The 112350-nt window shown below is 63.0% G+C and carries 113 protein-coding genes, 2 pseudogenes and 1 riboswitch (1 of these 116 cut by a window edge); of the genes and pseudogenes, 59 read left to right on the top strand and 56 right to left on the bottom strand.

Annotation, left to right across the window (positions count from 1 at the left end; all coding sequences use genetic code 11):
• Nucleotides 1–83 precede the first annotated feature (83 nt).
• Nucleotides 84–716 carry a hypothetical protein gene (locus tag E5E97_RS07750; protein WP_171280104.1) on the top strand — a complete coding sequence of 211 codons (633 nt, stop codon included), beginning with the start codon at nt 84–86 and terminating at the stop codon, nt 714–716.
• A 577-nt stretch (nt 717–1293) separates the two neighbouring features.
• On the opposite strand, the gene E5E97_RS07745 is transcribed toward E5E97_RS07750, so the two are convergent.
• Nucleotides 1294–2367 (bottom strand): phage portal protein, encoded by a 1074-nt coding sequence (locus E5E97_RS07745; protein WP_171280103.1) that lies wholly within the window; start codon nt 2365–2367, stop codon nt 1294–1296.
• Complete coding sequence (locus E5E97_RS07740; RefSeq protein ID WP_171280102.1) at nt 2367–4133, bottom strand: terminase ATPase subunit family protein; 1767 nt, start codon at nt 4131–4133, stop codon at nt 2367–2369. The genes E5E97_RS07745 and E5E97_RS07740 overlap by 1 nt, the downstream gene beginning before the upstream one ends.
• A 149-nt stretch (nt 4134–4282) precedes the next feature.
• On the opposite strand from E5E97_RS07740, the gene E5E97_RS07735 reads away from it, so the two are divergent.
• The 28 genes from E5E97_RS07735 to E5E97_RS07605 all read left to right on the top strand — a co-directional run bounded on the left by E5E97_RS07735 (nt 4283) and on the right by E5E97_RS07605 (nt 23647).
• Entirely contained in the window at nt 4283–5113 is an 831-nt protein-coding gene (locus E5E97_RS07735; protein ID WP_171280101.1) for a GPO family capsid scaffolding protein, read from the top strand.
• Nucleotides 5114–5125: 12 nt separating this feature from the next.
• On the top strand, nt 5126–6178 hold the full coding sequence (locus tag E5E97_RS07730) for a phage major capsid protein, P2 family (protein ID WP_171280100.1): 1053 nt from the start codon (nt 5126–5128) through the stop codon (nt 6176–6178).
• Nucleotides 6179–6187: 9 nt separating this feature from the next.
• Nucleotides 6188–6871 carry a phage terminase small subunit gene (gpM, locus tag E5E97_RS07725; protein ID WP_171280099.1) on the top strand — a complete coding sequence of 228 codons (684 nt, stop codon included), beginning with the start codon at nt 6188–6190 and terminating at the stop codon, nt 6869–6871.
• 106 nt (nt 6872–6977) lie between these two features.
• A complete protein-coding gene (locus E5E97_RS07720; RefSeq protein WP_171280098.1) occupies nt 6978–7448 on the top strand; it encodes a head completion/stabilization protein in 471 nt (156 codons plus the stop codon).
• Complete coding sequence (locus E5E97_RS07715; protein WP_171280097.1) at nt 7448–7651, top strand: tail protein X; 204 nt, start codon at nt 7448–7450, stop codon at nt 7649–7651. Before E5E97_RS07720 ends, E5E97_RS07715 begins: the two co-directional genes overlap by 1 nt.
• On the top strand, nt 7642–7884 hold the full coding sequence (locus E5E97_RS07710; protein WP_253265143.1) for a TraR/DksA C4-type zinc finger protein: 243 nt from the start codon (nt 7642–7644) through the stop codon (nt 7882–7884). Before E5E97_RS07715 ends, E5E97_RS07710 begins: the two co-directional genes overlap by 10 nt.
• 15 nt (nt 7885–7899) lie before the next feature.
• Complete coding sequence (locus tag E5E97_RS07705; protein WP_017411174.1) at nt 7900–8262, top strand: putative holin; 363 nt, start codon at nt 7900–7902, stop codon at nt 8260–8262.
• Nucleotide 8263: 1 nt separating this feature from the next.
• A complete protein-coding gene (locus E5E97_RS07700) occupies nt 8264–8569 on the top strand; it encodes a phage holin family protein (RefSeq protein WP_171280096.1) in 306 nt (101 codons plus the stop codon).
• Entirely contained in the window at nt 8566–9387 is an 822-nt protein-coding gene (locus tag E5E97_RS07695) for an N-acetylmuramidase family protein (protein ID WP_171280095.1), read from the top strand. Before E5E97_RS07700 ends, E5E97_RS07695 begins: the two co-directional genes overlap by 4 nt.
• A complete protein-coding gene (gene lysB, locus E5E97_RS23475) occupies nt 9377–9850 on the top strand; it encodes an Rz-like lysis system protein LysB (RefSeq protein ID WP_171280094.1) in 474 nt (157 codons plus the stop codon). Before E5E97_RS07695 ends, lysB begins: the two co-directional genes overlap by 11 nt.
• Nucleotides 9735–9986 (top strand): Rz1-like lysis system protein LysC, encoded by a 252-nt coding sequence (gene lysC, locus E5E97_RS23415; RefSeq protein ID WP_253265155.1) that lies wholly within the window; start codon nt 9735–9737, stop codon nt 9984–9986. Before lysB ends, lysC begins: the two co-directional genes overlap by 116 nt.
• Nucleotides 9961–10431 carry a phage tail protein gene (locus E5E97_RS07685; protein ID WP_171280093.1) on the top strand — a complete coding sequence of 157 codons (471 nt, stop codon included), beginning with the start codon at nt 9961–9963 and terminating at the stop codon, nt 10429–10431. The genes lysC and E5E97_RS07685 overlap by 26 nt, the downstream gene beginning before the upstream one ends.
• A complete protein-coding gene (locus E5E97_RS07680; RefSeq protein WP_171280092.1) occupies nt 10413–10871 on the top strand; it encodes a phage virion morphogenesis protein in 459 nt (152 codons plus the stop codon). Before E5E97_RS07685 ends, E5E97_RS07680 begins: the two co-directional genes overlap by 19 nt.
• Before the next feature lie 78 nt (nt 10872–10949).
• The gene (locus E5E97_RS07675; protein ID WP_171280091.1) at nt 10950–11522 is read left to right on the top strand and encodes a phage baseplate assembly protein V; all 573 of its coding nucleotides are present in this window, start codon (nt 10950–10952) and stop codon (nt 11520–11522) included.
• The gene (locus E5E97_RS07670; protein WP_171280090.1) at nt 11519–11878 is read left to right on the top strand and encodes a GPW/gp25 family protein; all 360 of its coding nucleotides are present in this window, start codon (nt 11519–11521) and stop codon (nt 11876–11878) included. Before E5E97_RS07675 ends, E5E97_RS07670 begins: the two co-directional genes overlap by 4 nt.
• 5 nt (nt 11879–11883) lie before the next feature.
• Nucleotides 11884–12756 carry a baseplate J/gp47 family protein gene (locus E5E97_RS07665; RefSeq protein ID WP_253265154.1) on the top strand — a complete coding sequence of 291 codons (873 nt, stop codon included), beginning with the start codon at nt 11884–11886 and terminating at the stop codon, nt 12754–12756.
• 10 nt (nt 12757–12766) lie between these two features.
• Entirely contained in the window at nt 12767–13168 is a 402-nt protein-coding gene (locus E5E97_RS07660; protein ID WP_171280088.1) for a hypothetical protein, read from the top strand.
• Nucleotides 13168–14583, top strand: a complete 1416-nt coding sequence (locus E5E97_RS07655) for a phage tail protein I (protein ID WP_171280087.1) — start codon at nt 13168–13170, stop codon at nt 14581–14583. Before E5E97_RS07660 ends, E5E97_RS07655 begins: the two co-directional genes overlap by 1 nt.
• A gap of 1 nt (nt 14584) precedes the next feature.
• A complete protein-coding gene (locus E5E97_RS07650) occupies nt 14585–15781 on the top strand; it encodes a phage tail protein (protein WP_171280086.1) in 1197 nt (398 codons plus the stop codon).
• A 13-nt stretch (nt 15782–15794) separates the two neighbouring features.
• The gene (locus tag E5E97_RS07645; RefSeq protein WP_171280085.1) at nt 15795–15977 is read left to right on the top strand and encodes a hypothetical protein; all 183 of its coding nucleotides are present in this window, start codon (nt 15795–15797) and stop codon (nt 15975–15977) included.
• 107 nt (nt 15978–16084) lie between these two features.
• Nucleotides 16085–17131 carry an acyltransferase gene (locus tag E5E97_RS07640; RefSeq protein WP_171280084.1) on the top strand — a complete coding sequence of 349 codons (1047 nt, stop codon included), beginning with the start codon at nt 16085–16087 and terminating at the stop codon, nt 17129–17131.
• Between the two features lie 231 nt (nt 17132–17362).
• Nucleotides 17363–18535: a phage tail sheath protein gene (locus E5E97_RS07635; protein WP_216368143.1), complete on the top strand. Its 1173-nt coding sequence runs from the start codon at nt 17363–17365 to the stop codon at nt 18533–18535.
• Between the two features lie 9 nt (nt 18536–18544).
• Nucleotides 18545–19063 carry a phage major tail tube protein gene (locus E5E97_RS07630; protein ID WP_171280082.1) on the top strand — a complete coding sequence of 173 codons (519 nt, stop codon included), beginning with the start codon at nt 18545–18547 and terminating at the stop codon, nt 19061–19063.
• Between the two features lie 63 nt (nt 19064–19126).
• Nucleotides 19127–19411 carry a phage tail assembly protein gene (locus E5E97_RS07625; RefSeq protein ID WP_171280081.1) on the top strand — a complete coding sequence of 95 codons (285 nt, stop codon included), beginning with the start codon at nt 19127–19129 and terminating at the stop codon, nt 19409–19411.
• Nucleotides 19412–19419: 8 nt separating this feature from the next.
• Nucleotides 19420–19551: a GpE family phage tail protein gene (locus E5E97_RS07620; protein ID WP_029306174.1), complete on the top strand. Its 132-nt coding sequence runs from the start codon at nt 19420–19422 to the stop codon at nt 19549–19551.
• Complete coding sequence (locus tag E5E97_RS07615) at nt 19548–21983, top strand: phage tail tape measure protein (RefSeq protein WP_171280080.1); 2436 nt, start codon at nt 19548–19550, stop codon at nt 21981–21983. The genes E5E97_RS07620 and E5E97_RS07615 overlap by 4 nt, the downstream gene beginning before the upstream one ends.
• A gap of 12 nt (nt 21984–21995) precedes the next feature.
• Entirely contained in the window at nt 21996–22487 is a 492-nt protein-coding gene (locus tag E5E97_RS07610) for a phage tail protein (RefSeq protein ID WP_171280079.1), read from the top strand.
• Nucleotides 22487–23647 carry a phage late control D family protein gene (locus E5E97_RS07605; RefSeq protein WP_171280078.1) on the top strand — a complete coding sequence of 387 codons (1161 nt, stop codon included), beginning with the start codon at nt 22487–22489 and terminating at the stop codon, nt 23645–23647. The genes E5E97_RS07610 and E5E97_RS07605 overlap by 1 nt, the downstream gene beginning before the upstream one ends.
• 117 nt (nt 23648–23764) lie before the next feature.
• Here E5E97_RS07605 and E5E97_RS07600 read toward each other — a convergent pair whose 3' ends face one another.
• The 6 genes from E5E97_RS07600 to rppH form a co-directional block, all read right to left on the bottom strand.
• Entirely contained in the window at nt 23765–24172 is a 408-nt protein-coding gene (locus tag E5E97_RS07600) for a hypothetical protein (protein WP_118881929.1), read from the bottom strand.
• Nucleotides 24169–25359: a Na+/H+ antiporter NhaA gene (gene nhaA, locus E5E97_RS07595; protein WP_024944573.1), complete on the bottom strand. Its 1191-nt coding sequence runs from the start codon at nt 25357–25359 to the stop codon at nt 24169–24171. The genes E5E97_RS07600 and nhaA overlap by 4 nt, the downstream gene beginning before the upstream one ends.
• A gap of 226 nt (nt 25360–25585) precedes the next feature.
• Nucleotides 25586–26380: a thymidylate synthase gene (gene thyA / locus E5E97_RS07590; protein ID WP_118881930.1), complete on the bottom strand. Its 795-nt coding sequence runs from the start codon at nt 26378–26380 to the stop codon at nt 25586–25588.
• On the bottom strand, nt 26380–27204 hold the full coding sequence (gene lgt, locus E5E97_RS07585; RefSeq protein WP_011704636.1) for a prolipoprotein diacylglyceryl transferase: 825 nt from the start codon (nt 27202–27204) through the stop codon (nt 26380–26382). Before lgt ends, thyA begins: the two co-directional genes overlap by 1 nt.
• A 67-nt stretch (nt 27205–27271) precedes the next feature.
• Nucleotides 27272–29551, bottom strand: a complete 2280-nt coding sequence (gene ptsP / locus E5E97_RS07580) for a phosphoenolpyruvate--protein phosphotransferase (RefSeq protein WP_076361506.1) — start codon at nt 29549–29551, stop codon at nt 27272–27274.
• A gap of 14 nt (nt 29552–29565) precedes the next feature.
• Nucleotides 29566–30093 carry an RNA pyrophosphohydrolase gene (rppH, locus tag E5E97_RS07575; RefSeq protein ID WP_011704634.1) on the bottom strand — a complete coding sequence of 176 codons (528 nt, stop codon included), beginning with the start codon at nt 30091–30093 and terminating at the stop codon, nt 29566–29568.
• A 733-nt stretch (nt 30094–30826) separates the two neighbouring features.
• On the opposite strand from rppH, the gene mutH reads away from it, so the two are divergent.
• Together mutH and E5E97_RS07565 are read left to right on the top strand one after the other, a co-directional pair.
• Nucleotides 30827–31501, top strand: coding sequence for a DNA mismatch repair endonuclease MutH (gene mutH, locus E5E97_RS07570; RefSeq protein WP_118881932.1), 675 nt, complete (start codon nt 30827–30829; stop codon nt 31499–31501).
• Between the two features lie 82 nt (nt 31502–31583).
• Nucleotides 31584–31913: an isoamylase early set domain-containing protein gene (locus E5E97_RS07565; protein WP_118881933.1), complete on the top strand. Its 330-nt coding sequence runs from the start codon at nt 31584–31586 to the stop codon at nt 31911–31913.
• A 103-nt stretch (nt 31914–32016) separates the two neighbouring features.
• Here the strand turns inward: E5E97_RS07565 and rplS are convergent, their stop codons facing one another.
• From rplS to ffh, 5 genes are all read right to left on the bottom strand, one after another.
• Nucleotides 32017–32364, bottom strand: a complete 348-nt coding sequence (gene rplS, locus E5E97_RS07560; protein ID WP_005313505.1) for a 50S ribosomal protein L19 — start codon at nt 32362–32364, stop codon at nt 32017–32019.
• 32 nt (nt 32365–32396) lie between these two features.
• Nucleotides 32397–33146: a tRNA (guanosine(37)-N1)-methyltransferase TrmD gene (trmD, locus tag E5E97_RS07555; RefSeq protein ID WP_011704631.1), complete on the bottom strand. Its 750-nt coding sequence runs from the start codon at nt 33144–33146 to the stop codon at nt 32397–32399.
• A gap of 34 nt (nt 33147–33180) precedes the next feature.
• Complete coding sequence (gene rimM / locus E5E97_RS07550; protein ID WP_011704630.1) at nt 33181–33702, bottom strand: ribosome maturation factor RimM; 522 nt, start codon at nt 33700–33702, stop codon at nt 33181–33183.
• Nucleotides 33703–33726: 24 nt separating this feature from the next.
• Nucleotides 33727–33975 (bottom strand): 30S ribosomal protein S16, encoded by a 249-nt coding sequence (gene rpsP / locus E5E97_RS07545; RefSeq protein ID WP_005341383.1) that lies wholly within the window; start codon nt 33973–33975, stop codon nt 33727–33729.
• A gap of 184 nt (nt 33976–34159) precedes the next feature.
• On the bottom strand, nt 34160–35536 hold the full coding sequence (ffh, locus tag E5E97_RS07540; RefSeq protein WP_011704629.1) for a signal recognition particle protein: 1377 nt from the start codon (nt 35534–35536) through the stop codon (nt 34160–34162).
• 285 nt (nt 35537–35821) lie between these two features.
• On the opposite strand from ffh, the gene E5E97_RS07535 reads away from it, so the two are divergent.
• Entirely contained in the window at nt 35822–36613 is a 792-nt protein-coding gene (locus tag E5E97_RS07535) for an inner membrane protein YpjD (protein ID WP_011704628.1), read from the top strand.
• A 40-nt stretch (nt 36614–36653) separates the two neighbouring features.
• Nucleotides 36654–37934: an HlyC/CorC family transporter gene (locus E5E97_RS07530; protein WP_011704627.1), complete on the top strand. Its 1281-nt coding sequence runs from the start codon at nt 36654–36656 to the stop codon at nt 37932–37934.
• A gap of 33 nt (nt 37935–37967) precedes the next feature.
• Here E5E97_RS07530 and E5E97_RS07525 read toward each other — a convergent pair whose 3' ends face one another.
• Nucleotides 37968–38435, bottom strand: coding sequence for an Rrf2 family transcriptional regulator (locus E5E97_RS07525; protein WP_171280077.1), 468 nt, complete (start codon nt 38433–38435; stop codon nt 37968–37970).
• A 110-nt stretch (nt 38436–38545) separates the two neighbouring features.
• On the opposite strand from E5E97_RS07525, the gene hmpA reads away from it, so the two are divergent.
• Nucleotides 38546–39739: an NO-inducible flavohemoprotein gene (gene hmpA / locus E5E97_RS07520; RefSeq protein WP_171280076.1), complete on the top strand. Its 1194-nt coding sequence runs from the start codon at nt 38546–38548 to the stop codon at nt 39737–39739.
• 102 nt (nt 39740–39841) lie between these two features.
• Here the strand turns inward: hmpA and E5E97_RS07515 are convergent, their stop codons facing one another.
• The 6 genes from E5E97_RS07515 to E5E97_RS07490 form a co-directional block, all read right to left on the bottom strand.
• Nucleotides 39842–40438: a tetratricopeptide repeat protein gene (locus tag E5E97_RS07515; RefSeq protein WP_042064889.1), complete on the bottom strand. Its 597-nt coding sequence runs from the start codon at nt 40436–40438 to the stop codon at nt 39842–39844.
• 433 nt (nt 40439–40871) lie between these two features.
• Nucleotides 40872–41807, bottom strand: a complete 936-nt coding sequence (mdh, locus tag E5E97_RS07510; RefSeq protein WP_011704623.1) for a malate dehydrogenase — start codon at nt 41805–41807, stop codon at nt 40872–40874.
• Between the two features lie 221 nt (nt 41808–42028).
• Nucleotides 42029–42691, bottom strand: a complete 663-nt coding sequence (artM, locus tag E5E97_RS07505) for an arginine ABC transporter permease ArtM (protein ID WP_171280075.1) — start codon at nt 42689–42691, stop codon at nt 42029–42031.
• 2 nt (nt 42692–42693) lie between these two features.
• On the bottom strand, nt 42694–43344 hold the full coding sequence (gene artQ, locus E5E97_RS07500) for an arginine ABC transporter permease ArtQ (protein WP_171280074.1): 651 nt from the start codon (nt 43342–43344) through the stop codon (nt 42694–42696).
• Between the two features lie 3 nt (nt 43345–43347).
• The gene (locus E5E97_RS07495) at nt 43348–44085 is read right to left on the bottom strand and encodes a transporter substrate-binding domain-containing protein (protein WP_171280073.1); all 738 of its coding nucleotides are present in this window, start codon (nt 44083–44085) and stop codon (nt 43348–43350) included.
• Between the two features lie 25 nt (nt 44086–44110).
• Complete coding sequence (locus E5E97_RS07490; RefSeq protein WP_171280072.1) at nt 44111–44851, bottom strand: ATP-binding cassette domain-containing protein; 741 nt, start codon at nt 44849–44851, stop codon at nt 44111–44113.
• Between the two features lie 201 nt (nt 44852–45052).
• Here E5E97_RS07490 and argR point away from each other — a divergent pair, with 201 nt between their 5' ends.
• A complete protein-coding gene (argR, locus tag E5E97_RS07485; protein ID WP_005308670.1) occupies nt 45053–45523 on the top strand; it encodes a transcriptional regulator ArgR in 471 nt (156 codons plus the stop codon).
• An 86-nt stretch (nt 45524–45609) separates the two neighbouring features.
• On the opposite strand, the gene E5E97_RS07480 is transcribed toward argR, so the two are convergent.
• The 5 genes from E5E97_RS07480 to glnK all read right to left on the bottom strand — a co-directional run bounded on the left by E5E97_RS07480 (nt 45610) and on the right by glnK (nt 50941).
• Complete coding sequence (locus tag E5E97_RS07480; protein WP_171280071.1) at nt 45610–46515, bottom strand: Dyp-type peroxidase; 906 nt, start codon at nt 46513–46515, stop codon at nt 45610–45612.
• A 103-nt stretch (nt 46516–46618) separates the two neighbouring features.
• Nucleotides 46619–47653, bottom strand: coding sequence for an ABC transporter ATP-binding protein (locus tag E5E97_RS07475; RefSeq protein ID WP_171280070.1), 1035 nt, complete (start codon nt 47651–47653; stop codon nt 46619–46621).
• Nucleotides 47654–47722: 69 nt separating this feature from the next.
• On the bottom strand, nt 47723–49348 hold the full coding sequence (locus E5E97_RS07470) for an iron ABC transporter permease (protein WP_171280069.1): 1626 nt from the start codon (nt 49346–49348) through the stop codon (nt 47723–47725).
• A gap of 39 nt (nt 49349–49387) precedes the next feature.
• Nucleotides 49388–50395, bottom strand: a complete 1008-nt coding sequence (locus E5E97_RS07465) for a Fe(3+) ABC transporter substrate-binding protein (RefSeq protein ID WP_081086402.1) — start codon at nt 50393–50395, stop codon at nt 49388–49390.
• A gap of 207 nt (nt 50396–50602) precedes the next feature.
• The gene (glnK, locus tag E5E97_RS07460) at nt 50603–50941 is read right to left on the bottom strand and encodes a P-II family nitrogen regulator (protein ID WP_011704615.1); all 339 of its coding nucleotides are present in this window, start codon (nt 50939–50941) and stop codon (nt 50603–50605) included.
• Between the two features lie 201 nt (nt 50942–51142).
• Here glnK and arfB point away from each other — a divergent pair, with 201 nt between their 5' ends.
• The gene (arfB, locus tag E5E97_RS07455; protein WP_011704614.1) at nt 51143–51559 is read left to right on the top strand and encodes an alternative ribosome rescue aminoacyl-tRNA hydrolase ArfB; all 417 of its coding nucleotides are present in this window, start codon (nt 51143–51145) and stop codon (nt 51557–51559) included.
• 33 nt (nt 51560–51592) lie between these two features.
• A pseudogene (locus E5E97_RS07450) lies at nt 51593–52086 on the top strand (methylated-DNA--[protein]-cysteine S-methyltransferase).
• Nucleotides 52087–52349: 263 nt separating this feature from the next.
• Here the strand turns inward: E5E97_RS07450 and E5E97_RS07445 are convergent.
• The 8 genes from E5E97_RS07445 to E5E97_RS07410 all read right to left on the bottom strand — a co-directional run bounded on the left by E5E97_RS07445 (nt 52350) and on the right by E5E97_RS07410 (nt 59896).
• Nucleotides 52350–53546 (bottom strand): NupC/NupG family nucleoside CNT transporter, encoded by a 1197-nt coding sequence (locus tag E5E97_RS07445; RefSeq protein WP_011704612.1) that lies wholly within the window; start codon nt 53544–53546, stop codon nt 52350–52352.
• Nucleotides 53547–53728: 182 nt separating this feature from the next.
• Nucleotides 53729–54664, bottom strand: a complete 936-nt coding sequence (locus E5E97_RS07440) for a LysR family transcriptional regulator (RefSeq protein WP_171281204.1) — start codon at nt 54662–54664, stop codon at nt 53729–53731.
• An 82-nt stretch (nt 54665–54746) separates the two neighbouring features.
• Complete coding sequence (locus E5E97_RS07435; RefSeq protein ID WP_171280068.1) at nt 54747–55280, bottom strand: glutathione peroxidase; 534 nt, start codon at nt 55278–55280, stop codon at nt 54747–54749.
• 62 nt (nt 55281–55342) lie between these two features.
• The gene (locus E5E97_RS07430) at nt 55343–55906 is read right to left on the bottom strand and encodes an NnrU family protein (RefSeq protein WP_171280067.1); all 564 of its coding nucleotides are present in this window, start codon (nt 55904–55906) and stop codon (nt 55343–55345) included.
• 210 nt (nt 55907–56116) lie between these two features.
• Nucleotides 56117–57250: a glycerate kinase gene (locus E5E97_RS07425; RefSeq protein WP_171280066.1), complete on the bottom strand. Its 1134-nt coding sequence runs from the start codon at nt 57248–57250 to the stop codon at nt 56117–56119.
• A gap of 9 nt (nt 57251–57259) precedes the next feature.
• A complete protein-coding gene (locus E5E97_RS07420) occupies nt 57260–58522 on the bottom strand; it encodes a GntP family permease (protein ID WP_011704607.1) in 1263 nt (420 codons plus the stop codon).
• Between the two features lie 119 nt (nt 58523–58641).
• Nucleotides 58642–59757, bottom strand: a complete 1116-nt coding sequence (locus E5E97_RS07415) for a sugar diacid recognition domain-containing protein (RefSeq protein ID WP_171280065.1) — start codon at nt 59755–59757, stop codon at nt 58642–58644.
• The gene (locus tag E5E97_RS07410; protein ID WP_169853739.1) at nt 59744–59896 is read right to left on the bottom strand and encodes a hypothetical protein; all 153 of its coding nucleotides are present in this window, start codon (nt 59894–59896) and stop codon (nt 59744–59746) included. Before E5E97_RS07410 ends, E5E97_RS07415 begins: the two co-directional genes overlap by 14 nt.
• 182 nt (nt 59897–60078) lie before the next feature.
• On the opposite strand from E5E97_RS07410, the gene E5E97_RS07405 reads away from it, so the two are divergent.
• The 6 genes from E5E97_RS07405 to E5E97_RS07380 all read left to right on the top strand — a co-directional run bounded on the left by E5E97_RS07405 (nt 60079) and on the right by E5E97_RS07380 (nt 65913).
• Nucleotides 60079–60453: a YacL family protein gene (locus E5E97_RS07405; protein ID WP_011704605.1), complete on the top strand. Its 375-nt coding sequence runs from the start codon at nt 60079–60081 to the stop codon at nt 60451–60453.
• Between the two features lie 64 nt (nt 60454–60517).
• Complete coding sequence (locus tag E5E97_RS07400; protein ID WP_011704604.1) at nt 60518–60808, top strand: hypothetical protein; 291 nt, start codon at nt 60518–60520, stop codon at nt 60806–60808.
• 163 nt (nt 60809–60971) lie between these two features.
• Nucleotides 60972–61802, top strand: coding sequence for a CPBP family intramembrane glutamic endopeptidase (locus E5E97_RS07395; RefSeq protein WP_171280064.1), 831 nt, complete (start codon nt 60972–60974; stop codon nt 61800–61802).
• Between the two features lie 241 nt (nt 61803–62043).
• A complete protein-coding gene (locus tag E5E97_RS07390) occupies nt 62044–63603 on the top strand; it encodes a PAS domain-containing methyl-accepting chemotaxis protein (RefSeq protein ID WP_041218181.1) in 1560 nt (519 codons plus the stop codon).
• 208 nt (nt 63604–63811) lie between these two features.
• Entirely contained in the window at nt 63812–65128 is a 1317-nt protein-coding gene (locus E5E97_RS07385) for a sphingomyelin phosphodiesterase (RefSeq protein ID WP_171280063.1), read from the top strand.
• Complete coding sequence (locus tag E5E97_RS07380; protein WP_011704600.1) at nt 65125–65913, top strand: hypothetical protein; 789 nt, start codon at nt 65125–65127, stop codon at nt 65911–65913. Before E5E97_RS07385 ends, E5E97_RS07380 begins: the two co-directional genes overlap by 4 nt.
• 73 nt (nt 65914–65986) lie before the next feature.
• On the opposite strand, the gene E5E97_RS07375 is transcribed toward E5E97_RS07380, so the two are convergent.
• Entirely contained in the window at nt 65987–67480 is a 1494-nt protein-coding gene (locus E5E97_RS07375) for an alkaline phosphatase D family protein (protein WP_171280062.1), read from the bottom strand.
• A gap of 95 nt (nt 67481–67575) precedes the next feature.
• A complete protein-coding gene (locus tag E5E97_RS07370) occupies nt 67576–68796 on the bottom strand; it encodes a DEAD/DEAH box helicase (protein WP_011704598.1) in 1221 nt (406 codons plus the stop codon).
• Nucleotides 68797–68964: 168 nt separating this feature from the next.
• Between E5E97_RS07370 and E5E97_RS07365 the strand changes: the two genes are divergently transcribed.
• Nucleotides 68965–69783 (top strand): transporter substrate-binding domain-containing protein, encoded by an 819-nt coding sequence (locus E5E97_RS07365; RefSeq protein ID WP_011704597.1) that lies wholly within the window; start codon nt 68965–68967, stop codon nt 69781–69783.
• A 62-nt stretch (nt 69784–69845) separates the two neighbouring features.
• On the opposite strand, the gene tpx is transcribed toward E5E97_RS07365, so the two are convergent.
• Nucleotides 69846–70346: a thiol peroxidase gene (gene tpx / locus E5E97_RS07360; RefSeq protein WP_011704596.1), complete on the bottom strand. Its 501-nt coding sequence runs from the start codon at nt 70344–70346 to the stop codon at nt 69846–69848.
• Between the two features lie 217 nt (nt 70347–70563).
• On the opposite strand from tpx, the gene E5E97_RS07355 reads away from it, so the two are divergent.
• Together E5E97_RS07355 and E5E97_RS07350 are read left to right on the top strand one after the other, a co-directional pair.
• Nucleotides 70564–72972 carry a zinc/cadmium/mercury/lead-transporting ATPase gene (locus tag E5E97_RS07355; RefSeq protein ID WP_171280061.1) on the top strand — a complete coding sequence of 803 codons (2409 nt, stop codon included), beginning with the start codon at nt 70564–70566 and terminating at the stop codon, nt 72970–72972.
• Nucleotides 72973–73082: 110 nt separating this feature from the next.
• Entirely contained in the window at nt 73083–74045 is a 963-nt protein-coding gene (locus E5E97_RS07350) for an IS1595 family transposase (RefSeq protein ID WP_171280060.1), read from the top strand.
• A 149-nt stretch (nt 74046–74194) separates the two neighbouring features.
• On the opposite strand, the gene pulA is transcribed toward E5E97_RS07350, so the two are convergent.
• A complete protein-coding gene (pulA, locus tag E5E97_RS07345) occupies nt 74195–78232 on the bottom strand; it encodes a pullulanase-type alpha-1,6-glucosidase (protein ID WP_171280059.1) in 4038 nt (1345 codons plus the stop codon).
• A 281-nt stretch (nt 78233–78513) separates the two neighbouring features.
• On the opposite strand from pulA, the gene E5E97_RS07340 reads away from it, so the two are divergent.
• Nucleotides 78514–78924 (top strand): hypothetical protein, encoded by a 411-nt coding sequence (locus E5E97_RS07340; RefSeq protein ID WP_024944600.1) that lies wholly within the window; start codon nt 78514–78516, stop codon nt 78922–78924.
• 63 nt (nt 78925–78987) lie between these two features.
• Here E5E97_RS07340 and dmeF read toward each other — a convergent pair whose 3' ends face one another.
• Nucleotides 78988–79938 (bottom strand): CDF family Co(II)/Ni(II) efflux transporter DmeF, encoded by a 951-nt coding sequence (dmeF, locus tag E5E97_RS07335; protein ID WP_171280058.1) that lies wholly within the window; start codon nt 79936–79938, stop codon nt 78988–78990.
• Nucleotides 79939–80009: 71 nt separating this feature from the next.
• Between dmeF and E5E97_RS07330 the strand changes: the two genes are divergently transcribed.
• From E5E97_RS07330 to E5E97_RS07320, 3 genes are all read left to right on the top strand, one after another.
• A complete protein-coding gene (locus E5E97_RS07330) occupies nt 80010–80285 on the top strand; it encodes a metal/formaldehyde-sensitive transcriptional repressor (RefSeq protein ID WP_005308614.1) in 276 nt (91 codons plus the stop codon).
• A gap of 169 nt (nt 80286–80454) precedes the next feature.
• On the top strand, nt 80455–81651 hold the full coding sequence (locus tag E5E97_RS07325) for an amino acid aminotransferase (protein ID WP_011704591.1): 1197 nt from the start codon (nt 80455–80457) through the stop codon (nt 81649–81651).
• Nucleotides 81652–81711: 60 nt separating this feature from the next.
• Complete coding sequence (locus E5E97_RS07320) at nt 81712–82635, top strand: LysR family transcriptional regulator (RefSeq protein ID WP_039216091.1); 924 nt, start codon at nt 81712–81714, stop codon at nt 82633–82635.
• A gap of 42 nt (nt 82636–82677) precedes the next feature.
• On the opposite strand, the gene E5E97_RS07315 is transcribed toward E5E97_RS07320, so the two are convergent.
• From E5E97_RS07315 to E5E97_RS07290, 6 genes are all read right to left on the bottom strand, one after another.
• On the bottom strand, nt 82678–83001 hold the full coding sequence (locus tag E5E97_RS07315) for a DUF1820 family protein (protein WP_011704589.1): 324 nt from the start codon (nt 82999–83001) through the stop codon (nt 82678–82680).
• Between the two features lie 192 nt (nt 83002–83193).
• The gene (locus tag E5E97_RS07310; protein ID WP_171281203.1) at nt 83194–84045 is read right to left on the bottom strand and encodes a YjjW family glycine radical enzyme activase; all 852 of its coding nucleotides are present in this window, start codon (nt 84043–84045) and stop codon (nt 83194–83196) included.
• Nucleotides 84046–84082: 37 nt separating this feature from the next.
• Complete coding sequence (locus tag E5E97_RS07305) at nt 84083–85609, bottom strand: YjjI family glycine radical enzyme (protein WP_171280057.1); 1527 nt, start codon at nt 85607–85609, stop codon at nt 84083–84085.
• A gap of 117 nt (nt 85610–85726) precedes the next feature.
• The gene (locus E5E97_RS07300) at nt 85727–86068 is read right to left on the bottom strand and encodes an AzlD domain-containing protein (protein WP_010635181.1); all 342 of its coding nucleotides are present in this window, start codon (nt 86066–86068) and stop codon (nt 85727–85729) included.
• Nucleotides 86069–86070: 2 nt separating this feature from the next.
• A complete protein-coding gene (locus tag E5E97_RS07295) occupies nt 86071–86790 on the bottom strand; it encodes an AzlC family ABC transporter permease (protein WP_041218167.1) in 720 nt (239 codons plus the stop codon).
• 152 nt (nt 86791–86942) lie between these two features.
• Nucleotides 86943–87419 (bottom strand): murein L,D-transpeptidase family protein, encoded by a 477-nt coding sequence (locus E5E97_RS07290; RefSeq protein ID WP_024944607.1) that lies wholly within the window; start codon nt 87417–87419, stop codon nt 86943–86945.
• Nucleotides 87420–87679: 260 nt separating this feature from the next.
• Between E5E97_RS07290 and E5E97_RS07285 the strand changes: the two genes are divergently transcribed.
• Nucleotides 87680–90850 (top strand): S41 family peptidase, encoded by a 3171-nt coding sequence (locus E5E97_RS07285; RefSeq protein WP_171280056.1) that lies wholly within the window; start codon nt 87680–87682, stop codon nt 90848–90850.
• A gap of 97 nt (nt 90851–90947) precedes the next feature.
• On the opposite strand, the gene E5E97_RS07280 is transcribed toward E5E97_RS07285, so the two are convergent.
• Together E5E97_RS07280 and E5E97_RS07275 are read right to left on the bottom strand one after the other, a co-directional pair.
• Nucleotides 90948–92291, bottom strand: a complete 1344-nt coding sequence (locus tag E5E97_RS07280; RefSeq protein ID WP_171280055.1) for a zinc-dependent metalloprotease — start codon at nt 92289–92291, stop codon at nt 90948–90950.
• 20 nt (nt 92292–92311) lie between these two features.
• The gene (locus tag E5E97_RS07275) at nt 92312–92971 is read right to left on the bottom strand and encodes a hypothetical protein (RefSeq protein ID WP_171280054.1); all 660 of its coding nucleotides are present in this window, start codon (nt 92969–92971) and stop codon (nt 92312–92314) included.
• A gap of 332 nt (nt 92972–93303) precedes the next feature.
• Between E5E97_RS07275 and E5E97_RS07270 the strand changes: the two genes are divergently transcribed.
• Nucleotides 93304–95499, top strand: a complete 2196-nt coding sequence (locus E5E97_RS07270) for a glycoside hydrolase (RefSeq protein ID WP_171280053.1) — start codon at nt 93304–93306, stop codon at nt 95497–95499.
• Between the two features lie 13 nt (nt 95500–95512).
• Here E5E97_RS07270 and E5E97_RS07265 read toward each other — a convergent pair whose 3' ends face one another.
• Both E5E97_RS07265 and E5E97_RS07260 read right to left on the bottom strand, forming a co-directional pair.
• Nucleotides 95513–96304, bottom strand: a complete 792-nt coding sequence (locus E5E97_RS07265) for an ABC transporter substrate-binding protein (RefSeq protein ID WP_171280052.1) — start codon at nt 96302–96304, stop codon at nt 95513–95515.
• A gap of 76 nt (nt 96305–96380) precedes the next feature.
• Nucleotides 96381–98227 (bottom strand): annotated as a pseudogene (locus E5E97_RS07260) (M3 family metallopeptidase).
• 295 nt (nt 98228–98522) lie between these two features.
• On the opposite strand from E5E97_RS07260, the gene E5E97_RS07255 reads away from it, so the two are divergent.
• Together E5E97_RS07255 and gbpA are read left to right on the top strand one after the other, a co-directional pair.
• Entirely contained in the window at nt 98523–100220 is a 1698-nt protein-coding gene (locus E5E97_RS07255; protein WP_171280051.1) for a methyl-accepting chemotaxis protein, read from the top strand.
• A gap of 265 nt (nt 100221–100485) precedes the next feature.
• Nucleotides 100486–100571: riboswitch (cyclic di-GMP riboswitch) on the top strand.
• 62 nt (nt 100572–100633) lie between these two features.
• A complete protein-coding gene (gene gbpA, locus E5E97_RS07250; protein ID WP_171280050.1) occupies nt 100634–102058 on the top strand; it encodes an N-acetylglucosamine-binding protein GbpA in 1425 nt (474 codons plus the stop codon).
• Between the two features lie 72 nt (nt 102059–102130).
• Here the strand turns inward: gbpA and cbl are convergent, their stop codons facing one another.
• The 6 genes from cbl to E5E97_RS07220 all read right to left on the bottom strand — a co-directional run bounded on the left by cbl (nt 102131) and on the right by E5E97_RS07220 (nt 107990).
• Nucleotides 102131–103078, bottom strand: a complete 948-nt coding sequence (gene cbl, locus E5E97_RS07245; protein WP_011704576.1) for an HTH-type transcriptional regulator Cbl — start codon at nt 103076–103078, stop codon at nt 102131–102133.
• 176 nt (nt 103079–103254) lie between these two features.
• Complete coding sequence (locus E5E97_RS07240) at nt 103255–104322, bottom strand: sulfate/molybdate ABC transporter ATP-binding protein (RefSeq protein WP_011704575.1); 1068 nt, start codon at nt 104320–104322, stop codon at nt 103255–103257.
• Between the two features lie 22 nt (nt 104323–104344).
• Nucleotides 104345–105241: a sulfate ABC transporter permease subunit CysW gene (gene cysW / locus E5E97_RS07235; protein ID WP_171280049.1), complete on the bottom strand. Its 897-nt coding sequence runs from the start codon at nt 105239–105241 to the stop codon at nt 104345–104347.
• Nucleotides 105238–106077, bottom strand: coding sequence for a sulfate ABC transporter permease subunit CysT (gene cysT, locus E5E97_RS07230; RefSeq protein WP_005308571.1), 840 nt, complete (start codon nt 106075–106077; stop codon nt 105238–105240). Before cysT ends, cysW begins: the two co-directional genes overlap by 4 nt.
• Nucleotides 106078–106356: 279 nt before the next feature.
• Nucleotides 106357–106932, bottom strand: a complete 576-nt coding sequence (locus tag E5E97_RS07225; protein ID WP_011704572.1) for an alpha/beta hydrolase — start codon at nt 106930–106932, stop codon at nt 106357–106359.
• A gap of 56 nt (nt 106933–106988) precedes the next feature.
• Nucleotides 106989–107990, bottom strand: coding sequence for a sulfate ABC transporter substrate-binding protein (locus E5E97_RS07220; protein ID WP_045790709.1), 1002 nt, complete (start codon nt 107988–107990; stop codon nt 106989–106991).
• Nucleotides 107991–108199: 209 nt separating this feature from the next.
• On the opposite strand from E5E97_RS07220, the gene E5E97_RS07215 reads away from it, so the two are divergent.
• The 5 genes from E5E97_RS07215 (at nt 108200) to E5E97_RS07195 (ending at nt 111454) form a co-directional block, all read left to right on the top strand.
• Nucleotides 108200–109462, top strand: coding sequence for an MgtC/SapB family protein (locus tag E5E97_RS07215; protein WP_171280048.1), 1263 nt, complete (start codon nt 108200–108202; stop codon nt 109460–109462).
• 80 nt (nt 109463–109542) lie between these two features.
• Nucleotides 109543–110133 carry a sugar O-acetyltransferase gene (locus E5E97_RS07210; protein WP_171280047.1) on the top strand — a complete coding sequence of 197 codons (591 nt, stop codon included), beginning with the start codon at nt 109543–109545 and terminating at the stop codon, nt 110131–110133.
• Nucleotides 110130–110471, top strand: coding sequence for a DUF1294 domain-containing protein (locus E5E97_RS07205; RefSeq protein WP_171280046.1), 342 nt, complete (start codon nt 110130–110132; stop codon nt 110469–110471). Before E5E97_RS07210 ends, E5E97_RS07205 begins: the two co-directional genes overlap by 4 nt.
• 108 nt (nt 110472–110579) lie before the next feature.
• Entirely contained in the window at nt 110580–110792 is a 213-nt protein-coding gene (locus E5E97_RS07200; protein ID WP_171280045.1) for a hypothetical protein, read from the top strand.
• A gap of 200 nt (nt 110793–110992) precedes the next feature.
• Nucleotides 110993–111454 (top strand): hypothetical protein, encoded by a 462-nt coding sequence (locus E5E97_RS07195; protein ID WP_171280044.1) that lies wholly within the window; start codon nt 110993–110995, stop codon nt 111452–111454.
• A gap of 73 nt (nt 111455–111527) precedes the next feature.
• On the opposite strand, the gene E5E97_RS07190 is transcribed toward E5E97_RS07195, so the two are convergent.
• Nucleotides 111528–112163 (bottom strand): FMN-binding negative transcriptional regulator, encoded by a 636-nt coding sequence (locus E5E97_RS07190; protein ID WP_118881967.1) that lies wholly within the window; start codon nt 112161–112163, stop codon nt 111528–111530.
• Nucleotides 112164–112290: 127 nt separating this feature from the next.
• Nucleotides 112291–112350: the 3' portion of an argininosuccinate lyase gene (argH, locus tag E5E97_RS07185; protein WP_118881968.1), read on the bottom strand. It continues 1323 nt past the right edge of the window; only the last 60 of its 1383 coding nucleotides appear in the window; its start codon lies off the right edge, out of view; it ends in the stop codon at nt 112291–112293.

Below are 112350 nucleotides of genomic sequence, written 5' to 3'. Positions count from 1 at the left end.
CAAAACGCGAAATGTGTCCGGTCACGCTATACAAGTCATGACCGAGCATGCACCATGACGTATATAAGACTCAGGAGGAGTTCATGGATACATATCCCAAAAGAGTTCGGGACAGCATCATTCCATTATCTGTTGGAAGTACATTGCCTGAAGCGTTTGAAGAATGGTCCTTCACCGAACACACCGAGGATCACGAGCAACCAATAGAAACCTGTCAGTTATGCGGGCAGGAATTGCTGCGTTACCACTTCGAGATCAGAAACAGCCTCACAAGAGCAAGCCTCTTGGTAGGTTCACATTGCATATTGAAGTTTGGGCTGTCGGTTTTCGAAGATGGCCGGAAATTATCTGAACGTGAAGCCAAGAAAAAACTGACGCGGCTGACACAGAAAATGCAGCAAGAGTCCTGTATTCGTGCCCTGGAAAATCTCGCCAGCAAAGAACAAAACGAAATTTTAAGCAAGGCGCTCGATTACTACAGAAAACATCACTATCTGACCCCAAAATTTGCATTTGTCGTATTGTGGCGCCTCAATAGCACCAAAATTGACTACAACCCATCATTTTTCAAAGTCGCGCTCAAAAGGTCACAACACAAAGACGACCTTAAGGGAATGGAGCTGAGTCGCGTTCATGTTATATGGCCAGCACTAAGTTCATCGCAACGAGACATGGCTATGAGCTTCGGGCATACCCAGCCCACAAAAGTGGCCTGACCACAAACGCGCGAAACGCTAAATGTGTCCGGTCACCTCGCCGCCATTGTGGCCGGTAACACTTGATAAAAAGCGCCCCGTTTTGTGCCTGATAGAAAAATCAGATACAAACGGGGCGAGTCGTTTTACTCACCGCTGAGTATTTGCTCTCCCAGAATGCGGGAGCCGCAAAAGTGAAAGGATCTGACGGAAAGTGAAGGATCGCAAAAAGGATCCAAAACACCGCGCGCGGCCAATGCTGGCGCGGGGAGCCGATACCCGCCCCCAGTCGTTCACCTGCATGGAAATCGACACATAAAGCGCGCAGGCGAGGCGGGGTCTTGCGGCGCGCTCTCGCTGCGCGGCAGGGTCCCAACCCATCAGCAGGCCACGCCAGCGAGCGCAGGGCGCACGTGCAGGATCCGGCCTTGCGGCTGCGTGGGTTTGAGGGGCGATAGCACAGCGGGCCGCTGGTGCGCGTATGTAGGGGGTGAATGCGGCAAGGTCTGAGCCTTGGCCAGTCAGGTGCTGCCTGACCAGTGACGGGGCAAAAGAAAACCCCGCCTGATGGCGGGGTGGTCGGGATGGGTTGGCCGGGTCAGCGCAGCTGATCACTCTGGCTGGCCTGCTCGGTACCGGCGGCGAGCTTGTACGGGTTGAACCGGATGATCTCTTCCCCTGCCCAGTCGTTCATCGCCAGCAGGCTGGCCTTGATGCTGTCGATCTCGTTGACGTCGAACACCTGGGCGGCCTCCGTCACATTGCCAAACCCGCCAGTGCTGTTCGGCATCACCCCCATCAGCTGGGGCGGAACCCGATGGGTGGCCAGCTGGTCATCCCGGCTCACGTTCTTGATGCTCAAGAAGTCATCCTTGGCCGCTACCTCGGCCACCGGGATCAGCTTGACCCCATCCTTGCTGCCGCCCGGCGTGTAGAGCAGCAGGTTGCGAAAGTTGCCGGGGCCCTTGCTCTGGCGCAGCGCCTCCTTGAGCTTGGCAATATCCCCCTCGTTCTGCACCGCATCGGTGATGTGCATGATGAAGCCGGCATGGCTGCCGTTCTCATAGTACCGGCGACGAAACAGGGTGGCCGACTCGTTCAGCAGTGTCGAATTCAATCCGCCCACATAGTCGGGGATGCCGTAAATCTCCTGGTTGATATCGCTCTCCATCACATGACCCACCCGACCGGCGGGCAGCTCCTGCTCCTGCCCCGGCTGGGCAATCCACCAATAGGTGGCCATATCCAGCCCACGCCGGGTGTACTTGGCACGCAGATGGTCATAGCGCAGCACCCCGCCGATCCGGTTCTGCACCACCTGCAGATACCCGTTGCCAAAAATCAGATAGTCCAGCGCCAGCCCGGTGAAGCCCGCCAGACTCAGTTTCGGATGAGGGATGAAGCAGGAGCGCAAGATGTTGCGCTTAACCTGAATGGCAGAGGCATGATGCACACCGGCCCGATAGACCCGCGACAGCCCATTGAGGGAGAGCGGCGGCTCATACCAGCGACCGTTGTGCATTGACTCCAGGTAATCGAATACCTCCCGCTGCGATAAAACCGGTACCGGCTCGCCAAAGGTGAATGCCTCCATGGATCTTCCGGGTTGTTGGGTTGCCATCACCGGTGGCGTGGGGGATGAAGAGGGTCGACGAGTACGGCGTTTGCTCATTAGAAAAACTCCATAGAACTGGTATTGGCACCGTTGGCACCTGCCAGCGGCTCATGTAAAAGGGCCTGCATCGTTGCCCAGGCAATATCGGCGTGGCTGATCTCCTCGGAGCGGCTGGCCTCAAAGGTCGGCATCCTGCCGCTAGCCGTTAACCCTCGACGGATACTCATAAACGCTTGGGCCAAGTCAGTAAAACCGCTGTCAAACTCCAGCCGCCCCTTGTTCATCACATCCTGCGCCTTCATCACCATCTGCATTTTTACGTTGGCGCTGTACTGAATTGCAGTCACCGCGGGATAGAACTGGCGCACCAATTGCAAAACGCCCTCCCCGATACCCGTTGAGTCGATGCCGATATAGGTAACGTTGTAGCGATCGCACATGGCCCGGATGGCCTTAGCCTGCGCATCAAAGTCCATCCCGCTCCAGCGGTGGCGCTCCAGCACCCGGAACTTGCCACCGGGTACCGCCGGCGGGGCCAGCACGGCGCAGCCGGCGCTATCACCCTTACCGCCCTTGGCCGGGTCATAACCGATCCACACAGCGCGGTTGCCAAGTGGACGCAATGCGTGAGGTTTGTAGTCCTCCCACAACTCCCAGCTGTCGACCATACAGCGCTGCAGGGTAGCGAGCGGGAACACGCTGGCCGTGTCGTCCATGAACTCGCACATCAGCAGGTTGCTGTATTCATCATCGGAATACTCGCTGCGCAGCTGATCCAGGTCGAACAGATCGCAGCCGCCGCGCACAGCATCCTCGACCGTGACAATCTGTCGCCACTGGCCATCGGCGCACAGCTTGCCGCCAGACAGGTTGGCGTGGCTCAAGTCTATTTCGACCCGATCGGCCTTGGCCTTGCCTCGGTTGAAGTTGGCGCCGGACCAGAACGCATAGGCGGGATGGGAAAGGCTGGACGGGGTGGAAATGTAGGTCTGGCGCCACTTCTTGTGCATCGCCATGCCGGAGGCCACCTTGCGGAACTCCAGGAAGCCATGGATCCAGAAGTACTCATCCATGTAGATGTTGCCGTGGTAGCTCTGGGCGGTGCGGGCGTTGGTACCGAGGAAGTAGAGGTGCGCCCCGTTCGGTAGCACCATGGGGTCGCCCTTGAGCTCCACCCCCTCCTCCTTGGCAAACTGGATGATGTACTGCTTGAACACATGGGCCTGCGCCTTGCTGGCAGACAAGAAAATCTGATTACGCCCGGTCACCAGGGCATCAATGAACGCCTCGAAGGCAAAGAAGTAAGTGGCCCCAATCTGGCGCGACTTGAGCAGATCGCGGATCCGGTGCAGCTTGCCAGCTTCGTACCAGGTGCGCTGGTAACCGAACATGGTCGACTCGAACCGCTCGATTAACCGCTCTTGCTGCTCGGGCTCTACCACATTGCGCTCGGGCGCCTTCTTCGGCCCCTTGTTGCGGTTCGCCACCTTGGGATTGAGGTCGGTTTCATTGCCGCCATTGCTGTATTTGTTGACCCGGGCGATGCGCTCCAACTGCCTGCCAAGCAGGTCAATCTCCTTGAAGTCGCCGCCGCTCTTCACATCCTTGGCGATCAACTGGCACATCCGCGCCTCAATGGCGAAGTCGACCCGGTCAATGGGTTTGATGTCATCCCAGCCGTCGCGCTTCTTCCAGGTCGAGACTGTCCCCTCCGGCGTCTGCAGCAATTCAGCAATGGCGCGGAGCGGGTAGCCCTGAAAGAACAGGTGCATGGCCTGCCGTCTGGGTTCGATATGGGGGAAAAGTAAGGGTGCTGTCGTCATGGCGCCAGTCTACCCAGCCGCTACCGCTCCAAACTCCACCGCGCCAGTGTGCCAGCGCCGTACACACTGGCCGCCGATTGCACGATCCCGCCTGTCACCCAGACCATAACCGCGACATCACCACCCAATCACCAAAGGGATCCCAGCTCATGGCGAAGAAAGCAAAATTCAAGCGCGTCGCGGTGGCAGGCCAAACCACCGACGGCCGCACCATCGCGCCGGAATGGCTCACCCAGGCAGCCAAAAACTACAACCGCGAAAAGTACGGCGCCCGCGTCAACCTCGAACACTACCTCAGCCCGTTCCCTGATAGCGATTTTCGCGCCTATGGCGACGTGCTCTCCGTCTATGCCGAAGAGGTCGAGATCGACGGCAAAAAGAAAATGGCCCTGTTCGCCGATATCGACCCGACCGAAGACCTGATCAAACTCAACAAAGCCCGCCAGAAGGTTTACACCTCCGTCGAGCTGGATCTGGACTTTGCCGGTACCGGCGAGGCCTACCTGGTAGGTCTTGCAGTGACCAACACCCCCGCAAGCCTCGGTACCGAATACCTCCAGTTCTGCGCCGGTGCTGGTGACAAAAGTCCGCTGGCAGCGCGCAAGCAAAAATCGACCAACCTGTTTACCTGCGCCATCGAAACCGAGGTCGAATTCACCGAAGAGGGCGACAAAGGCCCAGGCCTGCTGGAACGGGTCACCGCGCTGTTCTCCACCCACAAGAAGCAATCCACCGCCGATCTCAGCGATGTGCACCAGGCCGTCGAGACAGTCGCGAAAGAAGTGACCAGCCTCGATGCCGACCTGCAGAAGAAGTTCACCGAGCAGGCCCAGACCATCACCGAACTGACCAGCCAGCAGGAAGCCACCGCCAAGGCGCTGGCCGCCCTCACCGCCAACCTGGAAGGCCAGGAAGATTTCAGCCACAAACGCCAGCCAGCCACCGGTAGCGATGGCACCACCATTCAAACCGACTGCTAAGGACCATGCCCAATGCGTAACGAAACCCGCCAGAAGTTCAACGAGTTCACCGGCCAGGTGGCCAAACTCAACGCCGTATCCAGCGCCGCGGTGCAGTTCAACGTGCAGCCGAGCGTCCAGCAGACCCTGGAAACCAAAATGCAGGAATCGGTCGAATTCCTGAAAATGATCCAGATCATCCATGTCACAGAGATTAAGGGAGAGAAAGTTGGCATCGACATCGCCGGCACCATTGCAGGCCGCACCGATACCAGCACCAACGTTCGTGAACCCAACGACCCCAGCACGCTCTATTCCAATGAATACGAGTGTGCCAAGACCAACTACGACACCAGCCTCCCTTACAACAAACTGGATATCTGGGCCAAGTTCCCCGACTTCCAGACCCGTATCCGCGATGCCATCCTCAAACGGCAGGGGCTCGACCGCATCATGATTGGCTGGAATGGCGTCGCCGTGGAGAAGAACACCAACCGTCAGACCAACCCGCTGCTGCAAGACGTGAACAAAGGCTGGCTGTATCACATCCGTGAAGAAGCCCCGGCAAAAGTGATGGATGAAGGCGAACCGGGCTCCGGCAAGATCTATGTCTATCAGCCGAAGAACGACGCAGACACCAAGGAAGGCGACTACCACAACCTCGATGCGCTGGTATTCGATGCCGTCAACGAGGCTATCGCCCCCTGGTATCAGGACGACACCGATCTGGTTGCCATCTGCGGTCGCAAACTGCTGGCCGATAAATACTTCCCCATCATCAACAACGCTGACAACAACCAGGACAAGCTGGCCGGTCAAGTGCTGGTGAGCCAAAAGCAGATCGGTAACCTGCCAGCGGTGCGCGTCCCCTTCTTCCCGGACAATGCCATTCTCATCACCAAGCTGAAAAACCTCTCCATCTACCCGCAGGAAGGTGCCCGCCGCCGCCATATCGCGGAAGAACCTCACCGCGACCGTGTCGTCAACTACGAAAGCTCCAACGACGCCTATGTGGTCGAGGATTACGACTGCGTCGCCCTGATTGAAAACATCGTCATCGGGCCGAAACCGGCCGCTGGCGGTTAAGGGGGATACATGACATCACCTGCCCGTCGCAACCGCGAACGCAAACTGGCCGCCCTGCAAGGGGCGACCAACCCTCAGTTCGACCAACAACGCGCCAACGCCTACGAGCTGCAACTGATGCAACTGGCCGAACACCGCCGCACCCTCAAAGGCATCCAGAGCATCGAGCGCAAGATCGACGCCAAGCGCCCCATGTTGGCCGTCTACAAACCCTGGATTGATGGCCTGCTGGCCGCCGATCGGGGCGGACAAGATGACGTCCTGGTGACCGTCATGCTCTGGACCCTCGACACCGGCGATCTGGAAGGGGCCCTTCCCATGGCGTCCTACGTGATCCGCCATGGCCTGAGTACCCCGGACCGCTACGAGCGCACCGCCGCCACCATGATCGCCGAAGAGGTGGCCGACACCGCCATCAAGCAGCAAGAGGCTGGCGCAGGCCCAACCTGCGAGCTGCTCACCGCTTACCTCAGTCTGCTGGCCGACTGCGACATCTTCGATCAGGTGCGCGCCAAGCTGCACAAGGCGGTTGGCCGCGCCTGCTACGCCGAAGGGCTCAAGCAGCAAGCCGCCGAGCACTACCGCCGAGCCATCGAACTGCACGACAAGGTCGGCATCAAGAAAGAGCTCGAAGTGCTCGAGCGTGAACTGAAAAAAGAACAGCAGCCCGACGCCCAAGGCGGCGGCAGCTAACCGAGCGAACCCCGCACCCTGGGCGGCTCGGGCCTGACGAATGCCAGCGGCATACCAGACGGCCCGACCACCGCCCAACCTGCGGATAAACAGACACAGGAGCACCATGAGCACCGGATTCATTGCCACAGCACCGACCGCGCCAGATGAAGGGGAGATAGCCAACAGCCCCTTCTGGCCCGCGATCTCGCTGGCTGACCTGCGCGAGACAGTCCGGCTTGATGGCACAGTCACCACCGCCCGCCTCAAACATGCAGTGGTCGACGCCATCACCAGCGTCAACCGGGATCTGGCAGATTGGCGCAGTGCCCGTCAGGTAGAAGGCCACGCCACCCTGGCCGCTGTCCCGATCGAGGTCATCAACAACGAATCGGTACACCTGCACAGCTACCGGCGCGCCGTCTATGCCATGACCCGCGCCAACCTGCTAGAGCGTTACACCGACTACAGCGCCACTGGTGACGGCGTCAAAGGGGCGGATGCCAAAGTCATCAGCTCTGACGACCTCTACCGGGATGCCCGCTTTGCCATCCGCGACATCCTCGGCACCACCCATAACACGGTGGAGCTGATCTGATGCGACTGCGCAGCCAGCAGGGCGACACCCTCGATCTCATCCTGTTCCGGCACTACGGCTACACCGCAGGCATCACCGAGCAAGTGCTCGAACTCAACCCCGGTTTGGCCGCGCTCGGCCCCATCCTCCCGACCGGAACCCTCATCAACATGCCAGCGGCCCCCACCCAGGCCGAGCAGCCGCTGATCCAGCTATGGGACTGACCATGAGCCGCCTCGACGACGAACTCGAACGACTGGCCGACATCAGCGATCAGCAAATCGCTGCTCGCATCCACACCGCCCGCATCAGCGGCACCGGCCCCCACTACTGCATCGACTGCGAAAACCCCATCCCGCAGGCGCGCCGTGAAGCGATCCGGGGCTGCGAGCGCTGCGCCGAGTGCCAGACCATCACCGAATTCCAAACTGCTCGCCACTACGGCGGCAAACGATAACCACAGGAGAGCACGATGCCAGAACCGATCTCATCCAGTGCAGCAACCAGCACCCTCACCGGTCTGGCGCTGCTGTCACTCTTCCCGGGCGTTGACCCCGGCGTCCTGCTCGGTGCATTCGCCGGGGCGCTGGTGTTCATCGCCACCACCGCCGAGCTCGGCAACCTGCGCAAAGCGGGCCTGTTCGTTGCCGCCTTCGTGGCGGGCGCGCTGGCGGCACCGCTGGTTGCCGCCATGCTGGCCAGCGTGCTGCCGCTCAGTGTCGAAGTCCCCAGGGCCGTCGGCGCAATGCTGGCCTCGGCGTTGGCCGTCCACCTGTTGCAGTGGATCCTGCGCAAAACGCCGGAAGACCTGCTCAAACTCCGCAAAGGGGGCTGACATGCTGACCATCCTCTACGCCATGATCTGCGCCGCCATCGCCCTGCGACTGGCAACCTTCAACCGCAACGGGGGAGACTATCGCCCCCTGCCGGCCCTGCTGGCATGGGTCATCACCGTCGCCGCCGGGTCCGTGCCGCTGCGCGTCTTGCTCGGTGTCATGCCAGCGCCAGATCCCGCTGCGGTGCTGCTGGCCGCCGTACTGCTCACCGCCCTGATCGGGTCGCGGGGATCCGTCATGCGCCTGCTGCCGCGCCGCCAGCAGCCAACCACCGCCCGCCACCTGAATGGGAGATTTCAGCCATGAGCCTGAAAAAAGGGGATACCGGCACCGCCGTGGCCGATCTGCAGCGCCGCCTCACCAAAGCCGGTTATCCGGTGGAGCCTGACGGCTGGTTTGGCGGGGCTACCGAACAGGCCCTGCTCGCCTTCCAGCAGGACCATATGATCGCCGCCATCGGTCAGGCTGGCCCCAGAACCATGGCCGCCTTGCTCGGCAGCGAACGCGGCAACCAGCTGACCATCAACCACATGCTGAGCGGGGCTGACCTGCTGGGCCTGCCGCTCGCCACCATGGCCACCGTTGCCCAGGTCGAAAGCATCGGCGAAGGCTTCACGCAAGACCAGCGCCCGGTGGTGCTGTTCGAGCGGCATGTGTTCTACAAGCAGCTCACCAAGCACCAGGGCAAAGCCACCGCCGACCAGATGGCCGCCAACTACCCCAACCTGGTCAACCCCAAGCGCGGCGGCTATGCGGGCGGTGCCGCCGAGTGGGAGAGGCTGCAACTCGCCATCAGCCTGCACCGGGAGGCGGCCATCGAGTCGGCCAGTTGGGGGATGTTCCAGATCATGGGCTTCCACTGGCAGGCGCTGGGCTTTGCCTCGGCCAGCGACTGGCAGGCCGCCATGCAGCGCAGCGAGGTGGACCACCTCACCGCCCTGTGCCATTTCATCCAGCAAGACGCCGCCATGCACAAGGCCCTGCTGGGTCGAAAGTGGGCCGACTTTGCCCGCCGCTACAACGGCCCGGCCTACAAAGAAAACGACTACGACACCAAGCTGGCCAAGGCATATGACCACTTTGCCAAGGTCTATCCGGTGAAGGAGGTGGCGGATGTGGCCTAACCTCCTGCGCTCCCCTCTCACCTGGTTGCTGATCGCCTTGGCCGTCGCCATGGGTGGCTGGGGCTGGTCGGCCACCTCGGCGGCGACCGCCCAAGGCCAGGTCACCACCCTGGAAAGCGACCTCAAGGCGGCCAACGACAAGGCCGTCGAGGCCGAGCGGCGGGAGAAGACCAAAGACAGGGCCATCGATACCCTCAACAGCGAGCTGGACGCCCAGGCAGAAGCCGCAGCCCAACTACAAAGCCAGCTCGGCGAACTGTCGATGACCGCCGCCACCCGCGCCGACACCATCAAGAGGCTCAAACGTGAAAATGCTGAACTTCGGACTTGGGCTGATAGCCCTCTGCCTGATCCTGTTATCAGGCTGCTCCAGCGCCCCGCCATCACCGGCGCCGCAGATTATCAGGCTCACCTGTCAGGGCCTGACCCCATGCCAACTGCCGCCGGCCAGCCCGGCCAATAACGGCGATCTGCTCGACCAGCTGACCCAGACCGAGGCGGCCTGGGCCAGCTGCGCCGCCAAGGTCGATAGCCTCATCACCTGCCAGCAACGCCACCAGAACGGGAGGGAGCATGGAAAAGCCAAAACAGATCCGTGAGGTGCTGACCCGCTGTGTGCCCCACCTCAAGACCAACCCCGACAAGCTGCACATCTTCATCGCCCCGGGCAATGTCGAAAGCACCGGCGCCCGCTCGCTCTCGTTCGAGTGGCAATACCCACTCACCATTGGCATTGAGGACTTTGCCGGCCACCCGGATCAGATCATGGTGCCGCTGCTGGCCTGGCTGCGCCAACATCAGCCTGAGCTGATGACCAACGACGAGCAGCGCAAGGAGAGCATCACCTTCGAGGCTGAATACCTCGCCAACGACCTGATGGATCTCATCATCACCGTCAAGCTGACAGAGCGGGTCAGGGTGTGGCAAAACGAGCAGGGCATTGGCTGGGAGCACCTGCCCGAGCCGCCGGAAGACCCTCATGACGGCATCACCTGGGAATTGTTCATCAACGGGGAATATCAGCCATGGCCACCGACGAACTGAGCCGCCTGACCAGTTGGGCCGATGGCTTGCTGGCCAGCATGGAGCCCGCCGCCCGCCGTCAGTTGGCGGGCGAAATGGCCCGCACCTTGCGCGCAAGCCAGGCCCAGCGGATCCGAGCCAACCTCCAGCCCGATGGCAGCCCTATGGCCCCGCGCAAGCCTCAGCCCAAGCTGAAAAAAAACCGGGGACGCCTGCGCCGCAAGATGTTCTTCAAGATCAGTAACCCTTCCTGGCTCAAGGCCCGCGCCAATGAACATCAAGCCGTAGTCGAGTTTGTCGGCACCGCCAACCGCCTCGCCACCATTCACCAATATGGCCTCAAAGACCGCATCAAGGGCCGCGAGATCTCATACCCAGCGCGGGAACTGCTCGGCATCACAGAACAAGAGCGTGACCAGCTAGAAACCACCCTGCTCGCCCACCTCACCAAAGGACTATAACCACCGCCGCCAGTGTGCCAGCGCCGTACACACTGGCCGCCCCTCGCCTTGCCCGCCATTGCCCAAAACAATGGCCCCATGCAACCGACCCCGACTGAACTCCAACGCCTGATAGACAACCTGATACGCATCGGCACCGTCACCGCCGTGCGATCAGGGGAATGTCGCGTCAAGACCGGCGACCTCATCACCAACTGGCGACCCTATGCTGCAGCACGGGCCGGGAAGAACCGCACCCGCCATCGCCTCTCCATCGGCGAGCAGGTGCTGTTGCTGTCGGTCAGCGGCGATCTACGCAATGCCTACATCGTCGGCCCCATCAACTGCATCGCCTTCCCAGAACCCTTGGCAGACGATGACAACCCGGATCTCGACCGCACCGAATACAGCGATGGCGCCGTCATCGAATACAACCCGGCCACCGGGACGCTCAATGCCACCGGCATCAAGACCGCCACCCTCTCGGCCTCCGTCACCGTCAAGCTCATCACCCCCCTGGTGGAATGCACCCAGGCGCTCAAGGTCGGTTCGACCATCGAGGCGGGCGGCAAGATCACTGCCCCCAGCGCCAAGATTGGCGGCATCGAGGTGACCACCCACAAGCACGGCAACGTCAGTACCGGCAGCGGCACCTCCGGGGGCCCGCAATGAACTGGCTCGGCATGAATTCAGCCACTGGCCGCGCCATCAGCGCCACCGACCACATTATCCAGTCGGTGCGCGACATCCTGATCACCCCGGTGGGTTCCCGGGTCATGCGCCGCGACTACGGCAGCGAGCTGTTCTACCTCATCGACCAGCCCCAGCATCAGGCCACTCGCCTGCGCCTGATGGCTGCCACCGTGCAGGCCCTTATCAACTGGGAACCCCGCATCACCATCACCCGGGTCGATGTGCTGGGCGGCGGCATGAATGGCGCCCTCACCGTCGAGCTCACCTGGCAGCGCAAGGACGGCGGCGCGCCGGAGTCTGCTTCTATCGCCATTCCCACAGGAGCCGCCAATTGAGCAACGTGGATTTGACCCAGCTCCCGCCGCCCTCGGTGGTGGAGCCTCTCGATTTCGAGACCATCCTGGCCGAGCGCAAGGCCACCCTGGTGAGCTACTACCCGGCAGACCAGCAAGCCGCCATCGCCGCCACCCTGGAACTCGAATCCGAGCCGCTCAACAAGCTGCTGCAAGAGAACGCCTATCGGGAGGTGGTACTGCGGGCCCGCATCAACGATGCCGCCAAGCAAACTCTGCTCGCCTTTGCCAGCGGCACCACCCTCGACCACGTGGTTGGTGAATACAACATCGCCCGCCTGCTGGTCACTCCGGGGGATCCGGCGGCCAATCCGCCTGTCGAGCCTGTCTATGAGTCGGATGACCGTCTGCGCATGCGCGGTCAGATGGCCTTTGAGGGGTTGACCACTGCGGGACCGGTCAATGCCTACAAGTTTCACGCCCTGTCGGCCAGTGCCGAGGTGGCGGATGTGGCCGTCGACAGCCCCTCCCCAGGTACCGTGCGGGTGACCCTGCTCTCCCCTGCCGGCCAACCCAGTGCCGACACCCTCAATCGGGTCAGCCAGGCGCTCTCGGCCGATGATGTGCGCCCCCTGTGCGATCTGGTGGCCGTCGAGCCCGCCCAGATCAAACCCTATGCCGTCGATGCCACCCTCAACGCCACCGGCCTTGGCAAAGAGCAGGCCATTGCGGCGGCCACTGCCGCCATGAACCAGACCGCTGCCGCCTATTACCGGGTCGGGGCCACCGTCCCGCTCTCGGCCATCTATGCCGCCCTGCACCAGCCGGGGATCGACAGCGTCACCCTGCGCGCACCGCTGGCAGATGTCACCTGCACGGCGCAGCAGGCCGCCAAACTCACCACCCTCCACCTCGATTAAGGACCAGACCATGGCAAACGCCCTCTATGACAAAGGCCGCGAGAAGTTTCTCACCGGCGCCATTAACGCCAGTGCCGACACCCTCAAGTGCGCGCTGATCAAAGACACCTACGCCCCTACCCTGGGCAGCGACGAGTTTTTCAGCACGCTCTCGTCCCACGTGGTCGGCACCCCGCAGACCCTGACCAGCAAGACAGTCACCGGCGGGGTGCTGGACGCCGCCGACGTCACCTTCAGTGCCGTGCCCACGGCGGCGGTGAAGTATTGCGCCATTTACAAAGACACCGGCAGCGCCGCGACCAGCCCGCTGATCGCCCTGTTCGACACGGCGGCGGGTCTGCCGGTCAGCACGAACGGCGGCGACATCATCATCGCCTGGGACCCCGGCGCCAATAAGATCTTCAAACTCTGATGGCAACCCTCTATCCCGTCTGGCGCGGGTCACTGACCTATCACGACGGCACCCTGTCATTCGACGGGGCGGCGATCTACCGGGGCACCCTGCCGGGTGACGATGACCCCGCGCCGGTCGCCATTGCCGGGGTCAGGGTCGGCCTGTCACCGGGCGGGATAGCGGCAGGGCAAATCGGTGGCATGGCGGCATTACAGCGCGCCAGGCCCACCGGGGTCAGTCAGTTTGCAGCAGGCACGGGCAAGCTGACCCACCGCACCGCACCCGGCGCCGTCGAGGCTGGCGCCAATGGCGCCCCGGACACCACAGCCAGGGCCAGCGTGGCGACTCTGGGCGACCTGCTCGCCATGGGGGCGGCCGAGATGTCCACCCAGATCACCTTGGCGGGACTCAGTGCGGGCGCACTGGGGGTGGCCACGGTCAGGGCCAGACTCGGGGCAGGCGGCATGCAGCCTGATGCCATCGAGGCGCCGACCTTGGGGCAACGCCTCGCTCCTGCAGGGGTTGATCTTGGTGCCCTGGGTAGCCACCGGGCCCGAGTGCGCCAGATAGTCGGCGCCCTGTCTGATGGTCAAAGTGGTGCCCAAAGGCTCAATGCCCGGCTGGCCCAGGCCGCGACCCCCTTCACTGGCGCAGTTGGGAGCCCCGTCGCCAAGTACGCACGGATCCTCTATCCGCTGGCCCAGGAGGTACCGCCACCCGGTCTGCCCGCCATCACCGCCGCACTGGTCCCGGCCTCGCTGCTGCCATCGGCGCCCTCGCCGATTGCCAGCACCACCCGCCTGACCACACGGGGCTTTGATGGCTGCACCTTCGGCGCGGCCAAGGTGCATCGCCTGCCCCTGCCATTGCCGACCACCCGGGATCTGCTGCCGCCCTCTGCCACCCGGCTGGAGCACCTCGCTGCTGCCACCCTGGCCAGCACAGTGACGCCGGAGGTGATCACCACCACCCGCTTTGCTGACACCTGCCCGGCCCCGCTGTTGCCCTGGCTCGCCTGGGCCAGGTCGGTGGATTGGTGGGATCTGGCCGAGTCAGAAGACCAGCAGCGAGCCCTCATCAGCGCCTCGTTCCGCCTGCATCAGCGCAAAGGCACCCCCTGGGCCATCAAGGAGGCGCTGGCCGTGCTGGGGTTTGGCGACAGCACCATCATCGAACGCGCTACGGGCCGCCGCTATGACGGCACGCTCGCATTCAACGGCAACGAACCCCACGGGGATCCGTCCCAGTGGGCTGTCTATCGCGTCATCCTCGCCCGCCCGGTCACCACCGTGCAGGCGAACCGCATCCGGCGCCTGCTGGCAGAGATGGCCCCGGCCCGCTGCCATCTGGCGGCCCTCGATTACACCCAGGCGCCCATAACCTACAACGGCGCCGCAACCTACAACGGCAACTACAACCACGGAGCCTCCTGATATGGCGAATTTACAAGAGGTGGTGAGCTGGGACGCAGGCGTCTATCAGCTCGAAACCAGCGACCCGGTGCTCGGTGGCCCGGGTGGCACATCCAACAAGCAGGCCCAGGCGCTGGCGAACCGCACCGCCTACCTGAAAAAGCACATGGATGACCTGGAAGGCGGCACCACCGCTGCGGGCAAGGCCAACAAGCTCACCACGGCGCGCACCATCGCCGTGGCCGGGGATGTGACCGGTCAGGCCTCGTTCGATGGCAGCGGCAACATCTCCATCATCGCCACCTATAAAAACTCCGGGGTCGTGGCGGGGACCTATCGCTCCGTCACCGTCGATGCCAAGGGCAACGTCACCGCCGGCAGCAACCCCACCACCTTGTCGGGCTATGGCATCACCGATGCCGTGCCCAGCAGCCAGAAGGGCGCCGCCAACGGGGTAGCGACCCTGGACAGTGGCGGCAAGGTGCCCGTCGCCCAGATCCCGGCCACCGCCATCACCGACACCTTTGTCGTCGGTACCCAGGCCGCCATGCTGGCCCTGACCGCTGAAATCGGTGATGTCGCGGTGCGCACCGACCTGAACAAGAGCTTCATCCTGCGGGTGGCGGGCGCCTCGACCCTGGCCAACTGGCAAGAACTGCTCACCCCCACCGACGCAGTGCAGTCGGTCGATGGTATGACCGGGGCAGTTGTTCTCCCCTCAGCAACCGAAGGGGGCAAGGGTAAGGCGCAGATCGCCACCCAGGCAGAGGTGAATGCCGGTACAGATGACACCAAATTCGTCACCGCCAAAAAACTGCTGGCATGGGTCAAACAGGCCACCGAAACCGTACTTGGCATGATGAAGGTGGCTACCCAGGTGCAAACCGATGCGGGTACCGCCGACGATGTCGCCATCACCCCGAAAAAACTCCGGTCGGGATTTTCCGTCTTGCTCGGGTCAGTAGGATATATCTGCTTACCAACGTGGATGGGCGGGATCATCATCCAATGGGGGACTGGGGTCGGTGCATCAACCTATGACTTCGGGATTTCCTTCCCCATTGCATTCCCAACCGCCTGCTGGGGCGCCACCGTGTCGTGCGACTACACCGCCGAATCAGGTAACGTCGGCTATGTGGCCTGCACAAAAGAAAGAACTAGACTGGTTTGCCGCTCCAGCGGAACCTATTCCACCAACTGGATCGCCATCGGCGCATAGCAAGGAGATCACAATGATCTATTTTTCAGCCTCCACCATGGGCTTTTATGACACTGACATCCACGCCAGCACCGCCATTCCGAAAGACGCCAAAGAGATCACCAAGGCTACCAGGGACAGCATGGTGAAAGGCCAAGCTAAAGCCATTTTGGCGGCCGATGACAATGGCTATCCAATATTAAGGGACCATCCATAATCAAGATCATTAGTTAGCTCTGCCTTCACCAGGGCTAACTATAAAAATAAATATTAATACACTAGTAGATTAATGTATAATGGAAAAATTTTAGCAATCGAGATCAAATGATGAATCGAGATATTGGCATAGATGTTCTGAGATTAATATCTGCATTTATGGTTGTGGGTATACATACGATCCCCCTATATGCTGGAACTGGAACTACGTCTGATTACATAAATATGCTGTTACAAGCAATTGTAAGATCTGGACTCCCAATATTTTTTATTATTTCAGGCGCTTTCCTATTAACGCATGAAGTAAAATCCATTTCAAAATGGTATATCACTAGATTCTCTTCTATTTTGATACCTTTTGTTTCCTATGCTTATATTCACTATGCCTGCGCTGGCGACCTAACTATATTCAGCACAGCTACATTGAAAGGTTTTAGCACTGCATTACTATCCAGCCAAACAAGTATATCAGTGCACTATTGGTTTATTTATGTGATGATTGGCCTTTACCTTTTAACTCCTGCGTTAAGCTCAATGATGCATGGAATGTCAGCGTTAGGAGCAAAAAGAGCATTCATACTAATAATGGTTCTCCATGCTGTAAGTTCAAACTATCAGATAGTGCAATACGCAACAAACATTCCCAATATATTTTTGGCACCGGAAATATACATCTGGATGCTTTATTTTATCTGTGGTGGTCTTTTGTTTAAGTGCAGAGAGCTGTTCTCATTCAACATGTCACTGTCAATGGTGGCGTTTGGTCTGTTGATGACAGCCGTATTGACGTGGTTAACTCCAAATAAATTTGGCTTTACATTCCAACAGTACGACGTGAATGCAACCATGCTAATATTCACCTCGGGTCTATTCTTGTTGTTTTCTAAGGAGTCATCTTTCTTTAGAGGATTAGGTGTGCGTACTGTAAATTTCATATCATTTTTTGGAAAAAAAACATACGGCATTTATCTGATCCATATACTTGTTCTCAGCCTAGTTATAAAACACATGCCAACCATTAGTGATATGATTGCTAGATATAACATGAACATATTCATGACTATTATTTGCTTTGCAATTTCATGTTTCTTTGCAACACTTATAGACATCCCACTAGAATATATAGTGAAGCGAATAAAACAAGTTACCAAATAATTAGCTAAGGTTACTTGATATAAACCAATGCAACCACCCCGCCCTGTGCGGGGGGGGGTTCGTGACTGCCGTCATCCGTCACCTTGTCACCGCTTCGCCAGTGTGTACGGCCCTCACACACTGGCCGCCGCTCGCCTGTCATCCCCTGCCCCTGCATCCTGACCCTGCTCGCATCACATGCATTACCTACGCACAGAATGCTCCGTCCGGACAACAGGAGAACCTATGGCACTGGACCAATTTCACCACGGCGTGCGCGTCGTGGAAGTCAACGAGGGCACGCGCACCATTCGCACCGTCGCCACGGCGGTGATCGGCATCATCTGCACCGGCAGCGATGCGGATGCCGCTTACTTCCCCCTCAACAAACCCGTGCTGATTGCCAACCTGCCGGCGGCCATCGCCAAGGCGGGCAGCACCGGCAACCTCAAGCGCTCGCTGCAAACCATCTATGACACCGTCAACACCATCGTCATCGCCGTGCGCGTGGCCGATGGAGCCGACGTGGCAGAGCTGACCAGCAACATCATCGGCACCATACTGCCGGATGGCAGCTATACCGGCCTCAAGGCGCTGGAGCGGGCCGCCCCGGCCACCGGCGTCAAGCCCCGCATCCTCTGCGTGCCGGACAACTGCACCCTGCCCATCGCCACTGCCCTGGCGGGTGCGGCCAAGAAGCTGCGCGCCTTCGCCTATGTGCCAACCATTGCCGACACCGTCGAGGCGGCGCTCGCCTACCGCGAGAACTTCTCCAGCCGCGAACTGATGCCGATCCACGGCGACTGGACCGCCTGGGACACTACCGCCAATGCCAGTATCAAACTGGATGCCTGCCTCAAAGCGGCCGCCATGCGGGCATTCATCGACAAAGAAATTGGCTGGCACAAGACCCTGTCCAACGTCGGCGTGACCGGGGTCGACGGCATGACCAAGGCCCTGTTCTGGGATCTGCAAGACCCCGATACCGAGGTCGGCCTGCTCAACGCCAACGAGATCACCGCCCTCATCCGGGCAGGCGGCTTCCGCTACTGGGGCAACCGGACCTGTTCCGATGATCCCCTGTTCCAGTTCGAGAACTACACCCGCACCGCCCAGATCCTGGCCGACACCATGGCCGAGGCGCACATGTGGGCCAACGACAAGCCGCTCACCCCCACCCTGGTGAAAGACATCATCGAGGGCATCAAGGCCAAGGGTCGCGAACTGGTGGCGGGCGGTTACCTGCTCGGCTTTGACTGCTGGTACAACGAGGAGCTCAACGACAAAGACACCCTCAAGGCCGGCAAGCTGCGCATCGATTACAACTACACGCCGATGCCACCGCTCGAAGACCTCGGCTTCATCCAGCGCATCACCGACACCTACCTCATCGACTTCGGCGCCCGCGTCGCGGCCGCAGCATAAGGAGCCACCATGGCACTGCCGAAAAAAGTCAAACAGCTCAACATCTTCACAGATGGCACCAACTGGATTGGCGAAGCGGAAGAATTCACCTTTGCCAAGCTCTCCCGCAAGTTCGAGGCCTATCGCGGCGGCGGCATGGGCGGCGCCGTCAACATCGACATGGGGCTCGATGACAGCGCCCTCGATACCTCCTTCACCATGGGCGGCTACAGCGCCGAGATCCTGGGCAAGATGGGCAATGGCAAGATCGACGGTGTCGCCCTTCGCTTTGCCGGTTCCATCCAGCGGGATGATGTCGTCGGTGTGCAGGCCGTAGAAGTGTTCACCCGAGGTCGTTTCAAAGAGATCGACTGGGGCACTGCCAAGGTCGGCGATAACAGCCAGGCCAAGGTCAGCATGGTCAACACCTACTACAAAGTGACCATTGACGGGGCCGTCATCCACGAAATCGACCTGCTCAACATGATCGAGATCGGCCCCGATGGCGTCGACCGTATGGCCGAACACCGCAAGGCCATCGGCCTCTAACCCACCCAAAAACCCAACGGGCGGCCCACAGCCGCCCTCACCACATATCTAGGAACCAACACAATGGAAAACAAGACCGTTACCCTCGACCAAGTCATCCAGCGCGGCGATACCACCATCACCGAGGTCCAACTGCGCAAGCCCAAGGCGGGTGAAATGCGCGGCCTCAATATGACCGATGTGGTGCAGATGGACGTCAACGCCCTCACCAAACTGCTGCCCCGCATCACCACCCCGATCCTGACCGAACTCGAAATTGGCAACATGGATCCAGCCGACCTGATGCAGTTGGGCAGTGAGGTAAGTGCTTTTTTGGTACCGAAGAGAATGGCCTACCTCATTGCGTAGACGAGGTGATGGCCGATCTGGCCATCATCGCCCACTGGCCGCCGTCCGAGATGGCGGCCATGGAGATCAGCGAGCTGATGGGCTGGCACCAAAACCTCGTTGAGACCCACAACCGCATCAACGGGGCAACAGAGCAATGAACCCTCTCAAACTTCAAATCCTGCTCGGGGCGGTCGACAAGTTGACCGCCCCCCTCAAGGCAGCCAGCGGCCAGAGCCGCATCACCGCCAAAGACCTGGTCGAGACGAAAAAACGCATCAAGGAGCTGGAAACCCAGAGCGGCCAGATTGACGGCTATCGCACCCTGGGCCAACAGATTGGCGCCACCCGCGCCCAACTCACAGCAGCCCAGCGCGATGCCCAGCAGATGGCCCAGCAGTTTGCCAAGGTCGAGCAGCCGACCAAGGCCATGACCCGCGCCATGGAGCAGGCCAAGCAGAAGGTGCGCGACCTCTCCCAACAAGAGCGGGAAATGGTCGCCCGTCACGGCAGCCTGAAACGGGCCCTGGGCGAGGCAGGCATCAACACCAAGCAGCTCGGCGAACACCAGCGCCGCCTCAAGACCGATCTGGCTTCCGCCAATACCCAGCTCGACCAGCAGCGCGCCAAGCTGGGCCAACTGGCCGACCAGCAAAAGCGCCTCAACCAGGTCAAGGCCAGCTATGACAAGACCATGTCCATGCGCGGCACCATGGCGGGCTATGGCGCCGCAGGCATGGCAACCGGTGCCGCGGCTATCTACAAGGGCACCAACATCGCCAGCAAGGCCATGGGCTTTGATGTCGATATGTCCAAGGTGCAGGCGATAACCCGGCTGGACAAAGGCAACGGCGAACTGGCCGCCTTGCGGGCTCAGGCGCGGGAGCTGGGCGCCAATACCGCCTTCACGGCGGGCGAAGCGGCGCAGGGCCAGGGCTTCCTCGCCATGGCTGGCTTTACCCCCAAGGCGATCCGCGATGCCATGCCGGGTGTACTCGACATCGCCAAGGCGGGTGGCGTCGAGATTGCCGCCGCAGCGGATATCGGATCCAACATCCTGACCGGCTTCAAGCTGCCAGCAAACCAGATGAACCGGCTCGGGGATGTAATGGTCGGCACCTTCACTCGCGCCAACGTCGACTTGCAGATGCTGGGTGAAACCATGAAGTACGTGGGCCCGGTGGCGGCCGGCCTCGGCGTCGATCTTGAAACAGCCTCCGCCATGGCGGGCAAGCTGGGGGATGCTGGCATCCAAGGGAGCATGGGCGGTACCGCCATGCGGGCCATTCTCGGCCGCCTGGCGGCGCCTCCCAAGGCCGCACACGACGCGCTCGCCGCCCTGAACGTGAAGACCGCCGATGCGGCCGGTAACCTGCGCGCCCTGCCCGATATTCTCGACGAGCTCTACAAGAAGACCAGCAAGATGGGGGATACCACCCGCTCGGGCTACTTCAAGGCCATCGCCGGTGAGGAAGCCTTCGCCGCCCTGGCCGTACTGACCGAACAGGCGGGATCCGGCAAGCTGCAAGAGCTCATCGCCACCTTGAAGCAAACCCAGGGGGAAGCCGGCAAGGTCGCCAAGGTCATGGCAGATAACGCCATTGGTGACCTGGATAACCTAACCTCCGCGTGGGATGACGTGGGCATCCAGATGATGGAGACCGAGAACGGCCCGATGCGCGGGATCATCCAGCGCGTCACCGAGATAATCCAGGTCACCGGTGACTGGATGCGGGCCAACCCTGAACTCACCTCCACCCTGACCCGTATCGCTGCCGTCACCGCCGTGGCAGCTGCCGCCGGCGGGTCACTGCTGCTGATCGTGGCTGGGCTGCTGGGTCCGCTGGCGGCCATCAAGATGGGGATGTCGATGCTGCTGGTCTATGGGAGCCCCCTGCTGACCTTCATCAAGGCGCTGACCATGGGCATGGTCAGACTCGGCATTGCCATGCTCACCAACCCCATAGGCTGGTTCATCATGGGCATTGTGGCCATCGCCGCCGGGGCTTACCTGCTCTACAAGAACTGGGACGGCGTCGCCGCATGGTTCGGCGGATTGTGGGCGCAGTGCCAGGCCCCTGCGCTCGCCTTCTGGGAGCTCCTGAAAGAGCTCTTCTCATGGACGCCTATCGGCATGCTGATCATGCACTGGGGCGAGATCTGGGCCTTCTTCGATACCCTGCCAGCCGGGGCGGCCAACAAGGGCAAGGCCATCATCGACGGCCTGATTGGTGGCATCACTGCGAAGTGGGAGAGCCTGAAAGCCAAGATAAAAACCCTCACCGACCTGCTGCCGGACTGGATGAAAGGGGGTGGTTCGGTCACGGCCAACGTCAACCCGTCAGGCTACCTCACCGGAAACTACAACACCCCGGCCATGGCCGGGGGATCCGGTTACGGCCCGCGCATCGTGACGCCGCCGCGCCCGGTCGCCAGAGGCAACACCACCACCCAGATCAGCGCACCGATCCACATCGTCCAGCAACCCGGGCAATCCGGCACGGATGTGGCGCAAGAGGTTCGCCGCGAACTGGACAGACGCGAACGGCAGGCCGCTGCCAATGGCCGCGCCTCCCTGACCGATCGCAATTAAGGAGCAACCACCATGATGATGACCCTGGGCTGGTTCGTGTTTATGCGCTCGACCGTGGCCCCCCTCTCACAACAAGACGAACGTGCATGGCGCCATCCGGGCAATAACCGGATTGGTGCTCGCCCGGCTTACCAGTTCGTCGGCCCGGATGACGAAACCAGCACCCTGAGCGGGGTGCTGCTGCCCGAGGTGACTGGCGGCCCTGTCTCCCTCGACATGCTCAACCAGATGGGCGACAGCGGCCAAGCCTTCCCGCTGATCCAGGGGGATGGCGCCATGCGTGGGTCATTCGTGATAGAGGGTATCAGCACCACCCGCAGCGAGTTTTTCAGCGATGGCACCGCCCGCAAAATCGAGTTCACCATCAAGCTCAAGCGGGTAGATGACAACGACAGATCTCTTGTCCAAACCCTGCTGGGACGCACCGCGGGCAACCTCTTCGGCCGCCTGGGTCTGGGCAAGCTGGTCGGCAGTATCGGCAACAAGCTCGGGGGGCTTCTTTGATGGGGGAATTCGACCAGTTCGGCACGCGATTGGCAGAGAATTTGGGGCTGACCAATCCGCTCGACGCCTTGCGCCTAGGCCACCCGGTACCGGCTTACCAGGTGCTGGTCGATGGCAAAGACATCTCGGCCACCATCAGGCCGCGCCTGATGTCGATGACCATCACCGACAACCGGGGCTTCACCGCCGACACCATCGAGATCACCCTCGATGACAGCGACGGTCAGCTCGATATGCCACGCCGGGGCGCCACTCTGCGCGCCCTCATCGGTTGGCAAGGCCAGGCCCTGGTCGACAAGGGCACCTACAAGATCGACGAGGTGGAGCACGGCGGGGCCCCGGATGTGCTCACCATACGGGGCAAGTCAGCCGACCTGCGCGGCGGCATGAACAAACTGCGTGAGCAAAGTTGGCACCAGACCACCGTCAGCGGCATCGTCGATCAGGTCGCCGCCCGCTACCAGCTCACGCCCTGCGTGGGTGACTCACTCAAGGGCCAGCTGATCGACCACATCGACCAGGCCAACGAGAGCGATCTCGCCTTCCTCACCCGCCTGGCTGGTCAGTGCGATGGCATCGCCACCGTCAAGAATGGCCGCCTGCTGTTTATCAAGGCAGGCCAGGGAACCACCGCCAGCGGTCAGCCTCTGCCGGCCATCACCATCACCCGTCGGGATGGCGATCAACACCGCTTCTCAGTGGCTGACCGGGATGCCTACACCGGCGTGACCGCCTACTGGCAAGACAACAAGGAGGCGGAAAAGAAGAAAGTCGAGGTGAAGCGCAAGAAGAAGGCCAAGCCGAAGCAGGAACGGCCATTGCCGCCTGGGGTCGTGGTCAACAAGAAAGAAAACGAGCTGCTGGTCGGCAGCAGCGAGAACGTCAAAGAGCTGCGCCATGTTTACGCCAACCAGAGCAACGCTATGCGGGCCGCCCGTGCGGAGTGGGAGCGGATCCAGCGCGGGGTCGCCGAGTTCGACATCACCTTGGCCAAGGGGCGCCCCGAGCTCTACCCGGAACAACCAACCACCGTCAGGGGATTCAAACCTGATATAGACGCCGCCCCCTGGTTGCTCACCCAGGTGGTGCACGACCTCACCAATCAGGGCTACACCAACCGCGTACAACTCGAAGTGAAGCTGGAAGAGCTGCCAGAATGAAAAATGGCGGCAGAGCCTAAGCTCTGCCGCCACTTCGTCGCCATCATCAAAATAAAAAATGATAACGCACTGATTTAAATGAGATAAACAAACTCAATTTAGTCGAGATGGTTGTAGTTAAGGTGTGACATCCGATGGGGTTCCCGCGCTGCGCGGACTCCGGTAGCAACTGAGTTCAGCCGCCAGAATGTCATACATGTCGCTGATCGAGTCAACCTTGTTCGCGTCAAACTGTGCCTGCAGATGGGCCTTGAGACGGGCCGGATCCGGCATCCGCTCTCCGCAGTAACGCTTGTTGGACTGTTTGACCCGCTCGCCGGCCCGGCTGCTCAGCGCCCGCTCGGCGAAGGTCTCGCCAAACTGGGCCTTGGCCTGCTTGTCCCCCAGCATCAGGGCGCTGTCGACCACCCCGTTGAGGTAGGCAGAGCAGCCGGCCGAGGCCGCATCCTGCTGGCAATCCTGCAGACTGCCAGCCCAGGCCGTCTGGCTCAGCACCAGCAAGGTCAGCCATCCTAGTCTTTTCATAACCCCTCCGTGCTTTGGTCGGCCTCCCGGTTCGGGAGCGCCATGCGCAGGGCGAGATAACCGACGATCGCCGCCAGGGTCGATCCCACCAGGATCCCGAGGCGCGAATAGCTGCCGTAATCCAACCCGCCGTGCTCGAAGGCCAGCGAGGCGATGAACATCGACATGGTAAAGCCGATGCCACACAGGATGCTGACCGCGAAGATCTGTTTGAAATTGACCCCGTTGGGCAATTGGGCAATGCCGAGCTTCACCGCCAGCCAGCTGATGGTAAACACCCCGAGCGGCTTGCCGATGAACAGTCCCAGCATGATGCCGAGCGGCACCGGGCTCAGCAGGGCGGAGAGACCGATCCCCTCCAGCGACACTCCGGCATTGGCAAAGGCGAACAGCGGCAGGATCAGGTAGGCACTCCAGGGATGCAGGGCATGCTCCAGCTGCTTGAGCGGCGAGGCATAACGCTTGCCGTTGAGCGGGATCATGAAGCCCACGATGACCCCGGCCAGGGTCGCATGGACGCCCGACTTCAGCACCGCCACCCAGAGCACCAGCCCCACCAGCATGTAGAGGCTGATCCGATCCTCACCGCGGCGGTTCATCCACAGCAGGGTCAGGGTCGCCAGGATGCCGATCGCCAGCGCCGTCAGCGACAACTGCTGGGTGTAGAACAGCGCGATGATGATGATGACGCCCAGGTCATCCATGATGGCCAGCGCCAGCAGGAACACCTTGAGGCTGACCGGCACCCGCTTGCCCAGCAGCGCCATCACCCCGAGGGCGAAGGCGATGTCGGTGGCGGCGGGAATGGCCCAGCCGGCGCGCGCCACTTCATCCGAGTAGTTGAAGAAGGCATAGATGAGCGCGGGCGCCAGCATGCCGCCCACCGCGGCGATGGCCGGGAAGGTAGCCTGCACCCGGGAAGAGAGGGCCCCTTCCAGCATCTCGCGCTTCACCTCGAGGCCGACCAGCAGGAAGAAGACGGCCATGAAGCCATCGTTGATCCAGAGCAGCAGCGGCTTGTTGATGTCGAGGGCGGCGATGCGCACCTGCACCTGGGTATCGAGGAAGGCCTGATAGCTGCCGGCCAGGCCGCTGTTGGCCAGGATCATCGCCAGCATGGCCGCCATGATCAGAATTATTCCGGAGGCGGCCTCCAGCTTGAGGAACTTTTTGATTACGTCGCTCATGGTTAAATTATCCACAGTATTACTTTGTTTTGAGTCTATATCCCATAACAATTAATGGAAAATCGTTTCTTACTGCGAAATACAACGAGAAAACCGAAAGAAAAATCAAACATGTCTGCTATAAGCAGGTTTTCTCCCATACGGATATCACTCGAAGATCAGTCATCAGAGTGAATACTCCTTGGTTTTTATGCATAAAAAAGGCGCCTCATGGGCGCCTTTCACATCAGATGGCGACGGGCGCCTTGATGCCGGGATGGGGGTCGTAACCCTCAATCTCGAAATCCTCGAACTTGTAATCGAAGATGGAGTCCGGCTTGCGCTTGATCACCAGGGTCGGCAGCGGGCGCGGCTCGCGGGAGAGCTGCAGTGCGGTCTGCTCCATGTGGTTGGAATAGAGGTGCACGTCACCACCGGTCCAGACGAAGTCGCCTACTTCCAGGTCACACTGCTGGGCCATCATGTGGGTCAGCAGGGCGTAGCTGGCGATGTTGAACGGCAGGCCGAGGAACACGTCACAGCTGCGCTGGTAGAGCTGGCAGGAGAGCTTGCCGTCGGCCACGTAGAACTGGAAGAAGGCGTGGCAGGGAGCCAGCGCCATCTTGTCCAGTTCGCCCACGTTCCAGGCGGAGACGATGATGCGGCGCGAATCCGGATTGTGCTTGATGTCGTCTACCGCCTTCTGGATCTGATCGATGACAGACCCGTCAGCCGCCGGCCAAGAGCGCCACTGGGCGCCATACACCGGCCCCAGATCACCGTTCTCGTCGGCCCATTCGTCCCAGATGCTGACGCCGTGCTCTTTCAGATAGGCGGTGTTGGTATCGCCATTGAGGAACCACAGCAGCTCGTGAATGATGGAGCGCAGGTGGCACTTCTTGGTGGTGACCAGCGGGAAGCCTTCCGCCAAATTGAAGCGCATCTGATGGCCGAACAGAGAGACGGTGCCGGTACCGGTACGGTCGGATTTGACGGTCCCTTCATCGAGGATCTTCTGCATCAGGTCGAGATAGGCTCGCATTACTTTGCCTCCTTGACGCTGTTACCGAACAGCTGCGGGCGCTTGTAGGCAACCCAGATCATCAGGGCACCGATAATGATCATCGGGGTGGAGAGGATCTGACCCATGCTGATCTCCTGGAAGTAGAGACCGAGCTGGCTGTCCGGCTGGCGCACGAACTCCACCAGGAAGCGGAACAGGCCGTAGAACAGCAGGAACATGCCGGAGATGGCGCCACGGGGCGGGTTCTTGCGCCAGAACAGGTTGAGGATGATGAACAGTACCACCCCTTCCAGCGCGAACTGATAGAGCTGGGACGGATGACGCGGCTCGGGACCTGCCTCCGGGAAGATGATGGCCCAGGGCACATCGGTGACCCGGCCCCACAGCTCGCCATTGAGGAAGTTGCCGATGCGACCGACACCGAGGCCGAACGGAATGAGCGGTGCCACGAAGTCAGCCACGGTGAAGAAGTGGCGATTGGTCTTGTGGGCAAACCAGACCATGGCGGTAATGACCCCGATCAGGCCGCCGTGGAACGACATACCGCCGGTCCAGATCTTGAACAGGTAGAGAGGATCGGCCAGGAACATGTCGAAGTTGTAGAACAGCACATAACCGACCCGGCCACCCAGGATCACCCCGAGGAAGCCGTAAAACAGCAGGTCCGAGACCTCGTTGCGGGTCCAGCCACTGTTCGGCGCATCCGCGCGGCGCCCCGCCAGCCACATGGCAAAGGCGAAACCAAACAGGTACATGAGACCATACCAGCGTACCGATAGTGGTCCCAAACTGAATGCTACGGGATCAATCTGCGAGAAAACCCAATATCCATCGTGCTGCATATGCGGCCCCAGTCATAAGAAAAGCCGCATTTTCCGATCATTCGTCAGCAGGGACAAGGCATGATTATCAATCAGTCTGTTTCGTTTTGTGACCGGCGCGCAGCAAACCGCCCAGGCCGTGCTCTTCCAGATAGCGGGCAAACAGGCCGCGCAGCACATGCGGGTTGTCGTGCTTGAGGCCATCCGTCAGCAGCACCGTCAGTTCGCTCAGGGTGGACTGACACAGCACGTACTTGATGCGGGCGATGTTGTGGGTGTTCATGCTGAAGCGGCGATAGCCCATGGCCAACAGCAGCAGCACCCCGACCGGATCACCGGCCAGCTCACCACACACCGACACCGGCTTCTGGTAACGATGGGAGGCATCGACCAGCAGCTGCAGGGCGCGGATCACCGCCGGATGGAAGGCATCGTAGATGTTGGCGACCCTGGCGTTGTTGCGATCCACCGCCAACAGGTACTGGGTCAGATCGTTGCTGCCCACCGACCAGAAATCGATGAGCGGCGCCATTTCGGGCAGGATATAGAGGGCGGAAGGCACCTCGATCATCACCCCCAGGCTCGGATAGCGGATCACAGCTTCCCGGCTGGCCGCCTCTTCCGACACTTCTCGCCAGGCCTGATCCAGCAGGCGGCGGGAAGCCTTGATTTCGCTGACGCTGCTGATCATCGGCAGCATGATGGCCAGATTGTCCAGCCCTTCGCTGGCCCGCAGCATCGCCTTGAGCTGCACCAGGAACAGTTCGGGGTGATCCAGGGTGAGCCGGATCCCCCGCCAGCCAAGGAAGGGATTTTCCTCGACGATGGGGAAATAGGGCAGCTGCTTGTCGCCGCCCACGTCCAGGGTGCGCATGCAGACCGGCCGGTTGCGGTAGGTCTCGAGAATGCCGCGATAACGGGCGGTTTGCTCCCACTCGGAGGGGAAGCTGTCCTGCAGCATGAAGGGGATTTCGGTACGATAGAGGCCGACCCCGTCCGCCAGCTGATTGAGGGATATTTCGGTGTCGGCACTGAGCCCGGCGTTGAGCAGCAGGGAGACAGGCACACCGTCGGCCGTCTCGGAGGGCTGGTTGTCGACGCTGCGCACCAGGGTATCGAGTGCCCGCTCCTCGCTCAGCAGCTGGCGGTATTCGGTCAGGATCACCTGATTGGGTTCGATGAAGAGATCGCCGCTGTAGCCATCGACCACCAGCATGCGACCGCCGATGTCGCCGAGCGGCAGATCCACCCCCATGATGGCCGCCACCCCCATGGCGCGAGCCAGAATGGCGGCGTGGGAGTTGGTGCCCCCCTTGAGCGACACTACCCCGGTCAGAAACTCGCGGGGGACTTCAGCCAGGATGGTGGCCGTCACCTCGTCGGCCACCAGCACCACAGGCTCACCGATGGCGATATGCTCTGGCTCGTTTTGCACCAGCCGGCTGATGAGCCGCTGGGCGATGTCCTTCACATCGGTGGAGCGCTCCTGCAGGTAGGGATCCTTCATCCCCTTGAACTGATCGATCAGCCGGTCACTGATGAGCTTAACCGCCGAGACGGCCGTCCAGTGCTCCTTGCTCACCTTGTTGCGAATGGGCTTGATGTAGCCGGGATCGTTCAGCAGATGCAGGTAGATATCGAAGATCGCCACCGAGTCCTGGCTGTAGCTCTCGCGAAACCGCAGTGCCAGGCTCTCCAGATCATGGCGCACCTCCTCCACCGCCACATTCAGCCGCTCCAGCTGTCTGGCGTGATCCTCATCCTTGCGCGGGGTGATGGAGTTGAGCTCCTTGCGCGGCCGCCACACCCAGGCCTTGGCCATGGCGATGCCGCTGGCACCGGCAATGCCACGCAGCGGTTTGCTCCAGTCGGTCTTCTGCAGCCAGCCCTTGGCCTGGGCCTGGGCAATCCGGGCCGCCAGCTGGGCCGCCAGGGTCACCATGAAGGACTCTTCCCCCTCATCGAAGAGGCGGCTCTCCTTCTGTTGCACCACCAGAATGCCCACCACCTGACGCTGATGCATGATGGGGGCGCCGAGGAAGGAGCGAAACGCCTCTTCTGCCACATCGGGCAGGAACTTGAAGCTGGGATGGGAGGGGGCATCGGCCAGGTTGATCAGCTCTTCCCGCTGACCCACCAGACCGACAATGCCCTGCTCGAACGGCAGGGTGGCCTTGCCCACCGCCGACTCGGCCAGACCATCGGTCGCGGCCAGTCGGTAGCGGCGCATCTCGGGTTCTGAGACATAAACGGAACAGCAGTCCACCATCATGGCCAGCCGGGTCTGGCTGACCAGTGCCTGCAAGGCCAGCTCGAGGGTATTGGCCTCGGCCATGCTTTCGACGATGCGTCTGAGTTCCGTTAACAACTAATCTGTGCTCCTTAACGGGGGCGATTGCGCCGCCCATCCTTCTTGTTGACCTGAACTGCCGGCACCGGCATCGCCAGCGGGGCAAACTCCTTCATTACCCGTCGATAGACTTCCCGCTTGAAGGAGACGACCTGACGGACCGGATACCAGAAGCTGACCCAACGCCAGTCATCAAACTCGGGATGACCATGACAGCCGAACTGGATCCTGGACTCCCTGCCCGGATCCAGCTGCAGCAAGAACCATTTTTGTTTTTGGCCAATACAGACCGGTGAACTGTCCCAACGAACGAGGCGTTTGGGCAAGCGGTACTTCAGCCAGTTGCGACTGGTGGCCATGATGGTCACATCTTCGGGCTTGAGGCCTATCTCCTCATACAGCTCACGATACATGGCCTGCTCCGGCGTCTCACCATCATCAACCCCTCCCTGCGGAAACTGCCAGGAGTGCTGCCCATAGCGCTTAGCCCACAATACTTGTCCGTCACGGTTACAGATCACGATTCCGACATTGGGACGAAACCCGTCGCCATCTATCACGTGATCACCTTATAAAGGCTGAATCTATAAGGGGATTGTTCCACATTCACCTCGTGGCAGCAAACAGGGACTGCGATCCCCCACTCATGAATAACTTTCAATTTCAAGCCGACTTATAAACAAATCCAAGGATCAACCGAGCCAAGTTGCCCACCCAGACTGTGCATAAGCCTGTGAGCAAGCAGGTATATACAGTAGTTTCATTTATCTGATCCAAACCAGGCGACAGCATACCCCATGTTGATAAAAACAGAATATGTATTTAAATACATGAAGTTAAACAATCAATGCTGGATCAAGATCCATGTCTTTCACGGCCGGCGATCCGGGATCTCGATTGTGAACAAGTTCGACTGTTCAAAGATCCACCATGGCTATTTTATCCACAGGAGTGGCACACTATCTGCTCTGGAATCGCCGTTGAAATCGGTGCTGTTTCACATTTTTTTGTAACAATGAGCCAACTATTAGCTCTTGCCAGCAGTTATCCAAGATTTCTGTGGATAACTGTGTGCAACAGCGCGAGCAAACCCTTGGACAACTATTTCGAGCCTGGATCCTGCCGGTCAATGACCGACGGCATAGAGACAAATTCGTTTAAAATCATTATGATAAGCACTTACTCACAAAACAGCCCCCCCTGTGCATACCCCTGCCAGGATCGGTTATAAAAACAGCGATCCTCAGCGAGGATCAGAGTTGCTAGAATAATCCCCCTTTGCAGGAGTGACCCATGCCCACCAACCCCCAGTCAGAGCAGGAATTGCTGGCCCGCGCCTATGCCATGGCGGGCTTCACGCTGGCCCAGCTGGCCGCCACGGCCGACATCGCCGTGCCGGCGGATCTGCGTCGTGACAAGGGTTGGGTTGGTCAGCTTATCGAGTGGCAGCTGGGGGCCAGCGCCGGCAGCAAGCCCGAACAGGATTTCCCGGATCTTGGCATCGAACTCAAGACGATCCCCATCGATCCTCAGGGCAAACCGCTGGAGACCACCTTCGTCTGCGTGGCACCGCTGATCGGTGTCAGCGGCCAGCAGTGGGAACAGTCCAATGTGCGCAACAAGCTCTCCCGCGTGCTCTGGATCCCGGTGGAGGGCAGCCGCGAGATCCCCATCGGTGAGCGCCGGATCGGCATGCCGCTGTTGTGGAGTCCAAATGAAGAGGAAGAGCGGCTGCTGCGCCAGGACTGGGAAGAACTGATGGACATGATAGTGCTGGGAGAGGTGGAGCAGATCAGCGCCCGCCACGGCCAGGTGCTACAACTGCGTCCCAAGGCGGCCAACAACAAGGCTCTGACCCGGGCCATCGGCCGCAATGGCCAACCGATCATGACCCTGCCGCGCGGCTTTTACCTCAAGATAAGCTTTACCCACGGGCTGCTGCAGCGCCACTTTGCCCTGCCCGCTTGATCTCTGTTATCAACATCTTTGTCATAAAGTGATATAAAAATAGCCAGCAGCTATTTCTTCGCAATCAGGACAAGGAGGCGTCATGCCGATCAACAAGCAATTTCTCAAGTCCCGCCCCGAGGTCAAGGTGACCTTTGCCGTGGAAAAAGAGGCCGCAGGAGAGGCCGAGCAGGTGCTGTTGCTGGGGGAGTTCAGCCAGTGGCAACCCATCGAGCTCAAGCGGATGAAGAGCGGTGAGTTCAAGACCACCCTCAATCTGCCGACCGACGGTCCCGCTCATTTCGAGTATTGCTACCAGCTGGTGCAACCCAACGGGGAAACCCACTACGACAATGACTGGGCGGCGGATGACTACGTGCCCGGTCCCTTCGGACGGGACAACTCGGTGGTGCGGGTCAGCCAGCCTGATTGAGCCGGCATACCCGAAAGCGGATACAAAAAAGGCTCGCCATTGGCGAGCCTTTTCACTACCTGTCGAGCTTTTCGCCGACATACCGACACCAATTCGAATCGAATTAGTTGAGCTTCTCTTTGATACGAGCAGCTTTGCCGGACAGGTTGCGCAGGTAGTACAGTTTGGCGCGGCGAACATCACCACGACGCTTCAGTTCTACACTGTGGATCAGCGGAGAGTGAGTCTGGAATACACGCTCAACACCTTCGCCGTTGGAGATCTTGCGAACGGTGAAAGCAGAGTGCAGACCGCGGTTACGCTTGGCAATAACGATGCCTTCGAAAGCCTGCAGACGCTCTTTACCACCTTCTTTAACACGAACTTGAACACGTACGGTGTCGCCCTGGGCAAAAGCCGGGATGTCGGTACGCAGTTGCTCTTGTTCAAGCTGCTGAATAATCTTGCTCATTGTCTTTCCTTACCTAGGATAAACTGAAAACTCTACTTAACGCTGTCACGCACTTCGCGGACATACTCGGCAAGAAGTGATTCTTGCTCGTCAGTCAGAGCTAGGTTGTTAATAAGTTCCGGCCTTCTCTGCCAGGTTCGTCCGAGCGATTGCTTGAGCCGCCAGCGCCGAATCACTTCGTGATTGCCGCTTGTCAGCGCCTCTGGCACCGCCAATCCATCCAACAACTCCGGCCGAGTGTAGTGGGGATGATCCAGCAGGCCATCCGTGAAGGAGTCCTGCTCGGCACTGGCCTGATCGCCCAAAACCCCAGGGACCAGACGCGAAACCGCATCGATCAGGGTCATGGCAGGCAACTCGCCACCACTTAACACGTAATCCCCGATAGACCACTCTTCGTCGACTTCGGTTTGTATCACGCGTTCATCGATACCTTCGTATCGACCGGCAACCAGAATCAGTTTCTGATTCGTCGCCAACTCGGTCACGCCCGCTTGAGTCAGCTTGCGTCCCTGAGGAGAGAGATAGATGACTTTCGCCCCGTCTCCCGCCGCTTGCTTGGCTGCATGAATCGCGTCACGCAGCGGCTGAACCATCATTAACATGCCGGGCCCACCACCATAAGGACGATCATCGACCGTACGGTGTTTGTCGTGGGTAAAGTCCCGGGGGTTCCAGCACTCAATCTGCAGCAGGCCACTCTTGACGGCCCGACCCGTTACCCCGTGCTCGGTAATGGCTCGGAACATTTCAGGGAAGAGGCTAATCACCCCAATCCACATAAGAAACCTCCGGCACCCGTGTTAGCGCGGGAAACTAGAAACCAGGATCCCAATCAACTTCGATTGTTCGAGCAGTCAGATCAATGTTCTTGATCACCTGCTCTTCCAGGAACGGAATCAACCGCTCCTTCGCACCAAAGGCATCTTTTACATTGGCCTCAACCACCAACACATCGTTGGAGCCGGTTTCCATCAATTCGGTCACCTTGCCCAGGTCGTACCCTTTGGTGGTCACTACCGAGCAACCAATCAGGTCACGCCAGTAGAACTCGCCCTCAGGCAACGCAGGCAACAGATCGGCGGCTACGCCAATCTCGACATTGGTCAATGCCAGGGCATCCTCGCGCACGTCGATACCATCGAGTTTGCAGATCAGACCCTTGTTGTGACGCTTCCAGGATGAAACCTGAATTTCACGCCACACCCCGTTCTGATTGATCAGCCAGGGGTTGTAATCGAAAATCGCTTCGGCAACATCGGTGAAGGAGTTCACTTTAAGCCAGCCCTTGATGCCGTAAACGGTACCCAGGGTGCCCAGAACTACAGGTTTTTCCACCTTAACTCCTTACCGTTTGGCTGATTAAGCAGCTTTGGCAGCGTCTTTGATCAGCTTGGCAACGCGGTCAGAAACAGCGGCACCAGTACCAACCCAATGCTCGATACGAGCCAGGTCCAGGTTCAGCTTTTCAGCGTTACCAGAAGCAACCGGGTTGAAGAAACCAACGCGCTCGATGAAACGACCGTCACGGGCGTTACGGCTGTCAGCAACTACTACCTGGTAGAACGGACGCTTTTTCGCGCCACCACGTTGTAAACGAATGGTTACCATATCGTCCTCATTAACATCTAATGAACAAGGCCCGCAAACACGCGGACCCTAGCTTAAAATAAGCCGCGTAATTCTACTTGGATTCGTAATAATTGCAACTAAGCCAGCCATTTTTTGCACAAGCGGCCCCATGAAAAGGGCCCACCCGTGGTGAGCCCCTGACTTCTATATAACGACTCTGCAATCAGAAGGGGCCGCGGCCACCACCGAATCCCGGCGGCAGCATGTTCTTCATCTGCCCCATCATCTTGCGCATGCCGCCCTTGCCGGACATCTTCTTCATCATCCGCTGCATCTCGGTGAACTGCTTGAGCAGCTTGTTCACATCCTGCACCTGCATACCCGAGCCTGCAGCGATGCGACGCTTGCGAGAGCCCTTGATGAGGTCGGGATGGGCACGCTCCTTGGGCGTCATGGAGCTGATGATGGCCTCCATCCGCACAGTGAGCTTGTCATCCATCTGATCCTTGATGTTGTCCGGCAGGCCGGACATGCCCGGCAGCTTGTCGAGCATACCCATCATGCCGCCCATGTTGCGCATCTGGGCCAGCTGCTCGCGGAAATCTTCCAGATCGAAGCCCTTGCCGCTCTTGACCTTGCTGGCCAGCTTGGCCGCCTTCTCTTTATCGACGTTGCGCTCCACCTCTTCGATGAGGGAGAGCACGTCGCCCATGCCGAGGATGCGGGAAGCCAGACGATCCGGGTGGAACGGCTCCAGCGCATCGGTCTTCTCGCCCATACCGATGAACTTGACCGGTTTGCCGGTAATGTGGCGCACCGACAGAGCGGCACCACCACGGGCATCGCCGTCCGCCTTGGTGAGGATCACGCCGGTGAGCGGCAGCGCCTCGTTGAAGGCCTTGGCGGTATTGGCGGCATCCTGACCGGTCATGGCATCCACCACGAACAGGGTCTCGACCGGCTTGATGGTGGCGTGGAGATGCTTGATCTCGTCCATCATGTCGCTGTCGACGTGCAGGCGACCGGCGGTATCGACGATCACCACGTCATAGAACTTCTTGCGCGCCTGATCGATGGCCGCATTGGCGATGTCGACCGGCTTCTGGCTGGCATCGCTCGGGAAGAAGTCCACACCGATGTCATTGGCCAGGGTTTCCAGCTGTTTGATCGCCGCCGGACGATAGACGTCGGCACTGACTACCAGCACCTTTTTCTTGCTGCGCTCTTTGAGCAGCTTGGCCAGCTTGCCGACCGTGGTGGTTTTACCGGCACCCTGCAGACCCGCCATCAGGATGATGGCCGGTGGCTGGGCTGCCAGGTTGAGCTGCTCGTTGGCCTCCCCCATCACGGAGACCAGTTCGCCATGCACAATCTTGATGAAGGCCTGGCCCGGGCTCAGGGACTTGGCCACTTCCTGGCCAACCGCCCGCTCCTTGACGCGAGCCACGAAGTCACGGACCACCGGCAGGGCGACGTCCGCCTCGAGCAGCGCCATGCGAACTTCGCGCAAGGTCTCTTTGATGTTCTCTTCGGTCAGACGACCACGGCCGCTGACATTGCGCAGGGTGCGCGAGAGTCGTTCAGTCAAATTCTCAAACATGACGCATTCCGGTTCTTGGCGTAACAAATAGGGGCATTATACCTCAGCCGGCGCAATGAGGACGATTATTCGCCGCACACGACGGTGACCTGCCCTCAAAATGGCAGGCACAATGAACCCAGGCTGGTATTTCGGCCGGTGCCGGCGCGCCTTCTGGTGCGCGCCGCGGCGGCAGACTGCTGCCTATATATGGGCGGATCGGCGGCTGCACAACTGGCGAGCACATCTTGTGCAAGGTATACTGCCCTTCCTATTCCCAATCGCTTGCTCGACAACGACCCGGTTATGATCGTGATCTCTGTTCTGGCCCTGGCGTTCTATCTGCTGGCCATCATCGCCTCTCTGCACCTGCTGCTCAGTGCCAAACCAGTGGGACAAGCCCCCCTGTTTGCCTGCATCGGACTGGCCCTGATCGCCCATGGCACCGCCGTGGCCGGCGAAGTGCTGGTGACTCACTCCGGCCAGAATCTGAGCATGCTCAACGTGGCCTCGCTGGTCAGTCTCATCATCAGTTGCTTCATGACCTGCGTCACCCGCCGCTTCAACGGCTGGATCCTGCTGCCGGTGGTCTACAGCTTCTCGGCCTTGCTGCTGGCGGCCAGCGCCCTCATTCCCGGTCGCTACATCACCCATCTGGAGGCCCATCCCCAGCTGCTGCTGCACATTGGTCTGGCGCTGATGGCCTACTCGGTATTGATGATCGCCTGCCTGTTTGCGTTGCAGCTCGCCTGTCTGGACCGGCAGCTGAAGTCGCGCAAGATCAGCCAACTGCCCGCCATGCCGCCCCTGATGACGGTGGAGAAGCGGCTGTTCCAGCTCATCTCGGCGGGTCTGTTCTTGCTGACTCTCTCCATTGCCTCCGGCCTGTTCTTCCTCGAAGACATGTTCGCCCAGGGCAAGTCCCACAAGGCTATCCTCTCGATCCTGGCCTGGTGCGTCTACGTGCTGCTGCTGTGGGGCCACCATACTCGTGGCTGGCGCGGCCGCAAGGTCATCACCCTGAGCCTGATCGGCAGCTTCATTCTGACCCTGGCCTATTTTGGCAGCCGCTTCGTCAAAGAAGTCTTGTTGAGCTGACCGCCGCCCTTTTTATCACCCACTCCCACAGGAGCCCTTCTTGGACAGTATCTCAACGAGTACATTGCTGATTGTTCTCGTTATCTTGATCCTCTTGTCTGCTTTTTTCTCCAGTTCCGAAACCGGCATGATGTCCCTCAACCGCTACAAGTTGCGGCATCTGGCCCAGACCAAACACAAGGCCGCCCGCCGGGTAGAAAAGCTGCTCTCCCGCCCGGATCGCCTGCTGGGGCTGATCCTGATCGGCAACAATCTGGTCAACATCCTCGCCTCGGCCATCGCCACCATCGTCTGTATCCGCGTCTTCGGCGATCTCGGGGTGGCCATCGCCACCTTCGGCCTGACCCTGATCGTGCTGGTGTTTGGTGAAGTGACCCCCAAGACCCTGGCGGCCATGTTCCCGGAGAAGATTGCCTACCCGGCCTCCTGGGTGCTCAAGGGGCTGATGGTGCCGCTCTCGCCGCTGGTCTGGCTGATCAACGGCATCACCAGCGGCCTGCTCAAGCTGCTGCGGCTCAACCCCAGCAAGGATGACGCCCTCAATACCGAGGAGCTGCGCACCATCGTCAACGAGGCTGGCAGCCTCATCCCCCAGCGCCATCAGGAGATGCTGCTCAGCATTCTGGATCTGGACAAGATGACAGTGGAGCACATCATGGTGCCACGCAGCGAGATCTACGCCATCGACATCAACGACGACTGGAAAACCATACTGCGCCAGCTGGCCCACTGCGCCCACACCAAGATCCTGCTCTATCGCGACAACATCGACGACGTGGTGGGCTTTCTGCACGCCCGCGACGCACTGCGGCTGATGGCCAGGGATCAGTTCAACAAGTCGAGCCTGCTGCGAGAGGTGGACGAGATCTACTTCATCCCGGAAGGAACACCGCTCAACGTGCAGCTGGCCAAGTTCCAGCGCAACAAGGAGCGGATCGGCCTCATCGTTGACGAGTACGGCGACATTCAGGGGCTGATCACTCTGGACGATATTCTGGAAGAGATAGTGGGCGACTTCACCACCTCCATGACCCCCGCTCCCAGCGACGAGATCCACCCCCAGCCGGACGGCTCCTTCCTGGTGGAGGGCTCGGCCAGCATCCGCGAGCTGAACAAGGAGATGAGCTGGCAACTGCCCATCGACGGGCCCAGAACGCTCAATGGCGCCATCCTGGAATACCTGGAGGAGATCCCCCAGCCCAACATCAGCCTGCGGCTGGCCGGTTACCCCATCGAGATCCTGGAAGTGGAGAACAACATGGTGAAGATGGCGCGGATAATGCCTGATTTATACCGTAACGAGTCTGGTTTTGAAGATTGAAAAAAGGCTGCCACTGGCAGCCTTTTTTCTTGCTCACTCGCTCTCTTCATCCGACTCCAGCACCAGAGTCGGAATCAATTCGCCAAATACCTTCTGCAGCTCGTCGCGATTGGCCAGCAGGTCTTGCAGGGTATAGCTGTCCATCACCGCCAGAAAGGCGTTCATCGCCTCCTTCAGGGCATTCTTCAGCAGACAGACCGAGACGATGTGGCAGGCCGGCGAGCCGCAATCTATCCCATCCAGATTCCCTTCCAGCGCCCGGATCACCTGACCGATGTTGACGGTCTCCGGCGCACAAGCCATGCGGATCCCGCCATTCTTGCCGCGCTGGGACTGCAGATAGCCCAGTTTCACCAGCTGGTTCACCACCTTCACCATGTGATTGCGGGAGACGTCATACAAGGCGGAGACCTTGGCCACGCTCGACAATTCGCCCTCCGGCAGGGTTGCCAGATAGAGCAGGGCTCTCAATCCAAAATCGGTATAGCTAGTTAGTCTCATAGTGCCTGTGGCGCATCGCGCGGAAATTGATTATTGATTCAGATCAAATAAACATCTAGGATGCAGCTTATTAAGTGACATTTTAGATGTTCAATTAGCAAGGACCCCCTATGTTAGACCAAGCCACCATCGCCGTCATCAAAAGCACCATCCCTTTGCTCGAATCGGCGGGCCCCGCGCTCACCCAGCACTTCTACCAGCGCATGTTCAGTCATAACCCGGAACTGAAGGACATTTTCAACCTGGCGCACCAGCGCAGCGGCGGCCAGCCGCTGGCGCTGTTCAATGCGGTGGCAGCCTATGCCAAGAACATCGACAACCTGGGGGCACTGGCCGGGGCCGTGGAGCGTATCGCCCACAAGCACACGGGTTTCCTGATCCAGCCAGAACAATATCACATTGTAGGTAGTCATCTCTTGGCCACGCTCAAAGAATTGGGTGGAAGTGCGGTCACCGACGAGGTGCTGGATGCCTGGGGCAAGGCGTATGGCGTGCTCGCCAGCATCTTCATCGGCCGCGAGAGCGAGATTTATCAGGAGAAGGCGAGCCAGGCAGGTGGCTGGCAGGGTTCCCGCCCCTTCCTGATCAAGGAGAAGCGGGTCGAGAGCGAACTCATCACCTCCTTCCTGCTGGCGCCGGTGGATGGCAAGCCGGTCCTGGACTTCAAGCCGGGCCAGTACCTCAGCATCAAGCTGGTCCACCCCGAGCTGGAATATCAGGAGATCCGCCAGTACTCCCTCTCCGATGCGCCCAATGGCCAGCACTACCGCATCAGCGTCAAGCGCGAGCCACAGGGTCAGGTTTCCAACCTGCTGCACGATCATCTGCAGGAAGGTGACAAGATTGAGGTGATGCCCCCCACCGGCGATTTCTACCTGAAAGCCGATGGCCATACCCCGGTGGTGCTGCTCTCGGCCGGTGTGGGTATCACGCCGATGATGAGCATGCTCAACCAGCTGCTGGCGAACGGCCATCAAGCCGACATCACCTGGCTGCACGCCTGCGAACAGGGTGCCGTACATGCCTTCAGGGAGGATATTCAGCAAAAGTCCCGCCAAAACGCCAACCTGCTGAGCCGGGTCTGGTATCGGGAGCCGCAGGGCAGTGACGTGCAGGGCGAAGGGTACGACTTTGCCGGTACCATGGATCTGAGTGCAGTGAAGGATCGCATCACGCCGCAGGCCCACTACTACTTCTGCGGTCCCGTCGGCTTCATGCAGGCAGTCAAGCAGCAGCTGATCGCGGCGGGCATTCCGGCCGGCCAGCTCCATTACGAAGTTTTTGGTCCCCACCAAGATCTGTAAGGCGATCTGATCACTATAACCAGATAAGGGGCCAGCCTGTCACGGCACGGCGGCCGGCTCCTCCCGGCCCACGGATGCAGATCCGTGGGTCATTTTTTTGGCTCAGTGCATCGCCTTGGCACGGGCGATGGCGTTGGCCGGCATCCGGTTGCCGAGCCGGCTCAGCAGGCTGGTCGCCTTCTGGTGCAGCGCCTTGTCGCCGATCACCGTGCTGTGCAACCAGTGGTAGGCCTCTTCATAGTCGAGCGGGCTGCCCATTCCCTGCAGCAGCATCTCCACCCATTCGATCTGTGCCCGCTGGAAGCCCAGGCTGGCCGCCTCCCGCATCAGGGTCTCGGCCTTGAGCAGATCCTTTTGCACCAGCGTGCCTTTCCAGTAGTAACGGCCCAGTTGTTCCAGCGCCGGCGCCAGTCCCTGATTGGCCGCCTCCCACATGAATTTGACCCCCAGCTCCGCGTTGGGCTTGATGCAGACCCCCCAGGCCAGCATGTCCCCCCACAGAAACTGATAGGCAGGCACCTTCATCACCTCGGCCCGCACCTCGATATCCTGGGTAAGCTGGCACCTGTCCTGCTTTACCTGCTGCAGGTGACGCCCCTGCTCAATCCAGTTGAGCAGCTCGTCCTGGCGATAGAGCGGCACCGCCTGCAGCGTGCCGCTGTCCACATTCAGCCCACTGCTGCTCGGGGTACTGGTCATGGGGCGGCTATTGGGTGAGCGCCCGCTATCCATGGCGGCAGGTGCAGGAATGGGGGCCGCTGCCGGCGCATCGGCCGTCGCCGGACTGGCCGATGGCGCAGCCGTGGTATCCGCAGCCGCCGGTACAGAGGTCGCAGCAGATGGGACCGCAGCCTGCGGCTGCGCCGGCGTGCTGGCCGGTGCGGAGGCGGCCACGGCCCCGCTCGTGGCGGCGGCAGAGGCAGAAGGCTCGGCCCCCTGCGCCTGGCTCGTCAGCAATAGGGGCGTCAGCAAACAGAGAAGGCCGACAAGGGTAATGGGTTTCATCATAAGGATCTCCTGCAGCACCCTGTTATCGGCAGCTGGTGGCATCCCCTTAGGCCGGCGCCGCCTGCATCCGTCACCATAACGACAAAGGGGAGCCGAAGCTCCCCTTGCTGTCCATCCGGACGCCTTACTTGACGAACTCGACACCCAGCTGGATATCGGCTTTCAGAGTGGCCAGCATGCCATCCATCGCCTCTTGTTCGAAGGCGCTCAGCTTGCCGTAGTCCAGCACGGTTTCGACACCGTTCTTGCCAAGCAGGATGGGCTGCGCGAAGAAGGTGGCGTGTTTGCCGTCGCCTTCCACGTAGGCGCACTCGATGACGTTGGCTTCACCCTGCAGGCCCTTGATGAGCGACAGGCCGAAACGGCAGGCAGCCTGGCCCATGGAGAGGGTAGCGGAACCGCCACCGGCCTTGGCTTCCACCACTTCGGTACCGGCGTTCTGGATACGCTTGGTCATGGCGGCCACTTCGTCAGCGGTGAAGCTGGCACCTTCAATCTGGGAGAGCAGCGGCAGAATGGTCACGCCACTGTGGCCACCAATCACGTTGACGCGCACCTTGTCGACGTTCAGCCCCTTGGCCTCGGCCACGAAGGTCTCGGCACGGATCACGTCCAGAGTGGTGACGCCGAACAGGCGACGCTTGTCATAGACACCGGCTTTCTTCAGCACTTCGGCGGCGATGGCGACCGTGGTGTTGACCGGGTTGGTGATGATGCCGATCAGCGCTTTCGGGCAGGAGGCGGCGCACTTTTCCACCAGATTCTTGACGATGCCGGCGTTGATGTTGAACAGGTCGGAACGATCCATGCCGGGCTTGCGAGCCACGCCGGCGGAGATCAGCACGACATCGGCGCCGACCAGAGCCGGGCTCGGATCTTCACCGCAGAAACCTTTTACTTTCACGTCAGTCGGGATATGGCTCAGATCGACCGCCACGCCCGGGGTCACCGGAGCGATGTCATACAGGCTCAATTCGGAACCAGCAGGCAGACGGTTTTTCAACAGCAGAGCTAGGGCTTGGCCGATGCCACCGGCGGCACCCAGAACGGCAACTTTCATGATCAACTCCATGTTTAAGCGTAGGTTTAAGGTTGTTTCTTGTTGTGCGCCCAACCTTAAAGGATCCCCCCCTAAAAAACAATCTGATAACAGTTGTAATCACAGGTTCTGTGAGCCAATAAACAGGCGGCGAATAAAAATGGGGGGAAATGCAAAAAATTGGAGGGGAAGCACAGATTTCCTGCACTTCCCCTCACCATTAATAGGTAGATCTACCGACTTCAGCCCTGGAAGGCCAGCGCCCGGCGTTCACACCAACGAAAACCAATTGTTAACAATCCGTTCATGGTCAGGTAGAGGGCACCGGCCACGGTGAACACCGCCAGGGTGTCATAGGTCTGGGCATTGAGGCGCTGGGCCAGCCCCATCACATCCATGATGGTGATGGTACTGGCGAGCGAACTCCCCTTGAGCACCAGGATCACCTCGTTGGAGTAGGCGGGCACCAGCCGCCGTGCGGCGTGACGCACCTTCATCCACAAAGTCTGGCTGGCGGAGAAACCGAGCGCGCGGCAGGCCTCTACCTCACCGGCCGGGATGGCATCGAGCGCCCCCTTGAACAGCCGGGTGGAGTAGGCGGCGGTATTGAAACCGAGCGCCAGCACGGCGCAGAACCAGGGCTGCTTGAGCAGCGGCCAGAGCGACCCCTCTTTGAGCCAGGCAAACTGGCCCGGCCCGTAGTAGATGAGGAAGAGCTGGATCAGCAGCGGCGTGCCGGTGAAGATCAGTACCCACAGCTGCACCAGCTGGGTCGCCACCGGAATGCGGCGCTCCAGCACCCAGGTCATGGCCGCCGCCATCAGCACGCCGAGCAGCAGGCTGAATGCCGTGAGTTGCAGGGTAATCGCCAGGCCACCCAGCAGGGTCATCAGGTAATCCTGCATGATCAGCCTCCGTAACGACGGGTGTAACGGGACGCCTGCTTCAAGCCAAACTCACTCACCAGGCTGATGGCCAGGTAGATGAGGGCCGCAGCGGCATACCAGGTGAAGGGTTGATAGGTACTGGCCGAGGCCATCTGGGCCTGGCGCATCATCTCGTTCACCCCGATGAGGGAGACCAGTGCGGTGTCCTTGAGCAGCACCAGCCACTGGTTGCCGAGCCCCGGCAGGGCGTGCCGCCACGCCTGGGGCAGCACGATGCGAAAGAAGATGTGCCCCTTGCCAAGACCCAGCGCCAGCGCCGCCAGCCGCTGCCCGGCGGGCACCGCATTGAGGGCGGCCCGCAGGGTCTGGGTAGCGTAGCTGGCGAACAGCAGGGAGAGCGCCAGTACACCGCAGGCGAACGGACTGAACTCCACGTACTCGCCGGTGATGAGGAACAGCACCTGGGTCGAGCCGAAGTAGATGAACAGCACCACCAGCAGCTCGGGCAACCCTCGGATCAGCGTGGTGAGGGTGGCCACCGGCCACACCAGCGCGCGCTGCTTGCTCAGTTCGACCGCACTGAACGCCAGCGCCAGCACCATGCCCCCGACCAGGGATGCCAGGGCCAGCCCGAGGGTCATCCAGGCTGCATCCAACAACAGGCTCAACATGGCTTAGTGCGCGAAATATTTGTCGTAGATCTTCTGATAGGTGCCGTTGGCCTTGATGTCGGCCAGCCCCTTGTTCAGCTGAGTCAGCAGCTCCTGATTGCCCTTGGCCACCGCGATGCCAAAACCGGTACCGAAGTACTTGGCGTCAGTCACCGGCGTGCCGATCACGGCATACTCCTTCTGCTGCTTGAGCCAGTCGGCGGCAACTGCGGTATCGGCAAACACGCCGTCGGTGCGGCCGTTCATCATGTCGAGGAAGGCACTCTGATAGCTGGCGTAAGGTACGGTCAGCAGACCCTTGCTCACCCAGTTGTCCACCAGATAGGACTGGTGGGAAGTGCCGTTCTGCACGCCGACGGTCTTGTCCACCAGCTCTTCCGGCCCCTTGAAGGCGCCCTTCTTGGTCACGAACACGGCGGAGTTCTGGTAATAGATGTCGGAGAAATCGACCTGGGCGGCACGCTCCGGGGTCACGTCCATGGCGGCGATGGCGGCGTCATAGCGACGGAATTTCAGGCTGGGGATCAGGCTGTCAAAGGCCTGGTTGTGGAAGCTGCACTCCAGCTTGGCCTGCTCGCAGATGGCGCGGGCCAGATCGATGTCAAAACCCTGGAACTCGTTCTTGTCGTCCAGGTATTCGAACGGCGCATAGGTGGCCTCGGTGGCGAACTTGATCTCCTTGGCCAGCACCGAGGTGCTCAGCAGGCCCATGGCGGCGACCAGCAACAGACTCTTTTTCATGACAGCTTCCTTATCGATTTGAATATCAATGCATCAAGAATTCGGCAAACCGGCTGGTTTGCGGGGCTTGGAAAATGGCGGCGGAGCCGGCTTCGATGATCCGCCCCTTCTCCAGATAGATCACCTGGCTGGCCACCTTGCGGGCGAACTCCACCTCGTGGGTCACCACCACCTGGGTGATGCCGGTCTGGCCCAGGTTGCGGATGATCTCCGCCACTTCCTTGGTGATCTCGGGATCGAGGGCGGCGGTCGGCTCGTCAAACAGCAGCACCTGGGGGTCCATCATCAGGGTACGGGCGATGGCCACCCGCTGCTGCTGACCGCCAGACAGCCGCGCCGGCCAGGCGTCGCGCTTGTCGGCCAGTTGCAGCTGGGCCAGCAGATAGCCCCCCTTCTCCATGGCCGCCGCCTTACTCATGCCGAGCAGCTTGACGGGGGCCTCGATGAGGTTCTCCATCACGGTGAGATGGGGCCACAGATTGTACTGCTGGAACACCATGCCCACCTTGCGCCGCAGCGCCTGGGTCTGACGGTTGAACTCGGCGGTGGAGAGGCTGGACGGGAAAGAAAATTCACTTTCACCGATGCGCAGAACACCGGCATCCGGGGTGTCCAGCAGGTTCATCATGCGCAGCAGAGAACTCTTGCCGGCACCGCTCGGGCCCAGCAGCACCAAGGTCTCACCGGGATCGGTCCGAAAGCTGACCTGTTGCAGTACCGGCACCTTGTGCCAAGATTTTTCGATACCGATTAATTCAATACCCATACAGCCCAATTGAATAAGTTTTCAAAATTTCGTCCTGATTCTAACGCTGGCATGGGTGGATGCAAGCTATATTTGAATCAATATGCAGAACAAGCGCCGCTTCCTTGCAAAAATAGGCATATGAATGCAAAATGGGCACGCTGTTCATATCTGCCGCCTGAGCGTGACAGGCAGCCAAACCTCCTCATTCGTGAGTCCAAGATGAAGCATAACGACAAGCAAGAAAAACTGGCCAAGGCCTTTAAAGCCTTGCTGAAAGAAGAACGATTTGGCTCCCAGGCAGAGATAGTGACTGCCCTGCAAGAGATGGGCTTCGAAAACATCAACCAGTCCAAGGTATCGCGCATGCTGAGCCGCTTCGGCGCCGTTCGCACCCGCAATGCCAAGATGGAGATGGTCTACTGCCTGCCGGTGGAACTGGGCGTGCCCACCACCTCCAGCCCGCTCAAGAATCTGGTGCTGGATGTCGACCACAACGGTGCCCTGGTGGTGATCCACACCAGCCCGGGTGCGGCCCAGCTGATCGCCCGCCTGCTCGACTCCCTCGGCAAGGCCGAAGGGATCCTCGGCACCATCGCCGGTGACGACACCATCTTCATCACCCCGACCAGCGACACCGACATCGAAGAGCTCTACCTCTCCGCCCTCGAGCTGTTCGAACAGACGCCGTAATGGTTGCTGCCGCGTCATCGCGGTCCCGCCAACACGCAAAATCCCGGCCAAGGCCGGGATTTTTGTTATCTGCTGATGGGCGAGCCTTATTTACCCTGCGCCACCAGAAAATCTTCTGAAGGGGCGAAGAAGGCTGCGCCGGTCACCGCCTTGGTGAAGCGCAGCAGGTGATCGAAGTGACTGCCCTCGCCCTTGTACATGCTGGCCAGCATGGCGTTGAAGTGCTGCGGGGTGCGGCAGCAGGAGATGAAGTAGAGCCCCTGCTCAGTCATGGTGCCCCAAGGCATGCTCTGGCGCAGGATCTCCATGGACTCCCCCTTCGGCGTCTTGAGGTTGACCCGCTTGATATGGGCGGTCAGCGGCTTGTCGGCCGACTCGTACTCGATGTTGTCGACCTTGGTGCGACCTATGATGTCTTCCTGCTCCTTCAACGCCAGCTTCTCCCAGTCGCTCATGGCGTGGACCCAGCGCTGCACGTGGATATAGGAGCCGCCGGCAAACTCGCCGCCGTCCAGCAGCGCCACTTCGGCGCGGTGCTCATCCTGCGGGTTCTCGGTACCGTCGACGAAACCGGTCAGATCGCGGCAGTCGAGGTTACGGAAACCGCGCACCTCTTCCGCCAGCTCCACCAGCCCGGCCAGCAGAGCCATGACGCGCTGACCAGCGTGATGCAGCACATCGACCCGATCGGCGCGCAGTTGCACGAACAGATCAAACGGGGTATTCGGCGCCTTATGACCATTGGCTTCCTGAGCCATAAAACCGCGGAACTGGGGCGGACGGGCGGCAGGATAGAGGCCATCCCAGGCATCGGCACCGACGGCGACCAGACCGCTGAAGCCGGCAGCGGGAAAATCGGCGGCCACCGCCTCCCACAGGGCCGGCAACCTGGCCAGACGGGCCACCAGCTCGGCGGCGTCACCGGTGCGGTTGAACATCAGATAGAGGGCGTGCAGATTGGGCTCGGCACAGATCCCGGCTTGGGCTTTCATATATCTCTCCCCTGAACAGACATTGGCGATATGGGCGGTTAGCGTTGCGCGATTATAAACCAGCGCGGTTCCAGTTCATTGATTTCACGACGATATCACGCGTTCAGGGTAAAGGGTCAAACAACACCAGTGCGTGAGGCGTCACCCTGACCCGCGCCCGCGCGCCCTCCAGCGGCTCGCCGATGCTCGCCTCCAGCCGCAGCTCGCCGCTCTCGAACAGCACCCGGCAGTGGTGGCCGAGAAACTGCTGCTCCACCACCTTGAGCTCGCCATCCGCGGCGCTCTCCAGCAACAGCTGCTGGGGCCTGAGCATCAGTTGCAGCAGCTCACCCGCGGCCCGGCCATGGGGCTCGCTGCCGCAGATGACCCCGAGCGCCGTGCGCACGCAGTGGCTGTCCACCACCTCCGCCGCCAGGTAGTTGACCCCGCCGAGAAACTCCGCCACGAAGCGGTTCTGCGGGCGGCGATAGAGCTGCTCCGGCTGGCCCACCTGCTCGATGTGACCCGCGCGAAACAGCGCCAGCCGATCGGCGAAGGCAAAGGCCTCTTCCTTGCTGTGGCTGACGAAGATGGCGCCGATCCCCTGCTGCTTGAGCAGGGCGCGGATCTCCAGGATCAACTTCATCCGCACCTGGGTGTCGATGTTGGAGAAAGGTTCATCCAGCAGCATCAATCGCGGCTTGCACACCAGCGCCCGGGCGATGGCCACCCGCTGCTGCTGGCCACCGGAGAGCTGGTGCGGATAGCGATCTCCCAGCCCCTGCAGATTGACCAGCGCCAGCGCCTCATCCACCTGTTGCTGACGGGCACGGCGATCGAGCTTGGTCAGGCCAAAGCCGACGTTGTCGGCCACCGTCAGGTGAGGAAAGAGGGCGTAATCCTGGAAGATCATGCCGATGTTGCGCGCCTCGGGCGGCACGCTGGCATCTGGCCCGTCGAGCAGGGTATCGCCGAGGCGAATCGTGCCCTCCGCCAGCGGCAGCAGGCCGGCGATGGCCTTGAGCAGCGTGGTTTTGCCGCAGCCGCTCGCCCCCAGCAGGCAGACGATCTCGTTGTCTGCCACCATCAGGGAGAGCTGCTCCAGCACATTGCGGCCGTTGTAACGGCAACTGACATTTTCAACCTGCAAACAGGACAAGGCTGACTTCCTCATATTCTTTTGAACCGGACCGACCGGCGGCCGGACAACATTTCAAGGTTGGCGGGCTCAGTGCCCCGCCCCATCCAGGTTGCGGTTGACCCAGATCAGCGGCAACAGCCCCACCAGCACGATGACGATGGCGCCGAGCGCGCCGCGTTCCAGCATCTCGTCCGACACGAATTGGTAGACGTGGGTCGCCAGGGTGTCGAAGTTGAACGGCCGCAACAGCAGGGCGGCGGGCAGCTCCTTCATAGATTCGATGAACACCAGCATGGCACCGGCAAACAGGCCGCGCCGCACCAGCGGCAGGTGCACCCGCCGCAGCATGGCGCCATCCCCCTGCCCCAGGGAGCGAGCCGCCATGTCGAGGCTGGGGGAGATCTTGCCCATGCTGCTCTCCACCGAGCCGATGGCGATGGCCACGAAGCGCACCAGATAGCCGAACACGATGGCGGTGATGGTGCCGGTCAGCAGCAGCCCCGGCCCCTGACGCCCCAGCCACTCGGCCAGATCGTTGATGGCAAAATCGAGGGCGGTGAGCGGTACCAGCACCCCGATGGCCAGCACGGTACCCGGCATGGCGTAACCCATGGCGGCGATGCGCAGCGGCAGCAGGCTCTTGATCCCGCCATCGAGACGACGACAGAAGCCGAGCAGCAGGGCGATGCCCATGGCCAGCAGGGCGGTCAGCGCCGAGATAGCCAAGCTGTTGCCGGCGAAGCGGACAAACTCCGGCGTCCACGACAATTCGAAGTAGCGCACGCCGTAATCCAGCAAAATGACGAACGGCAGGCCGAAGCCGGCCAATACCAGTCCCCAGCACCAGAGACCGGCCAGCCAACGACTCATCCCCTTGAGCGGGTAGCGCAGCGGCTGCTCATGGCCCATCGACTTCTGGAACACCTGCTGCCGGCTGCGCGAGCGGCGCTCCAGCGCGATCAGCAGCACCACCGCCAGCAGCATCAGACAGGAGAGCTTGGCGGCGGTGGCCAGGCTGCCATAACCGAGCCAGGTGTCGTAGACCGCCGTGGTCAGGGTGTTGATGGCAAAGAAGTGGACGGTGGCAAAATCGGCCAGCGTCTCCATCGCCACCAGCGATACCGCCACCATGATGGCGGGGCGCGCCAGCGGCAGGCTGAGGCGGCGAAAGCTCTGCCAGGGGGAGCAACCGAGCAGGCGGCTGGAGTGAATGAGGCTGACCGACTGTTCCAGAAAAGAGGCGCGGGTCAGCAGATAGACGTAGGGGAACAGCACCAATGCCAGCACCCAGGCGGCACCGCCGAGGGAGCGGATGGCCGGAAACCAGTAGTCAGCCGGCCCGCCCCAGCCAACCAGCTGCCGCAGCCCCGCCTGCAGCGGGCCCGAGTAGTCGAGCAGGTCGGTATAGACGTAGGCGACGATATAGGAGGGCATGGCCATCGGCAGCATCAGCGCCCACTGCAGGGCGCGCCGCCCCGGCACCTGGCACATGGCCACCAGCCAGGCGGTGGGTACGCCGAACAGCAGGCTGAGCAGCACCACGCCGACCACCAGCCCCAGGGTATTGGCCAGATAGTCGAACAGCACGGTATCGGCGAGGTGGCCAAACAGATCTCCGTCGGCCGACAAGGCGGAGAAGACCAGAGCGAGCACCGGCAAAGCCAGCAGCAGGGCGCTGGCCCAGCTGCCGGTAATCCATCCAAAATTTTTCATGAGACCACAGAGGTTGATGGGGCCATTGGCCCCATCTGATTACAAGTCGAATTTCACTTCATCCAGCAGCTGCAAGGCGTCCTTGCGGTGCTTGGCGTAATCGCTGACCGGTAGCGCATCAGACTTGAAGCTGCCCCAAGACTTGACCATGGCGGAAGGCTCGACCCCGGCCTTGACCGGATACTCGGCGTTCACGTCCGCATACATGTGCTGGGCGGTGTCGCCGGCCAGGAACTCCATCAGCTGCTGGGCCTCGGCCTTGTTCTTGGCGTACTTGGTCATGGCCACGCCGCTCACGTTGACGTGGGCGCCGCGGTCAGCCTGGTTCGGGAAGTTGATGTAGACGGCATCGGCCCAGGCTTTCTGCGCCGGGTCCTTCAACATCGCGCCCAGGTAGTAGCTGTTGCCGAGCGACAGGTCACAGATACCATCCTTGATCGCCTTGACCTGATCCCGGTCGTTGCCCTGCGGCTTGCGCGCCAGGTTGGCCTTGACCCCTTCCAGCCAGCTCTTGGTCTCGGCCATGCCGTGATGAGCGATCATGGAGGAGACCAGCGCCACATTGTACTCATGCTTGCCGCTGCGAGTGCAGATTTTTCCTTTGAATTCGGGCTTGGCCAGATCTTCGTAGCTGATGGTATCGAGCTTGCCGAGACGATCCTTGCTGGAATAGATGGCACGCACCCGGGTGGTCAGCGCGAACCAGCGGTTGTCCGGATCACGATAGATGGCTGGGATGTTCTCCTGCAGGATCTTGCTGTCCACCGGCTGCACCAGCCCCTTGTCCACCAGATCGGTCAGCCGGCTGATGTCGACGGTCAGCATCAGATCCGCCGGGGAGAGCTTGCCTTCCCGCTCCAGACGCTCGTTCAGCCCCTCTTTGGCGAACACCACGTTGACCTTGATGCCCGATTCCTTCTCGAACTGCTGGATGATGGGCTTGATCAGCTCATCCTGCCGGTTGGAGTAGACATTCACCTCCCCTGCCGCCAATGCCGACTGAGCCGCCAACGCAGAGAAAGCCAGTGCCAACATCTTCATTTTCATCATCCATTCCTTGAGTTGCTATATCGAGTGAGAACCATTGCTGTTTGCATTTTGCATTGAGCTCGACAGCCGGATCAAGAAATCCTGATATGGCGGGATCACATATTTAAACGCCGTTCAAACAAAGGGGCCTGATAGAATCCTATCCGGCCCCACCATGGAGTCAATCAGCGACAACGTACCGATCATTCGCCCCATCCAGCGCGCTCAAAGCGCCTCGTCGTCGCTCTCACCGGTCCGAATGCGCACGGCCTGCAGCAGGTCGTAGACGAAGATCTTGCCGTCACCGATCTTGCCGGTATAAGCGGCCTTGCAGATCGCCTCGATCACCCCTTCGACGTTGTCGTCGGCCGTCGCTATCTCCAGCTTTACCTTGGGCAGAAAGTCGACCTGATACTCGGCTCCCCGGTATAATTCGGTGTGCCCCTTCTGGCGGCCAAACCCTTTGACCTCGGACACGGTCAGACCCTCGACCCCCAGGTTGGCGATGGCCTCGCGCACGTCGTCCAACTTGAAGGGTTTGATAATCGCAGTAATCAGCTTCATCTGGTTGCTCCCAATCCATGGTATGTCATGAATGGGGAATCAATTCTTGTGCCAAGTCTTTTTATTGTTTAATTTCAAAAAGATAGCATTTAGGCCTGGAGCAGGACTCTCCCGGCATCACCAAGGGAGCGCATCTCGCCCCATTATGAGGCACCAAGCTGAGCCAGCCACAGCCGATGCACCAAACAAGAGCACCGCAGTATGTTAGTCATCTCCAACAGCGTTACCCTGCCCTGGCATGAACTGCAATTCCAGACCATGCGGGCACAGGGCAACGGTGGCCAGCACGTCAACAAGACCGACTCCGCCGTCTGGTTGCGCTTCGATTACCGCAACTCCCCCAGCCTCACCCCGCTCTACAAGGAGGGGCTCGACAAGCTGAGCGACAGCCGGGTTCACGACGGTTTCATCATGATCCGGGTCGAGACCCACCGCAGCCAGGACATGAACCGCAAGGAGGCGATGAACCGTCTGGTAGAGCTGCTGAAGAAAGCGGCCTGGCGCCCCAAGGCCCGCCACGCCACCAAGCCGACCCGCAGCTCCCAGCGCAAGCGGGTCGATGCCAAGAAGCGCAAGGGGGAGATAAAATCGACCCGCGGCAAGCCGGTAGTGGACTAGCCGGGCCCTTGCCCAACGCCCGAGGATGACAGAATGAAATTCAGTTTTTGCGACAGCGCCCACGGCCCCTGCTCATCGCCATCGACCGGGACGGGCTGCGCTATGTGGAGTTCGTGCTAGGCGAGCAGCCGGTCACCCCGACCGACGAATGGCAACGCGACGATCAGGCACTGGCCCCCTTCATCGAACAGTTCGCGGCCTACTTCGCCGGTCGCCTACGCCGCTTCGATCTGCCGCTGGCCGCCCGGGGCACCCCTTTTCAGCAATCGGTGTGGCGCGCCCTAGGCGATATTCCCTACGGCGAGACCGTCAGCTACCTCGAGATAGCCCAGGCCATCGGCAATCCCAAGGCAGTTCGCGCAGTGGGTGCCGCCAACGGGCGCAATCCGCTCAGCATCATAGTGCCCTGCCACCGGGTGATCGGCCGCAGCGGCGAGCTGACCGGTTATGCCGGCGGCATTCCCATCAAACGTTGGTTGCTGGCGCTGGAGCAACAGACCGCAGACAACTTCGCACTGACCCCGTGACCCTCTAACCAGTCAGTCCCATTGCGTTTAGCAAAATGAACATAGTATGAAGAATCGCCTCAGAAGGGCTTCAGACAGCATCAGGCATCATGGCTTCACACTTGGATGGCATGGCTCATCCCTCATTCAAGTGGCCCCCATGTGACGCTTCCAATCTGTCTTTTTCCCCGCGCCTCCCTGAGGCGCTTTTTTTTGCCGGCAGGCGGCCACAAAAAAGCCCGCCGAAGCGGGCTCTGACCGGAAGGTGCTAACTTCTGGGTCAATCAGAGGGCGAGGAACAAGCCTGCCAGCGAGGCGCTCATCAGGTTTGCCAGCACACCCGCCAGGATGGCGCGCATGCCGTAACGGGCGATGAAGGATTTGCGCTCCGGCACCATGGCGCCCAGGCCGCCGATCAGGATCGCCATGGAAGAGATGTTGGCGAAACCACACAGGGCGAAGGTGACGATGGCCTTGCTCGACTCGCTCAGGGTCTGGTCCTGCACCAGGGCGATGAAGGCGACGAACTCGTTCACCACTATCTTGGTCCCGATCAGGGCGCCGGCGGCCTGAGCCTGCTCCCAGGGAATGCCGATCAGCCAGGAGACGGGTGCAAACAGCCAGCCCAGAATGATCTGGAAGCTCAGCTCCAGTCCTACCAGGTCGCCGGCCCAGCCCAGCAGGCCGTTGAGCATGGCGATCACCCCGACGAAGGCCAGCAGGGTAGCCCCCACGGCAACCGCGATGTTGAGGCCGGACATGGCGCCATCGGCGGCCGCTTCAATCACGTTGGTGGCGCGCGGGATCACCACGTCCTGATGATGGTCCTGCTCCTCGGCGGCAGGCGGCACCAGGATCTTGGCCATGGCCAGACCGGCCGGCGCCGACATGAAGGCCGCCGCGATCAGGTATTTCAGCTCGACCCCGATGCTGGCGTAACCCACCAGGGTACCGCCGGCCACGGAGGCGAGGCCACAGCTCATCACCGCGAAGAACTGGGAATCGGACATCTTGGAGAGATAGGGTTTGACCACCAGCGGCGCCTCCACCATGCCGACGAAGATGTTGGCGGTGGCGGAGAGGCTCTCGGCGCGGCCTGTGCCCAGCAGCTTCTGCAGGCCACCGCCGAGCAAGGCGATCACTTTCGGCATCAGGCCGATGTGGTAGAGGATGGCGATCACCGCAGAGAAGAAGATGATGACCGGCAACACGTTGAAGGCAAAGATGAAGCCCAGCTTGAACTTGGCCAGATCGCCGAACAGGAAGGCGATCCCCTCCTGACCGTAACCGATCACGCTGCTGACGCTTTCGCTCACCCCGTTCAGCACATGCTGACCGGCGGGCAGCCAGAGCACCAGGCCGGCGAAGAGGATCTGCAGGCAGAGGGCCAGGCCCACTGTTCGCAACGGGATACGACGACGATTATCAGAGCAGAGCGTGGCCACGGCCAGAATGCTCAGGATGCCGAGCAGGGCAATCATAGGGACTCCATCAGGTGGGGCGAAAGATGGGCGCGGATTCTGCGCTCCCGGCCTCGCCACTGCAAGTCCACTTGGTTACAGCCCTGTTAGCAAAAACGTTTGCACGATACCGGTTGCGGCAACTGGCTGATTTGACTCGATTTTGGTTTCAAGCGAAAGCCAGTGTTCTTATATGGAAACGATTATTCCTCGGTGCCGGACAATTTGCCGCCGAGCCAGGGGGCCAGCCGCTGCTCCCAGTAGGGATTCGGACCGAAGCTCTCCTTGAGGAAGTCGATGAACAGCCGGATCTTGGGATCCAGGTGCTCGCGCCTGGCATAAACGGCGTGCACCGCCATCTTCTGGTTCGGCCGCCACTGGGGCAGCAGCGGGATCAGCTGGCCGGACTGCAACTCCTTGTCCAGCAGGTAGTTGGCCACGTAGGCGATGCCGAGCCCGGCCAGGGCGGCGTCGCGCACCGCCTCCGCCAGATCCACCCGGTAGTTGCCGGCCACCTGCACCGTCTGGCGCTCCTTGCCCTGGCGAAACGACCACTCGTGGTAGCGCCGCTCCCGGCTCTGATAGGTGATGCAGTTGTGCTGGGCCAGGTCCCTGGGGTGCAGCGGGGTGCCGTGGCTCAGCAGATAGTCCGGCGAGGCCACCAGCACGAAGTGAATGTCCGCCAGCCGCTGCCCCACCAGGGCCTCGGGTTTGTCTTCATAGGTGGTGATCCAGAGATCCAGCCCCTCATCCACCAGGTTGGTGCGGTGATCAAACAGCGAGACCTCCAGCTCCAGCTCGGGGTAACGATCCTGAAATGCCTTGAGGCGCGGGATCACGTGCAGCCGGCCGAAAGACTGGCCGACTCCCAGATGCAGGATGCCGCTTACCTTGCCGCGCCGCTCCGCCACCATGGAGTCCGCCTCCAGTGCCACCGCCACCAGGGCGCGGCAGTGGCGGGCATACTCCTGGCCAAGCTCGGTGAGAGAGAAGCGGCGGGTGGTGCGCTGCACCAGCTGGGCACCGAGTTCGGTCTCCAGCTGGGCCAGCTGTTTGCTGATGTGGGATTTGGAGACCTCGAGCCGCCGGGCGGCCGCCGAGATGCCCTGTTCACGGACCAGGGCATCGAAGATCACCATTTGGGGCAGACGTTGCAGCACGGGATTACCAGAGAGAAGAGCGGGCCCCCATTATTCCAGAGCCGCCCGCCGCGGGGTAGCGCTAAAGGCCGAGCGCCCGTTTGACCTCTTTTTGCAGGGGATCGTCCGCCGGATTCTGGTTCGCCCCATAACTCGCGACCAGCTTGCCGTCACGGCCGACCAGGTACTTGTGGAAGTTCCAGCCCGGCGCCTCGCCCGCCGCCGCGGCCAACCCCCGGTAAAGCGGGCTGGCATCGGCCCCGCGCACGGCGATCCGGTTGAACATGGGGAAGGTCACCCCGTAATCGCGTCGGCAGACCGAGGCCGTCTTGCCCTCGTCCCCCGCCTCCTGCCAGAAGTCGTTGGAGGGGAAGCCGAGCACCACCAATCCCTTCTCCTTGTAGGTCTGGTAGAGCGTCTCCAGATCCCGGAACTGGCCGCGATAGCCGCAGTAGGAAGCGGTATTGACCACCAGCACCACCTTGCCCTCGGCCAACTGGCAGAGGTTGTGGCGCTGGGTGCTGTTGAGCTCCCGCATCTCCACGTTGAAGTAGTCCGGGCAGGCGGCGACGGCCGCCCCGGCCCCGAGTGTCAGCAACAACATGATCCATTTCATCGAGCGACTCCTGTCAGACAGATGAGTGACATACGCGTGGGCACGCCAGCCGGTTCACCCGCTCAATAGAGGGGGATGCCGGTGAGCATGCCGTGCCCCCAGAAGATCAGCAGGGCGGTGAGCGCCAGCCCGGCCCCCACGCTGAGCCCGGTGCCGTACCAGTTGGCCGCCGGACGGGGATGGCGCTGCCAGTCCCGCACCGAAATCCAGACGATGCTCACCAGCGCCCACAGGCCGATGCCGCCAAACAGCACCAGGGAGCGGGCCTCGCTGTTGACCGCCAGGTGGGCGCCGGCCCAGAGCAGAGTGCCGAGCAGCTGAGGATGCACCAGCCAGCGCCGCAGGTGGTTGGGCCCCTGGCCGGAGCAGAACAGGATCAGGGCGATGGGCATGACCGCCATCATCAGGGTCGGTCCCCAGGCGGGCAGAAAATAGAGCGGCAGGGGGCTGGCGGTGCGCCAGCCGGCGATGATGCAGGCGATGGCGATGAACACTAGCAACGAGAAGAGTCCCTTGTAGCGATTCTCCCCCAGCCGCTCGCGCAAGCGGGCCCGATGGGCGCTTGCGAAGCAGGGATAGAGGTGGATCAGGGTAAACAGCAGTACCCCCAGGGTCAGCAAGATCATGGGTTGCTCCTTGTACTATGGGGGATCACTATGCCGCAAAGTCGGCGGCCAGAATACAGAAACCGCAGAAAAGCACAGGCTATACAGCAGGATAATGAAAAAAGCCGATCATCTGATCGGCAAGGTGTTTCGGGCAGACCGGCAACGGGGCAGGTCGTCACCGCGACACGGGGCTAGGTTGGCCGGCGCCAGGCACCGGCCAGAAGAGAGTCAGGATCGCAGCAGATAGAGCGCCGCCACGTTGCGGGCCGTGAGCTGCAGGTTGGTGGTGGCGGTGGCCAGCGCCTCCGGCAGGGACATGGCGCGGTTGACCACGGCGAACACCGCATCCAGCCCGTGTTCGTACACCACGCCGCAGTCGTCGGTCAGGCAGCCCGCAATGCCGATCACCGGCTTGCCGAACTGCTTGGCGCAGCGTGCGACACCGATTGGCGTCTTGCCGTGGATGGTCTGGCTGTCGATACGCCCCTCGCCGGTGATGACCAGATCCGCATCGGCCACCGCCTCGGCCAGTTTCAGCGCCTCGATGACGATCTGGATGCCGGGCTTGAGCTCGGCGCCGAGCAGGCCCACCAGGGCCGCGCCCATGCCACCGGCGGCGCCCGCCCCCGCAATCTCCTTCACCTGCTTGCCAAGCGCCTGCTCGATGCAGTCGGCGTAGTGAGCCAGGTTGGCGTCCAGCTGCGCCACCATCGCGGGGGTCGCCCCCTTCTGCGGACCGAACACGGCGGAGGCCCCTTTCGGCCCGCACAGCGGGTTGTCCACGTCGCAGGCCACCTCGATGGTGATCTTGGCGAGGCGCGAATCGAGCCCGCTCAGATCGATGGTGACCAGCTCGGCCAGACCGGCGCCGCCCGGCGCGATGGGAGTGCCGTCGCGCTTGAGCAGCTTGCCGCCGAGCGCCTGGATCATGCCGGCACCGCCGTCATTGGTGGCGCTACCGCCGATGCCGAGGATCAGATGCTTCACCCCCATGTCGAGGGCCGCCAGGATCAACTCGCCGGTACCGCTGCTGGAGGTGTGCAGCGGATTGCGCAGCTCAGGCGCCACCAGATGCAGGCCGGAGGCCGCCGCCATCTCGATGACGGCGCGCTCGCCATCCCCCAGCAGACCGACGAAGCCCTGTACCTTGTTGCCGAGGGGAGCGGTCACGTAGAAGGGCAGAATGCGGCCGCCGGTGGCGTCCACCAGGGACTGCACCGTCCCCTCGCCGCCATCAGCCATCGGCAATTTGACGTAGATGGCATCCGGCAACACCTGCTTGAATCCGGCCTCGATGGCATCGGCCACCGCCATGGCGCTGAGGCTCTCCTTGAATGAATCGGGGGCGATAACAATTTTCATATCAATTCCTTAGGCGAGGCCAAACACGCCGAACATCAGGGTGGAGACGGCGGCAATGGTCAGACCGACCGCGGTTTCGTAGGGGATGAGCTTGAGCCGCTCACCCACGCCCATGTGGACGCTGCCGCCGGTGGCATGGAAGAAGGAGCCGTGGGGCATGTGGTCGAACACGGTGGCACCGGCGTGGATCATGGCGGCCCCCGCCAGGCTGCTGATGCCAAGCTCTATCAGGGTGGAGCTGAACACGTTGGAGGCCACCACGGTACCGGCGGTGGTCGAGGCGGTCGCCAGCGACATCAGGGCACCGGAGATGGGAGCCAGCAGGTAGGAAGGCAGGCCGGAGGCGGTCAGGCCGCTGATCAGCACATCCTTGAGGCCGGAGTTGGCGATGATGCCCGCCAGGGTACCGGTACCCAGCAGCATGATGGCGACCGGCGCCATGCGGGCGAGACCCGAGACCGCAAACTGGTTCACCTTGCTGAACTTGCCCATCATCAGGGCGCCGACCAGGCCACCGAGGGGCAGTGCAATGAGCGGGTCCACCACGATGCCGGCGATGGGGCGCAGGGCCAGCAGCAGGATGGCCACCAGCGGCGCGCTGATGGCGGCGGCAAAGCCCGGCAGCTTGCTGCCATTGAAGCTCACCACCTCGTCGGCGGCGACCTTGCTGCCCTTGTTGTTGAGGCGCTTGGCCAGCCAGTAGGCCATCACCAGCCCGAACAGGCCTGGGATGATGCCGGCCGCCATCACCGAGGTGAGCGGCAGGTGGAAGGCATCCGCTGCGGCGATGGCGTTCGGGTTCGGGGACATGACGTTGCCCGCCTTGCCGCCGCCGATCATCGCCAGCAGGATGGCCGCCTTGGAGAGGTCGGCACGACGGGCGATGGCCAGCGCTATGGGGGCGACCGTGATGACGGCCACGTCCACGAACACGCCGACCGCGGTCAGGATCAGGGTGGCCAGCGCCAGTGCCAGCAGGGCGCGGGTCTCGCCCAGCTTCTTGACGATGGTCTCGGCGATGGTGGTGGCGGCGCCCGATTCGATCAGCACGCCGGCCAGCACGCCCGCCGCCAGGATCCGCATCACCGCCGTGGTGATCCCCTGGGCACCGCCGATCATCAGGGCGACGGTCTGGGTCAGATCGGCGCCGCCGATCAGACCGCCGGCCAGGGCGCCGACGATCATGCCGTAAGCGGGCGGCACCTTCTTCAGGATCAGGAAGATGGCGATGGAGAGCGCGGCGAGAGCGCCGAGCGCGGATACAGGGATCATGACGGGCACCTTTCAAATGAGTGAGTGGTGGCCATTATGGTGATCCGGGATCGGAATGCTTTGGTCAAAAAACCAAATATCAGCTTTGTAAAACGCAACTTTCTGTATGAATGAACAAATCAGCTGTCGAGGTTGAGCCCGAGATAGAGCAGGAACTTGTCATCTAACTTGTTGAAATTCAACCCGGTTATCTGCTCAATCCGGGTCAGCCGATAGCGCAGGGTATTGGGGTGGATGAACAGGGCTTCGGCGCAGGGATGCAGATCACAATCCTGCAAGAAATATTGGCGCAGCGTCTTCTGCAGCGTTCCCTTTGTGTCCTCCTGTGCCAGCTTGTGCAGCGGTGCCCGCAGCTGATCCGCCTGCCAGGAGTCCGCCAGACTGCCGAGCAGCACCGGCAGCCGATAATCCTCGAAGAAATAGACCTGTTTGCGCGGCGCCTGCCGCATGCCACGGCGCAAGGTGTCCCGCGCCGTCTGGTAGGAACGCGCCAGCCCGCCGGTGCCGGCGAAGTAATCACCCACCCCGATGCGCACCCGAAAGTGGGGAATGCGGGCCAGCAGCTGCTTGATGCGGCTGCGTTCCTGCGCCGACTGCCAGATGCCGTCGCTGAGCTGGGCCGGCTTGAGCACCACTATCTCGTCCAGACCATTGATGGCCACCAGGTTGTTCCGCTCCGGGTTTTCCAGCAGATGCACCAGCTCCCGCAGCCTGGCCGGGTCGGCCTCCTCCAGTGCCAGCACCGCCACCACCCGCGGCTGGGCCAGATCCAGCCCGAGGAAACGGGCCGCCTGCTGCAACTGATCGTCCCGCCCTTCACCACGGATCAGCTGCAGTACCAGCTCCTCCTTGTGGCGCTTGTCCCACTGCAGCTGCTCGGTGAGCGCCGCCTGCTCCAGAATGAGCTCAGCGGTCATGCGCACCAGTTCGGCGTAAGCACGCACTTCGTCCGGATCGCCCGAGATGCCGATGACCCCGAGCAGCTCCCCCTGATAGGCGATGGGCAGGTTGATGCCGGGGCGCACCCCCTTGAGCTCACGGGCGGTGGCGTCGCTGATCTCCACCACCCGGTTTTCGGTCAATGCCAGCACCGCCCCCTCGTGACGCTGATGGAGCCGCTCCGGGTTGCCGGACGCGATGATCAGGCCGTGCTCGTCCATCACGTTGACCGAGAACGACAGGATCTTCATCGCCCGGCTGACAATCTGCCGTGCAAGCGTGTCATTGAGCTGCATAGGTACTCCGCTGAACGAAACGGGAATAGCCTGAGGCGATGATGAGCCGCTGTGGTTCGTCCATCACGTTGGCCGAAAAAGAGAGGATCTTCATCGCCCAACTGACTATCTGGCGTGCGAGGGTATCGTTTAGCTGCATCACATCTCCAAAGCGGGGGCCGGACCGGCCACAAAGCGCCGGTAGCGGGGCAAAGATGCCACATCTTCAAGACAAGCGAGGGGGGGCTCGCTAGAATAGGCCACTTTACGCTATATGCGCCCCGCCATGGAGCAGGATTTGCCCTGCCCATGACGACTCACCCTTCCGCTATGGACTGAACTATGGATTATGAATTTCGCCGCGATCCGTTCGGCGGTTATCGCGCCCGGTTCTCCATGGGCCATGAGGCCATCGGCCAGTGGCTGATCGACGAAGTGGGCAAGGACGAGGAGAAACTCGACGAGCTGTTCGCCATCATCGATCAGCTCTCCAGCCGGACTCGCGTCGAATACCGGCTGCTGGGCGGCGACTACTCCCTGCTGCTGACCCACGAGGAAGCCGAGGTGAAAGCCAACGTCCTCAATATCGAGCAGGATGAGGATCTCGACGATCTCGCCTACTACGATGATGAACAGCTGGCCATGTGCGGGCTGGAAGATTTTGCCCAGGTGCTCGGCTCCTGGCGCGCCTTTATCCGCAACGAGGATATGGGCTGATCGACCCCTCTGAAAAAACGACATCGGGCAACCATGCCCCATTGCCTAACCAACAGGATTGACTATGTCTATTTACGATTTTGATGACGAGCTGCCGGAAGACGAGCAGGAACAACCGAAAAAAGCCGCCCCTGCCAAGAAGAAAGGCAAGCAGGTGCTGAACACCCAGGTCAACCTGAGCCCGCGCGATGCCAGCCGTCTGAACGGTATGCACGTCGAAGCCATCGCCACCCTGGACGACGTCAGCCTGCCGAAGAACGTCATCTTCAAGGCCGGCCTCATCGCCCTGGGCGAGCTGGAAGCCAGCAAGCGTGCCGACATCATTGCCCGGGTGATCGCCGAATCCGGCCGCTGAGACGCCTTGTCACCCTTGCCAAAACCGGAGCCCAGCTCCGGTTTTTTTATGGCCGCGCGCCCTGGCAGCCACTCGAACACGGGATCCGACCAGCTTATTAAGCCTTGTCTCATGGGATGTCCCATTGTTAAGGTGCGGGACTTTCATCGGCCTTGGAGACTCAATGTTACCTCTACCTGATTCACTCATCTGGGGAGCACTGGCGCTGGCCGTCTTGCTCTGTCTGACCCGGCAACGGCTGCCCGGCTTCATCATGCTGGCCGTCGCCCTGCTGGCGGCTCTCGGCCTCGGCCACCTGAGCCCCATCGCCCTGCTGGCCAGCACGGCGGGCCTGCTGCTGGCCTGGCGCACCCCCTCCCTGCCCCAGCCCTGGCGCGCCGTCGCCCTGGGCGCTGTGCTGCTGTGGGCGGTGGCGCTGATGCTGCACCTCATCCCCGGTTTCACCAACCTGAAGGTGCTGGATCAGGTGCAGGCCGGCCCCGCCAGCGTGCCGTTCAACATGTATCTCAACCTGGACAAGCCGCTGGTCTTCTTCGGCCTGCTGCTGGCCTGGCCCGCCCTGCTGGGCCCGGGCGGCGCCATTCAGTGGCGCAGATTGGCACTGCTGCTGGTGCCGCTGGCGGCCCTGCTGATCGTCGCCTGGCAGCTGGGAGCCCTCAAGCCCGAGGTGGGCCTACCCGGCTGGTGGTGGCTGTTTGCCCTCAACAACCTGCTGTTCACCTGCGTGGCGGAAGAGGCGCTGTTTCGCGGCTTCCTGCAGCAGGGGATCGCCGCACACCGCCGGCGCTGGCTTGGGGTGCTGGTGGCCAGCCTGCTGTTCGGCGCCGCCCACCTGGCCGGCGGCCCGCTGCTGGTGCTGTTCGCCGCGCTGGCAGGCGCCTGCTATGGCCTGGCGTTCCTGCTGAGCGGGCGCCTCGGCGTCGCCATCGCGATCCACTTTCTGTTCAACTTCGCCCACCTGGCCCTCTTTACCTACCCGCTGGCCAGCCGCTGATCCCGGGCGCCCCCTGCGGGGCGCCTGCAACCTCCGCTCCCCCCCTTGGTGTACGCCAATCCTCCCTTTGCCATCCGCCTGCACAGATGCACCTTTCATTTGCACTATTTAGCTAAGCGAGAGTGGCGATTAATTGACCCAAGCCAAGATAGCGCGCTTGCTGCCCCCTAGAATGGGCCGGTAACAATCACAAAAAATAAAAACAAATCTATCAGTTACTTGGCTCAATCAGGATGCACTCATGACCACAACCCAACGGGAGGGGGAGATACGTTTCCCCGACCACCTGTCACTGATCTCGACGACCGACCCCGCCAGCCACATCACCTACGCCAACCAGCACTTCTGTGACGTGGCCGGTTATCACCCCGCCGAAATGGAGGGGGTGCCCCACAATCTGGTACGCCACCCCGACATGCCCAAGGCCGCCTTTGCCGACATGTGGCAGCGACTGCGCCAGGGCAAAAGCTGGATGGGGCTGGTGAAAAACCGCGCCAAGAGCGGCAAGTTCTACTGGGTCAACGCCTATGTCACCCCCATCCTCAACGAACAGCGACAGATCATCGAGTACCAGTCGGTGCGCACCCGCCCCAGCGAACACGACATCGCCTGGGCGGAGCAGCTCTACGCCCGCATCCGGGCCGGCAAGGCGCTACCCTGGCTGAGCCGGCTCGCCCTCGAACCCGGTCTGCTCACCTTGCTGCTGTCGGGCGGCGCCCTGCTCACCCTGCTGGCGGCCATCATCAGCGGCAATCCGTTATGGGGGGCGCCAGGCGCACTGGCCCTGCTGGCCCAGATGCTGCACGGCTGGCGCCTGCAGCAGCGGCTCAACCGGCTGGCTCATACAGCTGGCGAGGAGATGGGCACCCCGCTTTGCCAGGTGCTCTACACCAGGCGGCGGGACACCCTGGCAGCCCTGGAGCTGGCGCTTCGCATGAAGCGGGCCGAGCTCAAGGCGGTGGTGGGGCGCAGCGCCGACACCAACCAGCAGATCCTGCAGGCCGCCGAGGATGACAGAGGCAATATCCAGACCATCGATATCCACCTGCAACAACAGCGGGCCCAGAGCGAGCAGCTGGCCGCCGCCATCACCGAGCTCAGCCACTCCATTCGCGACGTGGCGAGCAACGCCCATCAGGCCAGCGAACTGGTGGGCGAGGTGCAGCAGGTCTCCGCCGAGGGGTTGCGGGCGCTGGCCACCACCCAGTCCTCGGTCGATCAGCTCCATCACGAGCTCGACGCCAACCACGCCGTGCTGGCCCGGCTGACCGGCGACAGCCAGAAGATCAGCGGGATCCTGGAGGTGATCAGCCAGATCGCCGATCAGACCAACCTGCTCTCCCTCAACGCGGCCATCGAGGCGGCGCGGGCCGGCGAGCAGGGGCGCGGTTTTGCGGTGGTGGCCGACGAGATCCGGGCGCTGGCCCAGAAGACCCGAAGCTCCACCGGCGAGATCAACGAGATGATCCAGGCGCTGCAGCAGACGACCCGTCAGCTGGCCGACGGCATGAGCCAGGGCGCCCAGACCTCGGACCGCTGCCAGCAGCACGTGGGGACCACCGCCGAGGTGCTCAACCAGATCAACCGCATGCTGGCCCGGGTCACCCATACCAGCGACGAGATTGCCCAGGCCGTCAGCCAGCAGGCAGATGTCACCAGCACCCTGGACAAGGGCATCCACCAGATCCACCAGCTGGCCAGCCACACCGCCGACAACAGCCGCCAGGCCCTCGACGGCATCACCCTGCTGGTGGAGCGGCTGCATGCCCTCTCCCGCCTGATCAACCAGTTCCAGCACTGACCGCCTTGCAGGGGCGTGCCGCCCGGCACGCCCGCTTCACCTCGTTCGTCTGACCTCACCCCGTCCCTGTGGCCGTTGCCAACCCCATGGGTTAACACCTCCCCATATGGGGCCTTTCATTTATTTGTAACAAAAATGTAAATGAAATGACCTCTGTGCCCGCCATAACAGTCACTTTCCAGCGTGCCTCCACCAAAAGGACTTCATGATGCACAAACCCCTCAGTTATGCCGCCCTGCTGCTGGCCAGCCAGTTTCCGCTGCAGGCGCTGGCCGACACCGATGTCTATCTCACCAACAACAGCCCGGATCCAGTCCAGCTGGAGATCCGCCAGAGCGGCTCCGGCCAGCTGCAGGCCGGCAGCCAGTGGCTTCAGCACAGAACCGAGCTGGGCCCCTGGGAGAGCGCCATGGTGCTCAGCTTCAATCGCTACGAGGGGGTGAAGGCGGGCAAGAGCTATCTGTTCGAAACCCGGGTCACCACTCCCGGCGGTGACACCTATCGCCTCAACCAGAAGATGGAGGGCACCTGGTGGAACAGCACTCTGCAACACGGCGGCGAGACGCCGGCAGACAACTCCGGCTGGCAGAGCGATCGCGCCATCCATCGCCTGAGCGGGCCGCAGGAGCTGGCCTTTGCCGCCAAGTTCACCGGCCGCTACGACGATCTGCACTACATGCTGACTCCGCCCAGGCAGGTGGAGCAGCCCGAAGCTGACGAAGCTAGGTTGAAAGTCGCCAGCTACAACGTCTGGGCGCTGCCGGTGATCGCCTCCAGCATCGGCGAGCGGCTGGCGCTGCTGCCCGAGTACCTCAAGGGCTATGACGCCCTGCTGTTGCAGGAGGTGTTCGATGGCCGGCGCGAGGGCTTCCTGCAGGCACTGGCCAAGGAGTACCCGTACCAGACCAGGGTGCTCGACAAGCCGGGGGTCAACATCCACGACGGCGGCGTGGTGATCGTCAGCCGCTACCCAATCGTGCGGGAGGCCCAGCTGGTCTATCCCCAGTGCACCGGCACCGACTGCTTCGCCGACAAGGGGGTGATGTATGCGGAGGTGATCAAGGGGGGCAAGGCCTGGCACCTGTTCGCCACCCACACCGCCAGCTTCGACACCGACGAGGCGCGCCGGCTGCGCCAGATCCAGTTCGGCCAGATCCGCACCCTGGCCGCCAGCCTGAAGATCCCCGCCAGCGACACCGTCATCTACGGCGGCGACTTCAACGTCAACAAGCGCAAGTTTGCCGACGACTACGCCGGCATGCTGGCCAACCTCAACGCCGACGAGCCGGGTTATGGCGGCTACACCGAGGCCACCTTCGATCCCAGGATCAACCCCTATGCCGGTGGCCCGCTCTCCGGTGGCGCCAACGTGGAGTACCTGGACTATCTGGTGGTGAGCCGGGAATACGGCGCCGTGCGCCACAACCTCAACAGCGTCTGGATCCCGCGCAGCAGCGATGGCAGCCTCTGGCCCGCCAGCAACCTCTCCGATCACTTCCCGGTCAAGGGAGAGATCAGCCGATGAAGCGCCGCTACGGCTTGCTGGCACTGGCGGTGCTGGCCTTGTTGCTGCTCAACCTGAGCTGGCAGGAGGCGCCAACGCCGCCGGCACACACCGGCCAGCTCGCTCAGCCAGCCACCGCAGAGGCGCCACAGACACAGCCACCACTGGCCCCCGCTAGCGGCCCGGTTGCCGCCACCGCCGTGCCAGCCGGCCCAGCACCTGCGCCTGCCAGCTGGCGCGAGCTGCCGGACGAGATGAACCGGCAGCTCGCCAGCGAGGTGAGCGACAGCGAGCAGCCGCTGGCCGAGCGGCTCGCCAATCTGGAGGCGATAGAGGCCCAATGGCTGAGCGAGGGGGAGAGCCTGTTTCGGCTACAGGGGCGCTACGCCCTGGCACTCGAGCAGTTGGCGCAGGAGCACGAGCAACTGCCGCTGGCCGAGCGACTGGCCGCCCTCACCCGCTTGCAGGATGAGTGGGCAGCGGATCATCCGGATCTGGCGGCTGAGCTGTTCAACCCGGCAGCCCGCTTGCAGCAGGCGCGCCAGCTGTGGGGGGACGAGGAGCTGGCGACCCTGGCCCGCCATTTCCTGCCGGCCGCACAGGCCGAAGCGACCGTGCAGTTTGCCGCCAGCCGACAGCAGCAGCTGGCGCAGCGCAGCCACTACCAGCAGCAGCTGACCGAGCTGGAGCAGCAGTTGGCGGCCAGCCGGGGCAACATGGACGAGGCAAGCTGGCAGCAGCACAGGGAGGCGGTACTCGGCCAGTTTCGGCGTGACTTCTTCGCCCAGACGCCGGAGCAGCCCTGAGCGGGCAACGACTAGGGGCATCTGATCTCCACAAGAAAAAGGGCCCGTCAGGGCCCTTCGCATTTTCCCGCCATCAGGCCAGCGGGTAGCTGGCCGCCAGCCCGTTCTCGCAATGCCAGTTGGCCCACAGCTTGTTGTCGGTGCCCATCAGCAGGGTGGCGAAATTGCGGGTACGCAGGTAGACGGGGGCGCCGAACGGCTTGATAAGCTCGGCGCGGATCAGCCGGTTCTCGTCGAGGTATTCGGCATCGTCGTTGGTCATGGCGAGGATCCCCATCCACTGGAACTGGGTGGGACAGGGGTGGACGATACCGGAGGAGACCAGCTGGTGCACGTTGAGCACCCCGTCCCGCTTGTCCTGGATCACCCCGAGGCAGCCCACGTGCACGTCGCCGGAGAGGATCAGGGTCTTGCAGCCAGCATCCTTCTGGCGCCGGATCCTGGCATTGTCCAGCAGCCGCATGATGAGCCGGGCCCGCTCCCCCTGATGATCCTTGGCCCGCCAGTGATCCTTGAGATCGTCGGTCAGCTCCTCCTCCCAGGGGGTGGCATCCAGCGCCGCCTCGGTGAAGGAGAAGTCGCGATAGACCACGGGCACCCCCGCCAGCACCAGCAGATGGCCCGCGTCGCAGGCGGCCAGCGCGTCGTTGATCTGATCCCACTGGGACGGGCTCATCACCTGGGCGCGGGTCCGATTGGCCCGGTTGTCCAGCGCCAGGATCTGGTAGCCCCGAAAACTCAGCCGCCAGGAGTGGTGGCCCAGCTTGACCGGATCCAGCAGGGAGACGTTGGCAACGGAGCGCAGCTGGAACAGCCGGAAATAGCGGGACGCGGCGGCATAGATGACCCGGTAGACATCGCAGCCCTGCAGATTGTCTGGCGACTCGGGATAGCTGCCCCAGCCGTCGAAGATGTCGTGGTCATCCCACATCATGGCGCTCGGGATCCGGGCCAGCAGGCGCGCCACCTCGGGCCGCCCCCACTGCTTGCAGTAGAGATCGCAGTAGAAGCGATCGAGCTGCTCCTCCATGGTGCGAGTGGCCTTGCGTTTGACCTTCTCCGCCATGTCCAGCTCGTTCCAGGCCTTGAGGCTGGGCACCGTGGTCCAGAGGGAGTCGGCATAGACCTGATCGCCCCCCATCAGCAGCAGCGAGAAGGGGTGCGTGGCGTGCTCGGCGGCCAGCTTGTCCCACATCACATAGGGCTGCGGGGTAGAGGTGAGCAGCTTGAAGTCGGAAAAACCATTGCAGGAGGCGTACCCGATGCGTACCCGCTCCGCCGACCCAGGCAGATGAAACTGCCAGCGATCCTCACCGGCCAGATCCCGGGCGGGCTCCCCGTCCAGCAGGATCTGGTACTCCACACTCGAACCCGCCTCGGCCGGAGTCGCCGTCCAGCTGACCCGCCAGAAGCCGCCCCTGGGGGTATCCGCCTGCTTGCCGGCGGCCAGCAGGCTGCCGTTGATCCTGACCCCGGCGCCCTTGCAGTCAGGCCCCGCCAAAAAACAGATGCTGTATTGCGTCTCCGCTTCGAGCCCCAGCAGGGGCCCCATCACCAGACTCGCCATTGCCTATCCCTCCGTGGTTGAACCCATGGAGCATAGTGAAACGGGCGTCCTTTGGTACTGCCCAAGCGGGCAGTCCATCTTGGGTCAGGCTTGCCCTAGCCCTTGCTCTTGAACTGTTTGACGCTGCGTTTGGCCTGGGTGCGACGATTGGCCTGCTTGTCACGGGGGGCGCGCTTGCCCTCCCCGCTGGCTGGCTGATCGGTGACCGGGAAACCGGCGAGCTCGGCCAGCGGCAGCTCGCGGCCGGTGAGGGTGCGGATCGCCGCCAGGGTGTCGGCTTCGCCATGGCAGGTGAGCGAGATGGCGAGCCCGCTGCGTCCGGCCCGGGCGGTACGGCCGATGCGGTGCACGTAGACGGGGGCGCTGGCGGGCAGATCCAGGTTGATCACCAGCGGCAGCGCCTCCACGTGAATGCCGCGCGCCATCAGATCGGTGGCCACCAGCACTCGCACCTTGCCCGCCTTGAAGTCACCGAGCGCCTGCTCGCGCACCGCCTGTTCCTTCTCGCCGTGCAGGGCCGCCACCGTGATGCCCGCCTTGGCCAGCTTGCGGGCCACCCCGTCTGCGTCGTCCCGTGCGCTGATGAAGACCAGCACCTGCGGCCACTCGTGGGCCTTGAGCAGGCTGATGAGCGCCGGCACCTTGCTGCTCTTGTTGACCAGATAGAGGCGCTCCTCGATGTCGTCGGCCACGCTGTTGCGAGGATCCGCCTCCACCCGCACCGGCTCGGTCAGCAGACCGGTCGCCAGCGCATCCAGCTCGGCCGGCAAGGTGGCCGAGAACAGCAGGGTCTGACGCTCGACCGGCATGGCATTCAGCAGCCACTGGATGTCGGGCCAGAAGCCCATCTCCAGCAGCCGGTCCGCCTCGTCCAGCACCAGATGGCGCAGCTGGCTCAGTCCCAGCAGTTGCTGGGCCAGCAGGTCCCGCAGTCGCCCCGGGGTCGCCACCAGCAGTTGCGGCCCCAGCGCCAGTTCGGCCTGTTGCAGCGCCTGCGCCACCCCGCCGCACAGGGTCACCAGTCGCAGACCCAGCCCGGCGGCCGGCCCCTGCAGCGCCTCGCTCACCTGCACCGCCAGCTCGCGGGTCGGTACCAGCACCAGCCCCTGCACCCGATCGCTGGCCGGATCGAGGCGCTGCAGCAGCGGCAGCCCGAACGCCAGGGTCTTGCCGCTGCCGGTGCGGGCCAGCGCCAGCAGATCCCGACCCGCCAGCGCGGCGGGAATGGCCAGTTGCTGCACCCGGGTCGGGCACTTGAGGTCGGCGGGCAGGGTCGCCAGCAGGGCGGGGGCGAGGGCAAGTTCATCAAAAGTCATGGGGCTACGCAGCTATCGACAGAATAGGGAGGTGGGGGCGAAGTCTAGTGAGCGGCCGACCATAAGTAAAATCCCATCCATCGCGGCCACGGGCCCACTCCCGGCCCGCCATGCGCAAAGCGGGCCTGACTACACTTCAGGAACCTCCCCCGGGGACGTGACCAGACCATGACCAGACATCCCTCTCTGCTGCTGTTGTTGCTGCTGTGCCTGACGGGGCTAACCAGCCTCAGCCTCTCCCGCGCCGACACGGCGGCCGCCCCCGCCGCCAAGCCGGTACGCATCCTCAACGCCCACCTCGGCGAGCTGCCGGGGCTCATCAACGCCGACAAGACCGGCCCCTTCGTCGATCTGGTGCGCGCCATCGATGATCTCTACCCCGAGGTGAGCATCCGGATCACCATCTACCCCCTCGCCCGGGCCATGGCCGGGGTGATCGCCGGCACCGCCGATTTCAGCCTGCCCGCCATCCGCAATCTGCAGGATGCCGACCTGCTGCCCTATCGCTTCAGCACTCGCAGCTTCGGCAAGGTCACCCACGTGCTCTACAGCAATACCGACCACCTCATCACCCCCGACATGGCCTACGGCATAGTACCCACCAAACGGGATCTGCTGATCGAGGCGACCCCCGGCTTTCTGCCCATTCCGCTGCAACGGTCGATGAGCATAGAGCAGTCCCTGCGCAAGCTCTCGCGCGGGCGCATCGACGCCTTCATCTGGGCCCAGGAGGAGGCCGACCTGATGCTGCGCCAGCTCAAACTGACCAACATTCACCGGGAACACCTGGGGGATTTCGAGGATGTCTTCATCATCGCCAAGGGGCCTACCGGCGACGAGGTGGATCGCTTCCTCGGCGAGGCGATCGAGAGGCTCGCCGCCTCCGGCAAGCTGGCAGAGATCTACTCAAGGCTGCACCGCCCCTATGTCGAGTGGCAACCCCACCCGGAGCCACTACCCGCCAAAGACGCGACCAAAGCCCCCTGACTGTTCCATAAAAAAATCCCGCCGGGGCCATGCCCCGGCGGGATTGTTGTCAGTCTGCCTGTTTACAGTACGGCCAGGGCGGTGGCGTAGTTCGGCTCGTCGGCGACTTCGGCCACCAGCTCGCTGTGCAGCACCTTGTTCTCTTCATCCAACACCACGATGGCACGGGCAGCCAGACCCACCAGCGGGCCGGAGGAGAAGGCCACGCCGTAGTCTTGCAGGAAGGCGGCACCACGCAGGGTGGAGAGGGTCACTACCTTGTCCAGCCCTTCGGCGCCGCAGAAGCGGGACTGGGCGAACGGCAGGTCGGCGGAGATGCACAGCACCACGGCGTTGTTCAGCGCGCTGGCCTGCTCGTTGAACTTGCGCACGGAAGTGGCGCAGGTCGGGGTATCGACGCTCGGGAAGATGTTCAGGATCTTGCGCTGGCCGGCGAAGCTCACCAGGGTCAGATCGGAGAGATCCTTGGCCACCAGGGAGAACGGCTTGGCCTGCTCGCCGGCAACCGGGAAGTGACCGGCGACGGAGACGGGGTTGCCTTGCAGGGTAACGGAATTGCTCATGTTATGTCCTTGATTATCGAGGGAGGATCAGGCCCTCCAGTATAGGCCCGCCGGGCGGGGACAAACACCCGCCAACCACAGGGATATCACCTCTACCAGCAGCCTGTTGCCAGGAGCGGGAGAAAGGGGCTTGACCTTGGACTTAACACCAAGGTTTACACTCGGCTCAGTTATCGAAGATCTCGCACCGGCGGGATCCATCCAAGAGGAACTCATCATGAGCAAATCCTGCTGCAGCCATCAACACGCCGCCGCCCCCATCAAGGCCGTCAGCAAGACCGCGGCCCCCCAGGCCGAGCACCAGCACGACAGCCACTGCTGCGATCAGGCCGCACCGGTCAGCTGCTGCGCGAGTCAGGCCCCCCATGATCATCAGGATCATGCCGCCAGCGACGCTCCCGAGGGGGAAGAGCCCCCCAGAGGGGGTTGTTGCGCCACTCCGCCGCCCGCCCATGCCCATGACGGGGAGCACGACCACCATGAGCATGCCGTCGCGGCAGAACTTCCGCTGGACGCCCCCGAGCAGAACAGCCGCCGCCACAGCTGGCAGGTGCTGGGGATGGACTGCCCCAGCTGTGCCCGCAAGATAGAGACCGCCGTCAGCCGGGTGAGCGGCGTGCAACAGGCCCGCGTGCTGTTTGCCACCGAGAAGCTGGTGGTGGATCTGGCCCCCGGCCTCTCCCCCGATCCCGTCACCGCCGCCGTGCTGGCCGCCGGCTTCCAGCTCAAGGGCGAGCGCAGCGGCAAGCAGGAGCCCGGCCGCGAACGCGGCCCGCTGCAGACCCTGCTCGCCAAGTATTGGCAGCCGCTGTCGCTGGCCGGCCTGATGCTGGTGGCGGCCCTGCTGCCGAGCCAGATCGGTCAGCCGCTGTTTACCCTGGCCACCCTCTGGGGGCTGTGGCCCATCTCCCGCAAGGCGTGGGCGCTGACCAAGAGCGGCTCCCCCTTCGCCATCGAGACCCTGATGACGGTCGCCGCCGTGGGGGCCCTGTTCCTCGGCGAAACCGCCGAAGCGGCCATGGTGCTGCTGCTGTTCATGCTGGGCGAACATCTGGAGGCCTACGCCGCCGGCCGCGCCCGCGCCGGGGTCACCGCCCTGATGGCGCTGGTGCCCGACAAGGCGCTGCGCATCCGTACCACTGCCGAGGGCGAGGTGCGGGAAGAGGTCGCTGCCGACCAGCTGCGTCCCGGTGACATCATCGAAATCGCCCCGGGCGCCCGTCTGGCCGCCGATGCCCGCCTGCTCGACGCCCTTGGCGCCTTTGACGAGAGCGCCCTGACCGGCGAATCCATCCCGGTAGAGCGCCGTCAAGGTGACAAGGTCCCCGCCGGCAGTCTGGCGGCGGATCGGGTGCTGCGCCTCGAGGTGGTGTCCGAGCCCGGCAACAACGCCATCGACCGCATCCTGCATCTCATCGAGGAGGCCGAGACCCAGCGCGCCCCCATCGAGCGCTTCATCGACCGCTTCAGCCGCTGGTATACCCCGGCCATGATGCTGGTCGCCCTGCTGGTGGTGCTGGTACCGCCGCTCGCCTTCGGCCAGAGCTGGGACGAATGGGTCTATCGCGGGCTGGCGCTGCTGCTGATCGGTTGCCCCTGCGCCCTGGTCATCTCCACCCCGGCGGCGGTCACCTCGGCGCTGGCGGCAGCCACCCGGCAGGGGGCCCTCATCAAGGGGGGCGCCGCGCTGGAGCGGTTGGCCCACATCGATACCGTGGCCTTCGACAAGACCGGCACCCTGACCCTGGGCAAGCCGCAGCTGACCGAACTGGTGAGCCTCAATGGCCAGCCTGAGGCCGAACTGCTGGCGCTGGCGGCGGCCATCGAGCAGGGCTCCCACCACCCGCTGGCTCGCGCCGTGGTGACGGCGGCCAGCGAACGGGGCCTCAGCCTCGCCGCGGCCCAGGAGCTGCGCGCCCTGCCCGGCATGGGCGTGGAAGGTCGCATCGACGGCACCCTCTGGCAGCTGCTGGCGCCGAGCCGGGTCGCCACCCTGGATGCCGCGATGCAGGTCCGGGTCGCCACCCTGGAGCAGCAAGGCAAGACAGTGGTGGTGCTCGGTCAGCCTGACGCCGCCCCGGCCGCCCTGCTGGCCCTGCGCGACCAGATCCGGCCGGAAGCGGCTGCGGCGCTGCAAGAGCTCAACCAGCTCGGCCTGCAGAGCATCATGCTGACCGGCGACAACCCCCGCGCCGCCGAGGCCATCGCCGGTGAGCTCGGCATGGGCTGGCGCGCCGGCCTGCTACCGGAGGGCAAGGTCGATGAAATCGCCAAGCTCGGCCTCAGCCAGAAAGTCGCGATGATCGGCGATGGCATCAACGACGCGCCGGCCATGAAGCGGGCCAGCATCGGCATCGCCATGGGAGGCGGTACCGACGTGGCGCTGGAGACCGCCGATGCGGCGCTGACCCACAACCAGCTCGGCGGGGTCGCCGCCATGATCCGGCTCTCACGTGCGGCACTGGCCAACATCCACCAGAACATAGCGCTGGCGCTGGGGCTCAAGGCCATCTTCCTGGTCACCAGCCTGCTCGGCATCACCGGCCTGTGGATTGCGGTGCTGGCCGACACCGGCGCCACCGCCCTGGTCACCGCCAACGCCCTGCGCCTGCTGCGCAAGCGCTAAGCCGGCCTAACCAACAGCCGCCCCAGAGGGGCGGCTTTTTTATGGCTCTGTCCCAGTTATGTGTTGAAAGGCTAACCTTGAAGTAGGTCATCACCTTGAGGGCCGCCATCATGGATACCCAAGCCTTTCAACATCTACTGTCCCTCTTCCCATTGCTCACTTTGCGTCAGCGTCGTCTCGCGCAACAGGAACTCACCACCCCTCATCCCATCACCTCGTTGGCCACTCAACTGCCCGCATGCCAATGCTGCCCTCACTGCCAGGCCGCGGCCACACTGCTGGCACCCTGGGGCTGGTCTCGAGGGCTGCGCCGTTATCGCTGCAAGCAGTGTTTGCGCACCAGTTCCGTTCTCACTAACACGCCTCTCGCCCGACTTCACAAGCCACAATGCTGGGAAGACTATGCACAAGCCCTCATCGACGGTCTGACCGTCCGGCAGGCGGCGCTCCGCTGTGGGGTCGGTAAAAACACCGCCTTTTTGTGGCGTCACCGCTTCCTGAAGGCCATGGCTAGCCACCAGGCGGTACGGGAAGAGGGTATTGTCGAGGTCGATGAGACCTTCTTCCTGGAGTCGTTCAAAGGACAGCGCGGATTGTCCCGCCCGGCCCGCCATCGTGGCGGTAAAGGCCGTACCCGAGGCACAGGACCGGATTACATCCCGGTGATAGTGGTGCAAGACCGGGCAGGCCACCTGGCTGACTTCCAGTTGGAACAGTTGAATGCCAGGGCGGTGAAGGCAGTGCTTCAGCCGCTTATCGCCCCGGATGCCGTCCTGTGCAGCGATGGTGCCGGGGTGTATGCGAGTTTCAGCGAGAGACTGGGGATAACACACCAAGTGGTGCGCAATCGAGCGGGAGAGCGGGTGGTGGGTGCATATCACATCCAACATGTGAACGGGTACCACAGGCGATTGAAGGAGTGGATGGAACGGTTCCATGGGGTCGCGACCCACTATCTGAGGAATTATCTGGGTTGGCGAAGGATGTTGGAGCGCTATGGGCGGGAAGTGAATATCTCACGTTGCTTGCATGAGGCGCTGGGGCGCCCCATGCAACACGTAATTGGGACATAGCCTTTTTTATTGCCTCGCCCACAGCAAAGAAAAAGCGCGGCTGCCGGTCGGCAGTCGCGCTTTGCTTACTCTCTCGGAGTTATCCCACCCTTGGCGAGGTGGAATTCAACCCTGGGGTGCCGAGCCAGCCCCGGGCTCGATGGGAATAACTACTTGGCGCTGCACTCCTGGATCACAGCAGTACCGGCCTTGGTGCCGGCCGGGTCAACCTTCACCAGCACGCTCCACAACCCCTGCGGCAAGGTGATGCTGTTGTTGGCACTGCCCGGCTGGGAGAAGCCGATGGCATAACCCGTCTCCGCCGTCACCGCGCCGCCGCCGTTGAGCAGGTACTCCTTGCTCCAGTCCTCGTTGGCCACCTTGAACTCGGTGCTGCCGGTGTAGTTGAAGGCCGCCTGATAGATGGCAAGATCGCCATCCATCCCCTTGTAGCTCAACTGGTACTGAGGCTGAGCGGCCCAGCCGGAGAGCTCACCCTTGACGAACAGGTTGTAGCCGAGCGGATTGCCCGCCACCGTGTCCAGCACCTTGCAGCTCTGCACCGGCTCGGTGAAGCTGACGCTCAGGGTGGGCTTGTCCTTGTTCATGGCGGTGAACACGAACTTGTAGCTGCCCGCCTTGGCCAGATCGAGCCCGATGTTGCCGGTATCGCCGCCCTTGCAAAGGGTCAACGGAGTGCCGACCACCAGCTTGTCACCCGCATTGCAGCTGCCGTAGTTGAGGGGACCCCAGCTGGCATCCGCGATCTTGACGTTGGTGGTGCCCAGCTTGTCGCTGCTCACCTCGGTGGTGAACTCGTACATGAAGTTGCTGCTGAAGGTCATCTGGTTGGTGTTGCCCCACTCATTGAGGAACCCCTTCAGATAGACGGCGGTGTCACCAAACGGCGGTACCGTGCTCAGATCCGTCTTCTTGCCAATCGGCAGGCCAGTGCCCTGGGCACCGCTCTGCGGCTTGACGAACACCGCCGCCGACCAGGCACCCAGGGTCAGGGTACCGCCATTGACGGCCGCATCACGGGCGATGCTCTCGCCGCCGTGGTGGGCCGGGCTCAGCTGCAGGCTGGTCAGATCGATGGGCTGATCGTTGCCGTCACGGAAGTCGCTGATGCTCTGGGGAGCATTGGTGGCGTTGATCATCACCACCAGACCGTCGATGGCCGGATCCAGATCCGCCCCCGCATTGATGCCGTCATCCACCGTCATCACGATGAGGCCGGGCTCCTGATCCGGGCCGGTATTGCGGAAGTCGACCCGCTTGATCACCTCGGCGCCGCTGCCCAGACGCAGCAGACGGGAGGATTGACGCAGTTCGGCCAGCTCCTGATAGAAGCCCACCATGGTCGCCATGTCGGCACCGCTCGGTTTGACGTGCTTGCCGAGTACTTTCTCGATCAGCGGATAGTTGTCGCCATCCTTGTCCTTGCGCGGCAGCCCCTTGTCGAAATTATTGTCATTTAAGCCGTAGTCGACCCGGTTGTACCAATCACCCGAGTCGTAGCTGTCCCGCTCCATGGACTTGGAGCGCAGCAGCTCGACACCGGCGTGGGTGAAGGGAATGCCCTGCCCCAGCATGGCGGTGGCGAGAGATACCCCCTGCATCCGCACCAGATCGGCCCCTTGCGGCGCCTTGTAGATCAGGTTGTCGAACAGGGTCTGGTTGTCGTGCTTGTCGACGTAGTTCTGGATTTCGGTCGGATCCTGGGCGTAGCCCGCCGGTTGACCGTTGTAGTCGATGTCGGAGCCCTTCTTCGGCATCCCGTCCTTGTCGGTCAGGATGAAGTCCTTGAGGTTGCCGGCCATGCCGAGGCGCACCAGATCGGCCTGATGCAGGGCGGTAGCGCGATCGACGCCGTCCATCTCGTTGGCATCCACCAGAGCGCCGTTGCCAAAGCCCTGGGTCTTGCGAATGGTGTCGCCGCCGTCGAATGGACTGCCGCCACGCACCGCATCCCGCAGCCGGTCAGAGAAGGAGCCGATGCCGGTGCCGGCCAGGTGTTTCTGGGTCGCCTGCACGAAGCGCTTGTCATCCTGCACCTCGCCGAAGTTCCAGCCCTCGCCGTAGAAGTACATCTCGGGGTTGACCTGCTTCACCGCGGCCAGCGCCTGCACCATCTGATCTTTCGGGTGGTGGCCCATCAGGTCGAAGCGGAAGGCGTCGATCTTGTAGTCGCGCGCCCAGGTGACCAGAGAGTCATCCATCAGCTTGGCGAACATGGCGTGTTCCGGCGCCGTGTTGGAGCAGCAGGTGGAGTTCTCCACCGAGCCGGTCTCCGGATTGAGGCGCTGATAGTACCAGGGCACTATCTTGTCGAGCACCGACTTGGGCCCCAGGCCCGCCTCGTTGGTGTGGTTGTAGACCACATCCATCACCACGTTCATGCCGATGTTCTGCTTGATGGCCTTGACCATTTCGCGGAACTCCAGGATGCGCTGACTGCCCTCGGCGTTGGTGGCGTAAGAGCCTTCCGGGGTGGTGTAGTGGTAGGGGTCATAACCCCAGTTGAAGGAGTCGACACCGCGCAGATAGCCGTAAAGCTCCTGCACCTGCGGGTTCTCCTTGCTGTCGCTCCCTTGCAGGTCGCCGAGCACGGCCTCGATGGTCTGGCCGCTGCTGCAGTAGCCGGCGAACTTGGAGTTCTGCACCTCGGGATTGACCTGGCACAACTTGCCGAAGTCGTCGCTGATGTTGGCGACCTTGGCCGGATCCTCGTTGACGGTGGCGATGTCGAACACCGGCAGCAGGTGCAGGTGGCTGACGCCGCTCTTGGCCAGCGCCTGCAGGTGCTTGACCGGCGCCGTGTCGGTGTCGGTCAGGCCGAGGAACTTGCCGCGGTGCTCGGCCGGGGTGGAGTCGTCGTTGCCGGTCAGATCGCGGACATGGGCCTCATAGATGGTGATGTCGGCGGGGTTCTGCTGGCTGTGGGGTGCCTTGAGGCTGTCCCACCCTTCCGGCTTGAGGGCCGGATCGTTGAGATCCACCACCTGGCTGAACTCGGAGTTCATCGCCAGGCTCAGGGAGTAGGGGTCGGTCACCTGATAGGATTCCAGCTTGCGGCTGACCGGGTGATAGACCTGGATGTCGTAGCGGTAGAACTTGCCCACCAGCTCGCTGCCACCCTGCACGCTCCAGCTGCCGCTGGCCTCGTCCAGGGTCATGGTGCGCTCGCCGAGCGGCTTGTGCTGGCCATCGAACAGCGCCAGCTTGACCGACTTGGCAGTCGGCGCCCACAGCCGGAAGGTGACATTGCCCCCCTCGACCACGGCGCCATAAGTCAGCTTGGTGGCCGCTTCACTGTAGAGGGCATCGAGGGCGCCGGCGCTCTGCACCAGGGTCGCCCCCTGCAGAATGCCGTCGGCGTCGGTGCCGATGGCCACCAGCTCACCCTTGAGCAGCGGCTTGAGGTCCTTGCCAGCCGGCAGGGCGAAGGCGGCAGCATCCTTGAGGTGCGGATACTTGGCCTGCTGCTCGGCGGTCAGGCTGGTCGGAGCAAGGGTGATGTAGGGGAAGTCGAACACCCCTTCGGCATTGGCCTTGATGGTGCCGGACTCGGTGTAATAGAGGCGCACATGGGGCTTGTCCTTGCCCCCTTGCCAGATCAGGGTGTTGCCATCGATCAGGTGGGCACTGGCGCCCGCCACGCCGAAGGCAGCGGTGAAGGCCTCGGCGCGGCTGCCGAAGATCTCGTTCTTGCCGGCGACGATGGCCACGGTGCGATCCGGGTGATCGCTGAAGACCACCTTCATATCGCTGCCGGTCAGGTTGGCCAGATCGCCGTTGCGGGCGATGAAGTTGATGCAGCCCTCCAGCTTGCTAAGGGGCACCACCCAGCTCGGGCCGAAGCCGTCGGCCGCGACCGGGGTGTTGACCTTGTCGTCCCAGCCTGCGTTGAGGCCGCTCTCGGCGGTGGCGCTGCAGGCGTCGTTGTTCCACAGGTGCAGGCTGTAGTTGGCGAAGGGGCCAGTGACCCCGCGGGCCGCACTGGTCTGGGTATCCACCAGGGCGATCACCGCCTGATCGGGCCCGGCAACCAGTTGCTCGGCAGGGGGTTGCACATTGGGCAGACGGGCGACGGGGCCGTCCGTAGGTTCAGGGGTGGAGGGGGAGGAGCTGTTGTCATTGCAGCCGGACAAAAGCGCGAGCAGTGAGGCTGTTACCAGCGCCACTTTGGTCTTTTTCATATCCATTTTTTTATAATTCCCGCTGTAGTTAGTCTCGATATCCGAGTACCCGGTCATTGCCGAGCGGTGCCATATTAATCAGCAGAAATCGTTTCAAATGTGAGCAGGGGGGCAAAAAAGTTAACCGCTTTCAACAAGATAACGTTTTCATAACGAAAATCGGATCGGGCTCACAGACCTGCCGCCCGATTCGGCACATACCTGCGGGCAGAGCCATGATGTCTGGAAAAATTGATTTCCGATCAAATGGATAAGTGGATACGGCAAAAGAGAGGGAGCCACGACAGATGAAGCGGATTGAGGAGCAGGCCAGGCGGCTGGACCTGGAGTATCAAGAGATTGCCCAGCTGTTTGACCAATTTTGTCAGCAGGCGGGGACGCTCGCCGAGCAGTACCACTTCTTCAACTGGCCGGATTATGAGGATACCCCACCCCTCGCCCGGGCCTTCACCCTGCTGGGGGAGCCACGGGAGCTGCGGCTGCGCTGCCAGCCGGGGGAGCGCGGCAGTTTGAGCGGGCTGATCCAGGTGTGCGGCGAGGAGGGCACCATCCACGCCAGCCTCGGCTTTCGGGCCGATGGCCATCTGCTGCTGGAGTCGGGCCGGCTGCTGGACAACCCGCCCGAGCTGCTGCTCAAACTGCTGCTCGGCGCCATCTGGCAGCACAAACCGGAGGATGTGCAGGGCCAGCCGCACTGAGCCAGAGAAACAGGAAGGGGCCTTGGCCCCTTCCTGCTGTTGCGGGCGGCCAACCGGCCAGGATCAGGCGGCGCTCACCTCGATGGTGACGTGTACCAGCTCCTCGTGGATGGCGAGCCGGGCGCGGATCTCGCTGGCTGAGATCGGCGCCGCCATCAGCAGGGAGAGCACGCAGGCATACTGCTGCTGGCCCACCCGCCAGACGTGCAGATCGCGCACTTCGGCGTCCGGCAACTCGGCGATCACCTCGCGGATCTCCGCCACCAGCGGCGCATCCATCTCGGCATCCAGCAGCACCCGGCCAGAGTCGCGCAGCAGGCCCCAGGCCCACACCGCCACCAGCCCGGCCCCCACTATGCCCATCAGGGGATCCAGCCAGTCGGCCCCCCACAGCATGCCCCCCACCAGCGCCAGAATGGCCAGCACCGAGGTGGCCGCATCCGCCAGCACGTGGATGTAGGCGGCGCGCAGGTTGAGATCCTGATGGCCGTGATGATCGTGTGAGTGATCGTGGTCGTGATGATCATGATGGTGGTCGTGGCCGTGCCCATGGTGATGACCGTGATCATCCTTGAGCAGCCAGGCGCAGGCCAGGTTCACCAGCAGGCCGACGATGGCGATGACGATGGCCTGCTGGTAGTGGATCGGGCTGGGATCCAGCAGCCGGAACACCGACTCGAACAGCATCATGCCGGCCACCCCCACCAGCAAGAGGGCGCTGGTAAAGCCCCCCAGCACCTCGATCTTCCAGGTGCCGAAGCTGAATCTGTGGTCACGAGCGAAGTGGCGGGCGGCGCGGTAGGCCAGCACCGACAGGCCGAGCGCCAGCGCGTGGGAGCTCATGTGCCAGCCGTCGGCCAGCAGCGCCATGGAGTTGTAGAACCAGCCGCCGCCGATCTCCGCCACCATCATGATGACGGTCAGCAGCACGGCCCAGCGGGTCTTCTGTTCGGCCAGCGGATTCCCTTCGTGGACGACGGGTTGGTGGCAGTGGGATGAGGCGAGGGATGACATGGATTTCTCCTGAGGACGACAATGCAATATACTATACCCCAGTATAGTTTTATTGATCGAGAGGATCCTGCATGTCACACACCATTCACGGCAAGAAGAAGCTGCTGGCGCGGGTGCGCCGCATCAAGGGACAGGCAGGGGCACTGGAGAGCGCGCTGGAGCAGGAGAGCGACTGCGCCGCCATCTTGCAGCAGATCGCGGCCATTCGCGGCGCCGTCAACGGCCTGATGCTGGAGGTGCTGGAGGGGCACATGCGTGAGCACCTGGGCGCAGAAGAGGCGACCCCGGCCGAGCGGCTGGAGGATCTGGATCAGGTAGTGCGGGTATTGCGATCCTATCTGAAGTAGGGCCGGTGGATGGGGCCATGCGTAGCCCCGCCTCATCCCGTTGACGGCTGGGCGGCGTCGGCCCGCCAGCCCCCGCCCCTTTCAGACTTGAGCCCTCGCCGGCTTTACGCCATGATGACCGCCGATCATTGATCGCCATACCCTGGATTCCATTTCGCAAGGACCCCCCATGTTTGAACACGTCGATGCCTATGCTGGCGACCCCATCCTGACCCTGGTCGAGACCTTCCACAAAGACACCCGCGAGCAGAAGGTGAACCTGGGGATCGGCCTCTATTACGACGAGCAGGGCCGCATTCCGCTGCTGGCCTCGGTACAGCAGGCCGAAGCCCAGCGCGCCGCCGCCCCGGCACCCCGCCCCTACCAGCCGATGGAAGGCGCCGCCAACTACCGCACCGCGGTGCAGCACCTGCTGTTTGGTGCCGACCACGAAGCGGTCAAGGCGGGTCGCATCGCCACCATCCAGACCATCGGCGGTTCGGGTGCGCTGAAGATCGGCGCCGATCTGCTCAAGCGCTACTTCCCGACCTCCGAGGTGTGGGTCAGCAATCCCACCTGGGACAACCACAAGGCGATGTTCGAGGGCGCCGGCATCAAGGTGCACGACTACCCCTACTACGATGCGGCCACCGGCGGCGTGCAGTTTGACGCCATGATCGACTGCCTGAGCAGCCTGCCGGCGAAAAGCATCGTGCTGCTGCACCCCTGCTGCCACAACCCGACTGGGGTGGATCTCTCTCGCGCCCAGTGGGACCAGGTGATCGCGCTGGTAGTCGAGAAGAATCTCATTCCTTTCATGGACATCGCCTATCAGGGCTTCGGCGACGGGCTGGAAGAGGATGCCTACGCCATTCGCGCCATGGTGGCCGCCGGCGTCAGCTTCTTCGTCAGCAACTCCTTCTCCAAGAACCTCTCCTTCTACGGCGAGCGCTGCGGCGGCCTGTCGGTCATCTGCCAGGATGCCGAAGAGGCGAGCCGGGTGCTGGGCCAGATGAAGGCCACCGTGCGCCGCAACTACTCCAGCCCGCCCACCCACGGTGGCCAGATCACTGCGGCCGTGATGAACGATGCCAGCCTGCATGCCATGTGGGTCGGTGAGGTGACCGAGATGCGCACCCGCATCAAGGCGATGCGCGAGAAGCTGTTCGAAGTGCTGAGCGCCAAGGTGCCGGGCCGTGACTTCAGCTACTTCATCAACCAGCGCGGCATGTTCAGCTACACCGGCTTCACCCCGGAGCAGGTGGACAGACTGCGCGAGGAGTTCGCCGTCTACCTGGTGCGCTCCGGTCGCATGTGCGTGGCGGGCCTCAACAGCCGCAACGTCGACTACGTGGCCGACGCCATGGCCGCCGTGCTCAAGGGCTGATCCCCGCAAGCCCCGCTCAGGCGGGGCTTTTTGTTTGTCCCGTTTGCTTGTGGAACCGTTATGGATCTCATTGCCCTCTCCCGCCTCGGCGGTCGCCATCTGGTTACCCTGCACCTGCTGCTCGACAGCCAGAGCGTCACCCGCACCGCCGAGCGGCTCTGCACCACCCCCTCCACCGTCAGCAAGACCCTCAACCAGCTGCGGGATCTGCTCGGCGATCAGCTGCTCTACCGCCAGGGCAACCAGCTGTTGCTGACCCCGTTCGCCGAGCGGCTCGGCCCCACCCTGCACCGGCTGCTGAGCGAGCTGAACAGCCTCACCGGCCAGGGCGGGTTCGATCCCGCCAGCTGGCAGGGGCAGCTGAAATTCGCCCTGCGCGAGAGCGGCATGGTCTGGCCCATGGGGCCCATCCTGGCGCAGCTGATGCGCGAGGTGCCGGGCCTGGTGCCCGACATTCGCAACAAGGATGAGCAGGGGTTGGCGGCGCTGGCGGCGGGCAAGCTGGACTTTGTGATCCTGCCCCACGATCAGAGCCAGCCGCTGCCCCGCCAGCAAGGGCTGGTGTGGGAGACCCTGCGCGAAGACAAGCTGGTCTGCCTGCTGCGCGCGGATCACCCGGCGCTGGCGCGATCCTGGGATCTCGATGCCTACCTGAGCTGGCGCCATATCGCCATTCGCGATCAGGAGCTGGCCAACCCCTTCTTCGAACAGAGCCTGGCCCAGTTGCAGGTGCGCCGGCAGATCGCCGCCATCCTGCCGGATTTTGGCAGTGCGGCAGCCCTGCTGCGTCAGAGCGATCTGATCCTCACCGCCATCGGTGGCTGGGCCGAACAGGCGGCCCCCCACGCTCTGGTGAGCAGGCCGGTCCCCTTCGATTACGGTGCCGTCACCCACAGCCTGGTGTGGTACGGCCCGGCCGGAGAAGAGCCGGCCCGGCGCTGGTTTCGCCAGCGCATCCTGCAACTGGCCCGCGAGCTGGGATGAGGACGACCATGCCCGGCACATGCTGGCCGGACATGGCGAGTGTCAGGGTTTCTTGGTGTAGATGGGGCTGGGGAAGGGAGAGACGTTGTTGCCCAGTTCGGTGATGCGGGCGGCCCCCTGCTTGCGCACCTGATCGACCCGCAGCACGTGGTGCATGGGAATCATGGTGCGATTGACGTCGGCAAATTCACTCTTCAACTTCTCGTGGCTGGGGTCGACGATGAGCGCCGTGTGGTTGTCCCACACGAAGTTGGCGATCTCGATGAAGCCGAACAGCTGACCCTGGCTCACTTCCCTGACATAGACTTCGTAACGCTCGTTGTGACAAATGAACTGCACTCGATATAAGGCGTTGGATTCACTCATGTTCGTCTGTTGATGGTGGGCGATTGACCCATTCTAGCCGCCACCTCGCAGAGCTCAAATAGACAGCAATCACAGTTACGTCATCTCAAGACTCAGGCAGCAAAAAAGCCTCGCCGAACCGCTCCGTTCGCCGTCCAATCTTGCCTTGTAGTATCAAATCCCTTTGCGATCAGTTGATTAGCATCCGGCTATTCAGAGCAGTGGCGGCAGGCTGACCGGGCCGAGCCCGGCCACCGTCAGCGCAGCGGCCAGCTGCTCCAGCTCCTCTCGCGCCGCCTCTGGCCAGCCCTGCGCCGCCCCGCGCACGCCGTGATGGCGAAAGCCGTTGAGGCGGATAGGCACGGGCCCGAGGGCGCACAAGAAGGCGGCGAGCCCGCCCTCCAGCGTGCCGTCGGCGGCGAGATAATCGCTCTGCCCCGGCACCTGCAGCAGGCGTACCTCCGCCAGCTTGCCCGCCTGCGCCAGCAGTTGCAGCGACGCCAGCACCCGCTCGCGGCCATAGCCGGTCAGCGTGTGATGCACAGAGTCGCGCCACCCCTTGAGATCGATCATGGCGCCGTCCAGCACCGGCAGCAGCCGCTGCCAGCCAGCCTCGGCGAGCGAACCGTTGCTGTCGAGCAGGCAGTCGAGATGAGCCAGATCCGGCGCCCCCTTCATGGCCGTGAACAGCGCGATCACGAACGGCAACTGGGTGGTGGCCTCACCGCCGGAGACGGTAATGCCGGTCAGCAGCGGGCCGTAGCGGCGCAGCAGAGCCAGCACCTCGGCCACCGTCATGGTGGCGGTCTTGGGGCTGGCGCTGCGGGGGCAAACATCGAGACAGGCATCGCAGTCGGTGCAGTGCGCCGCCTGCCAGCTCACCCGTCCCTCGTGCAGGGTCAGCGCCCCGCTCGGACAACCGGGCACGCAGTCACCGCAGTGATCGCAGAGGCCGATGGTGTGCGGGTTATGACAGCCGGGGCAAGCGAAGTTGCAGCCCTGCAGAAACAGCACCAGCCGGTTGCCGGGGCCGTCCACGCAGGAGAAGGGCAGCCAGCGGCTCACCGTAGCGGTGCGCGCCGCCCCTGCCCGCCTGCCGCACTCAGTAGTCACACAGGGTCGCCTCGCGCCCTACTACCCGCGGCGCCCGCTGGCGGATCCCGGTCAGCTCGCTCGCCTCGGCGCCGAGGCAGGTGGTCTGCAGCCGCGAGCCCTCGGCCGCGAAACGGGCCACGTCGCTCTTGCGGATCATGTAGCCGGTCACCCGCACCAGATCGCTGTCCGCCACGTTGGCGGTGAACTCGCGCATGCCGATGGCGAGCGCCCCCTTGCAGAGCTGCAGCAGCGCCTGCGGGTTCTGGCGGATGGTGGGATCCAGGGTGAGGATCTCGCTGATCCCGGAGTGATAGAAGCCGTGGTGGGGCGCCAGCGCCAGCACGTGGCTGGCGGGATCCGGCTCCTCGCCATAGGGGATGCGTACCCCGGGGGTCACCCCGCGATCCACGCTGAGCCCGCCCTGGGAGTGGAGCAGGGCGCGGCCACCCCAGGCGTGCACCTGCGGCGTTTCGCTCACGTGCCGGGCGAGCTGGGCCGAGATGCGATAGCCCAGCTGGTTCGCCTCCTCGTCCCGGCCGTAGCGCTCCGGCAGATTCTCCTTGTCCATCAGAAGGTTGACCGCCTCGGCCATGCCGTAGATGCCGAACATGGGTACGAAGCGATCCTCTTCCAGCAGCCCCTCCTGCACCAGGAAGCTGTCGAAGAAGCCTGACTCCTGGTGCAGGAAGGCGGCACGCGCCTCGATCAGGCGGGAGGCGAGGCGGCAGTAGTGGGGCAACAGGCAGCCCAGGAAGTCGTCGATGCCGTGGGCCTGCTCGGCCACCCGCTTGAGGGAGACCCGCACCAGAGTATTGGCACCGCCCGCCTGGGGCAGGGCGTTGTAGCAGCTGACGATACCGAAGCCGCGCTCATCGAAGGTGTTGCGATGCAGCGGGTAGTTGGCGATGTGGGGCTTGCTGCAAGCCGCGATGTTCTTCACCCCCTGCAGCAGCAGGCTGTCCGGGGTCTGCGCCGGATCGTGGAACAGGGTGAGGTTGGGAGCCACCTGCTTGAGATCGCCGTCGATGCGCAGGATCAGGCGGCAGAGCCGGTTGTCATCCGGGCCTATGTTGACGTGCATGAAGGCATCCGGCAGCACCCGGTCCAGGTAGATCCAGAACCCCTTCAGCTTGCGATAGAGGGCCTCGTCATCCAGCTCACCGACGAAGGGCAGCAGCAGGTGGTCGAGTCGGCCCAGCCAGACCGGCATGCCGGTGACGGAGGGCACGTGGTGGTAGAGGATACGCAGGGCATCGAGCGCCTCGTCAAAATCCTGCGGCGGTGCCAGCTCCAGCCAGGCCGAGCCCTGGCGCAGGAACTTCTCGTAATCCGGCAGCACATAGCGCGGCTTGTAGGGGGCGTGCCCCTCGAACATGTCGCAGACAAAGCCCTTGGCCATCGCCTCGCTCACCTCGGCGGGCAGTTCGGGATAGGGCAGCGCATTCTCGGCGGCCAGCGCCAGGGCATGGCTCTTCTGGGCCGGTGACAGCAGGGGATCGCGCACGATGCGCTGGCAGGTTTCGGTGAAGGACATGACTCGCTCCTCGACGGATGGGAGCTAAATCCTCACACTTGAGAGGTGTTTTTTTGAAGTGACATTCACAACATGGCGGATATCCAATGAAGACATCCGCCATGCAAGATCACGGGCCTAGCCCAGCCAGGGCAGCAGCTGGGCCACGCCCCCCTGCCAGCGCAGCAGGAAGAAGCCCCCCATGCCAACCACCACCACCAGCAGGGTCGGCAGCCGCAGCAGGGTCAGCGCCGTCACCAGCAGGGTGGCGACCAGGTAGTCCGGATCCCAGCTCAGCCCGGTGCCCGGCTGGTAGCTGAAGACGATGGGCAACCAGATGGCGGTCAGCACCGACTGGGCAGAGAAGCTGAGGAAAGCCCCCATCTCGGCGCCCGGTTGATAGCGGGTCAGCCGCGAGAAGAAGGCGAAGCGGTTGAAGAAGGTGATCAGGGCCAGCAGGCCTATCATCAGCCAGCTCATGATTACCTCCTCATCCGGTGCAGCACATAACCCACCAGCATGCCGGAGAGCGCCGAGATGATGATGTAGACCTCCGCCAGCAGCGGCTTGGTGAGCAGCGCCATGGCTCCGCTCACCAGGGTAGCCGCCACCATGGGCAGGTTCTTCATGGCGGGAATGGTCATGGCGATGAAGGTGGCGGCGATGGCAAAATCCAGCCCCATCTGATCCAGCCCGTCGATGTACTGACCGGCGGCGATGCCGAGCAGGGTCGCCACATTCCAGAACAGATAGAAGACGAAGCCGGCAATCAGCGCATAGGCCGGATCGAAACGGCCGCTGCGCTCCCGGTCTTTGAGCGCCACCGCAAACATCTCGTCGGTCAGAAAGAACGCCAGACTGGCGCGCCAGCGCAGGGAGAGCGGCAGCACGTCGCGGCGAAAGGTGAAGCCGTAGAGCAGGTGCTGGGAAGTGATGACGAAGGTGGAGCCCATGATGGGCAGCAGCGGCGTCCCCGCCCCAAACAGGGTGGTGGCCGAGAGCTGGGCGGCACCGGCATAGACCAGCAGCGACATCAGCTGGGCCTGCAACGGGCTGAGCCCCACCTGCAGCGCCAGGGCGCCACACAGGATCCCCCAGGGGATCACCGAGACGGAGAGCGGCAGAATATCGATGGAAGCGCGCCACCAGAGCGCGCGGGTACTCTCGGCCCCGACGGGCCGGGAGCAGGTTGCTGATGGCATGGGATCATCCTTGTTGCGTCCACGGCGAGCCGGAAAAACTAGCACAGCACGGGGACGGATACCAAGAGGCTGCGGGTAAAGAAAGAGGATGGAGACAGAACAGGGGGAGCCAAAAAACAGAACGCCACCCGGAGGTGGCGCACTGCAGAGAGTCAGGGCTGAATGACGATGGGGGTGCCGGGTTCGATGGCGTTCCACACTTCGTCCAGATCCTTGTTGAGCATGGCGATGCAGCCATTGGTCCAGTTGGACGGCTGCAGGCGGGTGTTGCCTATGCTGTTGCGCTGACCGTGGATCATGATCATGCCACCCGGTCGCACACCCATCTCGTTGGCCGCCTTGATGTCGTCCAGATTCGGGTAGTTGATGTGGATGGCCTTGTAATAGTTGGAGTTGGTCTTCTTGTAGTCGAGGATGTAACGGCCTTCCGGCGTACGCTGATCCCCTTCCCGCTGCTTGTGCCCCTTGGGCGCCGGACCCAGAGCGATCCAGTAGCGTTTGACCTCCTTGCCATCCTTCATCAGGGTCAGGCTATAACTCGATTTCTTCACCACCACCATATCGGCGGACAGGGTGGCAAAACTCAATGCGGGCCACAGCCCCAGCAAACACAGTAATACGGCTCTCATTCCATCCCTCGGCAAGCCTCTGGTAAGGGCTTTTCTGTTACCAAATCATCTGAACTGCACCGCCTCGTGTGGCGGGCGAGCGCCATCATATTGGATCGCCATCAATACTCAATATATCCAGAGAAACATATCCCGCGCCATCTTTTATAGATTGTTACAATTAACTGCCAAAACAACGGGATAACCCCCCTATCTCGGGATAGTCCCGGGCGGGACATTGGGGGAAGATAAGGCGCTTTTCACCTCTCAGGAACCTCACGATGCGATACCGACTTTCCCTGCTGCTCCTGCTGCTCTGCTCCTCCCTGCAGGCGGCCGAGCCGCTCTGGCTGCGCGAGCCCGCCCTCTCCCCCGACGGCAAGCAGCTTGCCTTCACCTGGCAGGGCCGCGTCTACCTGAGCGCGGGGGATGGCGGCCCCGCCGTGCCCCTCACCGACGGCAACTACCTGAGCCAGCGCCCGCTCTGGTCGCCGGATGGCAAGCTCATAGCCCTTGCCGCCAATATCTACGGCAACGAGGACGTGTTCGTGGTGCCGAGCCGTGGCGGCGAGATGGTGCGGCTGACCCGCGATTCGCGCCCCGATCTACCCCAGGCCTTCAGCGCCGACGGCAAGCAGCTGCTGCTGAGCAGCCAGCGGCTGACCGACCCCGACGCCGATCACTTCGTGGCGGAAGGCTACCAGGCCGGCAACCTCTACTGGACGCCGGTTGCCGGCGGCCCGCTGACCCCGGCCCAGCCCCTGCCCGCCACCCTGGCCCGCCCCCACGGCAGCCAGCTGGCCTACCAGATGCCGGGCATGGATCAGCCGTTTCGCAAGCACCAGCACTCGTTCGCGGTCTCCCGTCTGTGGCTGTTCGACGGCAAACAGCATCGCCAGCTGACCGAAGACAGGGTGGCCGCCAGCGATCCGGTCTGGGACGAGCAGGGCAAGCAGCTCTACTACCTGAGCGAGCGCAGCGGCGATTTCAACGTCTGGCAACGGGATCTGGCCAGCGGCCAGGATCGCCAGCTCACCCACTTCAAGGGCCATCCGGTGCGCGGCCTCAGTGCCTCCCGCCAGGGGGATCTGGTCTGGTCCTGGCAGGGGGAGCTCTACCGCCTCGATGCCGGCAGCGACACCCCGCGCAAGCTCGTCATCCAGCCGCTGTTCGCCAAGGTACCGGCCGAGCAGAGCTGGCAGCCCGGCCCCGTCGACGAGGCCATCGCCCGCCAGGACGGGGAAGAGGTGATCCTGGTCAGCCAAGGGGATCTCTACGCGGTCGACACCCGGCGCGAGCGGGTACGCCGGCTCACCCGCCATCCCAGCGAGCAGTCGGCGCCGCGCTATCTGGATAAAGAGCAGGAGCTCATCTACCTCTCCGAACAGGAGGGGCCGGCGGCGCTGTACCGCCTCAAGAAGGGGCAGCCGGACAAGCTGTTCAGCGACCCCGGCACCTTGACCGAGGAGAAACTGCTGGCCATCCCGGGCGCCGCCATCAGCGTGCCGACCCTCTCCCCCGACGGCAAACAGCTCGCCTTCGTGGTGGACGGCCAAGCCGTGCACCTGCTGGATCTGGCCAGCGGCAAGCAGCGCCAGCTGGTCGCCGCCGAGTTCAATCCCTCCCGTCACGCGGTGGAGCTGGCCTTTGCCCCCGATTCACGCCACCTGGCGCTGACCATCCAGCCCGACTCCGCCCAGCAGGAGATCGCCGTCATCGATACCCGGGATGCCAAGGCCAAGCCGGTCAACGTCAGCCTCAACGGCTATCGGGATGGCGATCCTGCCTGGAGTCAGGACGGCGGCATCCTCTACTGGCAGTCCACCAAGTACGGTGTGCTGGGTGCCGATGGCGAGCCCCTCGGCGGCAGCCTGCTCGGCCTCTACAGCAGCCGCGCCGCCAAGAGCGACTTCATCGCCGAACAGGCGCCGCCCAAGGCCGGTTACGGTTTCGAAGCTGACCGGCTGGCACACCGGGAGGCGCTCCAGCTGCAGCCAGAGGGCCCCATCCTCGCCAGTCGCATCGTCGACGATCATCTGATCTATCTGGTGGAGGTGATGGATGCCAACGGCGAGAGCGAGATCAAGGGCTATGCCCAGGATCTGCGCAAGGGGGAAACCAAGCTGCTGTTTGCCGAGCAGCCGGGGCCGGCGCTGGCCAGCCTCAACCAGGATGCCAGCCTCGCCACCCTGGTGCGGGAGGGGGAAATCGCCCTCATCGATACCCGCTCCGGCGAGGCCAGCAGCCACCCCTTCAATCTGCTGATCACCGCCAGCTGGCAGGATCGGATGAGCGCCGCCTTCGACCAGATCACCCGCCTCACCCGGGACGAGTTCTACCGGGCCGACATGAACGGGGTGGACTGGGACGGCTATGTGGCCGCCTATCGTCGCCTGTTGCCCGGCATCAGCAACGATCGTGACTTCGGCAACCTGCTGGCAGAGCTGGCCGGCGAGCTCAATGTCTCCCACACCTGGGGCAGCGGTCCGGCCCCCTCCCTGCGCATGCCGGACGAGACCGCCAGCCTCGGTGGTTACTGGCGCGAGCGACAGGGGGCGGTCGAGCTCGACGCCCTGCTGGCCGGCGGCCCGCTGGAGCAGGAGACGGATCTGGCGCCGGGTGCCCGCCTGCTGGCCGTCAACGGCACCGAGCTGCACAGCCTCAACGAGCTGGATGCCCTGCTCAACCACCAGGCCGGCCAGCGGCTGGCGCTCACTGTGCTGCCCAAGGGGGCCAAGGAGCCCAGCCAGCTGGAGGTCACCGCCATCGACCTGCAGCAGGAGTATCAGTTGCAGCTCGACGGCTGGATCGCCAAGCGCCGCAGCCAGGTGGAGCAGTTGAGTCAAGGGCGGGTCGGCTATGTCTACCTGCCGGAGATGAGCAGCGCCGTCTATGAGGAGGTGGTGGCCGACGCCCTCGGTCGCCAGCGCAACCGCGAGGCGCTGATCGTCGACGTGCGCTTCAACAAGGGGGGCTATCTGGCCAATACCCTGGTGGAGTTCCTGACCGGCAGCGGCAGCGCCCAGGGCATGGCTCGCAGCTGGCCACGCCTTGGCAAGGGGGAGACGGACGCCGCCACCCGCCAGTGGACCAAGCCCTCGGTGGTGCTGGTCAATGCGGGCAGCTACTCGGAAGGCTCGGCCTTTCCCCAGTACTACCGCACCCTCAAGGTGGGCCCCATCGTCGGTGAACCGGTGCCGGGCACCGGCACCATGGTGTACGGCCACACCTCCAAGCTGATCCCGGGTCTTGCCTACGGCATCCCGACCCTGGGGCTGCGCAACCCCGACGGCACCCTGTACGAGAATCAGGAGCTGATCCCGGACGTGCAGGTGGCGCTGACCCCGGCCGACATGCTGGCGGGGCGCGATCCCCAGCTGGCAGCCGCAGTGCAGGCCGCCCTCGCCCAGTTGACCACGAATGCGAAACCCGCGGCCAAACAGGCTGACTGACGCCCACCAGCAAAAAAGGAGCCGGCCGGGCTTGCCCGGTCGGCTCCTCTGACAGACATCAAGGGCGCGCCGCCTGTTGCGGGGCGCCCTTGATGCATCAGGCCGGCTGCGTCTCGGCCGGCTGGCGGGCCAGCGCCAGCTGATACCTGTGCTCGGCCAGCTCCAGCTCGCGGCGCGCCTCGTCCACCTTGCCGTCGGCGCTCTTCACCGCCGCCACCAGCTGGTTGTAGCGATCCCAGCTGCCGTTGTACTCGTTCACCTCGGCCTGGTAGCGCTGGCTGATCTCGTTGGATTGGCGAATGATGGCGTTGTTCTCATCGTGCAGCTGATCGATGCGGGCGCTCAGGCTCGCCTGGATGGCGCGGATCCGGCGATACTCTTCCGGGCCGTAGCTACCGTTGTAGCTGTTGTGCTCGCGCACCAGCCGGTTGATCTCCTGCACCGTCTGCCGGTTGCGCTGGTTCAGCTGGCTCAGCTCGCGCTGGTAGCGATCAAAGTTGCCCTTGAGCGTCTGCTGGCGATCCTGCAGGGCGGTTCTGGCTGCCACCTGCTGGCTGTAGTGCTCCTGAGCCGCCGCCAGGTCCTGGCGTCGGGTCTCGAGGGAGCGCTCCAGCTCGCCCAGATCCGGCAGCGCTTCCGACACCATGGTGGGATAGAAGGCGGCGATCTGCGGCGTCGTCACCTTCAGCGCCCGCACCGCATCGGCTCCGTTGGCCTGATCCCGGTAATCCACGCCGCACGGCTGCCCCTTGCAGATCAGGTCCGGGCTGGAGAACTTGTACTCGTGGCTGTAGACCCCGAAGCTGGAGGGATAAGCCATCACGGTGGCGAAAGAACCCCGCACCCCGTGCCCCAACGCATAGTGATAAGTGCCCCCCGTGCCATCTTGCAGGCGGGAGTGGTTGAGCCCCATGTTGTGACCCAGCTCGTGCGCCAGCACCACGTCGCCACAGCCGGTGGCCGTGACATGGCTGAACATGCTGCCGGCATCCTGGGAGACATCCCCGTCGGCATACGCCTTGCTGCCATCGGTATAGGTAGCGGAACCGCCAACCCAGGCCAGCCCGCAGCTGCCATGATCACCGGTCTGGGGGCGCATCAGCACCACCATGTCGGCGCCATAGCGGGTGCGCAGGGTCGGTACCTGCTTGAAGGCCGGATCCTGCTGGTAGGTCACCGCGTTGAGCGCGGATTTGTCAGTGCCGCCATCCGGGTAATTGACCTGCTGGTCGTGCACGGCCCGCACCGTCAGATCCAGGCCGCTGGCGGCATAGATCTGGTTGGTGACGTTGATCATGTGCTGGATCCGGGTCTGGGCGTCCCCCTGATAGCGGGCCGCCAGCCCCGGACTGTGCAACACCATCAGGTCGATGGTTTCCGCCAGCACCGGGGTCGCCCCGAGCAATCCCGCAATCATGATCCCCAAGGTGGTTTTCTGCATGTGATCTTCCTTTTCTGTTGTTATTGGTGAGTCGGGATCAGGGCGTCATCGCCGCCATGACCCAGATCCAGCGGCGGGTTCTTGTAAACCCAGCCCTTGCCTCCCAGGGTCTCGACGGAGTAACTGCCTTGCGGCGTGCCGATGAACCCGAAAGTCGCTTGCTTGCCGACGGTGAAATTGACCGGATAGCTGTCACCGTCGACCCGAATCTCCCCTTGCCAGTTGCGCTCCCCGCCCCGCTGCAGTTCAACCTTGGTCACCCTGGCCTGCAGGGTGCTGCCGTCCGGCAGCGGCAGGGCCACGCTATCACCCACCTGGGCCCGCTCCAGATCGCTGCCCTGCAGGGCGATTGGCTGGGGCTGCTCGACCGCATCGCCGGGCTCCGCCAGCGGAAAGTCGGCATCCACCTCGGCCGCCTGCCAGGGGGTCTCCAGCTGCTGGCTGCCATCTTCTCGCAGCCGATCCGGCTTGGCGGGGGCTGCGACCGGCGCCGGCTTGAGCACGGGGGCAGGCATGGCGGCGAGCGGCGCGAGCTCCGCCAGCGGGCCGGAATCCGCAGCGCTCTCCTCACTCCCTGTCGCCTGACCGGGCGCCACCGGTTGCGGCCACAGGTACCAGCCGATCACCCCGGCCAAGAGGGCGCCCAACCCCAGCCAAGGCTTCCATTTCGCTCTCTTCATACTGATACTCCAGTCAAAAACAATCCTTATAAAACAATGAATTGCGCTCAAAGTGAGCAGGCATGCTAGAAACCGTCAAGCAGGCTGGCACCCCCCTATATGGGGCGTCGAAAAAATGGGGGCGGGAGGTTCACCACCGCTGGGCGAGTCGCACAAGCCAGTGCTGGCGGGGGCTGAGAGAGGGTTCGAATGATGCTTTTTTGCCGCATGAAAATGGCTCCCAAAAGGGCTGGAATGAGGCCATTCACCCCATATGGGTTAAGCAGATTTGGCTGTACCGGGGGGCGGGCGTCGGCGTACCCTGATGGCATCAATCAGGTCAAGGATGTTGCATGAACGGTTTGCCGATACTGGCGCCAGCACTGGGCTGGCTGTTGATTTCACTGCTGGCGGCGCCGCTGGCCGCCGCCCCCCTGACGCTACAGGGCGAGACCCAGCGTTACCGCATCGATCCCGATACCCTGGCCATCTCGGTCAACCAGATCCCGGTCAGCGCGGGCCAACCCGCCCGCCAGGTCGATCAGTTGCAACAAGGGGAGCAGCAGGCCAGCTGGCACTGGCCCGCCCAGGACGCCAGGGTGGAGGTCAAGCTGGATGGCGACGACCTCTTGCTGACGCTGGTCAGCGACAGTCCCCGTCAGCTGGCCTGGTTCAGCCTGCCGAAAAACCAGACCCACCTCTCCCTGGCCTTCGGCGAGGGCAGCCGCTTCTCGGTGCGCGACAGCGACTGGCTCGGCTATGTCGGCGACGAGCTGGCCGAGCTCAACACCCACTACGACCTCAAGCTGCCGCTCTGGAGCCAGGATGCCGGCAAGCAGACCTACAGCTGGATCCTGCAGACCCCCTACGACAACCGGCTTCGCTTCAGCCGCCAGGGAGGCCGGCTGCAACTGAGCGCCAGCCATGAATTCAGCAGCTTCAACCAGCAGGCGCCTATGGTGGTGCGGCTGAGCGTGGGGGATGACTGGCTGGCCGGCGCCCGCCGCTACCGGGCGTGGTTGCAGAGCGAGGGGGCCTGGCAGTCTCTGGCCGACAAGGTCGCCCGCATTCCCGCCGGGCGGCGGCTGATCGGCGCCAGCCATGTCTACCTGTGGGGTGATGCCCTGCTCGATCGGCAAGATGTGAAGGCGTGGCCCGCACTGCAGGCCAAGCTCCGGCAAAAGCCGGAGTGGCTGCAAGGCTTCAACAGCGAGGAGCAAGAGGCGCTGGCCGCCAAGGCGCCAGAACCCTGGCAGCAGGCGCTGATCATGGCGGGTCTCAACCGGCTGATTGCCGACCAGCTGCCGCTACCTGCCCAGCAGGGCCCGCAGGCCCAGAGCAAGGTGCTGGCCCTGCGCCAACAGTGGGTCAAGAGCCAGTTCGGTGAACAGCTGGTGGCGCAGGAGCGCTGGGGCCAGGGGCTGTCACTGCCGGTGATCGAGGCGCTGCAGCAGGCGGGACTGCGCAAGCTGTGGCTCGGCACCCCGCAATGGACGGCGGCCCTGCAGCAGGGCTATGCCCTCACCGCCGCCCAGCGCCAGGGTTATCTGGTGGGCAGCTATGACTCCTACGATACCGCCATCACGCCCGGCACCAACGACAGCTGGCTCACCGCCCAGCTGCCGCCGGAGATCGGCAAGCGCTGCGCCATCGTCGAGGCCAACGGCAAGCCCAAGCCGGGCTTTGGTGGCGAGGGGGTCTATCTCAATCCCGGCTGCACCCTGCCGTTTGCCAAGAACCGCATGAGCGAGCTGGCCAAGGCCAGCGGCATCAACAGCCTGTTCCTCGATGTGGACGGCACCGCCATGGCCTCCAACGATTACAACCCGGCCCACCAGCAGGGTAGCCAGGCGATGATCGCCGACCGCAACGCCCGCATGAGCTGGGTGGGAGAGCGGCTCGGGCTGGTGCTGGGCTCGGAGGATGGCAACGCCCTCACCAGCAAGCCGCTGCTGTTTGCCCACGGCATCCAGAGCTGGGGCTTTGGCTGGACCGATGCCGCCATGCGCAAGCAGGCCAAGTCCCCCTACTACCTCGGCAAGTGGTGGCCGGACGAGGCGCCGCAGGTCTTCTTCCAGCCCGCCCGGCTCAAGCCGCGCTACCTGAAGACGGTGTTCAACCCGGCGGATCGGCTGCCCCTCTATCAGGCGGTGTTCCACGACTCCGTGCTCAACAGCCACCACTGGCTGCTGGACAACCTCAAGTTCCCAGGCATCAAGGAGGAGCGCGCCCTGCTCGGCCTGCTCTACAACACGCCGCCGCTGGTCAACCTGAGTCGCAGCACGCTGGCGAGCCGGCTGCCGGAGCTGGTGAGGCTAGACAGCCAGTTCGGCCCGCTGCACGAGGCGCTGTGGGACAAGGCACTGGTGGGTTTTCGCTGGCGTGACGGGGTAGGCCGGGTGCAGGAGACCCGCTTCTCCGACGGCAGCCGGCTGGTGGCCAACTTCGGCCACAGCTCCATCATGATCGACGGCCACAAGCTGCCGGGCCGCCAGCTGCTGGTGGCGCTCAAGGACAAGCCGGTCAGCGTGCTGAAGATCCAGGGCTGAACCCGGGCCGCCATCAGGAGGGGGTCGCCCCGCTGGCCGGGGCGGGCGGCACTGCATGGAGGTTGAGCCAGCGCCGGCGCAGCGCCTCCAGCGAGCCATCCTGGCGCATCTGGTCGAGGGCCCGCTGCAGGGCCTGCACCTTGGCCGGCTCCGTCGCCAGGTTGAGGGCGAAGTAGTACTGCTCGCCGTCGTCATAGACGAACAGCGGGGTGAGCGCCTCGAGGCCGTGGCCCAGCTGGTGCATGTGAAAGGCGGCCCCCAGATCCAGCGCCGTCACCAGCTCCACCCGGCCGCGCAGCAGCATGCGAAACTTGTCCTCCTCGCTGTTGACGCTGACCGGCGCCAGCCCCTGGCGGATCAGCTGCTGGGCCGAGGCCGAATTGCGCACCACGGCGATCCGGTAGTGGCTCGCCTCCTGCAGGCTGCGGGGCTGGATGTCGGTGCGCGAGCTCAACCGCCACACCCTGATGGTGCGCGGCCCGACCGGCCCCACCCACTGGAACTGCTGCTCCCGCTCCGGGGTGCGCGCCACCGAGAAGAGGATGCTGCCCGCCTGATAGCGGGCATTCTGATAGGCCCGCGCCCAGGGCTGCAGCTGGATGTCACCGCGCAGCACCAGGCCGCTGCGCGCCAGCAGGGCATGCAGCAGATCCACCGAGAAACCGCTCACCGGCTGACCGGCCAGCTGATAGTTGTAAGGGGGCATCTGCTCGGTCAGCGCCTGCAGTGCCCGGGCCGGCTGCGCCAGCCCTCCCGTCAGCAGCAGCGTGGCCAGAAGCCACCGCCACCGCGCTGTTGTTCCCACCCTCGACTCCTTCCCATGAAAACAGACCCCTGCCGCGGCAGGGGTCTGACATAACGCATGTTCACCGGCTTGCGCCTCAGTGGTTGGTCACCGTCTCCTGGTAGTGGTCGCGGATCCAGCGCTCGAAGTCGGCCAGCATGGCCGCTTCGGAGCCGCTATTGTCGGCGATAAGCTGGTCGCCGTGAACCACCCGGATGCGGGCATTGAGTGGCTCACCCTCGCCAACTGGAGGACGCTGGCGGGCCGCCGCCATGCAGGCTTCTGCCTGCTGCCACGCCTCGGCCACGCTCTGGTTGCAGGCCCGGGCCAGCGGCCCCGCACTGAAGCCCTTGCCGGTCAGGCTCTGCAGCGTCTCGTCATGGGTCATGCCGTTGCCCGGCCCCCAGTAGTGGGCGGCCAGATCCGGCCCGATGCGCGGGTTGTCGGTGAGGTAGCCGTCGCGTTTGAGGAAGTAGGCGCGGGTCTGTTCCACCGCCATCAGCGCCAGTAGATAGCCGTGATAGGCGCAGGCCGACTCCTGGTTGAGCAGGTGCGGGATGGCCAGCAGCGGGCGCGGGCTCTCCCCCCCAGGATCTGGCGCTCCCAGCGGCGGGCCAGTGCCAGCACGGCGGCCGGGGTACGCTCGGCTTCATCCATGGCGTAGAGATCCCGCTCGAAGTAGGCCACCAGCGCGATCTGGCGCTCATTGAAGGCGCGAAACGGCTGGCGCGCCTCGATCATCGCCTTGATCAGCGCATCGGGGATCGGCTCCCCCGCCGCGTTTCTGGCGTAGCGCTTGAGCCAGTCCGCGTCGTCCAGCAGGCTGTCGCAGAACATCGACTGGGTCTCGGCGTAGGCCATGGAGGTGGGCGGGAACTCCTGGGAGAAGCAGGGGGCGTTGCCGGTGACATTGGCAAAGTGCGCCGCATGGCCGCCCTCGTGGAACAGGGTGTTGAGCCCGCTCCAGCCGCTGCCCACCTGGGCCGGGTTGGCCAGGCTGGTGAAGTTGACCACCGCCGGCACCCACTCCCCCTCCTGCCAGAAGCTCGGCACCGGGCCGTGGCAGAAGCCGTTCTCGTATTTTCCCTCCCGGGTCAGCAGATCCAGGGTGAGGGTGGCGCCGCGGTACTGGATGCCGAGCCGGCGAAAGCTCTCGACCCAATCCTGCAGCGCCCGCGAGAAGGGCACGTAAGGGTCGAGCTGGCGGGTCACGTCGCCACTCACGCTGTAGCGCAGGTTGTGGGGCAGCAGGGCCGCCTCCCCCTTGACCGCTTTCAGCTCCGCCAGGCTCTGGTGCAGCCGCTGCTCGGTGCCGGCGATGAAGTCGTCGAGAATGGCGAACAGCTGCGCCGGGCTCATCTGCTCGTTCTTGTGCACCTTGTAGTCGAAGTAGTCGCGATAACCCATGGCGCGGGCGAAGCGGTTGCGCAGCGCGACGATGGCCAGATAGCCGTTGTCCACCACCCACTGCTCCAGGGTGTGGAACATGGCGAGCGCGCTTTGGCGCACCGCCTCGTCGCTACTGGCGGCCAACGCCGTGCTGGCGGCGGGCAGGCTGCCGGCCACCTGTCGGCCCTGCTCGTCCAGCAAGGTCAGCTTCAGCTCCCGGCGACGGGCAAACAGCGCCGCCTCGGCAGCCACCAGCTCGTCCATCAGGGCGGCGGCCTGAGGATCCTCGATGACGTTGCACTCGAAGAAGGCGATCCAGCCCCCCAGACCGCGCTTGAGCTCGGTCTCCTCGGCCTGGGCCTGCATCTGCCGCAGCACCGGCAGGCGCGCCGGATCGGCGCAGAACGCCTTGTAGGCCTGCTCGGCGGCGGTGAAGCCGGCCTGATCGTCGCTGGTGCCCATGTAGGTGGACCAGAACAGATCCTCCTTGCGCCTGTGTACCTGCAGGTAGTCGGCGTTGAGCTGGTTGAGATAATTCCTGGCAATGGAACTCATAACTTCCCTCTTGTTATGGGGCGGCCGCGAGGGCGCCCACTCCTTTTTGGTGAAATGCCAACTCATTCACATTTTCTGCAAATTGAGCAGACAAATAGTGCGCCGGGATGCGCGCCATCACGCTATCAAAAGCGAGGGTTTCTGTCTGCTGGCTATACTGATTGTCAAATTGCTCAATTGGCGTTTTATGGCCCCAAGCCATTGAAAGTTAATTAAATGTTAATAACAAAATAATCAGGGCCAGCCAACGGACTGGCCACCACCAGACCCGCACGGGAAAGTTAAGGAAGAGACTATGTTCAAGCTCGGTGATATTGCCGTGAGCCGCAAACTGATGCTGTTGCTCTCACTGGCGCTGATCGGTTTCATCGCACTGCTGCTCATCTCGGTCAGTGCCCTGCATCGCAACCTGATGAGTGAACGGGAAGCCAGGCTGCAGGCCGTACTGGATCTCGCCATGAGCCGGATCCAGACGCTGGCGACCACCCTGCCTGTCCCCCAGGCCCAGGCCGAAGCCAAGGCCATGCTCAACAGCATGCGCTTTGACGGCGACAACTACCTGTTCGTGCTGGACGAGAACCGCCGGATGGTGGTGCACCCCGTCAGGCCCGAGCTGGTCGGCCAGCAGATGGGCGAGAGCGGCACCGCTACCGCCGGCGTCCACTGGCAGCAGATGGTGGATCTCGGCAAGGGGGGCCACAGCGGCCGGCTGGAATACAAGTGGATCTCCCCCTCCGGCGAGGCTGCCCAGAAGATGTCGCTGGTGGCCGGTTATCAGCCCTGGGGCTGGATCCTCGGCTCCGGCGTACTGCTGCAGGACATCCAGGCCACCATCTGGTCCCAGTATCAGCTGATGGGGGGCGCTACCTTGCTGGTGACCCTGCTGATGGGGCTGCTGGGCTTTGCCATCAGCCGCTCCATCGTCAATCCGCTGGCCGAGATTAACCGGGCCATGCAACAGGTGGCCGCCGGCGATCTGGTGGTGAGCATCCCGGTGCACGGCCAGGATGAGCTGGGCGCCGTCGCCAGCTGCACCAACCAGGGACTCAACGCCATTCGCCGCGCCCTGCTGGAGGCGAGCCAGGGGGCCCGCAACGTGGCGGATGCCGCCCTGCGCATCGCCGCCTCCGCCGAGCAGACCAACCAGGCGGTCAACAGCCAGCGGGATCAGCTGGCCCAGCTCGCCACCGCCATGAACGAGATGAGCGCCACCATCTCCGACGTGGCGGGTCACGCCGAGAACACCGCCCGCGACACCCAGGACGCCACCAGCGAGGCCGGCCTCGGCAACCGTGACGTGCACGCCAGCGTGCACGGCATCCAGGCGCTGGCCACCGAGGTGGAGCAGGCCACCCTGCAGGTCAACCAGCTTAAAGAGGGGGTGATGCAGATAAGCGAGGTGACGGCGGTCATCAGCGCCATCTCGGAGCAGACCAACCTGCTGGCCCTCAACGCCGCCATCGAGGCGGCCCGCGCCGGCGAACAGGGCCGTGGGTTTGCCGTGGTGGCCGACGAAGTGCGCCAGCTGGCCAGTCGCACCCGCCAGTCCACCGAGGAGATCCAGAGCACCATAGCCCAGCTGCAACAGCGGGCGGTGACCGCCGCCAGCGCCATGGACGCCAGCCGCAAGCTGGCGGAGAGCAGCGTCAGCCAGTCGGAGAAGGCGGGCCAGGATCTCTCCCTCATCGTCAACCATATCCAGCACGTCAGCGACATGGCGACCCAGATAGCAACCGCGGCGGAGCAGCAGAGCATGGTGGCGGAGGACATGAACCGCAACGTCAGCGGCATCAACGACTCGGCGCTGGAGATGTCCCAGTCCGCCTCCCAGCTGGCCCAGGAGAGCGAGCTGCTGGCCGGGCTTTCGCGCAGCCTGGACGAGCGGCTGGCGGTATTCAAACTCGGCAGCGCCATCGACCAGCAGCTGGAGCAGCGGCTCGCCCCTCTGCACCGGCAGGTACATCCGGCCGAACGCCCCCGCGCTCGCCACTGATCCGTCCTGCCCTGTCGCAGCGCACGCCCCCGTCAGCCCGGCTGACGGGGGCGTGCTTCATTGATGAAAAATGTGGATTTTTTGCATCTTGTCGACCAGTTCGACGACATTGATGCGGCTGCGTTCAGTTAACCATCATTTAAAAACAAACAGTTAAGTGTTTGCTCTACTCCGATGAGGTCAAGCTGTAAAGATTTACACTTAATTATTTAATCAAAAATAGCCATGATGGGTTGTCGCCAAACGCGACACCATGACCCTTTATGTAGTCATTTGGCAAACTGGTTGAAAGGCCAGGACGCAAAGCCTCCGGTCTAAAGACATGTCGTCCAGGATAGCGGGGTTGCCACATCGTGCTTCGGGGAACTCCCCCTGCCAACTTGACTGCCCACATCTGTCGAACAGAGGAATGTATGGCAGCAAAAATCCAACTCAATCACGTCGCTGCGACGCTGGCCCTGCTGGTCAGTGGCAGCGTGCTCGCACACGGCTACATCAGCCAGCCGGAATCACGCAACTACCTGTGCAAGACCGGCGGCAACAGCCAGTGCGGTGCGGTGCAATGGGAGCCCCAGAGCGTGGAAGGCCCCTCCGGCTTCCCGCAGGCCGGTCCGCCCGATGGTCAGATCGCCTCGGCCGGCAGTGCCAGCTGGCGCGAGCTGAACGCCCAGACCAGCGACCGCTGGACCCGCCGCGAGGTACAGGCCGGCCCCTTCGCCATCAGCTGGACCTTCACCGCCAACCACGTCACCCGCAACTGGCGCTACTACCTCACCAAGCAGGACTGGAACCCGAACCAGCCGCTGACCCGCGCCGCCTTCGAGCTCACCCCCTTCTGCGTGGTGGACGGCAACATGACCCAGCCGCCCAAGCAGGTCACCCACCAGTGCAACCTGCCCCAGCGCACCGGCTATCAGGTGATCCTGGGGGTGTGGGAAGTGGGGGACACCAGCAACAGCTTCTATAACGTGATCGACGCCAACTTCAAGGGCGGCACCCAGCCGCCGCTGGCCTGGAGCCAGGGCGGCACCATCTATCCTTCCACCGAACTGGCGGTCGGCGACAAGGCCAGAACCCTGGTGTTCGACGCCAACGGCGTGCGCCCCGATCTGCAGACCGAGCTGACCATCGCAAGCCCGGAGCAGGGCCAGAAGAACAACTGGACCCACGCCCTGGCGACCAAGATCAATGCAGAGCAGAGCCAGATCCGCGCCGGCCAGCAGAGCGGCGAAGGCCAGTTCAACCCCGTCTACGGCCAGAACCCGGTCTACTTCAAGGCCGGCAGCGCCCTGGAGCGAGTCGAGATCCAGCTCGAGCAACAGCAGCCGCCGGTGAGCAACGGCGTCAGCGTGAGCGGCCTGGAGAGCGACTACCTGCTCGACGAGGGCAAGCTTACCCTCAACTTTACCGTGGCCGCCGAGGGCGATCTGACCGTCACCAACACCCTGTATGATCACGGTGGGGCCGCCAAGGGGCAGACCAGCGCCGACATCAAGGACAGCACTCACAGCTTCACCATGCCGCTCACCGGGCTCAGCGCCGGTCACCACCAGCTGGTGATCGAGGGCAAACCCAAGGCCGGTGGCGATGCGGTGCAGCAGACCCTGGATCTGATGCTCAAGGATCCGGCCGCCGGTGGTGACTACCAGTTCACCTTCCCGGACGGGCTCAAGTCCTACACCGACGGCACCAAGGTGCTGCAGCCCAAGAACGGCAAGGTCTACCAGTGCAAACCTTTCCCCTATCGCGGCTGGTGCAGCCAGTGGTCAGCCAGTGCCACCCAGTATGAACCCGGGGTCGGCACCAATTGGCAGGATGCCTGGATCCAGGTGAACTGAGCCGCAGGCACAGCATGACACCATCAACAAAACGGGGAGCCACTGGCTCCCCGTTTTCTCTGGTGCACCACCTCAGATCTGGAAATCGATGGCCGCCTCGCTGCCCATGGCACGGGCCTGAATGTCTGCCAGCGCCAGCTCCGGGTTGCAGAGCTGGATGAACTGCCAGGCGAAGTTGTGCTGGAACTGCCCCTGCTTGAGACCGATCCAGGCGGTGTGGGGCGCGAACAGCCGGCTGCCGTCCAGCTGCACCAGCCCCTTGTCGCGCTGGGTGTCGAACGCCATGTCCGCCAAAATACCCACCCCCATCTCCAGCTCGACATAGGTCTTGATGACGTCGGAGTCCTGCGCGGTCAGCAGGATCTGCGGGGCGATGCCGGCCTCGGCAAACGCCTCATCCACCCGCGCCCGCCCGGTCAGCCCAGCCTGATAGGTGATGATGGGCCAGTGGGCCAGCGCCGCCAGGGTCAGCTCCCGCTCGGCGGTGAGCGGATGCTGCTCCGGCACCACTATGTTGTGGTGCCAGCGGTAGTAGGGAAACGCCACCACCCCTTCGCTCTTGTCGAGCTGCTCACTGCTGATGCCGATGTCCACCTCGCCGGTCTGCACCAGCCGCACTATCTCCTCCGGGCTGCCCTGGCGCAGCTCCAGCTGCACCAGCGGGAACTGCTCGCGAAACGCCTTCACCACCCGCGGCAAGGCATAACGGGCCTGGGTATGGGTGGTCGCCACCAGCAGCCGGCCCGACTCGCGGTTGGCGAAGGTGCTGGCCAGCTTGCGGATGTTGTTGGCGTCGTTGAGGATGCGCTCGGCGATCACCAGCAGCTCCTTGCCCGGCTCGGTCATGCCGAGCAGCCGCTTGCCGTAGCGGATGAACAACTCGATCCCCAGCTCCTCTTCCAGCTCACGGATATGGCGGCTGACCCCGGACTGGGAGGTAAACAGGGCATTGGCCACCTCGGTCAGGTTGTAATCCCGCCGTGCCGCCTCCCGGATAATTCGCAACTGCTGAAAATTCACGTCATCGCCTCCTGCGCTGACCGGCAGGTCGGGGTTCTCCCCGCCGCCTTGTTGTTATCTTGTCTGGCCGCCCGAGCCTGAACTCTGAGCGCCATACTGACCCTGTGGTATCCCAGGCGGGCAGACTCCGCCATGGTCATGCTGCTTGCCTGCGCGGCCCGCCAGGGGCCTGCCACTTAAATCTGGTAATCCGGGTAGAGCTGAGCCTGTTTGGCCACCAGCCGCACCCCCTGGCCCGGGCTGAAGGCGCGGGCCGCCTCCTTGCTCAGCTCGGCTTCGAAGTGTGCACCGTTTGTATCCCCATTACCACGCAGTTCCACCCGGATGCGCGGCCCCATGGGCAGCAGGCGGGTGATGGTGGCGCTGATGCCACCCGGCGCATCCGCCGGCAGTATCTCCAGCTCGTGGGGACGCACATAGGCGACGGCGGCGCTGCCCTCCGCCAGCTGGGAGCTGATGGGCCCGCCCAACAGCTGCTCGCCGATGCCGAGCCCCTGCCCGGCCACCCGGCCGCGAAACAGGTTCACACTGCCGAGGAAGCTGTGCACGAAGGAGCTGGCGGGCTGGTCGTAGACCTCTGCCGGGGTGCCTATCTGTTCGACCTTGCCGGCGTTCATCAGCACCACCCGGTCCGCCACCTCCAGCGCCTCCTCCTGATCGTGGGTGACGAACAGGCTGGTGACGTGCAGCTCGTCGTGCAGCTCGCGCAGCCAGCGGCGCAGCTCCTTGCGTACCTGGGCGTCGAGGGCGCCGAAGGGCTCGTCCAGCAGCAGCACCTTGGGCTGCACCGCCAGCGCGCGGGCCAGCGCGACCCGCTGACGCTGGCCGCCGGAGAGCTGGGTCGGGTAGCGCGCGGCCACGTGGCTGAGCTGCACCAGATCCAGCAGCTCCTTGACCCGGGCGCGGATTGCCGCCTCGGCCGGTCGCTCGCTGCGCGGCTTGACCCTAAGGCCAAACGCCACGTTTTCGAACACCGTCATGTGACGAAACAGGGCGTAGTGCTGGAACACGAAGCCGACGTTGCGCTCGCGCACGTGCAGATCCGAGGCATCCTCGCCGCGGATGATCACGCTGCCGCTGTCGGCCTGCTCCAGCCCGGCGATGATCCTTAGCAAAGTGGTCTTGCCGCAGCCGGAGGGGCCGAGCAGCGCCACCAGCTCACCGTCGTGAAAGTCGAGGTTGATGTCGGCCAGCGCCGCGTACTGGTTGAAATGCTTGTTGAGTCCTTGTACCTGAATGCTCATGGCAGCCTCTTGAATTCGGTGATCAGTGAGAGTGAGTGGGCTGGGCACGCAGCCGGGCCAGCAGGGTTTCCCCCAGCAGGGTGAAGATCCCGAACAGGGCCAACAGGCTGGCTACCGCGAAGGCGGCGCCGGTCTGGTACTCGTTGTAGAGGATCTCGATGTGCAGCGGCAGGGTGTTGGTCTGGCCGCGAATGTGGCCGGAGACCACCGACACGGCACCGAACTCCCCCACCGCCCGGGCGGTACAGAGCAGCAGGCCGTACATCAGGCTCCAGCGGATGCCGGGCAGGGTGACCCGCCAGAACATCTGCAGGCCGCTCGCCCCCAGCATGATGGCCGCCTCTTCCTCTTCCGGGCCGCGCGCCTCCATCTGGGGCAGCAGCTCGCGCACCACGAAGGGCACGGTGATGAAGGTGGTGGCCAGGATGATGCCGGGGGTGGCGAAGATCACCTTGATGTCGTGCTCGCTCAGCCATTCGCCGAACCAGCCGCGGCTGCCGAACATCAGCACGAACATCAGCCCCGCGATCACCGGCGACACGGAGAACGGCAGATCGATGATGGTGATGAGCAGCTGCCGACCTGGGAAGCGGAAGCGGGCGATGGCCCAGGCCGCGGCGACCCCGAACAGCAGGTTGAGGGGCACCGAGCAGAGGGTCACCAGGGCGGTGAGGCCGAGGGCACTGAGGGCGTCCGGCTCGCTGATGGCGTGCCAGAAGAAGCTCAGTCCGGGGGACAAGGCCTGGATAAAGACGGTGGCCAGCGGCAGCAGCAGCAGAGCGGCAAACCAGCCGAGACCGACCGTGATCAGCAGCCACTTGACCCAGACCGGCTCGCGGATGACGGGAGGCTGGCGCACCGAGGTGGTCGGCGCCGCCTCGCCCGTGGCCAGCGCCAGGCTTGCGTTGGATGCGTTCATATCCGGCTCCCTCCGATACGGGCCCAGCTCCAGGCCTGCAACTTGTTGATAAGCAGTAACAAAATGAAAGAAATCAGCAGCATGACCACGGCGATGGCCGAGGCACCGGCGTAGTCGTACTCCTCCAGGTGGCTCATGATCATCAGCGGCGCAATCTCCGACACCATCGGCAGGTTGCCGGCGATGAAGATGACGGAGCCGTACTCCCCCACCGCCCTCGCGAAGGCCAGGGCAAAGCCGGTCAGCAGAGCAGGCACCAGGGTCGGCCACAGCACCCGGATGAAGGTCTGCCAGCGATCGGCGCCCAGGCTGGCGGCGGCCTCCTCCTGCTCGGTCTCGGCTTCCCGCAGCACCGGCTGCAGGGTGCGCACCACGAACGGCAGCCCGATGAAGGTGAGCGCGATCACCACCCCGATGGGGTTGTAGGCGAGCTCGATGCCAAACGGGGCGACCCACTGCCCGATCCAGCCGTTGGGGGCGAAGATGGCGCACAGGGCGATGCCGGAGACGGCGGTGGGCATGGCGAACGGCAGGTCGATCAGGGCATCCACCAGTCGACGGCCGGGGAAGGTGTAGCGCACCAGCACCCAGGCCAGGATCAGGCCGAACAGGGCGTTGAGCAGCGCCGCCACCAGGGCGGCCCCGAAGCTCAGACGAAAGGAGGCGAGCACCCGCGGCGAACCGATCACCTGCCAGAACTCGGCCAGGGTCAGATTGTTCACCGCGAACAGCACCAGCGCCGAAAGTGGCAGCAGCACCAGCACGCCCAGATAGAGCAGGCTGAAGCCGAGGGTCGGGCCGAAGCCCGGCAGCACGGAGTAAGAACCAAATCGCATAACGCATCCGTTTGTTATGAAAAACATTAGATACAGCGATTCTGCGCATTCCTGTTTGGGGCAACAAACACCAATAACGCCTTTGCTAAGCACTTTTTTGTCTAACAGCGGCGGACAAGGCTTTTAGAGCTATAAAATGAAAAAAAGGTCTTTTATATAAATAAAAGACCTAAAAATGGAGCGTCGTGCAATGTACCAAGCTATCCAAATCAGATTGTCGTGGTGTCGGGTGCCTGCCCTCCTTTTCTATTTCAAACCTCTGTGATCAACGCTCGCCGCTCAGCGAAAACTCAAGGCCGCCCGCCGCTCCCACACCGCCGGTGTCGGCTCCACCACCATCTCGGCCCGCCGATAGAGGGTGCCGAGCAGGTTGAGTCCCTGATTCCACTCACCGTGGCCAGACTGGGCATTGATGTGGCCCACCTCGCCGGCATCGAACAGCGGCACCTGCCACTGGCGACTCCAGTACTCGGCCCGCTCAAAGCTCATCCAGGGATCGTTGCGGCTGGCCACCAGCTGGGCCGACACCTTGAGCGACCCTGCCAGCAGCTCGTCTGGCAAGCCGAAGCGGGCCGGATCCGCCGGGGCAACGATGAACAGCGAGGCCACCTTGTCAGGCTGCTGGCGCGCCGCCGTGATGGCCGCCAGCGCGCCGAAGGAGTGGGCCACCAGGTGAGCCCGGCCGCGCCGGCTGCGCAGCTTGCTCGCCAGCTTGGCGCTCCAGACCGTGAGGTCAGGCCGATCCCACGGCAACCCCACCATCCGCTGCCAGTGGGGGAAGTATTGGTGCCAGCGGCTCTGCCAGTGATCCGGCCCACTGTTGTGCAGACCGGGAACCAGGAGGATCTTGTTCATCTTGGTGCTCCTATCAGCTGGCACAGGGGCCAGTTAAGTCGACGATGGCCGGCCGCTTAGCGACCCGGCTGGTAGATCTGGTCAAACAGGGCGCCCTGGGCGAAGTGCTTCTTCTGCGCCTTGTCCCAATCCCCTTCCAGATCCTTGACGGTGAACAGCGCCAGTTGCGGGAACTGGGCCGCGGTCTCCTTCAGGATCGCCGGGTTGCTGGGGCGATAGTGATATTTGGCGATGATGCGCTGCCCCTCGTCGGAGTAGAGGTAGTCGAGGTAAGCCTTGGCCACCGCTTCGGTACCGTGCTTCTTGGCGACCTTGTCCACCACCGCCACCGGCGGCTCGGCCAGGATGGAGACCGACGGCACCACCAGCTCGAACTTGTCGCTATTGCCGGGCTGACCCAGCACCAGCAGGGCTTCGTTCTCCCAGGCCAGCAGCACGTCGCCGAGGCCGCGCTCGATGAAGCTGGTGGTGGCACCGCGGGCGCCGGAGTCCAGCACCTTCACGTTCTTGTAGAGATCGCCGACGAACTGCTTGGCCCCCTCCTCGCTGCCGCTCTTCTTCAGGGCATAGCCCCAGGCAGCCAGGTAGTTCCAGCGCGCCCCGCCGGAGGTCTTGGGGTTGGGGGTGACGATGGCCACGTCCTTGCGCACCAGATCATCCCAGTCCTTGATCTGCTTGGGATTGTCCTTGCGCACCAGAAACACGATGGTGGAGGTGTAGGGCGCCGCATTGTTGGCCAGCCGGCTCTGCCAGTCGGCGGCGGTCAGCCCCTGCTTGGCCACTGCATCGACGTCATAGGCCAGCGCCAGCGACACCACGTCCGCCTCCAGTCCGTCCACCACGGCGCGCGCCTGCTTGCCGGAGCCACCATGGGACTGGCTGACCACCACGTCGTCGCCGGTCTTCGCCTTCCACTCCTTGGCGAAGGCGCCGTTGTACTCCTGGAACAGTTCGCGGGTCGGATCGTAGGAGACGTTAAGCAGGCGGATCTCGGCGGCATTGGCCTGACCGAGGGCCAGCAGGGAGAGCAGGGTCAGGGCGGTCATTCGCAGTTTCATGGGGATACTCCATATCTCGTTGGGTTGAATGCAGCATGCCGTGGGCTTGTTATGCCGAGAACCAAGAAATAACGCTTTGCTTATCTCATTTGCTCATATCAGGAGGCCGCGGGCGCCATTCGCGCACTCTGTGAGCCAGGCCGCGCTGGCCCGGTGCCGGCTGTGCCATCATGGAAACAAGGCAGGCAGATGACGAAAAGGAAGTCGTTATGTGGATCAATGCAGAACCCGTCAATGGCGCCCTGGTCTCGCTGGCCATCGGCCTCATCATCGGTCTGGAGCGGGGCTGGCAGGTGCGCCAGCTGGGGGACAACCAGCGCATCGCCGGGATGCGGACCTATGGCCTCATCGGCCTGCTCGGCGGGGTCTGCGCCCTGCTGCTGCCCACCCTGGGTCCCTGGCTACCGCTGCTCGGTCTGCTGGCGGTGGTGACGGGCTGCGGCCTCTCGGTCTGGCTGGCCCAGCGCTGGCAGGGGGAGTTCGGCCTCACCAGCTCGGTGGCCATGCTGCTCACCTATCTGCTGGGGCTGATGTCGGTGCTGCTGAGTCCGAGCGAGGCGGTGGCCTGCGCCGTGCTGGCGGCCCTCTTGATGGGGCTCAAGGGCAAGATCCAGCAGGGGATGCTGTTTCTGAGCGAGACCGAATTTCACGCCACCCTGCGTTTTCTGCTCATCTCGCTGGTGCTGCTGCCGGTGCTGCCCAACGAGGAGATGGGGCCGCTCGATGCCTTCAACCCCTTCAAGATCTGGCTGATGGTGGTGGTGATCGCCGGCATCTCGTTCTGCGGCCACTTCGCGGTGCGCCTGCTCGGCACCCGCGCCGGGCTGGTGCTCACCAGCATACTGGCGGGGCTCGCCTCCTCCACCGCCCTCACCCTGCAGTTCGCCCGCCTCAACAAGGAGCAGGGCGGTCTGGAGCGGCTGCTGGCCACCGGCATCCTGCTGGCGGGAGCCACCATGTGGCTGCGGCTGCTGGTGCTGGTGCTGCTCATTCACAGCGAACTGGCGATGCGTCTCGCGGCGCCCCTGCTGCTGCTGGCGACCACCGTCTACGGCTTCGCCTTCTGGTTCTGGCGCCAGCGCGAAGAGCTGACCGACGGCCCGGTGCAGCCCCAGACCAGCAACCCGCTCGATCTGGCCACCGCCATCAAGTTCGGCCTGCTGCTGGCGCTGATCGGCTTCATGGCCACTCTGCTGCAGAGCAAGGTGGGCAACTCCGGGGTCTACCTGCTGTCGCTGGTCTCCGGCATCACCGACGTGGACGCCATCACCTTGTCGCTCTCCCAGCTCTCCCACAAGGAGCTGGCGCTGGAGGTGGCGGCCCGCGGCATCCTGCTGGCGGGGCTGGTCAACTCGCTGGTGAAGGGGCTGCTGGCCCTGGGGATAGGCGGTCGCCGGCTGGGGCTGCGGGTGCTGCTGCCCTACTTCGTCTCGGCTCTGCTGATCCTGCCGCTGATCTGGCCCGGCACCTGAGCTTGCAGCAAGTGACAGCCTGACGCCGCCAGAGTGCTCGCGTATACTGGCTCCTCTTGGCACATGAGAGGAGCTGTAGCATGGCAAGCGATTGGGACAAGGTACTGGCGGGCGGCGCCCTGGACAGCCAGAGCGAGGAGATAGCGAACGACCGGATCCGCGGCCAGGCGCTGCTGGCACAACTCAACGCCTCCCCGGCCGGGGATCAGCCACTGCGCCAGCGCCTGTGCGGCAAGCTGTTCGGCCACTGCCCCGACTCCTGCTGGATCAGTACCCCCTTCACCTGCGAGTTTGGCCGCAACATCCACATCGGCGAGAAGACCTTCTTCAACTTCAACATCACCATACTCGACGTGGGCGAGGTGCACATCGGCAGCCATGTACTGCTGGCCCCCAACGTGCAGATCTACACCGCCACCCACACCATGGACTATCTGGAGCGACGCAACTGGACCGCCTACAACAAGCCGGTGCGGATCGGCGATGACTGCTGGATTGGCGGCGGCGCCATCATCTGCCCCGGCGTCACCATAGGGCCGCGCTCCATCATAGGTGCCGGCGCCGTGGTCACCCGCGACATCCCGGCCGACTCGGTGGCGGTGGGCAACCCGGCGCGCGTGATCCGCAGCCTGAGCCCGGACGCCCCCCGTGGCTGGGAGCTGGCCCTGTGATCTGGCTCGCCCTGCTTCCCCTGCTGTGGACCGCCTGGCTCGGCCTGGCCGACGCCAACTGGTGGCCGCTGGCCATCGTCACCACCATGAGCCTGCTGACGGTGCTGGCCTACGCCCACGACAAGCGCCAGGCCATTCGCGGCGGCTGGCGCATCCCCGAATCCCGGCTCCACCTGCTGGAGCTGTGCGGCGGCTGGCCAGGTGCCCTGGTGGCCCGCCACTGGTTGCGTCACAAGACCCAGAAGGGCAGCTACCGTCGGGTGTTCTGGTTCATCGTGCTGCTGCACCTGACCCTGTGGGGGCTCTGGCTCGGCCGTCCGCTCTGGCAGACGATCTGACGCGGGTCGCAGTGCTCGATTGTCGGCCATTGCAGCCGGCAATCGGGTATGAGACAACAGAAGGCCATCAGGCTGTTTTCTCGTTTGTTCATCGGCAAGGAGTCACTCATGACCATGTGGACCGGTATCGTGCTGATCGTCTTCATCAGCGCACTGTTCGGCTTTCTCAGCAAGCGGGCCCGCTACCAGCTGGGGGATATTCGCATCACCGACCGCCTCGGCAAACAGGACGTGCTCATCAACCAGCTGCAGGAGCGCATCGCCAATCTGGAGGCCATCGTCATCGAGGAGGAGAAACACCGCCCGTTCAAGGAGCTCTGATCCGGCAAGCCGGGCGGCAAACCGGCCAGCCCCCGGGCTGCAAGGGTTTGCCGCCGCCCCCTCCCGCGCTCACCCGCCTCCTGCCAGGCAAAAACCAAATTCACAGCAGGATCAATCCCCTGCCATTTTCAGGCTGAATTTTCGCCAAGCTGGCCCATTCCCTGCTCCGTCATGACATCAGTCGTACGGAGAGTGACATCATGATCGCCATCAGCACCCTGCTTCCCCTCGCCTCCCTTGCCCTCAAGCTCGGCAGCAAGCTGCTCGGCGATGGCACGCCACAGGCCAAGGCCGAGACTCCCGTGCAGGAAGAGCGGCTCGCCCCCACGGTGCAGAGCCTGTTCCAGCGGCTGGGAGTCAAGGACGCCAACAGCGAGCAGAACCGCCCCGCCATCAACCACTTCATGAGCGAGCTGCTGCAGACCCTGGGTCAGGAGAACAATGGCCAGTCCCTGCCCGAGGCCATCGACGCCGCCCGCACCCAGCTGGCCGATGGCACCCAGAGCTCCCGCCTCGACGCGCTGCAGAGCGAGCTCGACACCCTCAAGGGCACCCTTGGCAACAGCGACCTCAACCTCGATCAGCTGCTCTATGCCTTCAAGCAGACCCTGCCCAATGGCAAGGGGGAAGGCGTCGGCAAGCTGCTCAATGCCAGCGCGTGAACGGGAGTGGAACCATGAAAAACGGCAACCTGGTGGTTGCCGTTTTTGTCGGGCCGGATCTCATGCAGCCACGCTAGGGTAGTGAAGGAGGTGGGCTCAGCATTGCCTCAGCCAGTGCGGTCTGCCCGCGAGCTTGCAAGGTGTTGGCCGCCCCCTGCCGGTCCGCCTCATCCTTGTTCTGGCTCAGTTTGAACTTGCCGACCAACCCGGTTATCTCGATTTCAATGCCGACGACCGCCTGCACCATGGTTTCGAGATAGTCTCGCGGCGCATCCGCCATCTTCCATGGGGTTGGCTCCCCGGCCTCATGGTGACGAGTCAGATTTGCCAGCAGCCGGCGCACGAAACGGGCATCGTCGCGGATCTGGATGCGACCGTGAGCATGCACCACGCTGTAGTTCCAGGTCGGCACCTGCTGGTGATGGTCATGCTTACCCGGATACCAGCTGGGGGAGATGTAGCCGTCGGCGGCCCTGAAGATCACCAGCACGTCGTCGCCGTCTTTCACCTCCTGCCAGAGCGGGTTGTTGCGAGCAACGTGGGCACGCAGGACGCCATGGGCCCCTTCCCCTGAATCCAGCTCGAATGGCAGATGGTTGGCATCCAGTCCTCCTTCACCATGGGTGATCAGGGCCCCCAGCGGATAGGCCCGGATCAGCTGGTGCAGGGTCTCGGAGTCGGTAACGGCGAAATGGGGTGGTTGATACATAAGGGCTCCTTGAGCGAGGCATTGGCGTCCATGCAGAAGCCCATTCTTGCGCAATCGGGAGTGGCAGGCGATGGCATAGACATAAAAAAGAGGGCCTGAGCCCTCTTCGTTTTATCCAATTCGGCAATCAGCCGCGCTTGGCCAGCCAGGCTTCGGCGGCGACCAGGGCGCCTTCGATCTGCTCGCG

Origin of the sequence: Aeromonas sp. 2692-1, from assembly GCF_013085505.1 — a bacterium.
Taxonomy (GTDB): Bacteria; Pseudomonadota; Gammaproteobacteria; order Enterobacterales; family Aeromonadaceae; genus Aeromonas; species Aeromonas hydrophila.
This window is presented reverse-complemented; position numbering and strand designations above follow the sequence as displayed.

What these genes read in the sequence shown, in the direction of transcription:
- E5E97_RS07750 (WP_171280104.1), top strand. Translation starts at nt 84, where the DNA reads ATGGATACATATCCCAAAAGAGTTCGGGACAGCATCATTCCATTATCT.
- E5E97_RS07745 (WP_171280103.1), bottom strand. Translation starts at nt 2,367, where the DNA reads ATGAGCAAACGCCGTACTCGTCGACCCTCTTCATCCCCCACGCCACCG.
- E5E97_RS07740 (WP_171280102.1), bottom strand. Translation starts at nt 4,133, where the DNA reads ATGACGACAGCACCCTTACTTTTCCCCCATATCGAACCCAGACGGCAG.
- E5E97_RS07735 (WP_171280101.1), top strand. Translation starts at nt 4,283, where the DNA reads ATGGCGAAGAAAGCAAAATTCAAGCGCGTCGCGGTGGCAGGCCAAACC.
- E5E97_RS07730 (WP_171280100.1), top strand. Translation starts at nt 5,126, where the DNA reads ATGCGTAACGAAACCCGCCAGAAGTTCAACGAGTTCACCGGCCAGGTG.
- gpM (WP_171280099.1), top strand. Translation starts at nt 6,188, where the DNA reads ATGACATCACCTGCCCGTCGCAACCGCGAACGCAAACTGGCCGCCCTG.
- E5E97_RS07720 (WP_171280098.1), top strand. Translation starts at nt 6,978, where the DNA reads ATGAGCACCGGATTCATTGCCACAGCACCGACCGCGCCAGATGAAGGG.
- E5E97_RS07715 (WP_171280097.1), top strand. Translation starts at nt 7,448, where the DNA reads ATGCGACTGCGCAGCCAGCAGGGCGACACCCTCGATCTCATCCTGTTC.
- E5E97_RS07710 (WP_253265143.1), top strand. Translation starts at nt 7,642, where the DNA reads ATGGGACTGACCATGAGCCGCCTCGACGACGAACTCGAACGACTGGCC.
- E5E97_RS07705 (WP_017411174.1), top strand. Translation starts at nt 7,900, where the DNA reads ATGCCAGAACCGATCTCATCCAGTGCAGCAACCAGCACCCTCACCGGT.
- E5E97_RS07700 (WP_171280096.1), top strand. Translation starts at nt 8,264, where the DNA reads ATGCTGACCATCCTCTACGCCATGATCTGCGCCGCCATCGCCCTGCGA.
- E5E97_RS07695 (WP_171280095.1), top strand. Translation starts at nt 8,566, where the DNA reads ATGAGCCTGAAAAAAGGGGATACCGGCACCGCCGTGGCCGATCTGCAG.
- lysB (WP_171280094.1), top strand. Translation starts at nt 9,377, where the DNA reads ATGTGGCCTAACCTCCTGCGCTCCCCTCTCACCTGGTTGCTGATCGCC.
- E5E97_RS07685 (WP_171280093.1), top strand. Translation starts at nt 9,961, where the DNA reads ATGGAAAAGCCAAAACAGATCCGTGAGGTGCTGACCCGCTGTGTGCCC.
- E5E97_RS07680 (WP_171280092.1), top strand. Translation starts at nt 10,413, where the DNA reads ATGGCCACCGACGAACTGAGCCGCCTGACCAGTTGGGCCGATGGCTTG.
- E5E97_RS07675 (WP_171280091.1), top strand. Translation starts at nt 10,950, where the DNA reads ATGCAACCGACCCCGACTGAACTCCAACGCCTGATAGACAACCTGATA.
- E5E97_RS07670 (WP_171280090.1), top strand. Translation starts at nt 11,519, where the DNA reads ATGAACTGGCTCGGCATGAATTCAGCCACTGGCCGCGCCATCAGCGCC.
- E5E97_RS07660 (WP_171280088.1), top strand. Translation starts at nt 12,767, where the DNA reads ATGGCAAACGCCCTCTATGACAAAGGCCGCGAGAAGTTTCTCACCGGC.
- E5E97_RS07655 (WP_171280087.1), top strand. Translation starts at nt 13,168, where the DNA reads ATGGCAACCCTCTATCCCGTCTGGCGCGGGTCACTGACCTATCACGAC.
- E5E97_RS07650 (WP_171280086.1), top strand. Translation starts at nt 14,585, where the DNA reads ATGGCGAATTTACAAGAGGTGGTGAGCTGGGACGCAGGCGTCTATCAG.
- E5E97_RS07645 (WP_171280085.1), top strand. Translation starts at nt 15,795, where the DNA reads ATGATCTATTTTTCAGCCTCCACCATGGGCTTTTATGACACTGACATC.
- E5E97_RS07640 (WP_171280084.1), top strand. Translation starts at nt 16,085, where the DNA reads ATGATGAATCGAGATATTGGCATAGATGTTCTGAGATTAATATCTGCA.
- E5E97_RS07630 (WP_171280082.1), top strand. Translation starts at nt 18,545, where the DNA reads ATGGCACTGCCGAAAAAAGTCAAACAGCTCAACATCTTCACAGATGGC.
- E5E97_RS07625 (WP_171280081.1), top strand. Translation starts at nt 19,127, where the DNA reads ATGGAAAACAAGACCGTTACCCTCGACCAAGTCATCCAGCGCGGCGAT.
- E5E97_RS07620 (WP_029306174.1), top strand. Translation starts at nt 19,420, where the DNA reads ATGGCCGATCTGGCCATCATCGCCCACTGGCCGCCGTCCGAGATGGCG.
- E5E97_RS07615 (WP_171280080.1), top strand. Translation starts at nt 19,548, where the DNA reads ATGAACCCTCTCAAACTTCAAATCCTGCTCGGGGCGGTCGACAAGTTG.
- E5E97_RS07610 (WP_171280079.1), top strand. Translation starts at nt 21,996, where the DNA reads ATGATGATGACCCTGGGCTGGTTCGTGTTTATGCGCTCGACCGTGGCC.
- E5E97_RS07605 (WP_171280078.1), top strand. Translation starts at nt 22,487, where the DNA reads ATGGGGGAATTCGACCAGTTCGGCACGCGATTGGCAGAGAATTTGGGG.
- E5E97_RS07600 (WP_118881929.1), bottom strand. Translation starts at nt 24,172, where the DNA reads ATGAAAAGACTAGGATGGCTGACCTTGCTGGTGCTGAGCCAGACGGCC.
- nhaA (WP_024944573.1), bottom strand. Translation starts at nt 25,359, where the DNA reads ATGAGCGACGTAATCAAAAAGTTCCTCAAGCTGGAGGCCGCCTCCGGA.
- thyA (WP_118881930.1), bottom strand. Translation starts at nt 26,380, where the DNA reads ATGCGAGCCTATCTCGACCTGATGCAGAAGATCCTCGATGAAGGGACC.
- lgt (WP_011704636.1), bottom strand. Translation starts at nt 27,204, where the DNA reads ATGCAGCACGATGGATATTGGGTTTTCTCGCAGATTGATCCCGTAGCA.
- mutH (WP_118881932.1), top strand. Translation starts at nt 30,827, where the DNA reads ATGCCCACCAACCCCCAGTCAGAGCAGGAATTGCTGGCCCGCGCCTAT.
- E5E97_RS07565 (WP_118881933.1), top strand. Translation starts at nt 31,584, where the DNA reads ATGCCGATCAACAAGCAATTTCTCAAGTCCCGCCCCGAGGTCAAGGTG.
- rplS (WP_005313505.1), bottom strand. Translation starts at nt 32,364, where the DNA reads ATGAGCAAGATTATTCAGCAGCTTGAACAAGAGCAACTGCGTACCGAC.
- trmD (WP_011704631.1), bottom strand. Translation starts at nt 33,146, where the DNA reads ATGTGGATTGGGGTGATTAGCCTCTTCCCTGAAATGTTCCGAGCCATT.
- rpsP (WP_005341383.1), bottom strand. Translation starts at nt 33,975, where the DNA reads ATGGTAACCATTCGTTTACAACGTGGTGGCGCGAAAAAGCGTCCGTTC.
- ffh (WP_011704629.1), bottom strand. Translation starts at nt 35,536, where the DNA reads ATGTTTGAGAATTTGACTGAACGACTCTCGCGCACCCTGCGCAATGTC.
- E5E97_RS07535 (WP_011704628.1), top strand. Translation starts at nt 35,822, where the DNA reads ATGATCGTGATCTCTGTTCTGGCCCTGGCGTTCTATCTGCTGGCCATC.
- E5E97_RS07525 (WP_171280077.1), bottom strand. Translation starts at nt 38,435, where the DNA reads ATGAGACTAACTAGCTATACCGATTTTGGATTGAGAGCCCTGCTCTAT.
- hmpA (WP_171280076.1), top strand. Translation starts at nt 38,546, where the DNA reads ATGTTAGACCAAGCCACCATCGCCGTCATCAAAAGCACCATCCCTTTG.
- E5E97_RS07515 (WP_042064889.1), bottom strand. Translation starts at nt 40,438, where the DNA reads ATGACCAGTACCCCGAGCAGCAGTGGGCTGAATGTGGACAGCGGCACG.
- mdh (WP_011704623.1), bottom strand. Translation starts at nt 41,807, where the DNA reads ATGAAAGTTGCCGTTCTGGGTGCCGCCGGTGGCATCGGCCAAGCCCTA.
- artM (WP_171280075.1), bottom strand. Translation starts at nt 42,691, where the DNA reads ATGCAGGATTACCTGATGACCCTGCTGGGTGGCCTGGCGATTACCCTG.
- artQ (WP_171280074.1), bottom strand. Translation starts at nt 43,344, where the DNA reads ATGTTGAGCCTGTTGTTGGATGCAGCCTGGATGACCCTCGGGCTGGCC.
- E5E97_RS07495 (WP_171280073.1), bottom strand. Translation starts at nt 44,085, where the DNA reads ATGAAAAAGAGTCTGTTGCTGGTCGCCGCCATGGGCCTGCTGAGCACC.
- E5E97_RS07490 (WP_171280072.1), bottom strand. Translation starts at nt 44,851, where the DNA reads ATGGGTATTGAATTAATCGGTATCGAAAAATCTTGGCACAAGGTGCCG.
- argR (WP_005308670.1), top strand. Translation starts at nt 45,053, where the DNA reads ATGAAGCATAACGACAAGCAAGAAAAACTGGCCAAGGCCTTTAAAGCC.
- E5E97_RS07480 (WP_171280071.1), bottom strand. Translation starts at nt 46,515, where the DNA reads ATGAAAGCCCAAGCCGGGATCTGTGCCGAGCCCAATCTGCACGCCCTC.
- E5E97_RS07470 (WP_171280069.1), bottom strand. Translation starts at nt 49,348, where the DNA reads ATGAAAAATTTTGGATGGATTACCGGCAGCTGGGCCAGCGCCCTGCTG.
- E5E97_RS07465 (WP_081086402.1), bottom strand. Translation starts at nt 50,395, where the DNA reads ATGAAAATGAAGATGTTGGCACTGGCTTTCTCTGCGTTGGCGGCTCAG.
- glnK (WP_011704615.1), bottom strand. Translation starts at nt 50,941, where the DNA reads ATGAAGCTGATTACTGCGATTATCAAACCCTTCAAGTTGGACGACGTG.
- arfB (WP_011704614.1), top strand. Translation starts at nt 51,143, where the DNA reads ATGTTAGTCATCTCCAACAGCGTTACCCTGCCCTGGCATGAACTGCAA.
- E5E97_RS07445 (WP_011704612.1), bottom strand. Translation starts at nt 53,546, where the DNA reads ATGATTGCCCTGCTCGGCATCCTGAGCATTCTGGCCGTGGCCACGCTC.
- E5E97_RS07440 (WP_171281204.1), bottom strand. Translation starts at nt 54,664, where the DNA reads ATGGTGATCTTCGATGCCCTGGTCCGTGAACAGGGCATCTCGGCGGCC.
- E5E97_RS07435 (WP_171280068.1), bottom strand. Translation starts at nt 55,280, where the DNA reads ATGAAATGGATCATGTTGTTGCTGACACTCGGGGCCGGGGCGGCCGTC.
- E5E97_RS07430 (WP_171280067.1), bottom strand. Translation starts at nt 55,906, where the DNA reads ATGATCTTGCTGACCCTGGGGGTACTGCTGTTTACCCTGATCCACCTC.
- E5E97_RS07425 (WP_171280066.1), bottom strand. Translation starts at nt 57,250, where the DNA reads ATGAAAATTGTTATCGCCCCCGATTCATTCAAGGAGAGCCTCAGCGCC.
- E5E97_RS07420 (WP_011704607.1), bottom strand. Translation starts at nt 58,522, where the DNA reads ATGATCCCTGTATCCGCGCTCGGCGCTCTCGCCGCGCTCTCCATCGCC.
- E5E97_RS07415 (WP_171280065.1), bottom strand. Translation starts at nt 59,757, where the DNA reads ATGCAGCTCAATGACACGCTTGCACGGCAGATTGTCAGCCGGGCGATG.
- E5E97_RS07410 (WP_169853739.1), bottom strand. Translation starts at nt 59,896, where the DNA reads ATGCAGCTAAACGATACCCTCGCACGCCAGATAGTCAGTTGGGCGATG.
- E5E97_RS07405 (WP_011704605.1), top strand. Translation starts at nt 60,079, where the DNA reads ATGGATTATGAATTTCGCCGCGATCCGTTCGGCGGTTATCGCGCCCGG.
- E5E97_RS07400 (WP_011704604.1), top strand. Translation starts at nt 60,518, where the DNA reads ATGTCTATTTACGATTTTGATGACGAGCTGCCGGAAGACGAGCAGGAA.
- E5E97_RS07395 (WP_171280064.1), top strand. Translation starts at nt 60,972, where the DNA reads ATGTTACCTCTACCTGATTCACTCATCTGGGGAGCACTGGCGCTGGCC.
- E5E97_RS07390 (WP_041218181.1), top strand. Translation starts at nt 62,044, where the DNA reads ATGACCACAACCCAACGGGAGGGGGAGATACGTTTCCCCGACCACCTG.
- E5E97_RS07385 (WP_171280063.1), top strand. Translation starts at nt 63,812, where the DNA reads ATGCACAAACCCCTCAGTTATGCCGCCCTGCTGCTGGCCAGCCAGTTT.
- E5E97_RS07380 (WP_011704600.1), top strand. Translation starts at nt 65,125, where the DNA reads ATGAAGCGCCGCTACGGCTTGCTGGCACTGGCGGTGCTGGCCTTGTTG.
- E5E97_RS07375 (WP_171280062.1), bottom strand. Translation starts at nt 67,480, where the DNA reads ATGGCGAGTCTGGTGATGGGGCCCCTGCTGGGGCTCGAAGCGGAGACG.
- E5E97_RS07370 (WP_011704598.1), bottom strand. Translation starts at nt 68,796, where the DNA reads ATGACTTTTGATGAACTTGCCCTCGCCCCCGCCCTGCTGGCGACCCTG.
- E5E97_RS07365 (WP_011704597.1), top strand. Translation starts at nt 68,965, where the DNA reads ATGACCAGACATCCCTCTCTGCTGCTGTTGTTGCTGCTGTGCCTGACG.
- tpx (WP_011704596.1), bottom strand. Translation starts at nt 70,346, where the DNA reads ATGAGCAATTCCGTTACCCTGCAAGGCAACCCCGTCTCCGTCGCCGGT.
- E5E97_RS07355 (WP_171280061.1), top strand. Translation starts at nt 70,564, where the DNA reads ATGAGCAAATCCTGCTGCAGCCATCAACACGCCGCCGCCCCCATCAAG.
- E5E97_RS07350 (WP_171280060.1), top strand. Translation starts at nt 73,083, where the DNA reads ATGGATACCCAAGCCTTTCAACATCTACTGTCCCTCTTCCCATTGCTC.
- pulA (WP_171280059.1), bottom strand. Translation starts at nt 78,232, where the DNA reads ATGGATATGAAAAAGACCAAAGTGGCGCTGGTAACAGCCTCACTGCTC.
- E5E97_RS07340 (WP_024944600.1), top strand. Translation starts at nt 78,514, where the DNA reads ATGAAGCGGATTGAGGAGCAGGCCAGGCGGCTGGACCTGGAGTATCAA.
- dmeF (WP_171280058.1), bottom strand. Translation starts at nt 79,938, where the DNA reads ATGTCATCCCTCGCCTCATCCCACTGCCACCAACCCGTCGTCCACGAA.
- E5E97_RS07330 (WP_005308614.1), top strand. Translation starts at nt 80,010, where the DNA reads ATGTCACACACCATTCACGGCAAGAAGAAGCTGCTGGCGCGGGTGCGC.
- E5E97_RS07325 (WP_011704591.1), top strand. Translation starts at nt 80,455, where the DNA reads ATGTTTGAACACGTCGATGCCTATGCTGGCGACCCCATCCTGACCCTG.
- E5E97_RS07320 (WP_039216091.1), top strand. Translation starts at nt 81,712, where the DNA reads ATGGATCTCATTGCCCTCTCCCGCCTCGGCGGTCGCCATCTGGTTACC.
- E5E97_RS07315 (WP_011704589.1), bottom strand. Translation starts at nt 83,001, where the DNA reads ATGAGTGAATCCAACGCCTTATATCGAGTGCAGTTCATTTGTCACAAC.
- E5E97_RS07305 (WP_171280057.1), bottom strand. Translation starts at nt 85,609, where the DNA reads ATGTCCTTCACCGAAACCTGCCAGCGCATCGTGCGCGATCCCCTGCTG.
- E5E97_RS07300 (WP_010635181.1), bottom strand. Translation starts at nt 86,068, where the DNA reads ATGAGCTGGCTGATGATAGGCCTGCTGGCCCTGATCACCTTCTTCAAC.
- E5E97_RS07295 (WP_041218167.1), bottom strand. Translation starts at nt 86,790, where the DNA reads ATGCCATCAGCAACCTGCTCCCGGCCCGTCGGGGCCGAGAGTACCCGC.
- E5E97_RS07290 (WP_024944607.1), bottom strand. Translation starts at nt 87,419, where the DNA reads ATGAGAGCCGTATTACTGTGTTTGCTGGGGCTGTGGCCCGCATTGAGT.
- E5E97_RS07285 (WP_171280056.1), top strand. Translation starts at nt 87,680, where the DNA reads ATGCGATACCGACTTTCCCTGCTGCTCCTGCTGCTCTGCTCCTCCCTG.
- E5E97_RS07280 (WP_171280055.1), bottom strand. Translation starts at nt 92,291, where the DNA reads ATGCAGAAAACCACCTTGGGGATCATGATTGCGGGATTGCTCGGGGCG.
- E5E97_RS07275 (WP_171280054.1), bottom strand. Translation starts at nt 92,971, where the DNA reads ATGAAGAGAGCGAAATGGAAGCCTTGGCTGGGGTTGGGCGCCCTCTTG.
- E5E97_RS07270 (WP_171280053.1), top strand. Translation starts at nt 93,304, where the DNA reads ATGAACGGTTTGCCGATACTGGCGCCAGCACTGGGCTGGCTGTTGATT.
- E5E97_RS07255 (WP_171280051.1), top strand. Translation starts at nt 98,523, where the DNA reads ATGTTCAAGCTCGGTGATATTGCCGTGAGCCGCAAACTGATGCTGTTG.
- gbpA (WP_171280050.1), top strand. Translation starts at nt 100,634, where the DNA reads ATGGCAGCAAAAATCCAACTCAATCACGTCGCTGCGACGCTGGCCCTG.
- E5E97_RS07240 (WP_011704575.1), bottom strand. Translation starts at nt 104,322, where the DNA reads ATGAGCATTCAGGTACAAGGACTCAACAAGCATTTCAACCAGTACGCG.
- cysW (WP_171280049.1), bottom strand. Translation starts at nt 105,241, where the DNA reads ATGAACGCATCCAACGCAAGCCTGGCGCTGGCCACGGGCGAGGCGGCG.
- cysT (WP_005308571.1), bottom strand. Translation starts at nt 106,077, where the DNA reads ATGCGATTTGGTTCTTACTCCGTGCTGCCGGGCTTCGGCCCGACCCTC.
- E5E97_RS07225 (WP_011704572.1), bottom strand. Translation starts at nt 106,932, where the DNA reads ATGAACAAGATCCTCCTGGTTCCCGGTCTGCACAACAGTGGGCCGGAT.
- E5E97_RS07220 (WP_045790709.1), bottom strand. Translation starts at nt 107,990, where the DNA reads ATGAAACTGCGAATGACCGCCCTGACCCTGCTCTCCCTGCTGGCCCTC.
- E5E97_RS07215 (WP_171280048.1), top strand. Translation starts at nt 108,200, where the DNA reads ATGTGGATCAATGCAGAACCCGTCAATGGCGCCCTGGTCTCGCTGGCC.
- E5E97_RS07210 (WP_171280047.1), top strand. Translation starts at nt 109,543, where the DNA reads ATGGCAAGCGATTGGGACAAGGTACTGGCGGGCGGCGCCCTGGACAGC.
- E5E97_RS07200 (WP_171280045.1), top strand. Translation starts at nt 110,580, where the DNA reads ATGACCATGTGGACCGGTATCGTGCTGATCGTCTTCATCAGCGCACTG.
- E5E97_RS07195 (WP_171280044.1), top strand. Translation starts at nt 110,993, where the DNA reads ATGATCGCCATCAGCACCCTGCTTCCCCTCGCCTCCCTTGCCCTCAAG.
- E5E97_RS07190 (WP_118881967.1), bottom strand. Translation starts at nt 112,163, where the DNA reads ATGTATCAACCACCCCATTTCGCCGTTACCGACTCCGAGACCCTGCAC.